The 113609-nt window shown below is 70.6% G+C and carries 105 protein-coding genes, 1 tRNA gene, 2 pseudogenes, 1 riboswitch and 1 other annotated feature (2 of these 110 only partly in view); of the genes and pseudogenes, 41 read left to right on the forward strand and 67 right to left on the reverse strand.

Annotated features, from left to right (window positions below):
• Positions 1–457, reverse strand: the start of a protein-coding gene (gene ispG, locus HQM25_RS11215; RefSeq protein ID WP_172990305.1) for a flavodoxin-dependent (E)-4-hydroxy-3-methylbut-2-enyl-diphosphate synthase. It extends 695 nt beyond the left edge of the window; 457 of the gene's 1152 nt are visible here — the first part of the coding sequence; its start codon is at positions 455–457; its stop codon lies off the left edge, out of view.
• Positions 458–653: 196 nt separating this feature from the next.
• Here ispG and HQM25_RS11220 point away from each other — a divergent pair, with 196 nt between their 5' ends.
• A complete protein-coding gene (locus HQM25_RS11220) occupies positions 654–2576 on the forward strand; it encodes an anthranilate synthase family protein (protein WP_172990306.1) in 1923 nt (640 codons plus the stop codon).
• Here HQM25_RS11220 and HQM25_RS11225 read toward each other — a convergent pair.
• From HQM25_RS11225 to HQM25_RS11235, 3 genes are all read right to left on the reverse strand, one after another.
• A complete protein-coding gene (locus HQM25_RS11225) occupies positions 2557–3819 on the reverse strand; it encodes an RNA polymerase sigma factor (RefSeq protein WP_172990307.1) in 1263 nt (420 codons plus the stop codon). The genes HQM25_RS11220 and HQM25_RS11225 overlap by 20 nt on opposite strands.
• Complete coding sequence (locus HQM25_RS11230; RefSeq protein ID WP_172990308.1) at positions 3819–4184, reverse strand: YciI family protein; 366 nt, start codon at positions 4182–4184, stop codon at positions 3819–3821. The genes HQM25_RS11225 and HQM25_RS11230 overlap by 1 nt, the downstream gene beginning before the upstream one ends.
• Before the next feature lie 96 nt (positions 4185–4280).
• Positions 4281–5600 carry a M50 family metallopeptidase gene (locus HQM25_RS11235; protein WP_172990309.1) on the reverse strand — a complete coding sequence of 440 codons (1320 nt, stop codon included), beginning with the start codon at positions 5598–5600 and terminating at the stop codon, positions 4281–4283.
• A gap of 82 nt (positions 5601–5682) precedes the next feature.
• Here HQM25_RS11235 and HQM25_RS11240 point away from each other — a divergent pair, with 82 nt between their 5' ends.
• The 5 genes from HQM25_RS11240 to pflA all read left to right on the forward strand — a co-directional run bounded on the left by HQM25_RS11240 (position 5683) and on the right by pflA (position 12223).
• Entirely contained in the window at positions 5683–6282 is a 600-nt protein-coding gene (locus HQM25_RS11240) for a hypothetical protein (RefSeq protein WP_172990310.1), read from the forward strand.
• A gap of 93 nt (positions 6283–6375) precedes the next feature.
• Positions 6376–7107, forward strand: coding sequence for a DUF1775 domain-containing protein (locus tag HQM25_RS11245; protein ID WP_172990311.1), 732 nt, complete (start codon positions 6376–6378; stop codon positions 7105–7107).
• A 98-nt stretch (positions 7108–7205) separates the two neighbouring features.
• Positions 7206–8861: a Mur ligase family protein gene (locus HQM25_RS11250; protein ID WP_172990312.1), complete on the forward strand. Its 1656-nt coding sequence runs from the start codon at positions 7206–7208 to the stop codon at positions 8859–8861.
• 154 nt (positions 8862–9015) lie between these two features.
• Positions 9016–11304, forward strand: a complete 2289-nt coding sequence (pflB, locus tag HQM25_RS11255) for a formate C-acetyltransferase (RefSeq protein WP_172990313.1) — start codon at positions 9016–9018, stop codon at positions 11302–11304.
• A 7-nt stretch (positions 11305–11311) separates the two neighbouring features.
• Positions 11312–12223: a pyruvate formate-lyase-activating protein gene (gene pflA / locus HQM25_RS11260; RefSeq protein WP_172990314.1), complete on the forward strand. Its 912-nt coding sequence runs from the start codon at positions 11312–11314 to the stop codon at positions 12221–12223.
• Positions 12224–12244: 21 nt separating this feature from the next.
• On the opposite strand, the gene dxr is transcribed toward pflA, so the two are convergent.
• Together dxr and HQM25_RS11270 are read right to left on the reverse strand one after the other, a co-directional pair.
• Positions 12245–13330 (reverse strand): 1-deoxy-D-xylulose-5-phosphate reductoisomerase, encoded by a 1086-nt coding sequence (gene dxr, locus HQM25_RS11265; RefSeq protein WP_172990315.1) that lies wholly within the window; start codon positions 13328–13330, stop codon positions 12245–12247.
• A gap of 21 nt (positions 13331–13351) precedes the next feature.
• Positions 13352–14296, reverse strand: coding sequence for an FKBP-type peptidyl-prolyl cis-trans isomerase (locus tag HQM25_RS11270; RefSeq protein ID WP_172990316.1), 945 nt, complete (start codon positions 14294–14296; stop codon positions 13352–13354).
• 114 nt (positions 14297–14410) lie between these two features.
• Between HQM25_RS11270 and HQM25_RS11275 the strand changes: the two genes are divergently transcribed.
• A complete protein-coding gene (locus HQM25_RS11275; RefSeq protein ID WP_438803600.1) occupies positions 14411–15190 on the forward strand; it encodes a lysophospholipid acyltransferase family protein in 780 nt (259 codons plus the stop codon).
• A gap of 18 nt (positions 15191–15208) precedes the next feature.
• Here the strand turns inward: HQM25_RS11275 and HQM25_RS11280 are convergent, their stop codons facing one another.
• A complete protein-coding gene (locus tag HQM25_RS11280) occupies positions 15209–15679 on the reverse strand; it encodes an OsmC family protein (RefSeq protein ID WP_172990317.1) in 471 nt (156 codons plus the stop codon).
• A 52-nt stretch (positions 15680–15731) separates the two neighbouring features.
• Between HQM25_RS11280 and HQM25_RS11285 the strand changes: the two genes are divergently transcribed.
• Together HQM25_RS11285 and ald are read left to right on the forward strand one after the other, a co-directional pair.
• Positions 15732–16721, forward strand: coding sequence for an asparaginase (locus HQM25_RS11285; protein ID WP_172990318.1), 990 nt, complete (start codon positions 15732–15734; stop codon positions 16719–16721).
• Positions 16722–16779: 58 nt separating this feature from the next.
• Positions 16780–17895: an alanine dehydrogenase gene (gene ald / locus HQM25_RS11290; protein ID WP_172990319.1), complete on the forward strand. Its 1116-nt coding sequence runs from the start codon at positions 16780–16782 to the stop codon at positions 17893–17895.
• Positions 17896–18159: 264 nt separating this feature from the next.
• Here the strand turns inward: ald and HQM25_RS11295 are convergent, their stop codons facing one another.
• The 21 genes and pseudogenes from HQM25_RS11295 to prmC form a co-directional block, all read right to left on the reverse strand.
• Positions 18160–19389: a saccharopine dehydrogenase family protein gene (locus HQM25_RS11295; RefSeq protein WP_172990320.1), complete on the reverse strand. Its 1230-nt coding sequence runs from the start codon at positions 19387–19389 to the stop codon at positions 18160–18162.
• Between the two features lie 17 nt (positions 19390–19406).
• Complete coding sequence (locus HQM25_RS11300) at positions 19407–20948, reverse strand: APC family permease (RefSeq protein WP_172990321.1); 1542 nt, start codon at positions 20946–20948, stop codon at positions 19407–19409.
• A gap of 42 nt (positions 20949–20990) precedes the next feature.
• Positions 20991–23810: an FtsK/SpoIIIE domain-containing protein gene (locus HQM25_RS11305; protein WP_172990322.1), complete on the reverse strand. Its 2820-nt coding sequence runs from the start codon at positions 23808–23810 to the stop codon at positions 20991–20993.
• 117 nt (positions 23811–23927) lie between these two features.
• Entirely contained in the window at positions 23928–24857 is a 930-nt protein-coding gene (locus HQM25_RS11310) for a PP2C family protein-serine/threonine phosphatase (protein WP_172990323.1), read from the reverse strand.
• Between the two features lie 60 nt (positions 24858–24917).
• Entirely contained in the window at positions 24918–26975 is a 2058-nt protein-coding gene (locus HQM25_RS11315) for an ABC transporter ATP-binding protein (protein ID WP_172990324.1), read from the reverse strand.
• Positions 26972–28705, reverse strand: a complete 1734-nt coding sequence (locus HQM25_RS11320; RefSeq protein ID WP_172990325.1) for an ABC transporter ATP-binding protein — start codon at positions 28703–28705, stop codon at positions 26972–26974. Before HQM25_RS11320 ends, HQM25_RS11315 begins: the two co-directional genes overlap by 4 nt.
• 102 nt (positions 28706–28807) lie before the next feature.
• Entirely contained in the window at positions 28808–29800 is a 993-nt protein-coding gene (locus HQM25_RS11325) for an aldo/keto reductase (RefSeq protein ID WP_172990326.1), read from the reverse strand.
• 81 nt (positions 29801–29881) lie between these two features.
• Positions 29882–30637, reverse strand: coding sequence for a DUF5684 domain-containing protein (locus HQM25_RS11330; protein WP_172990327.1), 756 nt, complete (start codon positions 30635–30637; stop codon positions 29882–29884).
• A gap of 123 nt (positions 30638–30760) precedes the next feature.
• Complete coding sequence (locus tag HQM25_RS11335; RefSeq protein ID WP_172990328.1) at positions 30761–31510, reverse strand: YaaA family protein; 750 nt, start codon at positions 31508–31510, stop codon at positions 30761–30763.
• A gap of 72 nt (positions 31511–31582) precedes the next feature.
• The gene (locus HQM25_RS11340; protein WP_172990329.1) at positions 31583–31843 is read right to left on the reverse strand and encodes a F0F1 ATP synthase subunit epsilon; all 261 of its coding nucleotides are present in this window, start codon (positions 31841–31843) and stop codon (positions 31583–31585) included.
• Position 31844: 1 nt separating this feature from the next.
• Positions 31845–33293, reverse strand: coding sequence for a F0F1 ATP synthase subunit beta (gene atpD / locus HQM25_RS11345; protein WP_172990330.1), 1449 nt, complete (start codon positions 33291–33293; stop codon positions 31845–31847).
• Between the two features lie 22 nt (positions 33294–33315).
• Positions 33316–34212, reverse strand: a complete 897-nt coding sequence (locus HQM25_RS11350) for a F0F1 ATP synthase subunit gamma (protein ID WP_172990331.1) — start codon at positions 34210–34212, stop codon at positions 33316–33318.
• Between the two features lie 24 nt (positions 34213–34236).
• Complete coding sequence (atpA, locus tag HQM25_RS11355) at positions 34237–35874, reverse strand: F0F1 ATP synthase subunit alpha (RefSeq protein ID WP_172990332.1); 1638 nt, start codon at positions 35872–35874, stop codon at positions 34237–34239.
• Between the two features lie 63 nt (positions 35875–35937).
• Positions 35938–36729 carry a F0F1 ATP synthase subunit delta gene (locus HQM25_RS11360; protein WP_172990333.1) on the reverse strand — a complete coding sequence of 264 codons (792 nt, stop codon included), beginning with the start codon at positions 36727–36729 and terminating at the stop codon, positions 35938–35940.
• Positions 36729–37295: a F0F1 ATP synthase subunit B gene (locus HQM25_RS11365; protein WP_172990334.1), complete on the reverse strand. Its 567-nt coding sequence runs from the start codon at positions 37293–37295 to the stop codon at positions 36729–36731. Before HQM25_RS11365 ends, HQM25_RS11360 begins: the two co-directional genes overlap by 1 nt.
• Before the next feature lie 29 nt (positions 37296–37324).
• Positions 37325–37558: an ATP synthase F0 subunit C gene (gene atpE / locus HQM25_RS11370; protein WP_045274135.1), complete on the reverse strand. Its 234-nt coding sequence runs from the start codon at positions 37556–37558 to the stop codon at positions 37325–37327.
• Between the two features lie 46 nt (positions 37559–37604).
• On the reverse strand, positions 37605–38414 hold the full coding sequence (gene atpB / locus HQM25_RS11375; RefSeq protein ID WP_254359681.1) for a F0F1 ATP synthase subunit A: 810 nt from the start codon (positions 38412–38414) through the stop codon (positions 37605–37607).
• A gap of 106 nt (positions 38415–38520) precedes the next feature.
• Entirely contained in the window at positions 38521–39021 is a 501-nt protein-coding gene (locus HQM25_RS17850) for a hypothetical protein (protein ID WP_254359683.1), read from the reverse strand.
• Positions 39022–39034: 13 nt separating this feature from the next.
• Positions 39035–40177 (reverse strand): annotated as a pseudogene (locus tag HQM25_RS11380) (MraY family glycosyltransferase); the annotation flags it as partial.
• Positions 40174–40854, reverse strand: a complete 681-nt coding sequence (locus HQM25_RS11385) for an L-threonylcarbamoyladenylate synthase (RefSeq protein ID WP_172990335.1) — start codon at positions 40852–40854, stop codon at positions 40174–40176. The pseudogene HQM25_RS11380 and the gene HQM25_RS11385, both read right to left, overlap by 4 nt.
• A 12-nt stretch (positions 40855–40866) precedes the next feature.
• Complete coding sequence (gene prmC, locus HQM25_RS11390) at positions 40867–41775, reverse strand: peptide chain release factor N(5)-glutamine methyltransferase (protein ID WP_172990336.1); 909 nt, start codon at positions 41773–41775, stop codon at positions 40867–40869.
• 148 nt (positions 41776–41923) lie between these two features.
• On the opposite strand from prmC, the gene HQM25_RS11395 reads away from it, so the two are divergent.
• The 4 genes from HQM25_RS11395 to epsC all read left to right on the forward strand — a co-directional run bounded on the left by HQM25_RS11395 (position 41924) and on the right by epsC (position 44475).
• Complete coding sequence (locus HQM25_RS11395) at positions 41924–42697, forward strand: PLP-dependent cysteine synthase family protein (RefSeq protein ID WP_172990337.1); 774 nt, start codon at positions 41924–41926, stop codon at positions 42695–42697.
• Complete coding sequence (locus HQM25_RS11400; protein WP_172990338.1) at positions 42694–42861, forward strand: hypothetical protein; 168 nt, start codon at positions 42694–42696, stop codon at positions 42859–42861. Before HQM25_RS11395 ends, HQM25_RS11400 begins: the two co-directional genes overlap by 4 nt.
• A 61-nt stretch (positions 42862–42922) precedes the next feature.
• Entirely contained in the window at positions 42923–43885 is a 963-nt protein-coding gene (cysK, locus tag HQM25_RS11405) for a cysteine synthase A (RefSeq protein ID WP_172990339.1), read from the forward strand.
• On the forward strand, positions 43882–44475 hold the full coding sequence (gene epsC, locus HQM25_RS11410) for a serine O-acetyltransferase EpsC (protein WP_438803601.1): 594 nt from the start codon (positions 43882–43884) through the stop codon (positions 44473–44475). The genes cysK and epsC overlap by 4 nt, the downstream gene beginning before the upstream one ends.
• 16 nt (positions 44476–44491) lie before the next feature.
• On the opposite strand, the gene HQM25_RS11415 is transcribed toward epsC, so the two are convergent.
• From HQM25_RS11415 to HQM25_RS11460, 10 genes are all read right to left on the reverse strand, one after another.
• Positions 44492–44893 (reverse strand): phage holin family protein, encoded by a 402-nt coding sequence (locus HQM25_RS11415; RefSeq protein WP_254359685.1) that lies wholly within the window; start codon positions 44891–44893, stop codon positions 44492–44494.
• A 38-nt stretch (positions 44894–44931) separates the two neighbouring features.
• Positions 44932–46011: a peptide chain release factor 1 gene (gene prfA / locus HQM25_RS11420; RefSeq protein ID WP_172990341.1), complete on the reverse strand. Its 1080-nt coding sequence runs from the start codon at positions 46009–46011 to the stop codon at positions 44932–44934.
• Positions 46012–46029: 18 nt separating this feature from the next.
• On the reverse strand, positions 46030–48192 hold the full coding sequence (gene rho / locus HQM25_RS11425) for a transcription termination factor Rho (RefSeq protein ID WP_438803602.1): 2163 nt from the start codon (positions 48190–48192) through the stop codon (positions 46030–46032).
• A gap of 175 nt (positions 48193–48367) precedes the next feature.
• Positions 48368–49309, reverse strand: a complete 942-nt coding sequence (gene thrB, locus HQM25_RS11430) for a homoserine kinase (RefSeq protein ID WP_172990343.1) — start codon at positions 49307–49309, stop codon at positions 48368–48370.
• Positions 49306–50394, reverse strand: a complete 1089-nt coding sequence (gene thrC, locus HQM25_RS11435) for a threonine synthase (RefSeq protein ID WP_172990344.1) — start codon at positions 50392–50394, stop codon at positions 49306–49308. Before thrC ends, thrB begins: the two co-directional genes overlap by 4 nt.
• Before the next feature lies 1 nt (position 50395).
• Positions 50396–51733 (reverse strand): homoserine dehydrogenase, encoded by a 1338-nt coding sequence (locus HQM25_RS11440; protein ID WP_172990345.1) that lies wholly within the window; start codon positions 51731–51733, stop codon positions 50396–50398.
• A complete protein-coding gene (gene lysA, locus HQM25_RS11445; protein ID WP_172990346.1) occupies positions 51730–53169 on the reverse strand; it encodes a diaminopimelate decarboxylase in 1440 nt (479 codons plus the stop codon). The genes HQM25_RS11440 and lysA overlap by 4 nt, the downstream gene beginning before the upstream one ends.
• A 180-nt stretch (positions 53170–53349) precedes the next feature.
• A complete protein-coding gene (locus HQM25_RS11450; RefSeq protein ID WP_172990347.1) occupies positions 53350–54183 on the reverse strand; it encodes an LmeA family phospholipid-binding protein in 834 nt (277 codons plus the stop codon).
• Between the two features lie 2 nt (positions 54184–54185).
• Positions 54186–55850 carry an arginine--tRNA ligase gene (argS, locus tag HQM25_RS11455; protein ID WP_172990348.1) on the reverse strand — a complete coding sequence of 555 codons (1665 nt, stop codon included), beginning with the start codon at positions 55848–55850 and terminating at the stop codon, positions 54186–54188.
• Positions 55851–55919: 69 nt separating this feature from the next.
• Complete coding sequence (locus HQM25_RS11460; protein WP_172990349.1) at positions 55920–56777, reverse strand: transglutaminase-like domain-containing protein; 858 nt, start codon at positions 56775–56777, stop codon at positions 55920–55922.
• A gap of 171 nt (positions 56778–56948) precedes the next feature.
• Here HQM25_RS11460 and HQM25_RS11465 point away from each other — a divergent pair, with 171 nt between their 5' ends.
• Complete coding sequence (locus HQM25_RS11465) at positions 56949–57755, forward strand: SGNH/GDSL hydrolase family protein (protein WP_172990350.1); 807 nt, start codon at positions 56949–56951, stop codon at positions 57753–57755.
• 56 nt (positions 57756–57811) lie between these two features.
• Positions 57812–57884: transfer RNA gene (locus tag HQM25_RS11470), tRNA-Arg, on the forward strand.
• A 238-nt stretch (positions 57885–58122) separates the two neighbouring features.
• On the opposite strand, the gene HQM25_RS11475 is transcribed toward HQM25_RS11470, so the two are convergent.
• On the reverse strand, positions 58123–58719 hold the full coding sequence (locus tag HQM25_RS11475; protein ID WP_172990351.1) for a hypothetical protein: 597 nt from the start codon (positions 58717–58719) through the stop codon (positions 58123–58125).
• A gap of 149 nt (positions 58720–58868) precedes the next feature.
• Between HQM25_RS11475 and HQM25_RS11480 the strand changes: the two genes are divergently transcribed.
• The 3 genes and pseudogenes from HQM25_RS11480 to HQM25_RS11490 form a co-directional block, all read left to right on the forward strand.
• Positions 58869–59447, forward strand: a complete 579-nt coding sequence (locus HQM25_RS11480; protein ID WP_172990352.1) for a hypothetical protein — start codon at positions 58869–58871, stop codon at positions 59445–59447.
• 12 nt (positions 59448–59459) lie between these two features.
• The gene (locus tag HQM25_RS11485) at positions 59460–59942 is read left to right on the forward strand and encodes a hypothetical protein (protein ID WP_172990353.1); all 483 of its coding nucleotides are present in this window, start codon (positions 59460–59462) and stop codon (positions 59940–59942) included.
• A gap of 827 nt (positions 59943–60769) precedes the next feature.
• Positions 60770–61953, forward strand: a pseudogene (locus HQM25_RS11490) (IS3 family transposase); the annotation flags it as partial.
• Positions 60994–61107, forward strand: a sequence feature (AL1L pseudoknot). Its footprint overlaps the pseudogene before it by 114 nt.
• 179 nt (positions 61954–62132) lie before the next feature.
• Here the strand turns inward: HQM25_RS11490 and HQM25_RS11495 are convergent.
• The 3 genes from HQM25_RS11495 to HQM25_RS11505 all read right to left on the reverse strand — a co-directional run bounded on the left by HQM25_RS11495 (position 62133) and on the right by HQM25_RS11505 (position 64300).
• Positions 62133–63071 carry a nucleotidyl transferase AbiEii/AbiGii toxin family protein gene (locus HQM25_RS11495; RefSeq protein WP_172990354.1) on the reverse strand — a complete coding sequence of 313 codons (939 nt, stop codon included), beginning with the start codon at positions 63069–63071 and terminating at the stop codon, positions 62133–62135.
• 87 nt (positions 63072–63158) lie between these two features.
• Complete coding sequence (locus tag HQM25_RS11500) at positions 63159–63626, reverse strand: type IV toxin-antitoxin system AbiEi family antitoxin domain-containing protein (RefSeq protein ID WP_172990355.1); 468 nt, start codon at positions 63624–63626, stop codon at positions 63159–63161.
• Positions 63627–64066: 440 nt separating this feature from the next.
• Entirely contained in the window at positions 64067–64300 is a 234-nt protein-coding gene (locus HQM25_RS11505; protein WP_172990356.1) for a type II toxin-antitoxin system ParD family antitoxin, read from the reverse strand.
• Positions 64301–64338: 38 nt separating this feature from the next.
• On the opposite strand from HQM25_RS11505, the gene HQM25_RS11510 reads away from it, so the two are divergent.
• On the forward strand, positions 64339–64485 hold the full coding sequence (locus HQM25_RS11510; RefSeq protein WP_172990357.1) for a hypothetical protein: 147 nt from the start codon (positions 64339–64341) through the stop codon (positions 64483–64485).
• Positions 64486–64496: 11 nt separating this feature from the next.
• Here HQM25_RS11510 and HQM25_RS11515 read toward each other — a convergent pair whose 3' ends face one another.
• Together HQM25_RS11515 and HQM25_RS17855 are read right to left on the reverse strand one after the other, a co-directional pair.
• The gene (locus HQM25_RS11515) at positions 64497–66962 is read right to left on the reverse strand and encodes an AAA family ATPase (RefSeq protein WP_254359294.1); all 2466 of its coding nucleotides are present in this window, start codon (positions 66960–66962) and stop codon (positions 64497–64499) included.
• Positions 66869–67282, reverse strand: a complete 414-nt coding sequence (locus HQM25_RS17855; RefSeq protein ID WP_254359295.1) for a hypothetical protein — start codon at positions 67280–67282, stop codon at positions 66869–66871. The genes HQM25_RS11515 and HQM25_RS17855 overlap by 94 nt, the downstream gene beginning before the upstream one ends.
• 729 nt (positions 67283–68011) lie before the next feature.
• Between HQM25_RS17855 and HQM25_RS11520 the strand changes: the two genes are divergently transcribed.
• The gene (locus HQM25_RS11520; RefSeq protein ID WP_172990358.1) at positions 68012–68653 is read left to right on the forward strand and encodes a hypothetical protein; all 642 of its coding nucleotides are present in this window, start codon (positions 68012–68014) and stop codon (positions 68651–68653) included.
• 623 nt (positions 68654–69276) lie between these two features.
• Here HQM25_RS11520 and HQM25_RS11525 read toward each other — a convergent pair.
• The 6 genes from HQM25_RS11525 to HQM25_RS11550 all read right to left on the reverse strand — a co-directional run bounded on the left by HQM25_RS11525 (position 69277) and on the right by HQM25_RS11550 (position 74294).
• Positions 69277–70314 carry a hypothetical protein gene (locus tag HQM25_RS11525; protein WP_172990359.1) on the reverse strand — a complete coding sequence of 346 codons (1038 nt, stop codon included), beginning with the start codon at positions 70312–70314 and terminating at the stop codon, positions 69277–69279.
• The gene (locus tag HQM25_RS11530; protein ID WP_172990360.1) at positions 70290–70820 is read right to left on the reverse strand and encodes an RNA polymerase sigma factor; all 531 of its coding nucleotides are present in this window, start codon (positions 70818–70820) and stop codon (positions 70290–70292) included. The genes HQM25_RS11525 and HQM25_RS11530 overlap by 25 nt, the downstream gene beginning before the upstream one ends.
• Before the next feature lie 192 nt (positions 70821–71012).
• A complete protein-coding gene (locus HQM25_RS11535) occupies positions 71013–72113 on the reverse strand; it encodes an ABC transporter permease (RefSeq protein ID WP_254359296.1) in 1101 nt (366 codons plus the stop codon).
• Positions 72110–72745, reverse strand: coding sequence for an ABC transporter ATP-binding protein (locus HQM25_RS11540; RefSeq protein WP_172990361.1), 636 nt, complete (start codon positions 72743–72745; stop codon positions 72110–72112). Before HQM25_RS11540 ends, HQM25_RS11535 begins: the two co-directional genes overlap by 4 nt.
• Positions 72742–73884, reverse strand: a complete 1143-nt coding sequence (locus HQM25_RS11545) for a peptidoglycan-binding protein (RefSeq protein WP_254359298.1) — start codon at positions 73882–73884, stop codon at positions 72742–72744. The genes HQM25_RS11540 and HQM25_RS11545 overlap by 4 nt, the downstream gene beginning before the upstream one ends.
• Positions 73881–74294 carry a hypothetical protein gene (locus HQM25_RS11550; RefSeq protein WP_172990362.1) on the reverse strand — a complete coding sequence of 138 codons (414 nt, stop codon included), beginning with the start codon at positions 74292–74294 and terminating at the stop codon, positions 73881–73883. The genes HQM25_RS11545 and HQM25_RS11550 overlap by 4 nt, the downstream gene beginning before the upstream one ends.
• A 943-nt stretch (positions 74295–75237) precedes the next feature.
• Between HQM25_RS11550 and HQM25_RS11555 the strand changes: the two genes are divergently transcribed.
• Positions 75238–76110 carry a hypothetical protein gene (locus HQM25_RS11555; RefSeq protein WP_172990363.1) on the forward strand — a complete coding sequence of 291 codons (873 nt, stop codon included), beginning with the start codon at positions 75238–75240 and terminating at the stop codon, positions 76108–76110.
• Between the two features lie 497 nt (positions 76111–76607).
• Here HQM25_RS11555 and HQM25_RS11560 read toward each other — a convergent pair whose 3' ends face one another.
• Positions 76608–77606 carry a tyrosine-type recombinase/integrase gene (locus HQM25_RS11560; RefSeq protein ID WP_254359300.1) on the reverse strand — a complete coding sequence of 333 codons (999 nt, stop codon included), beginning with the start codon at positions 77604–77606 and terminating at the stop codon, positions 76608–76610.
• Between the two features lie 16 nt (positions 77607–77622).
• On the opposite strand from HQM25_RS11560, the gene HQM25_RS11565 reads away from it, so the two are divergent.
• The 5 genes from HQM25_RS11565 to HQM25_RS11585 all read left to right on the forward strand — a co-directional run bounded on the left by HQM25_RS11565 (position 77623) and on the right by HQM25_RS11585 (position 86291).
• Positions 77623–78249, forward strand: a complete 627-nt coding sequence (locus HQM25_RS11565) for an RNA-guided endonuclease InsQ/TnpB family protein (protein ID WP_254359302.1) — start codon at positions 77623–77625, stop codon at positions 78247–78249.
• Positions 78250–78531: 282 nt separating this feature from the next.
• Positions 78532–79263, forward strand: coding sequence for a hypothetical protein (locus HQM25_RS11570; protein WP_172990365.1), 732 nt, complete (start codon positions 78532–78534; stop codon positions 79261–79263).
• 112 nt (positions 79264–79375) lie between these two features.
• Complete coding sequence (locus tag HQM25_RS11575) at positions 79376–81610, forward strand: helix-turn-helix domain-containing protein (RefSeq protein WP_172990366.1); 2235 nt, start codon at positions 79376–79378, stop codon at positions 81608–81610.
• A gap of 108 nt (positions 81611–81718) precedes the next feature.
• Positions 81719–84277, forward strand: a complete 2559-nt coding sequence (locus HQM25_RS11580) for a glycosyl hydrolase family 18 protein (protein ID WP_172990367.1) — start codon at positions 81719–81721, stop codon at positions 84275–84277.
• A 154-nt stretch (positions 84278–84431) separates the two neighbouring features.
• Positions 84432–86291: a glycosyl hydrolase family 18 protein gene (locus HQM25_RS11585; protein ID WP_217275143.1), complete on the forward strand. Its 1860-nt coding sequence runs from the start codon at positions 84432–84434 to the stop codon at positions 86289–86291.
• A 55-nt stretch (positions 86292–86346) separates the two neighbouring features.
• Here HQM25_RS11585 and HQM25_RS11590 read toward each other — a convergent pair whose 3' ends face one another.
• From HQM25_RS11590 to HQM25_RS11615, 6 genes are all read right to left on the reverse strand, one after another.
• Positions 86347–86907: a manganese efflux pump MntP gene (locus HQM25_RS11590; protein WP_172990368.1), complete on the reverse strand. Its 561-nt coding sequence runs from the start codon at positions 86905–86907 to the stop codon at positions 86347–86349.
• 91 nt (positions 86908–86998) lie between these two features.
• Positions 86999–87319 (reverse strand): DMT family transporter, encoded by a 321-nt coding sequence (locus HQM25_RS11595; RefSeq protein WP_172990369.1) that lies wholly within the window; start codon positions 87317–87319, stop codon positions 86999–87001.
• Between the two features lie 10 nt (positions 87320–87329).
• Positions 87330–87394, reverse strand: a riboswitch (guanidine-III (ykkC-III) riboswitch).
• A gap of 63 nt (positions 87395–87457) precedes the next feature.
• Complete coding sequence (locus HQM25_RS11600) at positions 87458–88339, reverse strand: CPBP family intramembrane glutamic endopeptidase (RefSeq protein WP_172990370.1); 882 nt, start codon at positions 88337–88339, stop codon at positions 87458–87460.
• A gap of 1 nt (position 88340) precedes the next feature.
• The gene (locus HQM25_RS11605) at positions 88341–89594 is read right to left on the reverse strand and encodes an MFS transporter (protein WP_172991640.1); all 1254 of its coding nucleotides are present in this window, start codon (positions 89592–89594) and stop codon (positions 88341–88343) included.
• Between the two features lie 131 nt (positions 89595–89725).
• On the reverse strand, positions 89726–90391 hold the full coding sequence (gene trmB / locus HQM25_RS11610; RefSeq protein ID WP_217275221.1) for a tRNA (guanosine(46)-N7)-methyltransferase TrmB: 666 nt from the start codon (positions 90389–90391) through the stop codon (positions 89726–89728).
• 81 nt (positions 90392–90472) lie between these two features.
• Positions 90473–91321 carry a DUF3097 family protein gene (locus HQM25_RS11615; protein ID WP_172990372.1) on the reverse strand — a complete coding sequence of 283 codons (849 nt, stop codon included), beginning with the start codon at positions 91319–91321 and terminating at the stop codon, positions 90473–90475.
• Positions 91322–91471: 150 nt separating this feature from the next.
• Here HQM25_RS11615 and HQM25_RS11620 point away from each other — a divergent pair, with 150 nt between their 5' ends.
• The 4 genes from HQM25_RS11620 (at position 91472) to HQM25_RS11635 (ending at position 95680) form a co-directional block, all read left to right on the forward strand.
• Positions 91472–93496, forward strand: a complete 2025-nt coding sequence (locus HQM25_RS11620; protein ID WP_172990373.1) for a TPM domain-containing protein — start codon at positions 91472–91474, stop codon at positions 93494–93496.
• A 63-nt stretch (positions 93497–93559) separates the two neighbouring features.
• A complete protein-coding gene (locus HQM25_RS11625) occupies positions 93560–94300 on the forward strand; it encodes a PspA/IM30 family protein (protein ID WP_172990374.1) in 741 nt (246 codons plus the stop codon).
• Positions 94301–94403: 103 nt separating this feature from the next.
• A complete protein-coding gene (locus HQM25_RS11630; RefSeq protein ID WP_172990375.1) occupies positions 94404–95225 on the forward strand; it encodes an arginase family protein in 822 nt (273 codons plus the stop codon).
• On the forward strand, positions 95222–95680 hold the full coding sequence (locus HQM25_RS11635; protein WP_172990376.1) for a Fe-S oxidoreductase: 459 nt from the start codon (positions 95222–95224) through the stop codon (positions 95678–95680). The genes HQM25_RS11630 and HQM25_RS11635 overlap by 4 nt, the downstream gene beginning before the upstream one ends.
• 24 nt (positions 95681–95704) lie before the next feature.
• Here HQM25_RS11635 and HQM25_RS11640 read toward each other — a convergent pair whose 3' ends face one another.
• From HQM25_RS11640 to HQM25_RS11650, 3 genes are read right to left on the reverse strand one after another with little or no spacing between them, the layout of a single operon-like run.
• Entirely contained in the window at positions 95705–96181 is a 477-nt protein-coding gene (locus HQM25_RS11640) for an SIP domain-containing protein (RefSeq protein WP_172990377.1), read from the reverse strand.
• Between the two features lie 59 nt (positions 96182–96240).
• Positions 96241–96990 (reverse strand): tyrosine-protein phosphatase, encoded by a 750-nt coding sequence (locus HQM25_RS11645; protein ID WP_254359304.1) that lies wholly within the window; start codon positions 96988–96990, stop codon positions 96241–96243.
• Positions 96987–97496 carry a carboxymuconolactone decarboxylase family protein gene (locus HQM25_RS11650; protein WP_172990378.1) on the reverse strand — a complete coding sequence of 170 codons (510 nt, stop codon included), beginning with the start codon at positions 97494–97496 and terminating at the stop codon, positions 96987–96989. The genes HQM25_RS11645 and HQM25_RS11650 overlap by 4 nt, the downstream gene beginning before the upstream one ends.
• Before the next feature lie 71 nt (positions 97497–97567).
• On the opposite strand from HQM25_RS11650, the gene HQM25_RS11655 reads away from it, so the two are divergent.
• The 8 genes from HQM25_RS11655 (at position 97568) to HQM25_RS11690 (ending at position 105065) form a co-directional block, all read left to right on the forward strand.
• Positions 97568–98506 carry an alpha/beta fold hydrolase gene (locus HQM25_RS11655; protein ID WP_172990379.1) on the forward strand — a complete coding sequence of 313 codons (939 nt, stop codon included), beginning with the start codon at positions 97568–97570 and terminating at the stop codon, positions 98504–98506.
• A gap of 146 nt (positions 98507–98652) precedes the next feature.
• Entirely contained in the window at positions 98653–100164 is a 1512-nt protein-coding gene (locus tag HQM25_RS11660; RefSeq protein WP_172990380.1) for an ABC transporter substrate-binding protein, read from the forward strand.
• A complete protein-coding gene (locus tag HQM25_RS11665; protein ID WP_172990381.1) occupies positions 100161–101111 on the forward strand; it encodes an ABC transporter permease in 951 nt (316 codons plus the stop codon). The genes HQM25_RS11660 and HQM25_RS11665 overlap by 4 nt, the downstream gene beginning before the upstream one ends.
• A complete protein-coding gene (locus HQM25_RS11670) occupies positions 101108–101998 on the forward strand; it encodes an ABC transporter permease (protein ID WP_172990382.1) in 891 nt (296 codons plus the stop codon). Before HQM25_RS11665 ends, HQM25_RS11670 begins: the two co-directional genes overlap by 4 nt.
• Positions 101995–102783: an ATP-binding cassette domain-containing protein gene (locus tag HQM25_RS11675; protein WP_172990383.1), complete on the forward strand. Its 789-nt coding sequence runs from the start codon at positions 101995–101997 to the stop codon at positions 102781–102783. Before HQM25_RS11670 ends, HQM25_RS11675 begins: the two co-directional genes overlap by 4 nt.
• Positions 102780–103589, forward strand: a complete 810-nt coding sequence (locus tag HQM25_RS11680; protein ID WP_172990384.1) for an ATP-binding cassette domain-containing protein — start codon at positions 102780–102782, stop codon at positions 103587–103589. The genes HQM25_RS11675 and HQM25_RS11680 overlap by 4 nt, the downstream gene beginning before the upstream one ends.
• 29 nt (positions 103590–103618) lie before the next feature.
• Positions 103619–104683 carry a M4 family metallopeptidase gene (locus HQM25_RS11685; RefSeq protein ID WP_172990385.1) on the forward strand — a complete coding sequence of 355 codons (1065 nt, stop codon included), beginning with the start codon at positions 103619–103621 and terminating at the stop codon, positions 104681–104683.
• The gene (locus tag HQM25_RS11690; protein WP_172990386.1) at positions 104667–105065 is read left to right on the forward strand and encodes a protealysin inhibitor emfourin; all 399 of its coding nucleotides are present in this window, start codon (positions 104667–104669) and stop codon (positions 105063–105065) included. Before HQM25_RS11685 ends, HQM25_RS11690 begins: the two co-directional genes overlap by 17 nt.
• Here the strand turns inward: HQM25_RS11690 and HQM25_RS11695 are convergent.
• Genes HQM25_RS11695 through HQM25_RS11705 form a run of 3 tightly spaced genes read right to left on the reverse strand, consistent with a single transcriptional unit; the run spans position 105055 to position 107162 of the window.
• Positions 105055–105672 (reverse strand): GNAT family N-acetyltransferase, encoded by a 618-nt coding sequence (locus tag HQM25_RS11695; protein ID WP_172990387.1) that lies wholly within the window; start codon positions 105670–105672, stop codon positions 105055–105057. The two genes, HQM25_RS11690 and HQM25_RS11695, sit on opposite strands and share 11 nt — an antisense overlap.
• A gap of 10 nt (positions 105673–105682) precedes the next feature.
• A complete protein-coding gene (locus tag HQM25_RS11700) occupies positions 105683–106381 on the reverse strand; it encodes a uracil-DNA glycosylase (RefSeq protein WP_172990388.1) in 699 nt (232 codons plus the stop codon).
• A gap of 1 nt (position 106382) precedes the next feature.
• On the reverse strand, positions 106383–107162 hold the full coding sequence (locus tag HQM25_RS11705; protein WP_172990389.1) for an SDR family oxidoreductase: 780 nt from the start codon (positions 107160–107162) through the stop codon (positions 106383–106385).
• 168 nt (positions 107163–107330) lie between these two features.
• Here HQM25_RS11705 and HQM25_RS11710 point away from each other — a divergent pair, with 168 nt between their 5' ends.
• A complete protein-coding gene (locus tag HQM25_RS11710) occupies positions 107331–108653 on the forward strand; it encodes a bifunctional o-acetylhomoserine/o-acetylserine sulfhydrylase (protein WP_172990390.1) in 1323 nt (440 codons plus the stop codon).
• Between the two features lie 133 nt (positions 108654–108786).
• Here HQM25_RS11710 and HQM25_RS11715 read toward each other — a convergent pair whose 3' ends face one another.
• Positions 108787–109728, reverse strand: coding sequence for a hypothetical protein (locus HQM25_RS11715; protein WP_172990391.1), 942 nt, complete (start codon positions 109726–109728; stop codon positions 108787–108789).
• Between HQM25_RS11715 and HQM25_RS11720 the strand changes: the two genes are divergently transcribed.
• Entirely contained in the window at positions 109727–109933 is a 207-nt protein-coding gene (locus tag HQM25_RS11720) for a hypothetical protein (RefSeq protein ID WP_172990392.1), read from the forward strand. The genes HQM25_RS11715 and HQM25_RS11720 overlap by 2 nt on opposite strands.
• Before the next feature lie 25 nt (positions 109934–109958).
• Complete coding sequence (gene metX, locus HQM25_RS11725; RefSeq protein WP_172990393.1) at positions 109959–111164, forward strand: homoserine O-acetyltransferase MetX; 1206 nt, start codon at positions 109959–109961, stop codon at positions 111162–111164.
• Here metX and HQM25_RS11730 read toward each other — a convergent pair whose 3' ends face one another.
• The 3 genes from HQM25_RS11730 to HQM25_RS11740 all read right to left on the reverse strand — a co-directional run.
• A complete protein-coding gene (locus HQM25_RS11730; protein ID WP_172990394.1) occupies positions 111165–111971 on the reverse strand; it encodes an NUDIX hydrolase in 807 nt (268 codons plus the stop codon).
• A 40-nt stretch (positions 111972–112011) separates the two neighbouring features.
• The gene (locus HQM25_RS11735) at positions 112012–113229 is read right to left on the reverse strand and encodes an MFS transporter (RefSeq protein ID WP_172990395.1); all 1218 of its coding nucleotides are present in this window, start codon (positions 113227–113229) and stop codon (positions 112012–112014) included.
• A 100-nt stretch (positions 113230–113329) separates the two neighbouring features.
• Positions 113330–113609: the 3' portion of a thiamine-binding protein gene (locus HQM25_RS11740; RefSeq protein WP_172990396.1), read on the reverse strand. The gene runs 38 nt beyond the window's last position; only the last 280 of its 318 coding nucleotides appear in the window; its start codon lies beyond the right edge, outside the window; it ends in the stop codon at positions 113330–113332.

Raw genomic sequence — 113609 nt, forward strand, 5'->3', positions numbered from 1 at the left:
TGTCGAGCGAGCCCGCGTTCACGCCGATGCGCAGCGAGACGCCCGCCGCCTTGGCAGCCTGGGCGATGGCCCCCACCTGGTCGTCGAACTTGCGGATGTTGCCGGGGTTCACCCGCACCGCCCCGCAGCCGGCGTCGATCGCCTGGAACACGTACTTCGGCTGGAAGTGGATGTCGGCGATCACCGGGATCTGGCTCTTCTTCGCGATGATGTGCAGCACATCGGCGTCGTCCTGGCTCGGCACCGCGACGCGCACGATCTCGCAGCCGGAGGCCGTGAGCTCCGCGATCTGCTGGAGCGTCGCGTTGATGTTGGTCGTGGGGGTCGTCGTCATCGACTGCACGCTCACCGGCGCGTCGCCGCCGACCAGAACCTTGCCCACCCTGATCTGGCGGGTCTTGCGACGCGGAGCGAGGGTTTCAGGGACCTTGGGCATCCCGAGATTCACAGCAGGCACGCGCTCCAGCCTACGCGCCGCGCGCGCTCCGCGGCTGTGAACGGAGCGCCCTCGCGCGGTGTGGTAGGTTCACCCCATGTCCGCGTACCAGGCTTGGTGGCCCACCGCATAGGCGGTGGGTTCGCGTGACGACAGACCGCCCACGGGCGGTCTTCTTCGTTTCAGGGTGACCGCCTCCGACGAACGAAAGTCCGAGATGACCGGGTCCGCACAGCTCTCCCTCCCCGCTCTTGCCGCCAGCGGCATCCCGTTCGCCCTCATCGCGCGCGACGCCGCCACCATCGAGGTGCTCACCGGCGAGGTCGTCGACGTCGACCTGCTCGCCGACATCCCGCTGGTGGATGCCGCGGGGGCGCCGCGCGAGGTGCTGGCGCTGGTCCCCTACCGCCAGGTGCGCGAGCGCGGGTTCGTCTGCCACGACGACGGTGCGCCGCTGCGGTGCCTCATCGTCGGCGAGCGCACCCGGCTCACCCGCGAGGATGCCCTCGATCAGCTTCCGTCGGCGCCCGTGCCTCTCACCGATGCCGGGTTCGACATCACGGACGAGGAGTACGCCGACATCGTGCGGCGCGTGATCGCCGACGAGATCGGCCGCGGCGAGGGGGCGAACTTCGTCATTCGCCGCGACTTCACCGCCGGTGTCGGCACCGAGCCGGCGATCGCCGCGCTCACGTGGTTCCGGGCGCTCCTCGAGCACGAGCGCGGCGCCTATTGGACGTTCGCCGTCGTGACGCCCGGGCACATCGCCGTGGGCGCGAGCCCGGAGGCGCACGTGAGCGCCAAAGACGGTCTCGTGACGATGAATCCGATCTCGGGCACTTTCCGCCACCCCGCGGGCGGCGCGACGGCGGAGACCCTCAGCGCCTTCCTCGAGTCGACGAAGGAGACCGAGGAGCTGTTCATGGTGGTCGACGAAGAGCTCAAGATGATGAGCGCCGTGTGCTCCGACGGCGGCCGCATCACCGGGCCCCACCTGAAGGAGATGTCGCGCCTCACCCACACCGAGTACGTGCTGCGCGGGCGCAGCCGGCTGGATCCGCGCGACATCCTGCGCGAGACGATGTTCGCCCCGACGGTCACCGGCTCGCCCATGCAGAACGCCTGCACGGTGATCGCCCGGCACGAGCGCTCGGCGCGCGGCTACTACTCGGGCGTGGCGGCGCTGTTCACCCCGCGGCCGGCGCCCGTTCCCGCGGGCGAGCCGACGCACGACCTCGACGCGCCGATCCTCATCCGGACGGCCTATCTGCACAACGGCCGGCTCCGGGTGCCCGTCGGCGCGACGCTCGTGCGTCACTCCGATCCGTACGGCGAGGTCAGTGAGACCCACGGCAAGGCCGCCGGCGTGCTCGGCGCCATCGGGGCGGTGGCCCGCGACACGGCCGCGGAGGCTGCCGCCGTGGACGACGACGCGCCGACGGCGCAGCGTCGTCTGCTGGCCGATGATCCCGAGATCGCCGCGCTGCTCGCCTCGCGCAACGCACGCCTGGCCGCGTTCTGGCTCAACCCCCAGGACCCCGACGGGGGCGGGCCGTTCGCGGGGCGCTCGGCTCTCGTCGTCGACGCGGAGGACCGCTTCACGACCATGCTCGCCCATCAGCTGCGCCATCTCGGCCTGTCGGTCGAGATCGCGGCATGGGACACCGTCACGGACTCTCAGGTCGATGCGGCCGAGCTCGTGGTCGCGGGGCCCGGCCCCGGCGATCCGAGGGATGACTCCAGCGCCCGCATCCGTCGCATGCGCGACGTCGTCGCCCGCCGGCGCGGGGCCGGCGCCCCACTGCTGGCGGTGTGCCTCAGCCACCAGATCCTCGCCGACGCGCTGGGCCTGGACCTCGCCCCGCTCGGCGCGCCGCACCAGGGCGTGCAGAAGACCGTGGACGTGTTCGACCAGCCGGCATCCATCGGCTTCTACAACACCTTCACCGCGCGCGTGGCTCCCGGCACGATGACGGTCGGCGCGGCGGAGGTGTCGGCCGAGCCCGACGGGGCCGTCTACGCGCTGCGGGGCGAGGGCTTCGCCTCGGTGCAGGGCCATCTGGAGTCGATCCTCTCCCGCGACGGCATGACCACCCTCCAGCGGCTCGTCACGCACGCCCTCACCCCGGTGGGAGCCTGAGCCGCCTCTCGAGCAGGCGGCGCTCCGCCTCGTTCGCGGTGAGCTCCAGCGCGCGCAGGTCGGCGGCCAGTGCGAGGTCGTCGCGACCGAGCGCGCGCAGCGCCTCGGCGCGCACGGCGTGCCACAGGTGATAGCCGTCCAGCGTCTGTGCCAGGGAGTCGAGTTCGGCAAGCGCCTGCCCCGCGCCGTCGGCTTGGAGCACCGCCACCGCGCGGTTCAGCCGCACGATCGGCGACCCGTCGTACGCCAGGAGCATGTCGTAGAGCACGCGCACCTGCCCCCAGTCCGTGTCGGCGGCCGTGCGCGCGTCGGCATGGCACGCCGCGATCGCCGCGTGCAGCTGCCACCGCCCCGGGCGCCGCAGCGCGGCGGCCCGTGCGAGCGCGCGCCGGGCGTCGGCCACGAGCGCCGCATTCCACCGCGAGCGGTCCTGGTCGGCCAGAAGCACGAGGTCGCCGTCGACGGCGCGGGCGTCTTCCCGCGCGCGGTGGAACCCCAGCAGCGCCACCAGCCCGTGCGCCTCGGGCTCCCCGGGCAGCGCGGCGGCGATCACGCGCGCCAGCCACAGGGCATCGTCGGCGACGTCGCGGTCGGCGGCGGCGTCCGCCCCGGCCGCCAGATGCGCCTCGCTGTACATGACCGAGACGACGGTGAGCACGATGTCGAGCCGGTCGCGGCGCTCGGCGCCCTCGGGCACCCGGATCGGGATGCCGGCGAGCCCGATCTTGCGCTTGGCGCGCACGATCCGCTGCGAGGCCGCCTGCTCGCTCGACAGCGTCGCCCGCGCGATCTGGCGGGTCGTCAGACCGCATACGGCGCGCAGCGTGAGGGCGAGCTGGGCATCCGGCGACAGCGCCGGATGGCAGCACCCGAACAGCAGCGGAAGGCGCTCGTCGGGATCGGCGGCGCCGGTGACGGCATCCACCCGCTCCGGCTCGGCGAGCAGCGCCAGCTTGTCGCGGTACCGCTTCTCGCGGCGGAGCCGGTCGAGGGCGTTGTGCCGGGCGGCCTGGGTCAGCCAGGCGCCGGGCCGGGGCGGGATGCCGCGCGTGCGCCATTCGCGCAGGGCCTCCTCGATGGCATCGGCGACGGCCTCCTCGGCGATGTCGAGGCTGCCGATCGACCGGGTGAGCGCGGCCACGATGCGGCCTGCCTCCTCGCGCACGACCGTGCCGAGCAGGCGGTCGGATGCCGCGGCCGGACCCGCCTCGTCGGCGCCCCGCCCCGCGGCATCCGACGGCATCACTCGAACTGGCTGTAGTCGGTGACCATCGGGCGGATCTCGATGGCGGTGCCGGGGAACGTGAGCGAGGGCCAGGTCTTGACCAGCGCGATGGCGGCGTCCATGTCGGCGACATCGATGACGCTGAACCCGCCGATGACCTCCTTGGCCTCGGAGAACGGGCCGTCCACGACGAGCGCACCGCCGTCGCCGTATCTGACGGTCGTCGCCGTCTCGACCGGCTGCAGCTCGGCGCCGCCGTCGGAGATGTCGGCGCTGTGGTCCTGGAACCACTGGTAGATCTCGGCGTAGTCCGCCTGCCGCGCCTCTGCGGACTGCTGCCTGTCGAGCTCGGGCACCGAGGTGAACATGATGACGTACTTCACGGCCGTTTCCTTTCGTCAGGGGAACCGTTTCATCCCCTCAGCGAACGGACAAGGCCTATTTCGACACCCGCGGCGAAAATCTTCGCCGCCGTCCGCTCAGAAGAGCGAGACGGGGTTGACGAGGTCGGAGATGATCAGCACCGCACCCATGACGATGAGCCCCACGACGACGACGAAGGTCACCGGCACGAGCTTGGTCGCATCCACCGGCTTCGGCGCGGGCCGTCGGAACAGCTTCGCCCATGCCCGCTTGATGCCGTCCCACAGCGCGACGGCGATGTGGCCGCCGTCGAGCGGAAGCAGCGGCACGAGGTTGAAGACGAACAGCGCGATGTTGAGGGACGCCAGCAGCGAGAGGAAGCCCGCGACGCGGTTGAGCACAGGGGCCTCGGCCGCGGCCACCTCGCCGGCGAGCACGCCGGCCCCGACGACGCTCAGCGGGCCGTTCGGGTCGCGTTCCTGACCCGTGACGGTGGCGACACCGGTCTCCCACACCATGACCGGCAGCCGCCAGATCACCTGGGTCACCGCGCCCACCCGCTGGAGCGCCGCATCCGGACCTGCCCAGATCGGCTCGCGCACGTAGTCGACCTCCTGGCGGATGCCGGCGAAACCCACCTCTTCGGTGACGGTCTCACCGTTCTCGTCGACGACAGCGCGTCCCTGCTCGTCGGTCACCGCGGCCGTGGTCGTCGCCGGCGTCAACGAGAGCGTCAGCGGCGATCCGTCGCGCTCGACGACGATCGGGATCTGCTCGCCGGGGTGGGAACGGATGAGGGCGGAGGCCTCGGCGAAGGTGGTGACCGCCTGACCGTCGACGGACACGATGACATCGCCGGGCTGGATGCCGGCCGCGACGGCAGGGGCCGTCGGATCGCCGGGAGCGCACTCGGTGCGGCCGGAGTCTGCGGGGATCACGCACTCGCTGACGCTCGCCACGGTGGTCGTCGCCGTCTGCACTCCGATGCCGCTGAGGAGCACAGCGAACAGCACCATCGCGAACAGCAGGTTCATCACCGGGCCGCCGAGCATGATGATGACCCGCTTGTAGACGGGGAGCTTGTAGAAGACGCGATCGTCGTCGGCAGCCTGCACCGTCTCGTCATTCGCGGCGCGGGCATCCTGCACCATCGTGGCGAAGAAGCCGCCACCTGCGCGACCGGCTCGCGCCGCCGGTGAGGGCGGGTACATGCCTGCCATCGAGATGTAGCCGCCGAGCGGGATCGCCTTGACCCCGTACTCGGTCTCGCCGCGCCGCCAGGACCAGAGCGTCGGCCCGAAGCCGATCATGTACTGGCCCACCCGGACGCCGAACCGCTTGGCCGGCGCGAGGTGGCCGATCTCGTGCAGGGCGATCGACACGGCGAGCCCGATGACCATCAGGGCGATGCCGATGACGAAAGCGAGGATCTCCACACGCACACGCTACCCGCGCAAGCCTAGGAATCGGCCGCGAACAAGCGAGCCATTTCGCCTATGATTCCGGCAGGAGGGCGATGTGAACCCACGTCAGGTGCGCGCGCTGCGCGGATCAGGGGCGGCTGCGGCCGCGACCGTGATCGCGGCGACCTCGCACACCTTCGCGGGCGGCGGTGCGCCGCATCCCCTGCTCCTCCTGGTCATCGCGCTGCTGGCCGCCCCGGTGGCGACGCTCCTGGCCGGGCGCCGCCTCGCGCTGTGGCGGGTCGCGCTCACGGTCGGGGTGAGCCAGGGCCTGTTCCACGCGGCGTTCACGTTCCTGCACGCGACCCCGGCAGCAGGAGCGTCGGCGACGGCCGTCTCCCACTCGCACCACGGCCCCACGGCGACCGCGTCGCTGGACACCGCCCTCAGCGTGATCGCCCCCAGCCCCGCGATGGTGCTCGCGCACGCCGTGGCGGCGGTGCTCACCGTGTTCGCGCTGCATTCCGGCGAGCGCATGCTGCGCGGCCTCGTCCGCGGGCTGCGTGCGCTCCTGCGGCCCCTCGTGCCTGTCGTCGCGCCGGTGTCGCCGCGCGCTCCGCGTCCGCGCACTCCGCACCGCGAGCGCGCCGTCTCCATCTCGTTCGTCTTCGATCTGTCGGGCCGCGGCCCTCCTGCCGCGCTCCGGGCCGTCTGAGCCCGACTCCGCACAGCATCGCCCGTCGCGGCCCACGCCGCACGGTCCCTTTCGCGCATCCTGCGCACAGACGAACAACGAAGGACTCCTGTCATGACCGAGAACACCCGCGCCCGCGTGCGCCGTCCCACCCTCCTCGCCACGGGCATCGCCGCCGGCGCCGCCCTCGCCCTCGGAGCGCCGCTCGCGGCATCCGCCCATGTGCACGTCGACCCGGGCACGGCCGCCGCGGGCACCACCTCGACGCTCACGTTCGCCTTCTCGCACGGCTGCGAGGGTGCGGCGACCACCGCGCTGGTCGTCGAGATCCCGGATGCCGCCGCCAATGCGACTCCGATCGTGGCGGGCGGCTGGTCCGTCGACCGCGAGCTCGGAGACGACGGCGTGCCGACCACGGTCACCTATACCGCGGACACGCCGGTCGAGGACGGCCTCAAGGCCACCGTGAGCATGGACGTGCTCTTCGAGGAGGACGCCGCCGACACGACGGTCGCCTTCCCGATCGTGCAGCAGTGCGAGGAGGGCGAGAACGCCTGGGTCGAGATCGCCGAGGAGGGCGAGGACGCGCACGAGCTCGATTCGCCGGCCCCCGTCGTCGCGGTGGGTGCCGTCGCCGCGGAGGACGACCACGGTCACGCCGACGCCGCCGATGAGGAGGCGGAGGCCGCAGGCGACGCGCACGCCGACGCGGCGGGCACCACGGCCGACGCCTCGTCGGTCTCGGGCGGCGACCCTGTCGCCCGCTGGCTCGCCGGAGCGGGCCTGGCGGCCGGGCTCGCCGCGCTCATCGTGGTGATCGTGCGCGGTCGCCCCCGCCGCAGCTGAGCCGCACGACCGGAGAGGAGGGCGCCCCACGACACGGGGCGCCCTCCTCTCCGGGACGGCGCGGGTGCCCGCCCGCCGGGTGAGAAGATGGATGCGCCATGGCGACAGACACCCCCTCGAACCTGCCCCCCGTGCTGCGACCCGACGCTCCCCCGCGTCACACGCTGCGCGATCTCGCCGACCGCTTCGGCACCGCCGTGCGCGGCGACGTCGACGGCGTCGAGGTGACGGGATTGACGCTCGCGACCGCCGACCTGCGCGCCGGCGAGGCGTTCGTCGCGATCCGCGGCGCACAGCGCCACGGCGCGGAGTTCGCGGCCGCGGCCGCCGCGAAGGGGGCCGTCGCCGTCATCACCGATGCCGACGGCGCCGACATCGCCGCCGATGCAGGGCTGCCGATCGTCGTCGTCGACCACCCGCGGGCGCTGCTGGGCGACCTCTCCGCGTGGGTGTTCGGCACCGGGCCCGGCGACGACATCCCCCTCCTGTTCGGAACCACCGGCACCAACGGCAAGACGAGCGTCTCGCACCTGCTCGAGGGCATCCTCGGCCAGCTCGGTGCGGTCACCGGGCTCTCCTCGACCGCCGAGCGCCACATCGCCGGAGAGGTCATCGTGTCCCGGCTGACCACTCCCGAGGCATCCGAGTTCCACGCCCTGCTCGCCCTCATGCGCGAGCGCGGCGTCGAGGCGGTGGCCGTGGAGGTCAGCGCTCAGGCTCTCAGCCGGCACCGCGTCGACGGGCTCGTCTTCGATGTGGCAGGGTTCACCAACCTCTCGCACGACCACCTCGACGACTACGCCGACATGCGGGAGTACTTCGAGGCCAAGATGCCCCTGTTCCGCCCCGACAGGTCTCGTCGGGCGGTCATCTCCCTCGACTCGGCGCCCGGCGCGGAGGTCGCCGCACGCAGCGAAGTGCCCTCGGTCACCATCATCACGCCCGCGATCGCCGCCGACCCCTCCGCCGACGCCGACTGGACCGTCGAGATCCTCGACGAGCGTCAGGCCGGCACCGAGTTCCGTCTCACCGCGCGCGACGGCCGCACGCTCACCACGGTCGTCCCGGTCATCGGCCGGCACATGGCCGCCAATGCCGGGCTCGCGATCGTGATGATCCTCGAGGGCGGATACGCCTGGGACGCCCTGGTCGCGGCTCTCGACGGCGGACGCATCGACGCGTACCTCCCCGGGCGCACCCAGCTGGTCTCCGGCGAGACCGGCCCTGCGGTGTACGTCGACTTCGGCCACTCCCCCGACGCCTTCGAGAAGACGCTCGCGGCCGTGCGGCACGTGACACCGGGCACGGTGCTCATGCTGTTCGGCGCCGACGGCGACCGCGACGCGACCAAGCGCCACGACATGGGCCGCACGGCGGTCGAGGGCAGCGACATCCTGGTGATCACCGACCACCACCCGCGCTTCGAAGACCCCGACTCGATCCGCGCGACCCTCCTCGAGGGTGCGCGGCGGGCGCGCCCCGACGCTGAGATCCACGAGTTCTCGCCCCCGGAGCGCGCGATCGTCGAGTCGATCGCGATGCTCGGCGACGGCGACGCGATCCTCTGGGCGGGCCCGGGACATCAGGACTACCGCGACATCCGCGGCGTGCGCACCCCGTATTCGGCGCGGGAGCTCTCCCGTCGCGCGCTGCGGGCCGCGGGCTGGCCGGTGCCCGAGGCGCACTGGCCCGTCCCCTACCCCGAGGACGCCACCCCGTCGTCGGACCCGCTGCGCCCTTTCGACTCTCCCTGAGCGCGCGCACGGGCGGGCAGCCGGCGCGGCGGAACGCTCATGGAAGCGCTCCCAGCCTGTGGTCAGACCATAGGTGTAGAGTGGAGGAAACGGCACGCCGGGCCCGCTGCGACCGGTCCCGACGCGACCTGCTCCCAGAAGGAGAGGAAGCGACATGACCATCGTCAGCCCCGCACCGTCGGCCTTCGGATCCACAGACGGATCCGCCGACATCGCCCCCGCCGCCTGGACGGGCTTCACGCCCGGCCCGTGGCAGGACGCCATCGACGTCCGCGACTTCATCCAGCGCAACTACACTCCGTACACCGGCGACGACGCCTTCCTGGAAGGTCCGACAGCCCGCACGACGCGCGTGTGGGAGACCCTCGGCGGCATGTTCCCGCAGGAGCGCGAGGACGGCGTCTACGACATCGACCCGCTCACGCCCGCGGGCATCACGGCCCACGCTCCCGGCTACATCAGCGAAGACGACACGCTCATCGTCGGCCTCCAGACCGACGCCCCGCTCAAGCGCGCGATCATGCCCAACGGCGGCTGGCGCATGGTCGAAGGCGCCCTCGACACGTACGGCTATGTGGTCGACGACACGCTGCGCACCGTGTTCACGCAGTACCGCAAGACGCACAACCAGGGCGTCTTCGACGTGTATCCCCCCTCCGTGCGTGCGGCGCGCTCCTCGCATATCATCACGGGCCTCCCCGACGCCTACGGCCGCGGCCGCATCATCGGCGACTACCGGCGCGTCGCGCTCTACGGCGTCGATGCGCTGATCGCGGCCAAGAAGATGGACAAGCTCGACCTCGACACCCGCCCGTTCGGCGAGGAGACCCTGCGCATGCGCGAGGAGCACGCTGAGCAGCTCCGGGCCCTGGCCGAGCTGAAGACGATGGCCGCGAGCTACGGCTTCGACATCTCCGGCCCCGCCACGACCGCACGCGAGGCCGTGCAGTGGCTGTACTTCGGCTATCTCGGCGCCGTCAAGGAGCAGAACGGCGCGGCCATGTCGCTGGGCCGCACCTCGACCTTCCTCGACGCCTACATCGAGCGGGACCTGGCCGCCGGCATCCTCACCGAGAGCCGAGCGCAGGAGCTCATCGACGACTTCGTCATCAAGCTGCGCATCGTTCGGTTCCTGCGCACACCCGAGTACGACGCCCTGTTCTCGGGCGACCCGACGTGGGTCACCGAGTCGATCGGCGGGATCGGCGAAGACGGGCGCCCGCTCGTCACCAAGAACTCGTTCCGCTACCTGCAGACGCTCTACAACCTGGGGCCTGCCCCCGAGCCGAACATGACCGTGTTCTGGAGTGCGGACCTCCCGCAGGGGTTCAAGGACTTCTGCGCCCGTGTGTCGATCGACACCTCGGCCGTGCAGTTCGAGTCCGACGATCTCATCCGCGCCAGCTGGGGCGACGACGCCGCCATCGCGTGCTGCGTCTCGCCCATGCGGATCGGCAAGCAGATGCAGTTCTTCGGTGCACGGGTGAACCTCGCCAAGGCCCTGCTCTACGCCATCAACGGCGGCCGCGACGAGATCACGGGTAAGCAGGTGTCGCCCGCCCTCGCCCCGGTCGGAGACGGCCCCCTCGACTTCGACGATGTGCTCTCCCGGTTCGACGCGACGATGGACTGGCTGGCGCAGACGTACGTCGAGGCGCTCAACGGCATCCACTGGTCGCACGACAAGTACGCGTACGAGCGCCTCGAGATGGCCCTCCACGACAAGGACGTGCTGCGCACGATGGCCTGCGGCATCGCCGGCCTGTCCGTCGCCGCCGACTCCCTGTCGGCGATCAAGCACGCCGTCGTCACCCCCGTGCGCGACGAGCGCGGACTCGTCGTCGACTTCGTCACCGAGGGCGACTTCCCGACGTACGGCAACGACGACGACCGCGCCGACGCGATGGCCGTCGACCTCGTCGAGCGCTTCATGGCGAAGATCCGGCGCCACCCGATGTACCGCGACGCCGTGCCCACCCAGTCGGTGCTGACGATCACCTCGAACGTCGTGTACGGCAAGGCGACCGGCTCCACCCCCGACGGGCGCCGCGCGGGCGAGCCGTTCGCCCCGGGTGCGAACCCCATGAACGGACGCGACACGCACGGGATGCTGGCCTCGGCCCTCTCCGTCGCCAAGCTCCCCTACGACCAGGCGCAGGACGGCATCTCGCTCACCAACACGGTCGTGCCCAGCGGCTTGGGGCGCACGCGCGAAGAGCAGACGGCGAACCTGTCGGGCCTGCTCGACGCCTACATCGGCGCCGACGGCTACCACATGAACGTCAACGTGCTGAACCGGGAGACGCTCCTGGATGCGATGGCGCACCCCGACAACCACCCGCAGCTGACGATCCGCGTGTCGGGCTACGCCGTGAACTTCGTGCGCCTCACGCGCGAGCAGCAGCTCGACGTGCTCTCCCGCACCTTCCACGGCGCGATGTGACCCGCGCATGAGCGCGATCGCCCTGCCCGCCACCTCGTCGCCGACCGACGCGGCGCGCCTCGACGCGCCCGCCGGCCGGGTCCGACGCTCGGGCGCGGGCCTGCACGCGCTGGCGGTGTCCGATCTGCCGCGCGGCGAGCGACTGGCGGCGATGCGCCGCGGCGAGCTCGGCTCGGTGCACTCGTGGGAGCTCGTGACCGCCGTCGACGGACCCGGCACACGGCTGACGGTCTTCCTCAGCGGCTGCCCGCTGCGGTGCGTCTACTGCCACAACCCCGACACGCTCGCCATGCGCGACGGCGAGCCGGTGCTCGCCGACGAGATCGTCGCGCGCGTGCGTCGCTACGCCGGCGTCTTCCGTGCGACCGGGGGCGGCCTCACGCTCTCGGGCGGCGAGGTGCTCATGCAGCCGGCCTTCGCCGCACGGGTGCTGCGCGCGGCGAAGCGCCTCGGCGTGCACACCGCGATCGACACGTCGGGGTTCCTCGGCGCGAACGCGACGGATGCCCTGCTCCACGACGTCGATCTGGTGCTGCTGGATGTGAAATCCGGGGATGCCGCGACCTACGCGCGCGTGACCGGACGCGACCTCGCCCCGACTCTCGCCTTCGGCCGCCGCCTCGCCCGCCGCGGTCTCGACGGCCACGGCCCCGAAGTATGGGTGCGATTCGTCCTCGTGCCGGGCATCACCGACGACGACGCGAACATCGCCGCAGTAGCCGACTATGCGGCATCCCTCGAGGAGATCCGCCCGGGCACGGTCGGCCGCGTCGAGGTGCTCCCCTTCCACCAGATGGGGCGCGACAAGTGGCAGGCGCTGGGCCTGGACTACGAACTGGCCGACGTGGAGCCGCCGTCGGTGGGGGCCGTCGAGCGAGCGCGGGAGATCTTCCGCACCCGCGGGCTCACGACGTTCTGAGCGGGGCGCGTCAGCCTCGCCTCAGCCGTGCGCGGCGATCGCGCGATCGGCGGCCTCGCGCGCCCAGCGCTCGGCCTCGGCGAGCGAGGCGCGATCGAGCACCGCGGGGGCCTCGTGGTCGTCGACCACGCGCGCGACGGTGTCGACGATGTCGAGGAACCCGATGCGACCCTCGTGGAACGCGTCGACGGCCTGCTCGTTGGCCGCGTTGAACACGCCCGGGTAGGTGCCCGCCGCGCGACCGACCTGCTTGGCCAGGCGCACCGCCGGGAAGGCGTCGTCGTCGAGCGGTTCGAACGTCCACGCCGTCGCCGCGGTCCAATCCAGCGGCCGCCCGACGCCGGCGACGCGATGCGGCCAGTCGAGGCCGAGGGAGATCGGCAGTCGCATGTCGGGCGGGGAGGCCTGGGCGATGGTGGAGCCGTCGGTGAACTCCACCATCGAGTGCACGATCGACTGCGGATGGACCACCACGTCGATCTCGGCGTACGGCACGCCGAACAGCAGGTGCGCCTCGATGACCTCGAGTCCCTTGTTGACGAGCGTGGCCGAGTTGGTCGTCACCACGCGTCCCATGTCCCAGGTCGGGTGAGCGAGCGCCTCGGCGGGGGTGACGTTCGCCAGCGACGCGCGGTTGCGACCGCGGAACGGCCCGCCAGACGCGGTGAGCACGAGCCGACGCACCTCGGCGCGGTCGCCGCTGCGCAGCGCCTGGGCGATCGCGGAGTGCTCCGAGTCGACCGGAACGATCTGCCCCGGCCGGGCGAGGCGGGTCACCAGGTCGCCGCCGACGATGAGCGACTCCTTGTTGGCGAGCGCGAGCGTGCGGCCGGTCTCCAGGGCGGCCAGGGTCGGTCCGAGTCCGACCGATCCGGTGATGCCGTTGAGCACGACATCGGCGTCGACATCGCGCACCAGCTGCTCGGCCTCTGCGGCACCGAGCGCGACGTGCTCGACCCCGAACTCGCGGGCCTGCGCCTGCATGCCCGCGCGGTCGGTGCCGGCGGCCAGGCCCACGACCTCAAAGCGCGCGGGGTTCGCCCGTACGACGTCGAGGGCCTGGGTGCCGATGGATCCGGTGGATCCGAGGATGACGATGCGGCGCATCGGATCAGCCCCGCGCGAGGATCACTGAGCGGTCGCGGCGTGCTGCACGCCGATGATGTCGACGACGAACACGAGCGTCTCGTCCTGGAGCTCGTGGCCCTCGCTCGCGCCGTAGCCGAACTCCGGCGGGATCACGACGACGACCTGCGACCCGACCGTCTGCCCCTCCAGCGCCTGCTGGAAGCCGGCGACCACTCCCGTGGTCTGGAACGAGGCGGGCACGCCGCGCTCCCAGCTCGAGTCGAACACCGAGCCGTCCGACCACTTCACGCCCTTGTACTGGACCAGGACCGTGTCGCCGGTCGCCACCGTCGCGCCGTCGCCGAGCTTGAGGGTCCCCAGCTCCACCTCGGCGGGCGCGTCGCCACCGGGAAGGGTGATCTCCGGCTCGCCGTCGTCGGCGAGCTCGACCGTCGGCATCCCCTCGACGGGCTCCTGCGGCTCACCCCAGGCGGCCGTGGGCACCACGTCGAGGAGATCGACGATGTACACCTCGCCGCCGCTGGATTCGCTGGGCGGGAACGCCGCGACGACCCGCGTTCCGGGGGTGGCGCAGCCCAGGAGCTGCCCGAGCGGGTTGTCGGGCGAGATCTGCTGCGGCAGCACCGGATCGTCGCCGTACCCGACGCTGCCGAGCACCTCGCCGTCGTCGGCGCTGAAGGCCGTGAGCGCGTAGGACACGAAGTCGCCGGTCTCGACCGGATCGCCGTCGCCCTCGGTGATCACGGTGCTCTGCAGCACGTCGACCTCGGCGGGGAAGTCGAAGGTGGCGGTGGATTCCTCGCCGGTGTCGCCCTCGACCGTGACGGCGTCGGACACGGCACCCGGCGCGACGGCGGCGGCGCACAGGTCGCCGGCGGTGCCCGAGGGGGTGGGCTCAGCCTCGGTGGTGCCGGCGCTGCACCCCGCCAGGACGACGGCGGCCAGGGCGGCGACGGACAGGGCGGCGATAGGACGTGTACGCACGATGATCCTCTGTAAAGCGGAAGGGGGTGCACCCATCCTCCCCCACATTCGTCCAACGCACACCGGGAAGGTGCCATGCCGTGGCCGGAATGGAATCGGGGGTAGCCTCGATGGGTGACTTCCGACGATACTCCCGACGTCGAGGCATCCCGACCCGACCAGACGGCGTCCGAGTCCGAGCCCGCCACCCGCATGGGCCTGACCTATGCGCTGGGGCGCGGCGTGCTCACGCCGCTCGCACGCCTGATCTACCGCCCGCGGGTCGAAGGGAAGGCCACGGTCCCGCGGTCGGGGGCCGTGATCTTCGCGAGCAACCACCTGTCGTTCATCGACTCCATCGCGATCCCGGTCGCGGCGCCGCGCCCGGTGCACTTCCTCGCGAAGTCGAGTTACTTCGAGAAGCCGTTCTCGCGCTGGTTCTTCACCTCGATCGGCGCCATCGCCGTCAAGCGCGGCGCGGGGCAAGCCGCCCTCGACGCACTCGACCAGCAGCGCCGGCTGCTCGACGAGGGCAGCGCCGTCGCGCTGTACCCCGAGGGCACGCGCTCGCTCGACGGGCGTCTGTACAAAGGACGCACCGGCGTCGCCTTCCTCGCCCTGCAGACCGGCGCGCCCGTGGTGCCGGTCGGGCTCATCGGCACCGACAAGGTGATGCCCGTGGGCGCCAAGATGCCCTCGCTCAAGCACCGCATCACCGTGAAGTTCGGCGAGCCGATCGACCTGTCCCACCACGGCCCTGCCGAGTCGGGTCGGGCCCGCCGCCACGCGACCGACGAGATCATGGCCGCGATCCACGCGCTGTCCGGCCAGGAGTTGGCCAACGCCTACAACGAGGTGCCGGCGCATAACACGATCGAGCGCATCCGCCAGGCGCTCCCCCACGAACGCAAGTAGCCGCCGGTCCGCCGGCGGTCAGGCGACGTCGATCACCGGTTCGTGCCGCACCGGGAAGTTCACCGAGTTGGCAATGAAGCACCACTGGTGCGCCTGCGCGTGCGCGGCGAGCGCGGCATCCACCATCGACGCCTCCGCGACCGTCACCCGTGGACGCAGCACCACCTCGCGGAACGCGCCGCCGCCCCGGCCGTCTTCGACCATGAGCCCCGAGGCCTCGTCCGCATAGGCGACGACCACGACGCCCGCGGTCACGCACGCGTGCAGGTAGGACAGCAGGTGGCACTCGCTCAGGGCCGCCAGGAGCAGATCCTCCGGATTCCAGCGCGACGGGTCGCCGCGGAACGGCTTGTCGGCCGATGCCGCGAGCGCGGGCTTGCCCGCGATCTCGATCTCCACCGCGCGGTCGTAGTCGCGGTAGCCGGTCGTCCCGGGGCCGCGGTTGCCGGTCCACGTGGACCGGACGGAGTAGCGGTGCTCGCCGAACATGGCGACAGTCTGTCATGCAGGACCGCATGCTCCGGCCGAGTAGGCTGGCGTGGTGCCGCAGACCTTCTCCGCCGCCGCCGCCGCTCAACTCGCCGTGGTGGAGCGCAGCGGATTCGTGGAGTCGCGCCACAGCGGCTCGGCGATCGTGCTCCGCCCCGACGGGACCATCGCCGCCCAGCTGGGCGATCCCTCCGCGCTGATCCTCCCCCGCTCGAGCCTCAAGCCGCTGCAGGCGCTGGCGTGCCTGTCCGCCGGCGCCGACCTCGCCGGGGAGCGCCTGGGCCTTGCGACGGCCAGCCACTCCGGCACCGACCGGCACGTGGCCGTCGTGCACGAGATCCTCTCGCAGGCGGGCCTCGGCCACGACGACCTCGGGTGCCCGCCCGCGTGGGCCGGTGACACGGCCGCGCGCGACGAGATGGTGCGCGATCATGCCGAGCCCGCGCGCATCCGCATGAACTGCTCGGGCAAGCACGCCGCCATGCTGCTGACCTGCACGGCCAACGGCTGGTCCACCGACGACTACCTCCTCCCCGACCATCCGCTGCAGCTGCACGTCCGCGAGGTCGTCGAGCGGCTCATCGGCGAGAAGGTCGCCGGCACCGCCATCGACGGCTGCGGCGCCCCGGTGTACGCGATCACCCTGTTCGGGCTCGCGAAGGCCATCCACCGCATCGGCAACTCCTCCACGACCTCGCCCTTCGCCCTGCATCGCAGTGCGGGCGCCCTCGTGCAGGCCGTGCGCGAGAACCCCTGGACGATCGACGGCCCGGGACGGCCCGACACGATCGTCATCGAGCGCCTGGGCGTGTTCGCGAAGGGCGGGGCCGAGGGCGTGATGGTCATGGTCGCCCCCGACGGCACCACCGCCGCCCTCAAGATGCTCGACGGCAGCGGCCGTGCCGCGACCGCGGTCGCGCTGCGCCTGCTCGAGCGCGAAGGCGCGCTGGCGTCCGCGGACGTCGAGGACGCGATGTCGAAGCTTCCGCTGTCGGTCTCCGGCGGCGGGACGGATGTCGGGGCGATCCGCCCCGCTTTCTGAAGGCGCTCCCACCAGGAGCCCGAGCGCTCCAACGGCGGGGCGGAAAGGATCACGCACGATGAGGATCAGCGTCCCCACCGAGGTGAAGAACAACGAGTACCGGGTGGCCTTGACACCCGCGGGCGTCCACGACCTGGTCGCCGCGGGCCACGAGGTCTTCGTGCAGCGCGGCGCGGGCCTCGGCTCGTCGATGCCCGACGTCGAGTACGAGGCAGCCGGCGCCACGCTGCTCGATGACGCCGCCGAAGTCTGGGCGCGTGCGGAGCTCCTGCTCAAGGTGAAGGAGCCCATCGCGAGCGAGTACGGCTTCTTCCGCGACGACCTCGTGCTCTTCACCTATCTGCACCTGGCCGCCGACCGCCCCCTCACCGATCGCCTCGTCGCGGACCGCGTCACCGCGATCGCGTACGAGACGGTGCAGGCGCCCACCGGCGGTCTGCCCCTGCTCGCGCCGATGAGCGAGGTCGCCGGACGTCTCGCGCCCACCGTCGGCGCGGCGACCCTCATGCGCTCGGCGGGCGGGCTCGGCCTGCTGATGTCCGGCGTTCCCGGCACGCGGCCGGCGACGGTGACAGTGATCGGCGGCGGTGTCGCCGGGGCGAACGCCGCCGTGATCGCCGTGGGCCTGGGCGCCGACGTGACCGTGTTCGACACGAACGTCCATCGCCTGCGATATCTCGACGACCACTTCCAGGGGCGCGTCAAGACCGCGGCATCCAATCCCCTCGACCTCGACCGCGCCGTGGTCGCCAGCGACCTCGTGATCGGCTCGGTGCTCATCCCGGGCGCGAAGGCCCCGAAGCTCGTCACCAACGACATGGTCGCGCGCATGCGGTCGGGATCGGTGCTGGTGGACATCGCCGTCGACCAGGGCGGATGCTTCGAGGACACCCGACCGACCACGCACGCCGATCCGACGTTCCCGGTGCACGGCTCGGTGTTCTACTGCGTGGCCAACATGCCCGGGGCGGTGCCGAACACGTCGACATCGGCTCTGACGAACGCGACGCTGCCCTATATCCGCCAGATCGCACGCCACGGCTGGAAGGACGCGCTGCGCGCCGACGCGGGTCTGGCCGCAGGCCTCAACACCTTCGACGGCGCCGTGGTCAACAGCGGCGTCGCCGCCGCGCACGACGTGGCGCTCGCCCCGCTCGCGGACGCGCTCGTCTGAGCCTCGCGCACGCACGCCGGAGCCCGGCCCCCTGCGGGGCCGGGCTCCGTTGTCTCACGCCGTCGGTGTCTCTCGGCGCCGGTGTGCCTCGGCGCCGGTGTCCGCCTTTGCCGAGATCAGGTGATCCGGCGGACACAGGACAATCGCCTCGCGAGGCATCCTGTCTGCGCCGGATCACCTGATCTCAGCAACTCGCCTGCGGTCGGGCCGGTCTGTGGGGCCGGTCCGGCCGGTCGGGATGGTCAGGCCGGCGACCGCAGCCAGTCAGGCCAGAGGCTTCTCCTCCATGCCCCACGGCGAGCCGTAGCCGGCGGGTGCGGGTGCGGCGAGCAGGTCGAGGAAAGGCTTCGCGTCGAAGGCCTCGGGGCCGAGGATGCCGGTGCCCGACCACACCCCGGTCGCCAGGAGCTCGAGGGCGATGATGGGGTTGATCGCGGTCTGCCAGACCACCGCCTGCGAGTTGTATTCGGCCATCGTCTGCTCGTTGTCGGCGACATGGTACAGATACGTCGAGCGCGGCATCCCGTCCTTGCCGGTGCCGGTCACCCACACGCCCGCGCAGGTCTTGCCCGTCATGCGGTCGCCGAGGGTCGCCGGGTCGGGCAGGCAGGCTGCGACGACGTCGCGCGGCGATACCGAGACCCCCTTCACCGAGACCAGGTCCGTCTTGTCGAGGCCGAGCTTGTGCAGCACCTTCAGCACCTCGATGAACTCGTCGCCGAGGCCGTACTTGAAGGTCACCCGCTTCGCCTTGGTCCACCGCGGCATGAGGAGCACCTCCTCGTGCTCGACGTTGACGCACTCGACCGGTCCGATGCCCTCGGGGAAGTCGAACACCTCGGGTTCGCTGAACGGCGGGGTGGTGAACCAGCCGCGGCCCTCCTCGTACACGACGGGCGGGTTGAGGCATTCCTCGATCGTGGTCCAGATGGAGAACGACGGGGCGAAGTCGTACCCCTCGACGACGAGGTTCGCCCCATCGCGCACGCCGAGCTCGTCGATCTCCGAGAACAGGTGGTCCTCGGCGTAGCGGGCGAACACGTCCGACAGGCCCGGCTCCACGCCGATGCCCACCAGCGCCAGGCGACCGGCATCGCGCCATTCCTGCTCCTGCGCGAACTGGTCGTCGCCGAGCTTGACGCCGGTCAGTTCGTACGGCTTCTCGGCGTGCGGGTGCGACAGGCTCATCGCCATGTCGAGGTAGGTGGTGCCCGCCGCGAAGCAGCCGTCGAAGATGGGCATCACGAAGCGGGGGTCGACCGCGTTGAGCACGTGGGTGACGCCGTGGGCGCGGATGAGGTCGGCCACCGACTCGGCGCTCGAGGCGTCGACGCGTGCCGCGACGAGCCGCGGGTCGCCGATCTCGGCGACGAGGGCCTCGGGGCGTGCGGGGTCGTAGTCGGCGACGACGAGGGTCTCGAAGAAGTCGCGGCGCACGGCGATGCGGGCCGCGGCCGATCCGACGCCACCGGCGCCGACGATGAGGATACGCATGATGCTCCTGATCAGGGTCAGATTCCGCCGTCGACCGAGCGCAGGTGCTCGGCCGGGTCGTCGGGAACGAGGACGGGGGTGTCGCGATTGAGGCTCTCACCGCGGAAGAACGGCTTGGATCCCGGGAAGGCGAACCAGATCAGCATCAGGACCACGCCCACCGCGAGCGACCCGACGCCCAGCACGAACGTGCCGCCGATCCCGAGGAGCACCGTGTAGCCGTAGTCGACGTCGTACATGTCGATCGCGGACTGCACGAATGCGTAGGTGAGCATCAGCGCGCCGGCCAGGGGCAGGATGCCGCGATAGAGCAGGTTGCGGCCGGAGTCGCGCAGCGTGCGGCGGTAGTACCACACGCACGCGAAGCCGGTCACGGCGTAGTAGAACGCGATCGCGAGACCCAGCGACAGGATCGAGTCCTGCAGGATGTTGTCGCTGATCAGCGACATCCCGATGAAGTAGAGGCTCGCGACCACGCCCATGACGATCGTCGAGAACGACGGCGTCTGATAGCGCGGATGCACGGTGAGGAAGCGGCGCGGCAGCGCGCGATAGGCGGCCATGGCCAGCGTTCCGCGCGCCGTCGGGAGGATCGTGGTCTGGGTCGACGAGATCGCCGAGATGAGCACGGCGACCACGAGCACCCAGCCGAACGGGCCGAGCAGGCCGTCCTTGATCGCGAGGAAGATGTCGTCGGCGTTCGCCTCGTTGCCCAGGCCCGTGCCGGTCTCGCCGAGACCGGCGTACATCATGGCGGAGATCGTCACGCCGACGTAGGTGACCAGGAGGATGACGCACGTGAGGAGCGCTGCCCGACCGGGAATGCGCTTGGGGTCCTTGGTCTCCTCGTTCAGCGCGAGGCAGGTGTCCCAGCCCCAGTAGATGAACAGGGCCAGCAGCACGGCCTCGGTGAAGCCGCTCGCGTCGGTGAAGCCGAACGGGTTCAGCCAGGCCCAGTCGAACGGGGTCGGGTCCGGTGCGCTGCCGGCGAAGAACTGCCAGAGGGCGGCGACCACGAAGATGGCCAGGGCGAGGTACTGGATGGCGAGCAGGACGTTCTGAATGCGCTCGCCGATCTCGACGCCGCGCCAGCTCACCCAGGTCATCGCCGCGATGAACACGACGCCCGTGAGGGTGACGACGAACGCGTTCTCCGACAGGGAGCCGTCGCCGATCAGGGACCAGAAGTAGATGCCGGCGATCTGCGCGAGGTTGGCGAGGACGACCATGCCGGCCACGGCGACGCCCCAGCCGCCCATCCAGCCCACCCAGGGACCGAACGCCTTGGTGCCCCAGGTGAAGGTGGTGCCGCAGTCGGGGATCTCGTTGTTCAGCTCCCGGTAGGCGAATGCGATGAACAGCATCGGGATGAACGCGAGGATGAACGCGATGGGCGCCTGCGCGCCGACGGCGAGCACGACGAACCCGAGGGTCGCCACGAGTGAGTAGACGGGTGCGGTGGAGGCCAGACCGATGACGGTCGAGCCCCAGAGCCCGAGCGTCCCCGACGCCAGGCCCTTGCCTTCGCCGGGGGCGAGGGAGATCGGAGATGTAGCCACCCAAGGACGCTAAGCCGCCCCGGCGCCGGGAGCAAGCCGCGCTCACGGCCGATCCGACCGGACGTCGTCGCTCGGCAGGACGATGCGAACGGGATCCGCCCCCTCCCGCAGGAGCCACGCCCGTGCCCGACCGGCGTCGCAGTAGGGAGGCAGCACCCGTGATCCGGTCAGCAGTCGCAGCTCGCTCGCGCAGGAAGCGTCGACCACCACGTCGTGGTCGGAGCGCATCTCGGCAAGCGCCCGCCACCGCCGCTGCCACCCGTCGGGGTCGCCGACGACGACCATCCGAGTGCCGCCGGCCGGCGCTTCGGTCCATTCGTCGACGCCGACGACGGTCACTCCCGCGGCCTCCCACGCCGCGACGACGGCCCGGGTCGCCGGGGAGCGGCGCGCGACGAACCCGGTGAGCGCGGCGCGCGGCATCCACTCGGCGCGGTCGTCCCGACCGCTCGGCGCAACCACGGGCGCCTCCGCCACCTGCACGGCCACGCCGTCGAGCCGGCCGCGGCCGGGAGGGGCGTCCGGCTCGAAGTGTCCGGACTCGCCGCCCGCGGCGAAGTGGTCGGCACGGGAACGCGTCGCCAGCAGCAGGCGGTGCGGCAGGAGGTCGAACAGCCGCGCGGTCGCCCCGCCCAGCCGTCGAGTGGATGCCGCGACGAGATATCCTCCGGCACCCGCGCCGCGCAGGACCCGCTCGAGGAGGTCGAGCACCTCCGGCGCGTATTCGGGCGGGAACCGCGCCGGGAGCACGTCGAGGTCGTCGATGACGATCAGGCCACCCGACGAAGGCGGCGCCTCGACCAGAGAGTGCAGCTCGTCCCACGCGGCTTCGGCGTCGTGCGGCAGCTGCACCGCCCCGCGGTGCTGAGCCGCCAGCACGGCCAGGGCCGTCGACCGCCCGCTGCCCGCACCCCCGACCACCAGGAGGCCCCGATCCGCGGCGCGCACACCGGCGAGGCGCTGTCGCTGATGCTCGGGCTCATCGGCGAGGCCGAGCACCAGGACCCCCGGCTCGCGCTCCCGGTCGAGCAGATCCTCGAGCGGCACGCGTGCCGGCAGCGCCGGCAGCCAGGGTCGGCGCGGTCTCGGACCGCCCGCGGCGGCGTTCGCGATCCGCCCCACGTCGGCGGGCTCGGAGAGCGCGACCCGCACGCGCCGCGGTGCCGAGTCCGACGCCCGCCGCACGAGTGCGACGCCGCGGGCTTCGGGACCGCCCGACAGCTGCGCCGCGTCGTCGACGCCGAGCAGGCTCCGACTGTCGATGGGGTCGGCGACGCGGAGGGAGATGCGCAGCGGACAGTTCGCGAGGAGGTTGTCGCGGATGACGCCGGCGGCACGCTGGGTGCCGAGTACGAGGTGCATCCCGAGGGCCCTGCCCCGCGCGGCGACGTCCACGAACAATGCGTGCAGCTCCGGGTGGTCGCCGAGCAGCGCGGCGAACTCGTCGACGACGATGACCAGCCGCGGGAGCGAGACGCGGGGGTCGCGGATGTCGCGCGCGCCTGCCGCGGCGATCGTCGACTCTCGCCACCGCACCTCGGCGCGAAGACTCTCCAGAGCGCGGCGGGCGCCCTGGCCGTCGAGGTCGGTGAGCACCCCCGTCACGTGCGGCAGGGCGGTGAGAGCTTCGAACGCCGTGCCGCCCTTGAAGTCGGCGAGGAGGAAGCTCACCTCCGTGGTCGAGTGCGCGGCGCTCAGCGCCAGCACCCACGAGATGAGCAGCTCGCTCTTGCCTGAGCCGGTCATCCCGGCCACGACCGCGTGGGGGCCGTCGCTCACGAGATCTATGACGGCGGGGGCGTCCGCCTCGCGGCCGATGACGGCCGGGAGCGTGCCCCGACGGGCGGGAGGCGCGGCCGACAGCAGCGGCGCGAGCGCCACCGGTTCGTCGGCACGCTGCCTGCCGAACGCGACCGCGGCCCGTGCGGCCAGGTCGCGGGCGATCGCCGTCGCCTGCGCCGGGCCGATCGCCTCGACGGAGACATCGGTGCGCTCCCCCGCGAAGGAGACCGTCCCCCGGCCGAGGCCCTCGAGCCGCAGCATGGCGGCGCACCGGGGCGGCGGAGGCGCGTCGGGCTCGACGAGCGCGAGCACGATGTCTGCGTCCGCAGGGACCGGTTCACCGGCGTCGACAAGGGCCAGCACGCTGCCGGCATCGGCGAAGCGGTGCGGGACGAGCCGGGTCCATTCCTCGCCGTCGGCGCGCAGTCGCAGCTCCCCCGGGGGGAAGGCCAGGCACAGCTGCAGCGCGAGCGCCCGTCGCACGGCCTCCGCCGCACGCGCGGGCCCCGAGACGGCGACGCCCGCCAGCACCGGCACCGCGACCGGCCCATCGCTCAGGCGGGCGGCAGCGGCGCGCAGCCGCACAGACTCCGGGTCTCCCGCCCCGCCGCTGACCCGCACGTCGCTCGGCACCTCCCCCGCACCGAGCACGAGCGCCTCGGCCCGGCCCGGCATGGCCCTCCAGATGTCGTCGCCCGCCAGCAGGGACGCGCAGTCGGGATGCCGCACCCACCGCTGCGCGCGCTCCCGCCCGTGTCGCGCGGCGATCGCCGCCGCAGCCCGCTCCCTCGCCGCGGCCGCCGCGGCGACGGCTGCCCGGCGATCACGGCGCGCGACGCGCCGCTGGTCGAGCACGCTCGCGGCCGCCAGCAGCGGACCGAGCGCCGCGAGCCAGAGGGCGAGGATGGATCCGGTGACGAGCCAGATCGCGACCGCGCCCAGGACGGGGACCACCGCGGCAAGGATCGGCACACCCGGTCGCGGCGGAGCCGTCCACGCGCCCGGCAGCTCGATCGGCGCATCAGGATCGAGGGCGAAGGGATCGTCGAGCGGTGTCGGAGCGGCGGCGGACGGTGACATGGACGTCAGTCCACCGTGTCGTCCTCCGGCTTCCGCGTGGTCCGAGGTGGTTGTGGAGGGATCGTGCGCACGATCGCTCTGGGGAGGAGAGGCCGCAGACCGCGGTCCCCGGCCGGATCAGCTCTCGGCGGGGTCGTCGGGGCGGGCAGCCGTCGCGGCGTCGTCAGCGGCCACTGCTGCCTCGCCGGCGTCTGCCGACTCGTCGGCCTCTGCGGCGTCGTCGTCGGACTCCGCGTCATCCCCCTCGTCGGCCTCGTCCGCGGCCCGCGCCGCCACCCCCTCGGCCGTCTCCACGTCGAGCACGATGATCGAGATGTTGTCGCGTCCGCCGTTCTCCAGCGCCGCGTCGAGCATGGCGCGCACGGCGTCGGCGGGGTCGACGTTCTCGCGGAGGAAGTGCTTGATGCCGTAGTCGGTGAGCTCCTTGGTGAGCCCATCGGAGCAGATCACGAAGCGGTCGCCGTCGGCCACGTCGATGCGCACGTAGTCGGGTGTGACGCCTTCGCTGGGGCCGACCGCCCGCGTGATCACGTTGCCGTACGGGTGGTTCTCCGCTTCCTCGGGGCTCAGACGCCCCGCCGCGACAAGCTCCTGCACGACGGAGTGGTCGGTGGTGACCTGCACGATCTGGTCCTCGCGCACGAGGTAGACGCGGGAATCGCCGATGTTCAGCGTGACCCAGTGCGGATCGTCGGCGGTCTCGTCGAGGAACACCCCGGTGAGCGTCGTGCCGGTGCCGTCATCGGTGGTCTCGGGGTGCGAGGCGATGTCCTTGACCGCCCGGGTGAGCGCGCGTTCGATCGTCTGCGGCGTGACCGTGCCCTCTTCGACCACGGCCCGGAGGCGGGCGATGGTGGAGGCGCTCGCGATCTCCCCGCCCAGGTGACCCCCCATGCCGTCGGCGACGACGAACAGCGGGAAGCCGGCGAACACGGCGTCTTGATTGACATCGCGGCGACGCCCGGTATGGGTGACGGCCGCCCACGAGAGGGTCAGGTCGCCACCGGGCGCGCGTACCGCGCGGGACTCGGTGGATACCTCGGGCACGCCCTGTCCTTCCGCATGAGTCGGCGCTCACCCGGCCGCGGCGCGGCCGGGCAACGTGCCTCACATCCTAGTAGGTTCCTCCGACGCGCCCTCGGCAGACGACGCGCCGACACCCGAAACGACCGGGATCACGCCGGTCGGCGGGTGCTGCGGATCGTCTTCCTCCTCGATCGGCGCCTCGAACTGCGCGTTGTACAGCCGCCAATACGCGCCCCGCGCGGTGAGGAGCTCGTCGTGCGAGCCCTGCTCCACGATGGATCCCGCCTCCATGACGAGGATGAGATCGGCGTCGCGGATCGTCGAGAGCCGGTGGGCGATCACGAACGCAGTTCTGTCGGCCCGGAGGCGCGACATGGCGCGCTGGATGAGCAGCTCGGTGCGGGTGTCGACCGAGCTGGTGGCCTCGTCGAGGATGAGGATGCGCGGGTCGGCGAGGAACGCCCGGGCGATCGTGATGAGCTGCCGCTCGCCCACGCTGAGGTTGGTGGCCTCGTCATCGAGCTCGGTGTCGTAGCCGTCCGGGAGCGCATGGACGAACCGGTCGACGTACGCGGCCCGTGCCGCCGCGACGATCTCCTCCTCGGTCGCGTCGATCCGCCCGTACGCGATGTTCTCTCGGATCGTGCCGGAGAAGAGCCACGTGTCCTGGAGCACCATGCCGGTGCGCGCCCGCAGGTCGTCGCGCGTCATGCGCCGGGTGTCGACGCCGTCGAGGGTGATGGTGCCGGCATCCACGTCGTAGAAGCGCATGATGAGGTTCACGAGGGTGGTCTTGCCGGCGCCCGTGGGACCGACGATCGCCACCGTGCTGCCCGGCGTCGCCGTGAGCGCGAGGCCGTCGATGAGCGGCTTGTCCTCGACGTAGCGGAACGAGACGTCGTCGAACGCCAGGTGGCTCGCCGCGGCATCCACGGTCTCGGCGGGATCGGCGTCGGGCTTCTCCTCCTCCTCGTCGAGCAGTTCGAACACGCGCTCGGCGCTGGCAACGCCGGACTGGAGGAGGTTGGCCATCGACCCGAGCTGGCTGAGCGGCTGCGTGAACTGGCGCGAGTACTGGATGAACGCCTGCACGTCGCCGATGGACATCAGGCCGCCGGCGACCTGGAGGCCGCCCACCACCGCGATCGCCACGTACACCAGATTCCCGATGAAGGTCATGGCGGGCATGATGATGCCCGAGATGAACTGCGCGCCGAAGCTCGCCCGGTAGAGCTTCTCGTTCTCCCCGCGGAAGGCCTCCTCGGCCTCGCGCTGGTGCCCGAAGACCTTCACGATCGCGTGGCCCGAGAAGGTCTCCTCCACGCGTGCGTTGAGCACCCCTGTGGCGCCCCACTGCGCGACGAACAGCTTCTGCGAGCGCTTGGCGATCACCACCGTGATCACGACGGTCGCGGGGATCGTCACCAGGGCGATGACGGCGAGCAGGGGCGAGATGAGGAACATCATGACGAGGACCCCGATGACCGTGAGCAGGGAGATGACCACCTGCGACAGGGTCTGCTGCATCGTCTGGCCGATGTTGTCGACGTCGTTGGTGACGCGGCTGAGCAGTTCGCCGCGCTGGACGCGGTCGAAGTACGACAGCGGCAGCCGGTGGATCTTCTCCTCGACCTGCAGGCGGAGGCGGTTCATCGCGCGCTGCACGATGCCGTTGAGGATCCGCGCCTGCAGCCAGCCGAACACGCTCGCGAACACGTAGACGGCGAGCACGGCGGTGAGGATCCAGCCGAGCTGCTCGAAGTCGATCCCCGCTCCCGGCGTGAACTGCATCGCCGCGATCATGTCGGCCTGCTCCTGGTTGCCGCTGGCCACGAGGCCGTCCACCACCTCCTGCTGCGTCGCGCCGGCCGGCACCTGCAGCGAGATGAAGCCGGCGAACACGATGTTCGTCCCCTCGCCGAGCAGCTTCGGCCCGGTGACGGAGAGGGCGACCGAGAGGATGCCGAGCACGAGCACCATGACCAGCAGAGCGGCATCGCGGCGGAGCGTGCCGAGAAGGCGCTTGGCGCTGGGCAGGAAGTTCTGCGCCTTCTCCCCCGGCGCGGCGCCCGCGCCAGGACCGCGTCCGCCCATCGGGCCGCGCGCGGGCGCGGGACGGGAAGCCTGACCGCCGCTCATGCCGCCGCCTCCGCCGAGAGCTGGGATTCGACGATCTCGCGGTAGGTCTCGTTGGTGGCCACGAGGTCGTCGTGGGTGCCGAGTCCGACCATCCGACCATGGTCGAGCACCACGATCTGATCGGCGTGCTGGATCGTCGAGACCCGCTGGGCGACCACGACGCGTGTCGCGTCGGGAAGCCGCTCGTCGAGTGCACGGCGCAGCGCGGCATCCGTGCGCAGATCCAGCGCCGAGAACGAGTCGTCGAAGACGTAGATGCCGGGCCGCTTCACCAGCGCCCGCGCGATCGCCAGACGTTGGCGCTGGCCACCGGAGACGTTCGTGCCGCCCTGCGCGATCGGCGCCTCGAGGCCCTCCGGCATCGCCTCGACGAACTCGCGCCCCTGCGCGATCTCGAGCGCTTCCCACAGCTGCGCATCCGACGCCCCCTCATCGCCGTATCGGAGGTTCGATGCGATCGTGCCCGAGAACAGGAACGCGCGCTGCGGGATCAGGCCGACCCGCCGCCACAGCACGTCGGGGTCGTAGTCGCGCACGTCGATGCCGTCGACGCGCACGGCGCCCGCCGTGACGTCGAACAGCCGCGGCACGAGCCCCACCAGCGTGGTCTTGCCGGCGCCTGTCGACCCGATGATGGCCGTGGTGGTTCCGGGCTCGACGGTGAAGGTGAGGTCGTGCAGCACCGCCTCCTCCGCGCCGGGGTAGGCGAAGTCCACGTGGTCGAACTCGACCCGGCCGGCCGCCTCGCCGGGCGCCGTGGGCGCGGCGGGCGCGGTCACCGACGGCTGCGCGTCGAGCACCTCGCCGATGCGGTCGGCGCACACGGCCGCGCGCGGGATCATCACGAACATGAAGGTCGCCATCATGACGCCCATGAGGATCTGCATGAGGTAGGTGAGGAACGCGAACAGGGTGCCGATCTCGACGCCGTCGTCCTGCACCTGGAACGCGCCGAACCAGATCACGGCGACGCTGGAGAGATTCAGCACCAGCATGACCGCCGGGAACATCAGCGCCATCAGATTGCCCGCGCGCAGCGCCGTCTCCATGACGTCCTCGCTCGCGCCGGCGAACCGCGCGCGCTCCTCGCCTTCCCGGACGAAGGCGCGGATGACGCGGATGCCGGTCAGCTGCTCGCGCATGATCTGGTTGACCCGGTCGATGCGCCGCTGCATCTTCGAGAAGGCGGGCACCATGCGCCACACGATCAGGCCGACGATGACCAGCAGCACGGGGATCGACACCGCCATCAGCCACGACAGGCCCGCGTCCTGGCGGACCGCCATGATCACGCCGCCGATGGCGAGGATCGGCGCGGAGATCATGAGCGTCGCCGACACCTGCACGAGCATCTGCACCTGCTGCACATCGTTGGTGTTGCGCGTGATGAGCGACGGCGCCCCGAACTGGCCGACCTCGCGCTGCGAGAACGCGACCACGCGATGGAAGAAGTCCGAGCGCAGATCGCGGCCCATGCCCATCGCCAGCCGCGAGCCGAAATACACGGCCACGATCGAGCACACGATCTGCACGAAGCTGACGATCAGCATGACCCCGCCGGTCGACCAGATGTACGGGATGTCTCCCCGCACGACCCCGTCGTCGATGATGTCGGCGTTGAGCGTGGGCAGCCACAGCGATGCGATGGACTGCGCGAGCTGGAACACCACCACCGCGATGATCAGCGGCCAGGCGGGCGCCAGATAGCGCACCAGCAGCTTTCCGAGCACGTGCGGTCCCTTCCCGCGCGCGACGCGATCGGCCGCGCGCGTGTCGACGTTACGCCCGTCGATCGCGCCGCGCCAAGAGGCCCGCCGTGGCGGCGTGTCCGATCAGACGCGCGCGCCGGGATCCTCCGGCAGCGGGAAGAGTTCGTCGATGCGCGCGAGGTCGTCGGCCGTGGGGATCCATGCCGACGCGGCGGCGGCATTCGCATGCACCTGCTCGGGGCTGGTCGCGCCGGCGATGACGCTCGCGAGGGCGGGCTGGGCGAGCAGCCACCCGAAGGTCGCCTCCAGCATGGTGATGCCGCGCTCGTCGCAGAACGCCCGGTAGGCCTCCAGGGCGTCCCAGGGCGCGTCATCCCACACGTGACGGCGCTGGCGCATGATGCGGGTGTCGGCGGGAGCGTGGTCGCGCGTGAACTTGCCGGTGAGCAGCCCGTTGTGCAGCGGGAAGTACGGCAGGAATCCGAGGCCGAACCGGGCCGCGGCCGGGAGCACCTCGCGCTCGGCGGCCCGGGCGAGGAGGCTGTAGTGGTTCTGCGCCGAGACGAAGGGGATGCCGGACCGCGCCGCCGCGGTGAGATGCGCCTCCGCGATCTGCCAGCCCGCGAGGTTCGAATGGCCGATGTAGCGCACCTTCCCCTCGCGCACGAGGTCGCCGAGCGCGTCGAGGGTCTCCTCGATCGGGGTCTGCGGGTCGGGCACGTGCAGCTGGTAGAGGTCGATCCAGTCGGTCTGCAGGCGCGTGAGGGATCCTTCGACCGCGCGGCGGATGTACGCCCGCGACCCCTTGCCGCCCGACACCGGATATCCCATGTCCCGCCCGGGGTGGCCGAACTTCGTCGCGAGGACGACCTCGTCGCGCCGTCCCTTCAGCGCCTCGCCCATGAGCCGCTCCGACAGCCCGGGATCGCCGCCGTACATGTCGGCGGTGTCGAGGAAGGTGACACCCGCGTCGATCGCGGCATCCAGCACATCGCGTGTGCCGTCGATCGTCTCGGAACGGGTGCCGGGGCGCCCGAAGTTGTTGCAGCCGAGGCCGACGGCCGACACGAGCAGGCCGGACGCGCCGACCGGGCGGAGGGGAACACCAGAGGTCATGCCTCCCACGCTACGCGGTCGGCACCGGCGCCGCGCACGGGGACGGCCCCTCCCGAGGGAGGGGCCGTCCCGGCGGTGCGCCTACTGCTTGGGCGGCTCGGGCGAGGCCGGCGGCTCGGGCGAGGCCGGCGGCTCGGGCGAGGCCGGCGGCGGGCTCGCCGCGGGCGGTGCCGCGGGAGGCGGCGTCGGTGCCGCAGGAGGCGGCGTCGGAGCGGCGGCCGGCGGGGCGGGCGGGGGCATGTACCCGGCCGGAGGCGGCGGGGTGTAGCCGGCCGGAGGCGGCGGGGTGTAGCCCGGTGCCTGGCCCGGTGCCGCGTATCCCGAGCCCGTGGACTGGCTCGGGATGCCGGCCCACGTCGTCGAGTCGGCGAGGAAGTTGCCGGCCCACGGCGCCGGCGCGATCGCGGTGTTCCAGCGCGAGCGGTCGTAGGCGTTGATGCCCAGCCACACGATGGCGAGGAAGAAATACAGCAGCAGCCAGATGGCTTCCTTCTGCAGCTTCAGACCCACGCGCCAGGCGGCCAGGAGCGTGTAGGCGAAGGCGGCGAGACCGATGAGCGAGCCGATGACCGGGATCCACCCGAGCACGATGGTGCCGCCCCACAGGGCCAGCAGCCACCACGGGTTCAGGTCGCCGAGCTTGACGAAGATCAGGGTGTTGTAGACGGGCACCCACGCACGCCACTTCCCCTCCACTCCGGCCTTCTCGAAGATCTTCATCAGGAACAGCGATCCGATGATGTAGCCCAGCAGCACGAAGACCAGCATGAACATCGTGAAGAACAGGGCGGCGATGACGGATGCGCCGCTGTCGACGAGCGTGACATCGAACGGCATGGAATTCCCTCCTCAGGTCGGGTCCGCGCAGGCGGGTGCGGCGAGGCCCCACGCCCCGTCCGCCCTCATGCTAGCGACCGAGGGGCCCGGACGCTCAGCATTTTCCCAGGCGCGGCGCGAACATCACGCGAACAGCAGGATCTCGCCGTCGCCGTCGTCCTCGACGCGCAGTCCGGCCCCGTGCGCCCAGCGCACGAATCCGGCACGGGATGCCGCGCGCGGCCGCTCCTGGGCCAGACGGCGCACCAGAGCGCCCTTCGCGTGCTTGTTGAAGTGGTTGAGGGCGCGTGCGACGCCGTCGGCCCCTGCCGTCACCACGCGGACGTAGGCGGATGCGACCGGTGCGGGAACCGGCCCGAGCGCGGCGTACGCCTCAGACCGCAGATCGAGGACGAACGAGGGCTGCGCGGCAGCGAGCGCCGCCGTGACCGGCCCCGCCCAGACGCGCTTCAGGGGCGCCAGACCCGGCATCGAGGCGCCGGCGCCCAGTCGGTACGCGGGAATCGGATCGAGCGCGCCGATCGGGCCGAGGGGTGCGGAGTGGATCAGCACGTGCCGACCGAGCCAGCGGCGCGCCGCCGCGTCGAGCGAGGCGGCGTCGAGCGCGTCGAAGAGCACGCCAGTGTAGCGGTCGACCGCGGGCATCGTGGGGGCGTCGCGCAGGTGCGCGTTCACCGCGATCTCGGCGCGCTGCGTCGCCCCGAGTTTGAGCACCCGCGCCGCGGCATCCTCGTCGTCCGACAGGGCGACGAGCGCGTCGATCACGGCTTCGCGCTCGGGGCGAAGCCCGGGCAGGGCGAGCCGCGAGGCATCCAGCGGACGCCCGCGTCCGCCCGGGCGCTTGGTCTCGGACGGCGGCAGCAGGATGAGCATTCGGACCTCGCGGGAAAAGGCGAAGCGCGCCGCCCGGAGGCGACGCGCTTCGCGAAAGGGAACGGAACGGCGTCAGGCGATGAGAGCCGCGTTGCCGGCGACGATCGTGAGCTCGTCGCCCTCCATCGAGAGGAAGCCGTCCTGGGCGTTGGCCACGACCTTGGCACCGCTGGTCTGGGTGATGCGCACCTGACCTTCGGCGAGGATCGCGAGCACCGGCTCGTGACCGGGCATGAACCCGATCTCGCCGAGCACGGTCTTGGCGACGACCAGCGACGCCTCGCCCGACCAGACCTCCGCGTCAGCGGAGACCAGACTCACCTTGAGCGGCATTTCAGCCGTTCTCCTTCTGGATCTGCGCCCAGCGCTCCTCGACGTCGGAGATGCCGCCGACGTTGAAGAAGGCCTGCTCGGCGACGTGGTCGAAATCGCCCTTGACGATCGCATCGAACGACTCGATGGTCTCCTTGATCGGGACCGTGGAGCCCTCGACGCCGGTGAACTTCTTCGCCATGTAGGTGTTCTGCGAGAGGAACTGCTGGATGCGGCGCGCACGCGACACGACGATCTTGTCCTCTTCGGAGAGCTCGTCGACACCGAGGATCGCGATGATCTCCTGAAGCTCCTTGTTCTTCTGGAGGATCTGCTTCACGGCGGTGGCCACGCGGTAGTGGTCCTCGCCGATGTAGCGCGGGTCGAGGATGCGGCTCGTCGAGGTCAGCGGGTCGATGGCCGGGTACAGGCCCTTCGAGGCGATCTCACGCGAGAGCTCGGTGGTCGCGTCGAGGTGCGCGAAGGTGGTCGCCGGCGCGGGGTCGGTGTAGTCGTCGGCGGGCACGTAGATCGCCTGCAGCGAGGTGATCGAGTGACCGCGCGTCGAGGTGATGCGCTCCTGGAGCACACCCATCTCGTCGGCCAGGTTCGGCTGGTAGCCCACCGCGGAGGGCATGCGGCCCAGCAGCGTCGAGACCTCGGAACCGGCCTGCGTGAAGCGGAAGATGTTGTCGATGAACAGCAGCACGTCCTGCTTCTGCACGTCGCGGAAGTACTCGGCCATCGTGAGGGCCGAAAGGGCGACGCGCAGACGCGTCCCCGGCGGCTCGTCCATCTGGCCGAACACGAGGGCGGTCTTGTCGAAGACGCCCGCCTCCTCCATCTCGCCGATGAGGTCGTTGCCCTCACGGGTGCGCTCGCCGACGCCGGCGAACACGGAGACACCACCGTGGTCCTGCGCCACGCGCTGGATCATCTCCTGAATGAGGACGGTCTTGCCGACGCCCGCACCGCCGAACAGGCCGATCTTTCCACCCTGCACGTACGGCGTGAGCAGGTCGATCGACTTGATGCCGGTCTCGAACATCGCGGTCTTCGACTCGAGCTGGTCGAACGAGGGCGCCTTGCGGTGGATGCCCCAGCGCTCGGTGACCTCGATGGTCTCGCCCGGCTCGGCGTTGAGGACGTCGCCGGTCACGTTGAAGACGCGACCCTTGGTCACATCGCCGACGGGGACCATGATGGGGTCGCCGGTGTCGCGCACCTCCTGGCCGCGGACCATGCCGTCGGTGGGCTTGAGCGAGATGGCGCGGACGAGGTCGTCGCCGAGGTGCTGTGCCACCTCGAGCGTGATCTCGGTCGACTCGTCACCGATCGTGATGGTCGTCTTGAGCGCGTTGTAGATGTCGGGGATCGAGTCGTGCGGGAACTCGATGTCGACGACGGGGCCCGTCACGCGGGCCACGCGGCCGACGACGGGGGTCTCCGTCTTCTCAGCGGTGAGGCTCATGGCTTCTTCTCTTTCGTGTGGTCTATTTGCCCGACGCCAGCGCGTCGGCGCCGCCGACGATCTCGGCGATCTGCTGCGTGATCTCGGCCTGGCGTGCGTTGTTGCGCAGGCGGGTGTAGTCGGTGATGAGCTTGTCGGCGTTGTCGCTGGCCGACTTCATCGCCTTCTGCGTCGCCGCGTGCTTGGCCGCGGACGACTGCAGGAGCGCGTTGAAGACGCGGCTCTGGATGTAGACGGGCAGGAGCGCGTCCAGCACCACCTCGGCATCCGGCTCGAACTCGTAGAGCGGATACACCTGCGCGGACGTCGACTCCTCGGCCTCCACGACCTCCAGCGGCAGCAGACGCACCCGCTCGGGGGACTGCGTCATCATGCTGACGAAGCGGTTGTAGACGAGGTTGATCTCATCCACGCCACCGTCCTCGCCGCCGCGATCGTAGGCGTCCAGCAGGACGGCGGCGATCTCCTCGGCGGTCGTGAAGTGCGGCGTATCGGTGTCGCCCGTCCACTCGGCGGCGGCCGCCATGCGACGGAACTGGAAGTACCCGACGGCCTTGCGGCCGACCAGGTAGAACACCGGCTCCTTGCCCTGCTGGCGCAGAAGCTCCGCCAGCTCCATGCCCTCACGGAGGATCTGCGAGTTGAATGCGCCCGCGAGGCCCCGATCGGACGAGAAGATCACGACCGCGGAGCGGCGGATCGTCTCACGTTCGACGGTGAGCGGATGATCGATGTTCGAGTGCGTCGCGACGGCCGAGACGGCGCGCGTCACGGCTCGCGCGAAAGGCGACGACGCGCGCACACGCGCCATGGCCTTCTGGATGCGCGAAGCCGCGATGAGCTCCATCGCCTTCGTGATCTTCTTGGTCGTCTGAGCAGAGCTGATCTTCTGCTTGTAGACACGCAGTTGTGCGCCCATGGTTGTTCAGCCCCTCGGCCCGCCTCAGCGGCGGCCCTTGACGATCTTCTCCTGGTTCACGTCGTCAGCCGCAGCAGCCGCGACCTCTTCGTGGCCGGGCTGGTTGATGGACTGGCCCTTGCCGGCCTGGAACTCGAGGATGAACTCGTCGGTCTTCTTGGTCAGCTCGGCCACGGTGTCGTCGTCGAGGACGTTGGTGTCGCGGAGCGTGTCGAGGATCGACGTGTTGCGCTTGAGGTAGTCGATGAGCTCACGCTCGAAGGCGAGGATGTCCTCGACCTCGATCGAGTCGAGCTTGCCGTTGGTACCGGCCCAGATCGAGACGACCTGCTCCTCGACCGGGTACGGCGAGTACTGCGGCTGCTTGAGGAGCTCCGTCAGACGCGCACCGCGGGCCAGCTGACGACGCGAGGCGGCGTCGAGGTCCGAGGCGAACATCGCGAAGGCCTCGAGCGAACGGTACTGGGCGAGCTCCAGCTTGAGCGTGCCGGAGACCTTCTTGATCGACTTGACCTGAGCGTCACCACCCACGCGCGACACCGAGATGCCGACGTCGACCGCGGGACGCTGGTTGGCGTTGAACAGGTCGGACTGCAGGAAGATCTGGCCGTCGGTGATCGAGATCACGTTGGTCGGGATGTAAGCCGACACGTCGTTGGCCTTGGTCTCGATGATCGGCAGACCCGTCATCGAGCCGGCGCCCAGCTCGTCCGACAGCTTCGCGCAGCGCTCGAGTAGACGCGAGTGCAGGTAGAAGACGTCACCCGGGTAGGCCTCGCGGCCCGGCGGGCGGCGCAGCAGGAGCGACACGGCACGGTAGGCCTCGGCCTGCTTCGACAGGTCGTCGAAGATGACGAGGACGTGCTTGCCGCCGTACATCCAGTGCTGGCCGATGGCCGAGCCGGTGTACGGGGCGAGGTACTTGAAGCCGGCGGGGTCCGACGCGGGCGCCGCGACGATGGTCGTGTACTCCATCGCGCCGGCGTCCTCGAGGGCGCCCTTCACGGCCGCGATGGTCGAGCCCTTCTGACCGATCGCGACGTAGATGCAGCGAACCTGCTTCTCGACGTCGCCGGACTCCCAGTTGGACTTCTGGTTGATGATCGTGTCGATCGCGATCGCGGTCTTGCCGGTCTGGCGGTCGCCGATGATGAGCTGACGCTGGCCACGGCCGACGGGGATCATCGCGTCGATGGCCTTGATGCCGGTCTGCAGCGGCTCGTGCACCGACTTGCGCTGCATGACGCCCGGGGCCTGGAGTTCGAGCGCGCGGCGTCCCTCGCTCGCGATGTCGCCGAGACCGTCGATCGGGTTGCCGAGCGGGTCGACGACGCGGCCGAGGTAGCCGTCGCCCACGGCGACCGAGAGCACCTCGCCGGTGCGGGTGACCTGCTGACCGGCTTCGACGCCGGAGAAGTCGCCGAGCACGACGACACCGATCTCGTGCTCGTCGAGGTTCAGTGCGAGGCCCTCGGTGCCGTCTTCGAAGCGCACCAGTTCGTTCGCCATGACGCCGGGGAGACCCTCGACGTGGGCGATGCCGTCTGCGGCGTCGATGACGGTGCCGACCTCGGTGGCCGCTGCGCCCGTGGGCTCGTACGCGGCGACGAAGTCCTTCAGCGCGTCACGGATGACGTCGGGGCTGATAGAGATGTCTGCCATTGTCTTCCTTCGTTCTGTGGGGCCTCGGCCCCGAAATCTCCGCCGGCGGCGGGAAGTCTGTGGTCAGCCGGCGAGCCGCTGACGCAGGTCGGCCAGTCGCGAGGACACGCTGGCGTCGATGACGTCGTCCGCGACCTGCACCCGCAGGCCACCCACGACAGCCGGGTCGACGACCGTGTTCAGCGAGACCCGCGTGCCGTAGCGCTGGGACAGCGCTGCGGCGAGCCGGTCGGACTGCGCTGCGCTCAGCGGCGCCGCGGCGATGACCGTGGCGACCTTGCGGCCGCGCTGATCGGCGACGATGCGCATGGCACGGGTGAGCAGCTGCCGCACGCGACGCTCACGCGGCTGACGGATCAGCGACGAGGCGATGAGCGTCGTGGACGCGCTCGCGCGCCCGCTCAGCAGCGTGTCGACGAGGGAGCCCTTGGCCGTCGCGTCGCCCAGGCGGCTTCCCAGGGCGAGCTCCAGCTCGGGGTTGTCGGCGACGGTGCGCGAGAATCCGAACAGCTCGCTCTCGACGTCGACGTCGGGCTCGGCCACGGCCACGGCGCGGACCGCGAGTTCCTCGACGCCGTCCACGAGGTCCGCGGACGACGACCAGCGCTGCTCCACGGCCGTCGTCAGCAGCGACAGGGTCGTCGGCTGCACGGCGGAGCCGAAGACGTCGGTCACGACCTGGCGGCGTGCCGCGACCGACGCTGCGGAGTCGGCGAGCGCGCCGCTCAGCTGCGACGAGTCGCCCAGGGCTCGCGCGGCCGCGAACAGCTCGCGGGCGACGGTGAGGTCGACCCCCGGCGCGGCGCCGAGCGCGGACGTCGTCGCCGCGAGGGCCTGAGTGGTCGCGCTGCCCATTACGCCCTCGGTCCCTGAGTCTGCGCCTCAGCGGACTCGAGTTCGGCGAGGAAGCGATCGACCACGGCCTGGGCCTTGGCGTCGTCGGAGAGGGTCTCCCCGATCACACCGCCGGCGAGGTCGAGGGCGAGGGTGCCCACTTCGCTGCGCAGCGAGACGAGGGCCGACTGGCGCTCGGCCTCGATCTGCGCGTGAGCGCTCGAGGTCAGGCGCGCAGCCTCGCTCGATGCGGTCTCCTTGGCCTCGGCGACGATCTTCTTGCCGTCCTCGCGGGCGGCATCGCGGATCTCACCTGCCTCCTTGCGGGCCTCGGCGAGCTGGGCGGTGTACTCCTCGAGAGCAGCCTCGGCCTTGCGCTGAGCCTCGTCGGCCTTGGCGATGTTGCCCTCGATCGCGGCTGCACGCTCGTCGAGCATCGTCTTCATGCGGGGAAGGGCGACCTTCCAGAAGATGAAGAGGATGACGACGAAGCAGACCGCCGACCAGATGATGTCGTACCACGCGGGGATGAGGGGGTTGTGAACCTCCCCCTCCTCCGCGGCGTACGCGACAAGAGCGTTCAGCATCCTGTCTCCTTAGGACTGGGAATCGGCGATCAGACGAAGATGAAGTAGGTCGCGATGCCGATGAAGGCCAGCGCCTCGGTGAAGGCGATACCGATCCACATGAGCACCTGCAGGCGGCCGGCCAGTTCGGGCTGGCGGGCGACGCCCTCGATCGTCTTGCCGACGACGATGCCCACGCCGATGGCGGGTCCGATGGCGGCGAGGCCGTAGCCCATCGTCGCGACGTTGCCACTGAGCTCGGCGAGAACCGTAGTTGCGTCCACGGGGGTGTTTCCTTTCGGTTGTGGGCGGCTTGCGGGCCGTCCCGTTTCAGTGCTCTTCTGCGACCGCGAGCTGGATGTAGACCGCGGTGAGGAGGGCGAAGACGTAGGCCTGGAGGACGGCCACCAGGATTTCGAACAGGGTGAAGACGAATCCGAACGCGAGGCTTCCGGCCGCCAGCAGCGACCACCAGCCTCCGAGGTCGAAGAGGAAGAACTGCGTCGCGGCGAAGAACAGCACCAGGAGCAGGTGACCGACCATCATGTTCATGAGGAGTCGGAGGGTGAGCGTCACCGGACGGATGATGAACGTCGAGATGAGCTCGATCGGCGTCACGATGATGTAGATCGGCCACGGCACGCCCGAGGGGAAGAGCGAGTTCTTGAAGAAGTTCTTCGGGCTCTTCTTGATGCCGGCGTAGATGAACGTGACGTAGCTGATCACGGCCAACGTGAGCGGCACAGCGACGATGCTCGTGCCGGCGATGTTCAGGAACGGGATGATTCCCGTGATGTTCATGAACAGCACCATGAAGAAGATCGTGGTGAGGATGGGCAGGAAGCGGTCGCCGTCCTTCTTGCCGAGCAGGTCGTGCGCGATGTTGACGCGCACGAAGTCGAGACCCATCTCGACGATGCTCTGGAATCGGCCGGGGACGATCGACATGCGTCGTGTTCCGAGCCAGAAGATCAGCACGACCGCGGCGGTGGCGAGGAACTGGATCAGGTGGATCCGGTTGATCTCGAGAGCACCGATCTGGAAGAGCGTCTCCGGGAAGAACTCGTCGATCGAGGGGCCGTGGAACTCGGGCGCGTCCGCGGAAAGGGGGGCGATCAGTGTCGCAGCTTGAGTAATCAGCGCTGGCTCCAGCTTCGGGGCATCGGTGTGGACCGTTGCGACGATGGTCGGTGAGAGTCATCCGCAAGCGCTCGCAGAGCGAGCGGGCGGGCGCTTGAACAGCCTATCAAACTCGCGGGCCTCCTGAATCCGCGCGCGGAGAGTCCGGCTCCCCGTCTTCGGGATTGGCGGTGGGAAGGTCCACGTCGACGGCGGGAACCCGCATGCGCAGCATGGTGACGACGTCGACGGCGAGCGACCCGATGATGCCCGCCACGAGCGCGAGGAAGAACACCGTGGGCGCGATCCACGGCTGGTCGCGCAGCAGCAGCAGGGCGACGATGAAGACGACGAACTTCAGCAGCCAGCCGCCGAGCACGATGCCGAAGAAGATCGGCACATAGAGCGGATCGCCGTACCAGCGGTTGGCGATGAGGATGCTCAACCCGGTGATCGCGAGGAAGACCGCACCCACCAGGACGCCGGCGAGGGCGCTCCACAGGCCGTCCGCGCCCGCGACCAGGAAGCCGATGAGGCCGCCGACGATGAGCAGGACGGCGTTGACGACTCCCGACCAGATCAGGGTGGTGCGCAGGATCGGGGTGCTCGAGACGGGGTTGGTGCTCATCGGGAGTCCTCCAGGTGGGGGTCGGCGCGGCGGCGCGGTGCGAGGGCAGGAAGGTCACGACGAGGCAGGCGATGACGCCGACCACGCCGAAGGCGACGCCGAGGAGGTAGTCCCCCGGCCACTCGCTCTGCGTGCCGATGTACATCAGCAGCACTGCGAAGCTGACCACGGTGGTCCAGGCGTAGAAGATGAGCACCGCGCCGCGGTCGCTGTGGCCCATGTCGAGCATGCGGTGGTGCAGGTGCTTGCGGTCGGGCGAGAACGGCGACTTGCCCGCGCGCATACGCCGGATGACGGCCAGTCCGAAGTCCAGGAGCGGCAGGAGCACGACCGCGACGGGGAGCAGGATCGGGATGAAGGCACCGAGCAGCTGCGAACGGCCGAACTCGTCGTTGTCGCCGAGGATCGCGGGGTCGAGCTGACCGGTGATCGCGATGGCGGAGCTGGCCATCAGCAGACCGAGCATCAGCGCCCCGGCATCCCCCATGAACAGCTTCGCGGGACTCCAGTTCATGGGCAGGAACCCGACGCACGCCCCGATCAGCACCGCCGCGATGAACGAGGCGAGCGTGAAGTAGGTGCTCGATCCGGTGTCGCGCACGAGCATGTACGAGTAGGCGAAGAACACGCCGTTGGCGATGAGGCAGACCCCCGCGACCAGCCCGTCGAGTCCGTCGATGAAGTTCACCGCGTTCATCACCACGACGATGGAGAAGACGGTGAGGGTGAAGCTCACCCAGCTGGAGAATCCGGTCATGCCGCCGATCGGCAGCGAGTAGATCTGCAGCTCCCCGACCCAGGCGATGATGCCCGCGGCAAGGAACTGCGCGCCGAGCTTGATCATCCAGTCGAGGTCCCACAGGTCGTCGGCGACGCCGACGAGCACGATCAGTGATGTCGCCCCCAGGATCGCCAGCGGCTGCTGCGGATTGGTCCAGACGATGCTGAAGAAGGGATGCTGGGACGAGATCGCGAATGCGGCGACGACCGCCAGATACATCGCGATGCCGCCCAGTCGCGGCGTCGGCGTCTTGTGGACGTCGCGTTCCCGGATGCCGGGATAGAGCTTGTAGCGGATGCTGAGCCGCCAGATGGCCCAGGCGAGGGCCAGCGTCACCGTGGCGGTGAACAGGACGATGAAGACGTACTGCTTCACGCGGTGCCGCCCGGGTCGGGCTCGAGCAGGTCGCCGAGCACCTCCCGCAGACGCGCCCGGTCGACGGCACCCTCTCGCAGCACCCGCACGACCGGCGTCTCGCCGCCGACGAGACTCGTCGCGTCGACGATCGTCGAGGAGATGCCGTCGCGCGAGGGTCCGGCGTCGAGATAGACCGCCACGCTGTCGCCGAGCATGTCCCGCGCGTCCAGAGCGGTGATCGCGGGCGCCTCGCCCGTGAGGTTCGCACTCGAGACCGCGAGCGGACCGGTCTCCTCGAGGAGCTCGAGCGCGATGCGGTCTGCGGGCATGCGGACTGCGACGGTGCCGTGGGTCTCGCCGAGATCCCAGGTCAGGCTCGGCTGCGCGGGGAGCACGATCGTCAGCCCCCCGGGCCAGAACGCCTCGATGAGCTTCTCGACTGCCTCCGGCACCTCGGCCACGAGCGCGCGCAGCGTCGCCGCGCCGGCGACCAGGACCGGGGGCGGCGACTGACGGCCGCGGCCCTTGGCGTCGAGCAGTCGCTGCACGGCGACGGGTGAGAACGCGTCGGCGGCCACGCCGTACACGGTGTCGGTGGGAAGCACGACCAGCTGGCCGCGGCCGATGGCCTGGCGCGCCTGGCGCATGCCGGGGAGCAGCTGCTCATCATCGCGGCAGTCGAATACGGGGGACATGTCGGGCACAGTCTAGTCGGCAGCGCCCTGCGCGCCCGCTGGACGCGGCGGCCGGATCGCCGTGGTCGCGCGGTCCCGCTGGGTCAGATCCGGGTGCGTGGCCGCCGCGAGCCAGCCGTCCGCGGAGAGGATCTCGCGGATCGCCGCGCCCTGCCATTCGCCGTGCTCGATCACGAGCATGCCGCCGGGGTGCGCGAGGCGGAGTCCGACGCCGCTGAGCACGCGCACGACATCGAGTCCGTCCGCTCCCCCGTAGAGGGCCGCGGGCGGGTCGAAGAAGCGCACCTCGGGATCGCGCGGGATCGCCTCGTCGGGCACGTACGGCGGATTGGAGACGACGACCGAGACCGTGCCGTCGAGTTCGGGGAAGGCGCGGTCGAGGTCGATGAAGGCGAGCGTCGCGTTGGGGGCTCCCACGCGCGCGAAGTTCTCCTTCGTCCAGATGAAGGCGTCGACCGAGTTCTCCGCCGCGTAGACGGCCGCGTGCGGGACTTCGGTGGCCAGGGCGAGGGCGATCGCGCCCGAGCCGGTGCCGAGGTCGACGGCGACCGGGGAGGGGGCGGCTGTGGCGCGCAGCGCGTCGATGGCCAGCTGCGCCAGCATCTCGGTCTCCGGACGGGGGACGAACACGCCCGGGCCGACGGACAGCTCGAGGTGGCGGAACGCCGCGACCCCGGTGATGTGCTGGAGCGGCTCGCGCGTCGCGCGACGGGTGAGCGCGGCATCCACCCCCTCCCGCGCCTGCGCGGGCACCGCGTCGCCGCGGATCGCCGCCGCCTGGAGCTCTCCGCGGCTCAGGCCGAGCGCATGCCCGACCAGAAGCTCCGCGTCCACGAGCGGATCGGGGATGCCGGCGCGGGCGAGTCGCTCGGCGGCGGCGCGGAGGAGGGCGGCGAGGGGGACGGGACCGGGGGAAGACATGACAGCGAACCAGCCTAACCCGGGACCGCTCCCGCGCCGCTCCTGCACCGCTCCCGCGCGGACGTCACAATCAGTCTCACAAGTCCGCACGGCGACCACGCACCATAGGCTGGGGCGCGACAGCCGCCCTACCCGCGAAAGGCCCAACATGCCCGGCATCTATCCCGACATCACCGCCGCCTTCGGCAACACTCCGCTCGTCAAGCTCAACGGGGTCGCCGACGGTGTCGGCGGCAACGTGCTGGCGAAGCTGGAGTTCTACAACCCCGCCTCGAGCGTGAAGGACCGCCTCGGCATCGCGATCGTCGACGCCGCAGAGGAGTCCGGGGCGCTGCAGCCCGGCGGGACCATCGTCGAGGCCACCAGCGGCAACACCGGCATCGCCCTGGCGATGGTCGGCGCGGCACGCGGCTACAAGGTCATTCTGGCGATGCCCTCCTCCATGTCGATCGAGCGTCGCCTGCTGCTGAAGGCCTATGGCGCCGAGCTCGTGCTCACCGACCCCGCCGGCGGCATGAAGGACGCCGTCGCCAAGGCCGAGGAGATCGTCGCCGAGACCCCCGGCGCCGTGCTCGCCCGCCAGTTTGAGAACGAGGCGAACCCGGCCATCCACCGCAAGACCACGGCCGAGGAGATCCTCCGCGACACCGACGGCCAGGTGGACTACTTCGTCGCCGGCATCGGCACCGGCGGCACCATCACCGGCGTCGGCCAGGTGCTCAAGGAGCGCGTCCCCGGCGCGAAGGTCGTCGCCGTCGAGCCGGCCGACTCCCCGCTGCTGACCAAGGGCACCCCCGGCCCCACAAGATCCAGGGCATCGGCCCGAACTTCATCCCGGCGATCCTCGACCAGGGCGTCATCGACGAGGTCATCGACGTCGAGTTCCCCGACGCGATCGCCACCGCGCGCGCGACCGGCGTGAAGGACGGCATCCTGGTCGGCATCTCCTCGGGCGCCGCGATCTGGGCGGCGCTGCAGGTCGCGGCCCGCCCCGAGGCCGCCGGCAAGAACATCGTCGTCGTCATCCCCTCGTTCGGCGAGCGCTACCTGTCGACCGCCCTGTACGAGGATCTGCGCGAGGATTGATCCATCCGGTGCGGGCGGCGGCGTCGCCGCCCGCACACCGCCTCTCTCGGAAGAAGTTCGCTTGTCCGGCATCCATCCCGACATCACCTCCGCCTTCGGGCAGACCCCCCTCGTGCGCCTGAATGCGCTGACGAAGGGGCTGGCCGCGGAGGTGGTGGCCAAGCTCGAGTTCTACAACCCCGGCTCGTCGGTCAAGGACCGGCTCGGCGTCGCACTCGTCGACGCGGCAGAGGAGTCCGGCGAGCTGGCGCCCGGCGGCACGATCGTCGAGTCGACGAGCGGCAACACCGGCATCGCCCTGGCACTGGTCGGGGCCGCCCGCGGTTACAAGGTGATCCTCACGATGCCCGCGTCGATGTCGAAGGAGCGTCGCACCCTCCTGAAGGCGTACGGCGCCGAGCTCGTGCTCACCGATCCGTACAAGGGCATGACCGAAGCGGTCGAGACTGCCAAGCGCATCGTGGCAGAGACGCCGGGAGCAGTGCTGGCGCGGCAGTTCGAGCATGAGGCGAACGCCGCCATGCACCGGCGGACCACGGCCGAGGAGATCTGGCGCGACACCGACGGCGCGGTGGACTGGCTCGTCGCCGGTTCGGGCACGGGCGGGACCATCACCGGTGTCGGACAGGTGCTCAAGGAGCGGAACCCGAACGCCAAGGTGGTGCTGGTCGAACCGGCCGACTCCCCCGTGATCTCGCAGGGACGGGCCGGCGGACACCGCATCCAGGGCATCGGGCCGAACTTCGTCCCCCCGGTGCTCGACCGCTCGGTCGTCGACGAGGTCATCACCGTCGAATTCGAGGACGCCATCTCGGTGGCCCGTGCGCTGGCGACCGACGAGGGTATCCTCGGCGGCATGTCATCGGGCGCCGCCGTCTGGGCGGCCCTCCAGGTCGCCGCCCGCCCCGAGGCGGCCGGACAGCGCATCGTCGTCATCGTGCCGGATGCCGGCGAGCGCTACCTCTCCACTCCCCTGTACGCCCACCTGCGCGACGACGACACGAAGGCCGAGGCCGCAAAGTGATCCGCATCCCGATCCCCCGCTCCGGTCCGATCGCGCACGTGCGCGAGGACCTCGCCGCGGCCAAGCTGCGGGATCCGGCTGCCCGCAGCAGCCTGGAGATCGCGCTGCTGTACCCGGGTCTGCACGCGATCTGGTCGCACCGCGTGGCACACGCGCTGTGGGTGCGGGGCCTTCGCTTCCCGGCGCGCGCGATCTCGCAGGTCACGCGCTGGCTCACGGGAATCGAGATCCACCCCGGCGCCGTGATCGGCCGCCGCTTCTTCATCGACCACGGCATGGGCGTCGTCGTCGGGGAGACCGCCGAGGTGGGAGATGACGTCATGCTGTACCACGGGGTCACCCTCGGCGGTCGCACGCGCGACGGCGGCAAGCGTCATCCCACGATCGAGGACGGCGTCGTCATCGGCGCGGGCGCCAAGGTGCTCGGTCCGATCACGATCGGCGCCGGATCGGCGGTGGGCGCCAACGCGGTCGTCACCAAGGACGCCCCCGCTGACAGCGTGCTCGTGGGCGTTCCGGCGCGTGCCCGTGCCCGGCGCGGCACCGAAGACACGCGCGCGCTGCTCACGGCGCCCGAGTACTCGATCTGACGAGGCGCCGCGGCGGCTACTTCTCGTCGCGACGGTCCTCGATCTTCTTCTTGACGAAGATCACCGGCAGCAGCCATGTCGCCAGTGCCGTGAAGATCCACACGATCACCGGGGCCAGGAGCCACGTCCACCACGGGCTGCCGATCGTGAGCCCCGCTCCGGGGATGAGCACCACGATCAGCAGGGCCACAAAGGTGGACACGATTCCGATGCCGCCCAGCAGCACCGGCGCGTTGCGCTGCGCCACCCGCGCGAGCCAGGGCGCCAGCACGCTCTGCAGCACCGCGAAGATGACGATCGCGAGCAGGAAGCCCCACCAGTCGGCCCAGTCGATCTGGAAGCCGGGCAGGATCAGGTCGGCCGCGATGAGACCGATGGCCGCCGACACCAGGAAGATGGCCGCGCGAATCAGGAACATGATCACGCGCTCAGGCTAGCGCCAGGAGCGGTCGCGCGTCAGCCCTCCCCGCCGAGCGCCGCCAGGCGGGCCTCCTCGTCGGCGCTGATCGCCGACTCGATGATCGGCTCGAGAGCGCCGTCCATCACCTGGTCGAGGTTGTAGGCCTTGTACCCGGTGCGGTGGTCTGCGATGCGGTTCTCGGGGAAGTTGTAGGTGCGGATCCGCTCGGAGCGGTCCATGCCCCGGATCTGCGATCTGCGGGCGTCGGATGCCGCGGCCTCGAGCTCCTCCTGCTGCTTGGCCAGAAGGCGCGCGCGCAGCACCCGCATGCCCGCCTCGCGGTTCTGCAGCTGGGACTTCTCGTTCTGCATCGACACCACGATCCCGGTCGGCACGTGCGTGATGCGCACCGCGGAGTCGGTGGTGTTGACCGACTGGCCGCCGGGGCCGGACGAGCGGAAGACGTCGATCTTCAGGTCGTTCGGTTCGATGTGGATCTCTTCGGGCTCATCCACCTCGGGGAACACCAGCACACCGGTCGTGGAGGTGTGGATGCGTCCCTGCGACTCGGTGGCCGGCACCCGCTGCACGCGGTGCACGCCGCCCTCGTACTTGAGGTGCGCCCACACCCCCTGAGCGGGGTCGGATGACGATCCCTTGATGGCGACCTGGACGTCTTTGTACCCGCCGAGATCGGACTCGTTGCGCTCGAGCAGCTCGGTCTTCCACCCCTTGGATGCCGCGTACTGCAGATACATGCGCAGCAGGTCCGCGGCGAACAGCGCGGACTCCGCGCCACCCTCGCCCTGCTTGATCTCCATGATCACATCGCGCGCATCGTCGGGATCCCGCGGGATGAGCAGGCGCCGCAGGCGCTCCTGCGCCTGGGCGACCTGCTCCTCCAGCACCGGCACCTCGGCGGCGAACGCCTCGTCCTCCCGGGCGAGCTCCCGCGCGGCAGCCAGATCATCGGTCGCCGCCGACCAGTCCTCGTGCGCCTTGACGATGCGCGAGAGCTCGGCATAGCGCCGGTTAACCCGCTTCGCCCGCGAGGCGTCGGCGTGCACGGCCGGGTCGGAGAGCTCCTCCTGGACGGCCTTGTGCTCCTCGATCAGCGCGTGGACGGAATCGAACACCGGGTACTCCCCCGCGCCTCAGCGGATGCTGTTGTCGTGCGCGTGGCTGTGACCGCCGCCGTGAGCGTCGCGCGCGGGCGCGGGGATCGACTTCTGCATCTGCACGAGGAATTCGACGTTGGACTGCGTCTCCTTGAGCTTGCCGAGCACGACCTCCAGCGCCTGCTGGGTGTCCAGGCCCGCCAGAGCGCGGCGCAGCTTCCAGGTGATCTTGACCTCGTCGTTCGACAGGAGCATCTCCTCGCGGCGCGTGCTCGACGCGTTCACGTCGACCGCCGGGAAGATCCGCTTGTCGGCCAGCTGGCGCGACAGACGCAGCTCGCTGTTGCCGGTGCCCTTGAACTCCTCGAAGATCACGTCATCCATCTTCGAACCCGTCTCGACGAGCGCGGTGGCGAGGATGGTGAGCGATCCGCCGTTCTCGATGTTGCGCGCCGCGCCGAAGAAGCGCTTGGGCGGGTACAGCGCCGAGGCGTCGACACCGCCGGTGAGCACGCGGCCGGAGGTCGGGGCCGACACGTTGTAGGCACGGCCGAGGCGGGTGATCGAGTCCAGGAGCACGACGACGTCGCGACCGAGCTCGACCAGTCGCTTCGCACGCTCGATGGCGAGCTCGGCGACCGTGGTGTGATCTTCGGCGGGACGGTCGAAGGTCGAGGCGATGACCTCGCCCTTCACCGTGCGCTGCATGTCGGTGACCTCCTCGGGGCGCTCGTCGACGAGCACGACCATGAGGTGGACCTCGGGGTTGTTGATCGAGATCGCGTTCGCGATCTGCTGCAGCACGATCGTCTTGCCGGCCTTGGGCGGTGCGACGATGAGGCCGCGCTGACCCTTGCCGATCGGGGCGACCAGGTCGATGATGCGCTGGGTCAGCTTCTCGGGGGCCGTCTCGAGGCGCAGGCGCTCCTGCGGGTAGAGGGGCGTGAGCTTGCCGAACTCGACACGGGTCGCGGCGTCGTCGACCGACAGGCCGTTGATCGCGTCGACCTTCACCAGGGCGTTGTACTTCTGGCGGCTGGACTGCTCGCCCTCACGCGGCTGCTTGATCGCGCCGACGACCGCGTCTCCCTTGCGGAGGTTGTACTTCTTGACCTGGCCGAGCGAGACGTAGACGTCGCTCTGGCCGGGCAGGTAGCCGGTGGTGCGCACGAACGCGTAGTTGTCGAGCACGTCGAGGATGCCCGCAATCGGGATGAGGACGTCGTCCTCGCCGATCTCGGTCTCGAACTCGTCGCCCGCGCCCTGGGTGCGGCGCTTGTTGCGCTGGCGCCCGCGGCCGCCCTGGGCATCGTCGTCATCGGCGGCCGGCGCGGACTGCCCGCCCTGCGCCGCCGCGGGCTGAGCCTGACCGCCCTGACCGCCCTGAGCGCCCTGGGTCTGGCCGTTCTGCCCGCCGCGGTTGCGGTTGCGGCTGCGGCTGCGGCTGCGGCTGCGGCTGCTGGTCTGCTCGCCCTCGGCCTGCTCGGCGCCCTCGGCGTCGGCGCTCTCGGCCGCGGGGGCCTCCTGCCCGGGTGCGTCGGTGGATGCTTCGCCCTCAGCCGGCGCGGCTTCGGCGGCCTCCGCGGCGTCGGCAGCGGGCGCCTCGGCCTCGGCCGGTGCGGACTTGGCGCGACGCGAACGCGATGCACGCGCCGGACGGGCCGGCTTCTCGGCGGCCTCGCCGGGGGCGTCCGCCGACTCGGCGGCGGACTCCACCGGCGCCTGCTCGGGCTCCGCGGAAGCGGCGGCCTCGGCTGCGGGCGCTTCGGCGGCAGGCGCCTCGGCGGCGGCGGCTGCCGCGGCCTCGACGTCGGCGCTCTTTGCGCGACGCGGTGCACGCTTGCGCGGCGCCTTAACGGGCGCTGCCTCGGCGGCGGGCTCGTCGACGGCCGGGGCCTCGACCGGCGCCTCGGCGGCGGCCTCATCGGCGGCGGGCGCCGCCTCGGCCACGGCCTCATCGGCCACGGGCTCTTCCGCCACAGGCTCGTCGACGGACGCAGCAGCCTCCTCGGCGGGAGCCTCCTCGGCCGGCTGCTCCTCGGCGGGCGCCTCGTCGGCCGGCGCCGCAACGGTCTCGTCGGCGGGCGCGGCGGCGGAATCCTCCGCGGGCGCCTCGGCCTGGACGACCTCGGGCGCAGGCGCGTCGGTGCGCTCTTCCGCCTCGGAGTCGGTGGTGTGGATCTCGGAGATGGACTCCACGAGTTCTCCCTTGTGAAAACGGTTGGATGGGAAGGGGACGCACAGCATGGCGGAATGGCCACGCGAGCCCGTGCCGGCGGAAAGTGCTCAGAAACCGCTGGGGTGCTCAGAGACCTTCAGCAAGCGGGGGCTGTGCAATGGTTTCGCAGAATGCGACGGAGGCCAGATTCACGGGTTACGTGGAACCCTCCGTATGGTCCCTCACTGTACCACCCTTGAAGTCGACGGCGAGCATGAGGGCCTCCCACGGGGTGTCTACGGCCTGCTGTGCGAGGGCCGCCGCCTCCAGTCGTCGGCCCGGCCCGTCGGCGAGGACGAGCACGCTGGGACCGGCGCCCGAGACGACCGCCGCGAACCCGGCCGCCCGAAGCGTGCGCACCAGCTGGTCGGTGTCGGGCATCGCGCTCGCACGGTAGTTCTGGTGGAGCTTGTCCTCGGTGGCCGCCAGCAGCAGCTCCGGACTCTGCGTGAGGGCGGCGATCAGCAGCGCGGAACGCGAGACGTTGAACACGGCGTCCTCACGCGGCACCTGCAGGGGCTGCAGGCTGCGGGCCACCTCGGTCGACATCGTGAACTCCGGCACGAAGACCAGCGGCGCGACGCCCCGGTGCACGAGGAGCTTCTTGTGCTGCGGACCGAGCTCGTCGACCCACGCGATCGTGAGTCCGCCGAACAGTGCCGGAGCCACGTTGTCGGGGTGGCCCTCGAGCTCGGTGGCCAGTCGCAGGAGCGTGTCCGGCCCGAACTCGGCATCGCCTTCGAGAAGACCCTTGGCGGCGAGCAGGCCGGAGACGACCGCCGCGCCCGACGAGCCCATGCCCCGGCCGTGCGGGATGACGTTGTGCGCGCGGAGGCGCAGGCCCGGCATCCGTCGCCCCACCGACTCGAACGCGTACGCGATCGACTTGACGACCAGGTTCGAGCCGTCGCGCGGCACATCGGCCGCGCCCTCGCCTTCGACGTGGACCTCGAGCATCCCCTCGGGGAGCGATTCGACGATGAGCTCGTCGTACACGCTCAGCGCGAGGCCGAGCGTGTCGAAGCCGGGGCCGAGATTCGCACTCGTCGCGGGGACCCGCACGGCGACCTGCCGCCCGGGCGCGACGGCTGCGTTCACGCGGGAGCCTCGACGGGGGCCAGATCCAGCACGGAGGCGACCTCCGACGTCGTCGCGTCGACGACGGTCGGCTCCACCTGCGAGCCGTCGGCGTTGCGCAGCGCCCACTGCGGGTCCTTCAGGCCGTGACCGGTGACCGTGAGCACGACACGCGACCCGGCGGGGATGACCCCGGCCTCCGCACGCTCGAGCAGGCCCGCCACGCTGATCGCCGAAGCCGGCTCCACGAAGATGCCGACCTCGCCGGCGAGCAGCGCCTGGGCGGCGAGGATGCGCTCGTCGTCGATCGCGCCGAAGTAGCCGTCGGTCGCGTCGCGCGCCTCGAGGGCGAGCTCCCACGAGGCCGGGTTGCCGATCCGGATCGCACTGGCGACCGTCTCGGGGTTCTTCACGACCTCGCCGCGCACCAGCGGGGCCGACCCTTCGGCCTGGAAGCCGAACATGCGCGGCACGCGCGTGGAGACGCCGCGCTCGGCCTCCTCGCGGTATCCGCGCGAGTAGGCGGTGTAGTTGCCGGCGTTGCCGACCGGGATGAAGTGGAAGTCCGGCGCGTCGCCGAGCACCTCGACGACCTCGTAGGCGGCCGTCTTCTGCCCCTCGATGCGGTCGGGGTTCACGGAGTTCACCAGGTGCACCGGATAGTTGTCGGCGAGCTCCCGGGCGATCTCGAGGCAGTCGTCGAAGTTTCCGCGGATCTGGATGAGGCGGCCGTTGTGAGCGACGGCCTGGCTGAGCTTGCCCATCGCGATCTTGCCTTCGGGCACGAGAACCGCCGCGGTGATGCCGGCGTGCGACGCGTAGGCGGCCGCCGACGCCGACGTGTTGCCCGTCGAGGCGCAGATGACGGCCTTCGCGCCGTGCTCGACCGCCCGCGAGAGCGCGACGGTCATACCCCGGTCCTTGAAGGATCCGGTCGGGTTCATGCCTTCGAACTTGACCCACACGTCCGCGCCGGTGCGGCGCGAGAGGGCGGCGGCGGGCAGCAGCGGCGTGCCGCCCTCGCCGAGGGTGACGACGGTCGAGGCGTCGGTGACGCCCAGACGGTCCGCGTACTCGCGGAGGACTCCGCGCCAGAGGTGTGCCATGTCAGTCTCCTTCTACTCGCAGCACCGACACGACCCGCTCGACGACGCCGCTGGCGGCGAGTCGATCGACGGTGTCGCTGAGGTCCTGCTCCCGTGCCTTGTGCGTGCCGATGACCAGGCGCGCCGCTCCGCCGTCTGCCGCGCCCGGCGCCGGGTCGTCGATGACCGTCTGCTCGAGCGTCGCGATCGATACGCGTCCTTCGCTGAGGATTCCCGCCACCGTCGCCAGCACCCCGGGCTGATCGTCGACCTCGAGGGTGATCTGGTAGCTCGTGGTGACCCGGCCGATCGGGACGACGGGGAGGTTCGCAAGCGTGGACTCGCCGACGCCCACTCCCCCGGCGATGTGCCGGCGCGCGGCCGAGACGACGTCGCCCAGCACCGCCGACGCGGTCTGCACGCCACCGGCGCCCGCACCGTAGAACATGAGGTTGCCCGCGGCCTCGGCCTGCACGAACACGGCGTTGTTGGCGCCGTGCACGCTCGCCAGCGGGTGCTCGCGGGAGACCAGTGCCGGGTACACGCGCACCGAGATCGCCTCGCCCGACGCCGAGGCCTCGGCCTCGCCGGTGAGCCGCTCGCACACGGCGAGGAGCTTGATGACGTAACCGGCCTTGCGCGCGGCATCCATCATGCCCTTGTCGATGCCGGTGATGCCCTCGCGGTGCACGGCATCCAGCGGAACGGCCGTGTGGAAGGCCAGGGATGCCAGGATGGCGGCCTTCTGCGCGGCGTCGTATCCCTCGACGTCGGCGGTCGGATCTGCCTCGGCATACCCGAGCGCCTGCGCGTCGGCGAGCACGTCGGCGAACTCGGCGCCCTCCTTGTCCATGCGGTCGAGGATGTAGTTGGTCGTGCCGTTGACGATCCCCATGATGCGCTGCACGCGGTCGCCGGCGAGCGAATCGCGCAGCGGCCGGATGATCGGGATGGCACCCGCCGCGGCCGCCTCGTAGTACACCTCGGCGCCGACCTGGTCGGCGGCGTCGAAGATCTCGGGACCGTGGGTGGCCAGCAGCGCCTTGTTGGCGGTGACGACGTCGGCGCCGGAGTTGATCGCCTGCAGCAGGTACGACCGCGCGGGCTCGATGCCGCCCATCAGCTCGATCACGATGTCACTGCCGACGATGAGCGTCTCGGCGTCGGTGGTGAACAGCTCCCGGGGGAGGTCGGTCTCACGGGGCGCGTCGAGATCGCGCACGGCGATCCCGACGAGTTCGAGGACGGCCCCGGCGCGGTCGGCGAGCTCGGCGCTGTGCTGTCGCAGCAGCGCGGCGACCTGGGAGCCGACGGCTCCCGCGCCGAGCAGTGCGACGCGCAGGCGGCGGTAGTCGGTCACTTGGTGTCGTTCCCTTCGGTGGATGGTGCACCGCCCGCGGCGGGGACTGCGCCCACGTCGCGCGCGAGGAGGTCGTCGATCGTCTCGCCGCGCACGATGACACGGGCCCGGCCGCCGCTCAGGGCGACCACGGGCGGACGAGGGACGGCGTTGTAGTTGCTCGAGAGCGAGTAGCAATAGGCGCCCGTGGCGGGCACGGCGAGCAGGTCGCCGGGCGCGATGTCGCCGGGGAGGTACTCGGCATCCACGACGATGTCGCCCGACTCGCAGTGCTTGCCGACGACCCGGGCGAGGGCCGCGGGGGCCCCGCTCACCCGTGAGGCGATGCGCGCGGAGTAGTGCGCGCCGTAGAGCGCCGGCCGGGCGTTGTCGCTCATGCCGCCGTCGACGCTCACATACAGGCGCGAGGCGTCGGCGTCCAGTCGCACGGGCTTGGTCGTGCCGACCTCGTACAGGGTTACGCCCGCCTGCCCCACGATGGCGCGGCCGGGCTCGAAGGCGAGGTTCGGCACCGGGATGCCGCGCGCCTCGCACTCCCGTGCGACGGCGTCGGCGATACCGGCCGCGAGCTCCTCGATCGGGGTCGGATCGTCGACCGCGGTGTAGGCGATGCCGAACCCTCCGCCGAGATTGAGCACGGGGAGTGCGCCGCCGGCCAGGAGCCGCGCGTGCAGCTCGACCACCCGCGCGGCCGACTCGCGGAATCCCGCCGTGCCGAAGATCTGCGACCCGATGTGGCAGTGCAGGCCCACGAACTCCAGGCCCCTCACCTCGCGGATGCGGGCGACCGCGGCGGGCGCGTCGTCGATGGCGAAGCCGAACTTCTGATCCTCGTGCGCGGTCGCGAGGAAGTCGTGGGTCTCGGCGTGCACGCCGCTGTTCACGCGCAGCAGGACCGACTGCGTCACGTCCCGCCGCGACACGATCGCCGCGAGCCGCTCGATCTCGATCAGACTGTCGACGACGATCGAGCCCACACCGGCCTCGACGGCCCGCTCGAGCTCGGCAGCGCTCTTGTTGTTGCCGTGGAAGCCGATGCGCGCCGGATCTGCGCCGCCCGCGAGGGCGATCGCCAGCTCGCCGCCGCTGGCGACGTCGAGGGCCATGCCCTCCTCGGTCACCCAGCGCACGACCTCGGTGCTGAGGAACGCCTTGCCGGCGTAGTACACGCGCGCCTGCACGCCGTGCAGCGCCGCCGCACCGCGGAAGGCGTCGAGCGCCCGTCGGGCGTGGGCGCGCACCTCGTCTTCGTCGAGCACGTAGAGAGGCGTGCCGAACCGCTCCCGCAGCTCGGACACCGGGATGCCGCCCAGGCGCAGCATCCCGTCGTCATCGCGCTGCGCGCCCGTCGGCCACACCCCGGGGACCAGGTCGTTCGGGTCGGTCGGCTCCACAAGCCACGTGGGAGCCAGCGTGTGGGAGGGTGCGGCAGACACGGGGGGCCAATCGATCAGGGCTTCGACGCGACGCCGTCCAGGCGGAGCCGGTCGGCGGATGCCGCGGCCGGTGGACTCACGCGCCGGGCAGTCCTTGCAGTCTAGGGCACGGTGCGCGATGGCCCGCGCCGTGTGTCACACGGCGCCGCACAGCGGCATCCGGACCCGGAACCGCGGTTCTCAGCCCTCGGCCGGCGGCTCGCACGATCCCGGCTCGCGCAGGGTCGCGTCGACCGAGATGTTCCCGTCGACCGCGAACTGCGCGACGAGCTCCCCGCCGTCGACAGCGGCCGAGGTGAGGGTGAGACCGGCCGGCATCCGCTCCGCGATGCACACCGTCCAGTCGCGCAGCACGAGATCGGCGACCACCCCGAACTGGTCGCGAAGGCCCTCGGCGCTGATGTCAGCGCCGGCCACCTGCAGCGACTGGGGTGTGAGCACGAGAGCGCCCTCGGCTGCCGAGGGGACGAGCCCCACACCCACCGGCACGGCGACGCCCAGCACCGACAGCTCCGTCGAGATGGTCACCTCGCCGCCGGAGATGTCCGCCGACTCGGCAGGGAAGCCCTCGACGCCCGACAGCAGGCGCTGCAGCTGCGCGGAATCCACCCGCACTTCGCCTTGGGCACCGGCGAGTGCACCGCCGCGGATCGGAACGCCCTGGGCCGTCACCACGACGTCGCCCACGAAGCTCCCGACGGCGACGTCCTCGGAGGCCAGGGTGATCTCGTCGAAGCTCCCGCGCACCAGCTGCGGGATGACCGCGCCGTCGATGCCGACCTCGATCTCCTGGGATGCCGGCAGCGAGAGCTGGTCGCGCACCTCGTCGGCGATCGCGCCCTCGACGATGTCGCGCGCCGCCGACTCCACGGCGAACCACGCGACGATGCCCAGCGCGACGACCACGCCGAAGGTGACCAGCCACGGCCATACCCGGCGGCGCGGAGCCTGCGAGGTGTACGCCCGATCGGGGTCGGGCAGGGGCAGCGTGGGCTGGGAGTCTCCGACGGTCATCGTCACATCCGCTCGGGTGCGCTCACGCCCAGCAGGGTGAGACCGTTGCGCAGCACCTGGCCGGTGGCGTCGTTGAGCCACAGACGGGTGCGGTGCACGGCCTCGACGGGGTCGTCGCCCTGCGGGATCACGCGGCAGCTGTCGTACCACTTGTGGTAGAGCCCGGCGAGCTCCTCCAGGTACCGCGCGACCCGGTGCGGCTCGCGCACCTCCGCGGAGTAGGCGACCACGCGCGGGAACTCCTGCAGCGCGCCCAGCAGCGCCGACTCGGTCTCGTGGGTGAGCAGCTCGGGGGCGAACTCGGAGCGGTCGACGCCGGAGGCGGCGGCGTTGCGTCCGACGTTGTGCGTGCGGGCGTGCGCGTACTGCACATAGAAGACCGGGTTGTCGTTGGTGCGCTTCTGCAGCACGTCGAGGTCGATGTCGAGGTTCGAGTCGGCCGACGATCGCGTGAGCGCGTACCGGGCGGCATCCACGCCCACGATCTCGACGAGGTCCTCGAGGGTCACGACGGTGCCGGCCCGCTTGGACATGCGCACGGGCTGCCCGTCCTTGACGAGGTTCACCATCTGCCCGATGAGGATCTGCAGATTCACGTACGGCTGGTCGCCGAACGCGGCGCACATCGCCATGAGGCGCTGCACGTAGCCGTGGTGGTCGGCGCCGAGCATGATGATGCAGTGGTCGAAGCCGCGCTCGCGCTTGTCGAGGTAGTAGGCCAGATCGCCCGAGATGTAGGCGGGCTTGCCGTCGGACTTGATGACGACGCGGTCCTTGTCGTCGCCGAACTCGGTCGAGCGCAGCCAGGTCGCCCCGTCGGACTCGAAGATGTGGCCCAGCGAGCGGAGCTTATCGACGGCGCGCCCCACCGCACCCGAGGTGTGCAGGTCGTTCTCGTGGAAGTACACGTCGAAGTCGACGCCGAACTCGTGGAGGCTCTGCTTGATCTCGCCGAACATGAGGCCGACGCCGACCTCGCGGAAGGCCTCCTGCTTCGCGTCGGCCTCAAGGGCGTCGATGTCGCCCTCGTAGGCGAGCGCGACGCGCCGGGCGATGTCGTGGATGTACGCGCCGCCGTAGCCGTCCTCGGGGGTGGGAAGGCCTTCGTGCGCGGCCACGAGGCTGCGCGCGAACCGGTCGATCTGCGCGCCGTGGTCGTTGAAGTAGTACTCGCGGGTGACCGCGGCGCCCTGCGAGGAGAGCATGCGCGCCAGCGCGTCGCCCATCGCGGCCCAGCGGGTGCCGCCGAGGTGGATGGGGCCGGTGGGGTTGGCCGAGACGAACTCGAGGTTGATGCTCTGACCGGCGAGCACCGACGACGAGCCGAAGGCGGCACCGGCGTCGACGATCGTCTTCGCGAGTGCGCCGGCAGCGGCTGCGTCGAGGCGGATGTTGATGAAGCCGGGGCCGGCCACCTCGACGCTCGCGACGCCTTCGACGGCCTGGAGACCTGCGGCGATCTCGGCGGCGAACTCGCGCGGGTTCGCTCCGACGACCTTCGCGAGCTTCAGCGCGGCGTTGGACGCCCAGTCGCCGTGATCGCGGTTCTTGGGGCGCTCCAGCGGCAGGTCGGCGGGCGTGAGGCCCTCGCTGGAGCCTGCGCGTCGGGCCTCCGCGAGCGGGGCGATGACGGCGAGCAGGGCGGCGGAGAGGGCTTCAGGATTCATAACCCGTCAATTCTAGTTGGGCGCACCCCGGCGCCCGCCGATGGTGCGCGTGAGGACGGGCCCGGCCCGTCAGGAGATCTGGACGAGCGCGGTGAAGTCGTCGGCGGCGGGGTCGGCCTCGACCGGCAGGGCGCCGAGCCCATCGAGGGTTGCGCCCTCGAGGGTCGCGGCGTCGGGCACGACCCATGCGTCCACGCGCATGCGCCTGAGGCCCACGTAGCCGCCGTGGTAGCTGAGGAAGGCGCAGTCTGCGGCATCCCGGCCCGTCGCGATGCGCACGAGCGACCGCCGGTTCGCCAGACGCGTCGCGTCGATGACGTACCAGGCGCCGTCGAGGTAGGCCTCGGCGACCGCGTGGAAGTCCATCGGCTGGAGGCCCGGCGCGTAGCACGCGGTGTAGCGGGCAGGCACATCCATGGCGCGCAGCAGCGCGATGACGACGTGGGCGTAGTCGCGGCACACGCCCTGCCCGGTCATGAGCGTCGTGACGGCGCTGTCGGTGCCCTGGCTCAGCCCCGGCGTGTAGGTGGTGCTGGTGGCGACGAACTCCGACACCGCCGCGATGAGTTCGTGGCCGTGGAGGCCCTTGAACTGGCGACGCGCCTGCTGGAAGACCTCGTCGGACTGGCAGTAGCGGCTCGGCCGGAGGTAGGTGACCGCCTCGAGGTCGCTCGTGCGGCCCGCCGGAGTGGGGCCGTGCACGGTCGCCTCGTAGCGCACGTGGAGCGGCCCGGCCTCCCCCGTGAGGCGGTGCAGACGGCTGCCCGACTGGTCGATGATCTCGGTCGGCGTGTACACGCGGTCGCCCTGGGTGAACGTGAGCTGCTCGTCGGCGAGGGGCACCTGCTGGGCCGCCGCGATCTGCAGAATGAGGTCGACGGAGGCCCCCAGTTCGAGGTCGAGTTCGGCGGTCAGGACGCGTTGCACCGAAGTATCCTCGCACGCCGCCGGGACCCCAATCTGCAAGCGCTCTCAAAGCGGCGGCCAGGGGAGGCGCGAAGGGGCGATTCCTCAGGATCTGCGCGGCGTTCGCGCGGCGTTCACCCAGGTCGAAGGCGCCCGTTCGGCGGTGCCGGGATCATCACGTACCCTCGTCCCATGCGCGCGAGCGGACGCCCCCGGACGCGGCGTTCGCACCTGGCCCTCGCGGCGGTGGCGATCGCCGTCGCGCTCGTGTGCGCGGTAGCCGCGTGGCGGCCGTGGGGCGTGCCCTCCGCCCCCGTCGCCGGGGCGGATGCCGCACCCGCCGCCCCTGCGCCGCTGGCCCTCCCCGACAACCCGCACGTGCTCGTGTTCGGCGACTCGTGGGTCTACGGTTCGGCCGCGACCGTGCCGACGCTGGGCTTCGCCTACGTGATCTCCGAGGCCCTCGGCTGGGATGCCATCGTCGACGGCGTGCGCGGCAGCGGGTACCTCAAGCCGGGGATCGACGGGCCGTCCTACGGCGAGCGCATCGCGGCGCTGGATCCGGCACTCGATCCCGACCTGGTGATCGTGGAGGGCTCGATCAACGACCGGCGCCTCCACCCCGACGGCTACCGCGCCGCGGTCACGGCCGCGTGGGACGACCTGGCCGCCCTCTACCCCGACGCGCGGATCGTGATCCTCGGGCCGGCGCCCCAGGTGCTGCCTGTCGAGAGGGCCACCGCGCGCATCGATGCCGACCTCGCCGACCTCGCCACCGCGCGCGGATGGTGGTACATCTCCCCCCTCGCCGAGGACTGGATCGTCGCGGCGAACTACCTCGACGTCATCGACACCACGGACATCGGGCGCGACCACCCGTCGACGGCCGGTCACGCGTACCTCGCCGAGCGGCTCGCCGCCGCCCTCGCCGGGCTCTCCGGCGTGGGAGAGGTGAGCGCCGAGGCTCCCCTGCGCGTCGAGTCCGCGCCGCAGCGCTGACTCGTCGCCCCCGGCGCACGGAGCGACCCCGCGCGGGTGATAACCTCGATCGGTACGCCTCCGTAGCTCAGGGGATAGAGCGTTGGTTTCCGGTACCAAAGGTCGCAGGTTCGATTCCTGTCGGGGGCACGAGGGGTTGTACGCGGAACAAGTGTGAACTTGTACGCGGAACTCCTACGAACGAGGAAAGCCGCCTGATTTCAGGCGGCTTTCCTCGTTTCACGAGTCGTGCGCGTGTCGATGATCTCCTCCGGAGGTGCCGGGGAACGCGAATGGCTCGAAGATCGGCGCGGCTGCCCGTTTCTGGGCATGCTGGCGCCGACCTTCGAGCCGGTGATGGTGTGGGTGTGCGCGGGGCGTTTTCAGGCTACGTGCGAACGGGATTTCGTTTCGTGCGGCCGCGCTGATGAGTCACGCGCTGGAGGGCCGAGCTGCGGCGGGGCTTGCGCTGCTTCGCGCGCGGCGCTTCTATGCCGGCCTCGAAATCGAGTCCGTCTTCTGCCTTCTGGGCCGCGAAGTCTTGGATCTTGTCGAGGTTGGCGGCCATCACGACGAGGGTCGCGAGAAAGTACTGGGCGACGGAGCCACGGAGTCGTCGGCGTGAGCCGTCTTCGAGAGCGTGGGTGCCGCCGTCCTTCAGGTACGCGTTGAAGCTCTCGACGCTGTTGCGGCCGTGCCCATACATGTCACGCCAGCTCTTCGAGCCGTACTGGTAATGCTGAGCGAACTTACCGCCCACCTCGGCGGGAAAGGTTGTGCTCGTCTTGTTGTCGCAGACCTTCGCCGGGCCCTCGACGGGGCGCTTGATGATCGTGAGCGGCACCTTCCCCGAAGCGAGCATGGTCGGCTTGCGCGGGCACAGCGCGGTCGGTGAGTTACCTGCAGCCGGGCACGCCCACGGGGTTCGCCCCTTCTCGTCCGGCTTCTCTCTCCGGCTGAAGATGTAAGGAGCCCGTGCTTCCATGTCGCGGATCCAGATTTCGCGGCGCGACTTTGCGCGCTCGACTCGTTCCGCCTTGGTCAGCGGGCAACCACGAACCTTGGGACCAACTCGCACCCGCGTTCGACACCCACCCGGGATCGGCGATCCGCGTCTCCGACGTGGTGTGGTGGATGCCCCGCCCGTACCGGCTCACCCTCGGAACAGCGAGTGTTCTGTGTCTCGGCGGGGCCGCGTCCGTCGACAGGGCGTGGCGCACCCCGGGCCGAACCTGGTTCCCCGAGGAGCGCATCACCGACGCGATGGTCGACGCCGCCATCGCCGGCGGGGCCGCGGACGTGCTGCTCACCCACGAGAGCCCGCACGTCACCGCGACCCGCAACGTCCGCACCATCCTCCTCACCAACCCCGGCGGATTCCCCGACGAAGCCCTCGAAGAATCCCGCGCCTCCCGCCAGCAGATCGACCGCGTCGTGGACGCCGTGACCCCGGCCGTGCATCTGCACGGGCACATGCACACCGCGTCAGCACGCATCACCGCCGACGACGCCTTCCACACCTACAGCCTCGCCGACGCCGGCGCCCCCGGACACCTCGGAATCCCCACCGCCGACCCCGTCAGCTTCACCTACCTCCTTCCCCAGGACCCTTCCCCAGGACATCGTGCGAGCGCGGGGCGCGACTCGATGCACCTGCCGGAGTCGCCCGTGGGGAGGCACCGGGGCGGTGTTGGCAGGCTCCGCGCGCGATGATCGGCAAGGGCAATGAACGCCCGCGACGACCTTCACCGAGTGATCTACCTGGACGCGGCGCTCCTGCCGGGCGCCGAGACGCTGGACCGTGCCGTGGACGGGGCCGCAGGGCGGCTCGACGCTGAGACAGTGATCTTCGGCATCGAGACCAATCGAAGCACCCGCGGCCTGCTCGATGTCGACGCCCGCTGGCCGGCGCGCGCACTGCCGACACCGAACGGTGCGCACGCGGCGCTTGTCCAGGATCTGCTTACCGCCGACCCGGTGCTCCTCGCCGCCATCTTCACCGGTCCTAGCGTCGACGCGTCCGATGTCTTCGCCGACGTCGCGTCCCGGCACGGGGTCGTACTCGTCCCGACGCTGCACGAGGTCACCGGGCTGCTGACAGCCGCCGAGTTCTGGGAGGCGCTGCGCCGCCCGGTCACCGACGCACGCAAGGCGATGCCGGACCTACCCGAGTGGGACGCCGCGCCTGCAAACGACCCATGGTGGTGAGTACTCGGTCGACAGGTGGCGAGCTTGACGGCCGGAGCGGACTCTCTGGCGACGCATCAGGGAACTCCAAGCTGTCGTCGCGTAGTAGTCGGGTCAAAGCATGGAACGCCGAAGTGTTCGCACTCAGTCAGGTCGATGCCCGGCACGCGCGTCCGAGAGGTGATCAAGCTGCAGCTCACAATGAACGTCAAAGCTTTCGTGCGGCTCAGTCTCCTCGATCGTCAGCTCTGCGGCTAGCGCGCGGCCCGCTGGCTGCGCGATGGCCCCCGCACCCCGCCCAACGCGGCGCAGAGAGCGCGCGCGCCGACCTGGAATCCTTACTGCGAGGGCGCGCCCCTGACCGGTCGGCTGCTCCCAAGTGGCGTCGAGGCCGGCGAGTTCGGCTCGGGTCTGCCGAACACGTGCGTGAGTGATCGTCGAATCGGCATGTCGAGGGTCCCTTGGGACGGATCTCGTTGAGGTTAAATGCGGCCGCGATCGCCCCGTACGCGGACTCGTCGTCACCGTCTACGTTCGCGAAGAGCCGCGGGAGCTCCGCACCTCGAGCGTCACCACCCGACTCCGCGGCGATGCCGGGTACGCCGATCTCGACATCGAATTCGTTGTGCCGGCGACCGCGGAATCCAAGCCAGACGATCACAAGCCCGGCGTCGTGACCACCGCGATTCCGATGACAGTGCGGAGGAGTTGCACGCGACCAGCGCGGGCGTGACGGTGGCGAGAAGCGCCACGCTGAATCGTGCGACTGCCAGGATCGCGCCTTGGGCGGTGGAGCGGAGCATCGTCGGGAATTCCTGGGTCCAGACCTTCGTGATTAGTCATCGACGGTCCTCGCTGCGCGTGACGAGGACGGCGGGCGGCGCGGCGCGTGCACCCGGGTCGGGCAGCAGCTCGGAATACCGAGCGATACGTTGAGGGGTTGGGTGCAGCGGGCCGAGATCGACGGGGGTCTGCGGCCGGGCCGGTCGACCGATGATGCGGAGCACATCGCGAACCTGGAACGAGAGGTGCGGGAGCTGCGGCGGGCGAACGCGATACTGCGGAGCGCGTCGGCTTTCTTCGCGGCGGAGCTCGACCGCCCACACAGCTGATGGTGCAGTACATCGACGCGCACAAGGCCGAGTTCGGGGTCGAGCCGATCTGCGAGGAGCTGCCGATCGCCCCGTCGACGTACTACGCGTCCAAGACCTTGCCGCCTTCGGCGCGGACGATCAGCGACGAGGCCGCGCTCACCCAGATCCGTCGCGTGCATGCCGACAACCTCGGCGTCTACGGCGCCCGGAAGGTGCACGCACAGCTTCGGCGTGAGGGACACCGGTACGCCAGGTGCACGGTGGAGCGGTTGATGCGGCGGGACGGCCTGCGTGGCGTGGTGAGACGACGCGGGCCGCGCACCACCGTTCCCGGCGACCCGTCGGAACTGCCGCTGGACCTCGTCGACCGGGCGTTCACCGCGACCCGCCCCGATCAGCTCTGGGTCGCGGACATCACCTATATCCGCACGTTCGCCGGCTGGGTCTACACCGCATTCGTGGTCGACGTGTTCTCCCGCCGCGTGGTCGGCTGGCAACTGTCCACCAGCCTGCGCACCGACCCCGCCCTCGACGCCCTGGAGATGGGCATCTGGACCAGGGAACACGACGGCCAAGACACGACCGGGCTCACCCACCACAGTGACAGAGGCGTGCAATACCGGGCGATCCGCTACACCGAGCGTCTTACCGATGCCGGCGCCGTCGCATCGGTCGGATCTCGTGGCGACAGCTACGACAATGCCCTCGCGGAAGCGTTCAACTCGCTCTTCAAAGCCGAACTCGTCCGCCACCGCGGGCCTTGGCGATCGATCGACGACCTCGAGTTCGCGGTCGCCGAGTACATCGACTGGTTCAACCACCGTCGCCTGCACTCCGCGATCGGAATGATCCCGCCCGTCGAGGCCGAGCAGCACCACTACGATTCACACCAAACCCCCGCTCGCACCAGCGAACGGGTCACCGAGAGCCTCCAATGAACCCGGGCGCAACAGAGTGACCAGCGCAGATCGCTCAAATTCCGCGTCTTTACGCGGATCTTACGGGTTGAGTCTACCCGTTGCTCCGGGTTGATACGAGGTGTTTCGGACCCCGGCTTCGTGGTTTAGGACCCCGTTTAGGACCCCGCTCGACAAGGCGTCGTACACGCACCGACAGCTCAGCCGCGTTCGATCACGTCGAGCCACGCATTGAGCTGGTCGACGGCGTCCGGGAGGGAGATGTCGAGCCCCGCGGACTCCGCGGCGCGGGCGAAGCTCGGCGTCCAGTGAGGGTACGCGTGGCTCCGGGTCGGCCACGTTCGAGCCTGCGCACCTGCGGCCGTCGCGTCGATCGCGCGGGCGGTGAAGACGTCCACGATCGCTTCGCGGATATCACCGACCGTCGGCTGCCCGGTCGCCGCCGCGAGGTCGCGGAGCAGCAGGAGGTCGACAACGTCGCGTGCGCGGTCATTGACTGCCGCTGGCGGGTCGTGCGGGTCGGTGCAGGCGTGGACCTTCTGCGCAATCTGATAGGCCATCGACATGCTCGCGAGGCCCGCCGGGCTCGGCAGTCCGAATCCGGCCAGCGACGGTGCGGGAATGGTCTCGGCAACGGCACCGGCGTGCCCCTCGTCTGGCGAGACCTCGATCTGGACGCGCCGCCATGTGACGCCATTGAGCTGCACGGTGAGATCGAAGCGGCGCGGCTTCACGATGCGATGCGGCACTTCGATGGTCTCGACTTCTCCGCGGACGAGTGTGAGCGGACCCCACGGTTCCCGGAGTGTTTTGTCGAGTTCGGTGAGGAAGCGATCGATGTCTCCGCGGACCAGTCCGTCGATGTCTTTCGTCGTGCGCGACATGCCAGGCAGACGGTACTGCAGCATCGTGCCGCCCTTGAGGAGGAACAGCGTCGAGCCCTGCTCATCGACGGCGCGCTGAAGTGCGGCCGAGGCGACAGTGGCTGCGACGAGCCAAGCGAGCCTCGGCCCGGCGGTTCCGAGGCGGTCCTCCGCTTGGGTGATCCATGCGTTCAGGACGCGGGCGGATGCCGGCGTCTTCGCCTTCGGCTCGAGATCGCTGAGCGATGCCGCGAGGCTCTGACGGTCAGCGTCCATCCCGAGCCTCCAGCATCATGCCGAGGCGGTCGCGATCGTCAGCGGGTAGCAGGCTGGTTCGTCCTGCGCGGTCGATCGCCTGGCGAATCAGATAGGTGGACACTCCGGATGCGATCCCCTGTTCGATCGCGGTCGGCACGGTGACGGTGCGGATGCCCTGCCACCACGTGATCTGCGACGGAGCCAGGTCTGCCGTGTGCACGACGTACTGTTCCCCCCAGCGCGGCGCAGGCGTCGATGCGCCGCGACGTTGACGTGGATGCGATCGGGGTTGATGTCTGTGATGTCCCAGATCTCCAAGGCGGTGTCGTGGCTCAGGCACGCCTCTGGCGCCCCCGTCCAAAGCACTGCGAGCTGGTATTGGTCGTACTCTGTTTCGGCGATCTGCGATACGCGATAGACGCCGTGGGCGGCTCGCTCGATTCGATGACGAGCTGTCATCGTCGACAGCTCCGCGTGTGACACCCCTTCCTCGAGCGCCTGGGCGGTCGTGACGAAGCCGTGCTGATCGAGCGCGACTTCGCGCAGTCGCTCAAGTTTCGTGACGGCCAGCATGTCAATACCTTAGCACAATGTGAAGGTATTGACACTCCGTTCATGGCGAGGGTCACGTCGCGGGCCGGGGTGCCGTACTTCGGATTCGGGCTCACAGCAGGGCCTCCAGCGTCGATTGCGGCTCTGCGCGGCCAGGTCCTCCTAGCGGAGTAAGTCGGACAGTTTCACGCGAGACATCACCGGCACTCTCCAACAGAATTCGATACAGGTACGGCATTCCTGTATTGGTTTCCGCCGACCCGGCCGGCTCCGCGGTGGTGGCGGAAGTCGGACGCACCCGAGCTACGCATCTGGCCCCTGCGAGTGAGCATCAGCTTCAACGAGCTCCGCTTCTTGTGGGCGTCGACGTGCTCTCGATCCACCAGGTGGTCGGCGACGAACTCCTGCAGAGACATTGGCATCGCTGTCAGCGCGGCGCAGCGGGGTGAGTCGGTAGGTCCTCACGCGCGCTTCGAGGCAATGAACGAGTCGAAGTCGAACTCTTCAGGTTCGCCACTCTCCTCGCCAGCCACGAGCGCCACCCGCAGCGCGCTCATCTGTCCCTCCTGGTCTTCGAGCAGTCGAAGACCTGCGCGGACGACCTCGCTCGCGGAGCGGTAACGGCCGGTTGCCACCGCGCTGGCCAAGAACGCAGTGAAGTGGTCGTCGAGGCTGATGGAGGTATTCGTCGCCATGGGCGCCAACGTACCAAGAACGCACTACGCTCACGCCCATGGCTCTCGATCGAATCCCCGAAAGTGTTCGTGTCGCCATCCATGCCGAACTGGATGCCGAGACGCCCAGTTATCGCGAGGAGGTCGCCGACGGCGAGTGGACCGAGCCCAACCACGACGACGGCGACACCGGCTCAGAACGATAGCGCGGAGGGAGCTAACGGCCGATCGCAAGGCCGCCCCCGCGGTCCGACCTGCGACGTGCCGCGTCGCGATCGAACCCGCCCAGCGGGCCGCGCCGCAGTGCCTCAGCACGGCAAGCGTGCGCGTCGGCGTCGCGCTGAGGCACCGTCGGAGCCGGCAAACCGTTGATCAGGCCGCGGATCCGCTCTGCGGCGCGACGGGCAGCTTCCTCCAGCCCGCGATCGGCACGATCGCGTTCCATCGCTTCGGCGAACTGGCCCTTCGCATCGGCGAGGTTCTCGGCGACGATATGCAGTCGATTCCGGTCCCGTCCACGGGTGAGCCCGACGTAGAGGCTCGCCGCCGTCGCGGCGTCGCTCAGGACGGTCTGCGACTCCCCCGCCGTGACACCCTGCATCCCGTACGCGGTCGACGCATATGCGAGGTGCGCGTTCGACGCCACGTAGTCGGAGGGCAGGATGACTCGCGCCCGCCGACCTCGCTCGAGCACATTCGAGACGACAGCGATCGTTCCGCCCGGCAGAACTTTGTCGACGAGCCACGTTTGACGGTTGGCGACCCGCAACGTGCTGTCGTTCTTTCTGGTCTGGATCACGTCACCGCGCCCGATAGGCATTCCGTCGCTGCCCACGGCCGTCGTCTTGTCATCGACTTGTCCACGCTCGACCCGGCGATCGCGGATCCGGGCGTTGAGCGCGCTCGCCTCGGCCATGGTCGCGGTCGTCAGCGCGACGCCGTGATGGTGCTCGAGCGCGACGCCGTCGCGCAATGCGTCCTCGTCGCCGTGGATGCGCACCAGGCCCGCGGCGTGGAGTCGGTCGAATAGTGCGTCCGCATCCACGCCCGCGCGCAGCGCGAGGGTGAGCCGCGCATAGTCCGGGTCCGCGAAGCGATGGAGCGCGGTGAGGTCGTGCACCGCCGGCACAAGCGTCGCGGCGATCTCGAGCACGCCGCCTCGTCCGACGGCCGGGAGTTGCACACGGTCGCCGACCAGCGCGATCGTGGCGCCGGCCTTGTGAGCGACGGTGAGCAATGCGTGCGCGGAGTCCTGGTCGAGCATGCCGGACTCGTCGACGACGATGCGCTCCCCGCGAACGAGCCGGGCGTCGGAGGGTGGGCCGAGGTATGCACCGTCGGTCTCGGGATCGCGGTCGCCGACGGGGAGCCGAGTCCACACGCCGTCGTCATTCCAACGGAAGCCGTGTTCGTGCAGGAACGCGGCGACCGACGTTGCCCGAACGCCGAGTTCAGTGGTTGCGACCTGCGCCGCCTTCCGGGTAGGCGTCAGGATCCGCACTCGGCGGTCGACGGTCGTCGCGGCGTCGATGGCAGCGCCCAGCATGGTCGTCTTGCCTGCACCGGCGGCACCCTCGACCACGACAAGCGGGGCGGTGGATGCCACGGCCCGCGCCGCACTGACCTGGTCGGCATCCCGTCGATCGTCATCGATGAGGGGCGCCGTCGCCCGGTGCGAGGCATCCGCCATCTCCGCCAGTTTGTCGCGCAACGCCGTCTCGACGGCCATGACGCGCGCCGTCGTGAGATGGGCGACGTGCTCAGGAGTCGGCGCGTCGACCGGGAGCACCGACAAGCAGTCCTGCAGGGCGAGCCCGGCGGCGAGCTCGATGAACGCACGCAGAGCGGCCGGGTCGGTGCGGCATCCCAGCGACGTCACGATGCGCGCTACCTGTTCGCGCACATCGTGCACCGACCATGCCGATGACGTCGCCGCGCAACGGTCGAGTGCGCGAGACGCGACCACCTCCACACTCAGGTCGTCAAGCGCGACGGTCGGGGCGATGTTCCGTGCGCGTGGCGGCTGCGTCGGGCATCCCGCAACGCGCATTTCGGCGCGCCATGCGGCATCGGTGCTCAGCACGGAAGGCCGCTTGTGCGGTCGCTGGTGATCCCATGCACGAGCCTGCAGCCGCGCGCGCACCTCTGCGCTCGGCTCTTGCCCGGGATGCGCCGTGATCCATTCCCGCTCGAACATCGCAAGGTTGCGTGTCACCTGCGCTGCGCGCTTGGACATCACGTGATTCCACGGCACGAGTTCAGCGACTTCCCCGGTGATCGGGTCGAGCGTGAGTCGGTGGCGATCGAGAATTGCCGCGAGCTGCGGGTGCGCGGCGAGGATGCCGGTGCCGAGCGCGCGGACGGCTCCCTGCTGACGGAACAGCGCCGCCGTGTCGAGCGCGCGCCACGCACCCTCCGCCCACACCCGGGTGCCGATCTGCAAGTGGACGTGGCGATGAGGGTCGCCCGCACGACTCGTGCGGTGCGACACGGCAACCGTCTGCAGGCGGTCTGCGTGCACGACCCGCTGCGCCCCGCGCGGGCCGATGCGGGTGACGGAGTGCTGCCCCGGCCACGTGCGGATCTCCCTCACCGCATCGCCTTGAGCGTCATCCAGCGCGGCCGACACATCAGGATGCAGCGCCGCAGCGATCGAGAGCGACTTCGGCACGTTGACGACCATCTCGGCGAACCGCGGACTCCCCCGCCGGCCTCACCCGACTGGCGCGGCATCCCCATCGAGACGCCGCTGATGGGGTCCGTCCAGTCGACCCAACCCGCGTACTCCCCCGGGTTCAGGCTGCGCTGGTCGACGACCAGCCCGCAAGCATCGATGACGGCGAAGTCCGCGATCGCGACGACGCCTTCGAGGTAGTACTCGTCGGCCAGCGAGCGATCAGATTCCAGGTAGCGTCGCGCGGCGCAGCCGGCCCCGCGATACAGCGTCACCCCGCCCTTCACGCCGACCTCCCTGACAAGTTCTCCTGTCAGGGAGGTGCGCACTACGGTCCCCGTAGCATGCGTGCATTCGTTTTGGCGATGGGTGGCCATGGGGTCGACGTCGGGGCGCGGGTGGATCGGTCTCTATGTGCCGGGAGGTTGAGGCGGACCAATCGTGATCGACATGGTAAGCGCGAAGAGCAGAGGAGACGTGTCGCCGCGAGGCTGGTTCGTGATTCTCTTGGCCGGCCCCGGATGCGCGTATTGCATCGCCCCCGGCAATCCCCACCTCGCGCGTCGGATGTGGCCACCCAGCACCGAGATCGCGGGCACGTCCCGCACCAAAGCTCTCTGATCGGACGCGACCACATTGCCCGCACCGCGACCACTCACGCCCGTCCTTCGGGGTGTATCGAGCTAGTCCGGACTCCAGCTATCACTTCCAATGCGGCGGTCAGGTTCTTCGTGCCCCCGGCATATCTGGGTAGAGGAACGCCATCGCCAGATGAAAGGCAAACTCATGAAACCGTCTCGCAAACTCACCTCCGGCATGTTCGCGGCTGCGCTCGCAGTTGGCCTCGTCGTGGGGACTGCGCTGCCCGCTTCTGCGGCAAGCGCGAGCGGCTGGCAAACCTGCGCCAGCAACCAGCAGTATGGGATCCAGACCCGACTCTCTGCTGTCAACTCGAACTCCACGACTCGGACAACCCACACCTATGTCGGCGCGTACTCTGTCGACTTTTTCGGACAGGGCTACAAGAACAGCTCCCGCGCGGGGGTGAGCAGCGGAGGATGGGAGACGTACGTACCGTCTCCCGCGTCGTTCCTGAACGCAAACGGGACATGCGGGCCAAAGGTCTCGTGAGGCGGCTGGCGTTGTGGGCTGTGCTCGCGGCAGTTGCCGTCACCTCAGCCGGATGCAGCATGTCGGGTAACCAATCCGGGCCGGCGCCGGGTGCGTCGCGGACCGCATCCTCGGCGGTTGGCGACGAAGAACAACAACACGTGGGTTCATCAGAGGTGGCGCGTCGTGTCGGCCAGTGCCTGATCGATCAGGGCTGGGACGTCACAATCGGCCGTGACTCGGTCAGCTCGAACACACCGCTCGCACAAATGGACGCATATCGTGCCGCGAACGACGAGTGCTATGCGATCGCAACGGCGGACCTCCCGCCGCCTCCCACGCTGTCTCCCGAGTTGGCCGTCGAGGAGTACAACGCACAGATGCTGTATCGGCAGTGTCTGCTCCAGCACGGAGTGGACGCACCTGCGTTGCCCAGCTATCAGCAGTTCGAAGACGCTCTGCTGACGGGCGGAGAGATCTACGACGGTTCTTGGGAAGCGGGGCTATCCCAGGGGGACCCTCTGCGCATTGAGTGTCGGGATCCGCTCGATACCTGGGGATTGAACTCGAGCTATCGCGCCGGCCAATGACACACAGCGAGGATGTCGTTCGCGACATCCTCGCTGTGTGTCATTGGCGCTCAGGACCGACCGCGGCTGTCAAGGGCAACCGCGCTGGGTCGCTTCGCACTCGCGCAGGCCTATGTGGCCCGTGAGCTCAGATCGACCGTGATTTCGATGAGAGTGTCGTAGCTAGATGCACCGGATATTGTCGACTGCGCCGAAGACGTTTGCGAAGTTTCCCGCTGATGTCGACGCCACGATGGCTGTGCCCGAGCGAGCCTGAACGGTGCCGATGGACCGCGCGTTTGCTACCGAACCAACCGTCGCAAGCGCAGTCGTGGAGAACGTCCCGCAAGCTCCCCATGACAACCGGGCGCTGCCCTCGTTCGCGGACTGGAAGGCGCAGATGCTACCGCTCGGACACTTGGAGGACAGCCCGAACGCCACGATCGCGGATCGGACCTCCAATCGCATACCCAACTGTGGCCACTCCACCACGTTCGGGCTGGTCACAATCCCACCTGGCTGAGCATCGAGCGCGTACTCGATCCGAGGATCGAGGTTCTGACCCGCGTGCGCGGTGCCACTGAGACCGACCGTTAGTCCGAGCGATGCCGCGAGGATGAGGGCGAAGATGGCGAGACGGTGTTTCAATGCGTGTCCCAGAGTGTGTATGAGGTGACTGATCCAGCGGGCAGCTCACCGCTGGGAGTGAGGCGAACACTTTCGGTGCCGACGATGCGTCCCGTCTCGTTGGAGACCAGCAGGAGCAGTTGGTAGTCGGGGTTGTGAGTCGAGTCGGCGGCGATCACCGTCACTTCGCGGTCAGCGCGATCGAGGGCGGTGCCGGCGATGTAGGCGCCGGGCGCTCTGCTCAGCATGTCCAGAATGTGTGCGTGCTGCTGATTCGTGAGGGTCCATGAGCTGAACGCGTTCCCGATCGCGGTGATGATGTCGGACGCGGTGCCGGATGTCGCGACCGGGTTCCAGTAGGCAGCAAGAAAGTCCTTGACCTCCGTCGCGCTCTCGCCGGGCACCTGTTGGACGGGAGTGCCGAAACCGCCAGCCGCATATGTGATGTCGTGCAGGACTCTCCCTGGCTCGGGTCCGCGGGTCGAGTCCTCGAGTCGGGTCCCATCGGCGAGGTAGGGGATGCCGGCAGTGGTGACCTCGCGCCCCGAGCCATCCTCGTTCCAGGCGAGTTCGATCACCTGTGGGACGATGACGGCGATGGTCTCACCCGAGGCCGGATGATCCATCTGCAGGTACCATCCCACCGACGACACCCTGCGCTCCGCGGCCGGTTGGCCGGCCCTGCCTGCGAGTAGCCGTTGCGCCATGCTCGCGACCTCTCCGACTGTCTGCGATGTGCTCGACACCTTCAGCGGCGGCGGGGTGAGGGCGATCGCGCTTGGCGCGACCGGCGGCCACACCAAGACGATGGCGATCATCGCGACCATGGCGGTCACCGCCATGGTCAGCACGAGCGCCATGTTGCGGGGAGCGGGCCGGGGCGCAGGCGCCGCCCCCACCAAGGTCTTCTTGCGGGGCTGTGCCATGATTCGCAGAAGGACCGCGCGGTCGCGATCGTTCAGCGGCTCGTCCGCGTTCACTCCGCTGAGCGGGTCGAGCTGCCGGAGAAGGCTGTCGAGCCTGTCGTCGCTCAGGGCATCGGGATCATGTCCCATGATCGACCTCCCTCTGTGCCCGTGTCATCCGTGTCAGTCGGCCACGCGTCCCGCAGCGCCTGCCGTGCTCGGCTCGCGCGTTTCCACACGGTCTGCTCGGAGCACCGGAGGACGATCGCGGCGTCGGCCGCGGGGAGTTGGTCCCAAATCAAGAGCTGAAGCACATGCTGGTGACGCTGCGGCAACCGTCGCCAGGCTTCGGCGAGCTGTTCGAGCCGGGGATCCTCCCACTCGACCATCGCCTGCATCATCGCGTGATTGTGAAGAACCTGGTTCTCGCGTTGTTTTCGTCGCGCGACCGCCCGAAGCATGTGCGTCGCCGTGAGGATCAGCCAGCCGACCGGGTTCGGGTGCGAGACGTCCAGCTTTCGATAGGCGAGTTCGAAGACGTCGGCGCAGATGTCCTCGCAGGCGTCGTCGCTGTCAACCCTGCGGCGGACGAACTTCCAGACTGTACGACGATTCGCCCGGTAGAACTCCGGAAAGCTCTCGGTGGGGAACGTCATCTGGTGGCACTTTCAGTCGGGCACGGGCCGCTCTCGTTGCGTCTCTTACCTAGTACATGTCGCGCGGGCCGCGTTCCTGACACATTCGCGGCGATTCGATGTGTCGTCTCAATTCTCGGGCAGGGCTTGGAGAGCATGCGACCGTGCTGGGCCTCTTTCGGCCGTTCGGCGGTTGCTGATGTCGAAGGAGATTCACGGGACGCGGAGTTCTCGAATGGGTTCGCGACGGCTGGCGGTGATCGCGGGAATCAGTGCGGCGAGGAGCGCGGTCGCGAGGGCAAGCACACCCAACGACGCGGTGAACGCGGCCCCGGGGAGCGGATCTCCGAGCATGAGGAGTGCTGCGGTGGACGTAGCGGCGCCAAGCGCGACGCCGAGCGTGGCGAGGAGGCCGGTCTGTGTCAGCAGGAGCGCGACGATGAGTCCTCGAGTGGCTCCCAGGGCGCGGCGTCGGCCGTAATCCTTGCGCCGCATGAGCACGAGACCGGTCAGAAGGATCGCGACGAGGGCTCCGGTCAAAGCGAGCACAGCGAGGACGAGACCGCGCGAGAATCCGCCGAGCTGACCCTGGATGAGGGCTCGGAGGTGCGCCAGTGTCTCCGAGGTCTGCACGGTCACTTTCGTAAAGTCGTCGGCGCCGAGAACCGAGAGCACCGCGTCGCTGACGGGCGCGACGAGGTCGGGGCGCTCCGCGATCACCATGATGAGTGCGACGGGTTCGGTACCGATAGGGTCGGGCTGCGGGATCAACAGGACTGGCTGCAGTCCAGTGAGGAAGTCCGGGATGTCGAGGGCACCGACGACCGCGTACTCGGGTCCCCCGAGGAGTGTGATCGCCCCGGCTGTGTCCACCATGCCGAGCTCAGCCGCCGCGAGGGGCGAGACATAGGCAGCGGTCCCCTCGAGGGGGATCTCGCGCGGGATGTCGAGTCGGTCCAGGTGGGGACCGTAGGCGAAGCGGGCGGGTACCCGGGTGCCATCAGGGATGAGTGTGTTCGTCGCGTCGACGGCTGCGGAGAAGCCTGCGGCCCATTCGACGCCGTCGATGTGGGCGATGCGGTCGACTGCGTCGCTCGTGACACCGGCCGACTGCTCGGCGCGAATCGTGATTGAGCGGGTCCCTGCGGTGTCGATCGAGCCCAGTACACGCTGTTCCGCGCCGACGGTGCGTCCGGTGGTCAACATGACAGCGATGATCATGCCCGCGACCATGAGCACGGTCAGCACCGAGGCGATGGGTTGCGATCTCGCCGAGGCCGCCGCCTCCTTGAGTAGAACGGATGCCGGCGTCATAGGCGGATCTCGTGATCGCATGCGTCGGCGACGTCGGGCGCGTGAGTGACGACGATCACCGCCGAACCCGATGCGGCGTGATCGCGCAGAGCAGCCACCACGAGCTGCGCGGTGACAGGGTCGAGGTTCCCTGTCGGTTCGTCCGCAAGCAGGACCATCGGGTCGGTGAGCAGCGCCCGACACAACGCGATCCGCTGCGCCTGACCCCCCGACACCTGCCCGGGCTTGCGGCCGGCGGGCACATCCACACCGAAGCGTTCGAGCAATCCCGCCGCGCGTGCAGCGACCTGACGTCGATCCCGGCCCTGGTAGAGGGCTGTCTCCGTCACGTTGTCGAGCACCGAGCGCGTCGCGTCAAGTGAAGCATCTTGGAACACGAACCCGAACCGGTCTGCCCGCAACCGCGCCCGCGCGGCGTCACGGAGGGCCGACACGGGCATGCCGTCGACAAGGAGGTCGCCACGCGATGGGCGCAGCATCAGCCCGAGAACATACATGAGCGTGGACTTGCCGCGCCCCGACGGTCCGGTGATAGCTGTCATCGACCCCCGCGCGAATGTCGCGGACCACCCGTCCACCACGGGCCGGCCGGGGACATAGTCGAACCCGACCTCTCGAGCCTCCAGGATCATCCGGGGGCGCCGTTCCCTGCGGGAACACGCACCCGAAGTCCCTCATCGACCCCGTCGATCACCGACATCCCCCGCGCCGAGGCGCGGACGGTCACCGCCCGACGCGCCCCGTCCTCATCGACCACCGAGACCTGCCCGGACGCGTCCGTCACCAGCGCCGCCGACGGGACGACCAGACCCTCCACCGTCGGAACGGTCTCGATCTCGGACGACAGCCGCACCTCTGCCGTCACGGGAATCGAACCGCATGCCTCGCCACACACCGCACCTCCGTCTATGCCGGTCAATCCGACCGTGACGGTCTGCGTCTCGGAGTCGGAGGTCTTGTCCGCGGCGACCGCGCTCCATTCCGATCCATCCGGTGCCGTGACCCGCACATGCGTGCCGATCGGCACCATACTCGCCTGCGCATCGGTCATGGGAATCGTGAACACGGGAGATGCGGGCAGCCCGCGCACGACTTCTTCGCCCCCAGTCAGGGTCTTCCCCACCCCCACCACCGCGGGATCCAACGACACACGCGTCGGCAGCGACGGGACGAAAACCACATCACCCCACTCGACCACGCCCGTCTGAGCGACGCCGGACGCCTTCTGCCACGCACGGATCGCCGTCACCGTGCCCCACCCCACCGTCCCGTCCGCAGGTCCCGCATAGTGCCCGAGCTGCGCAAGCAGCAGTTGAAGCTGCGCGACATCCGTCCCTTGATCGCCACGACTGATCGCCCGGAACGCCGGCACCGCGCCCGCCGCCACCACCACCGGCCGCAAGTTCACCGTGTACACCGTGTCACCCGCGCCGACCTCGTCGCCCGCGGCGACCTCGACCCCCGTGACCACCCCCGACACACGATTGACCCCCACCGGCGTCGGCTCCCACACCGCCACCGTGTTCAACCTCAAGCTCGAACCGACCTGCCCCTGCTCCACCGGCACCGTCGTGTACGCCGTTGCGGTGAGGGGATCCTCGGCGGGCCGCAACACCACGAACCCGGCCCCCGCCACCGCGACGGCCGCAATAACGACCGCGAACCCCGCGACGATCCAACCGCTCCGGCTACCGCGCCGCGGTCCCCCCGTGGCCTCGAACCTCCTGACCTCGGCACCCCCATCACTATCGACGGCGGCAGGCACCATCATCCGTTGTGCCCCCACGTCTCCAACGGGTCAGCACACGTCCGCCGAAGTTCGCTGCCACCGGGAAGCCCGGCCTCGAAGGAACCGTCATACACCGACTTGTCGATCAGGAGTGCGTCCTCGAACTGCTGATAGCTCGGCAACTCGGGCGCGTCAACCCCGTGCTCGAGCAGGCACGCACGGTAGAGAACCTGAGCGTCGTACTCCTCTCTCGCAAGCTCCGGAGTCAGCTCTGGCGGCTCCGGCTGGTTAGGCGCCACGAGCTCGCTGCACTCCTCCGTGTCGCGGATGTACGCGTCATACTGCTCCCCCATGTTCCGCCCGTGGACCGAATCCCCCTGGATGGTCACGTCCCACCCGCGCTCGAGAAGGCATGCCCCCAGGCCTGCGATCATCTCGCTCGAGGTGACCACACCATCGCGTCCCCCACCAACCTCAACTCCTTCGGACACGGACGGGGCCGGCGGAGCAGGCGAGCCGACAACGCCGCCCGCAGAAGCGCACCCCGCGACCGCGAACGTCCCTATCGCGACCGTCACAGCCGCCGCAACCCTCGCCCTCATGAGATCTTGGGCCCGCACGTTCCCTTCGCCGTCTTGAACGAGAATGGCGTGTACGCATCCCACGGCCCGGAACTGGCGTTATTGCCGCGCGTCGAGTTCTTCACGCCCAGCCCGTAATACGTCCGCGAGTCCGAACTCGTGTAGGTGTGCACTGTGAGCGTCGTGCTGGTACCACCCGCTGTGAGCTCGGTCTGGATCCCGTACGCCTGGGTCGCTGCACAGCTCTGCGTTCCCGATACAGCGGCAGCTGGCATGGCCGCGGCAACTGTACGCGCAATCGCTGCCATCGAGCCGCCGAGCGCCAAGTAGGTCTTCCTCATCTGATTCTCCGATCACAATTCGCGGCGCCACACTGTGTGAAGACGTCCGAGGTTTCTCAACTGCGGACTTTCACACAGGTAATGTCCGCGGAGCGACGATTCCTGACACCGGCCGACAAGAAAATCTCGGCGTGGCCAACGCGATGGGTGCCGCCTCCGGGCAGTGCTCGCACAAGGACAGGCTTCCGCACGCTTCGAGGTCGGCGAAGAAGCTGCTCCAAAGCTGCTCCGGACAGAACGATCGACACAGGGCACGTGCTGTGCAGTCGTCTCGCGACTTGTGTCAGGATCATCGCCGATCCGACGTATAAGGATGAAGGCAGGCAACCAGCCTCCCTCACCGACACAGGGAGGCACAATTCAATGAACAAGCTAACCGCGGTTCGCGCCATCACGTCGGGGCTCGTTTCCGCAGTTCTCGTCCTCGCAGGTGCAGTCGCAGCGAACGCGCAGCTCGCCACAGGCAACGCTGCGTGCAGCGCGACGCAAACAGCCAACCTGTGGTCATCTGTCACGGCGTCAGCGCCAGCCACCGCGCCGAGCTCGCACTTCTATCAGAGCTCTGGACGTACCTTCAACTTCACGGGGCTGAGCCTGAAGAGTTCGACGAACGCGACGACGGGCGGCTCCACCGCATGGCAGATCTACAGCCCGTACTCGCTCTCCAACGCGTACAACGTCTGTGGACCGAACCCGAACTGATGACGCAACCCGTCACGAGAGCGCTCTGCCTCGTCGCATCGCTGTTGGTGCTCGCCGGGTGCGCCCCCGGCGAGCACCACGCCTCGACCACACCGACTGCACCGCCGACGGGGCCTGCCGTCGCTCCGACCTTTGACGAGGAGTCTGGGCTGTGGCTGAGCGACGGATGGCCTGTTCCCGACCCGCACGCGACCTTCGACCCCGACGCCCCGTGGATGAGCGCCGAGGATGCTTCCAACATCATCGTCGGTTGCCTTCGCGATAAGGGATGGGAAGTCACCGTGACCGGTCCGGGCGCTTTCGTGATCGACACTCCAGACGCGCAGAAGGACGCCTACGACTACGACGTGAAGCGGTGCTACATCGATAACAAGGTCGGGATCGATCCGCCACCGCCCCTCACCGCGGAGCTTGCCGACTCCGAGTACCGAGCACAGGTGCGCACCAGAGACTGTCTAGAGAGTCTCGGTCTGGACGTACCATCGCTGCCCAGCTACCAGGCATTCTCCGACGCGCTCCTCGTCGAGTCGCGCATCATCGGAATCTATGCCTTAGCGGAGTCGTCCGGCTCCGATCTGCGCACCGACCCGGAAATCTGGGCGGCGTGTCCCGACCCTCTGAACACGTGGGGACATAACGAATAGGGTTCAACACCGAACTTCGGTGACCGCGGCGCTGACGTTGGTTGCGTGATGGCCTCGGCGGGTGTTGTCGTCCCATCGATACACGGCCCGGTGGCCTGGGCTGGTCCGGGAACGCGGGCCAGTCCTCGAGGAGTTCCCGCTGGAGCGCGCGTTCACGCTCCAGGCGAGCCCGTTGTCGACGCTCGTTCCCGAGCCACCTGCATCGACCCACTACCCGGTGCACGGGCAGTTTCCTTGACTATGCGTTGGTGGGCAGTTTGGACCCTCGTCCGCGGGTCCACGCTGTACAGGCTCGGATAGAAACTTGCAGTTAGTCTCGACTACGGTGCCGTTACGCTAACGGCACCTGACTACCCAGCGCCTGCGGTGGTGCCACGGTGGCACCACCGCAGGTTTCGCGGATCGCACAGATCGACGAATCACAACATATGTGACGCCCGAAGCGCCGGGCCTACTAGTTATTGTGGCTCCCGGCGTGTCGCAAAGACCCGAGAACATCACTCCCACCCCTCCGGCACTCCCCCGTCGAGATCGCTCGACGCGGCGAACGCGTTCTCCATGATGTCGGCGGTCACGGGGTCGACCAGCTCAGCGGTCACGACATAGCTGTGCCGGGTCACCTGCTCGTTCGCGTGCCCGAGCAGACGCGAGGCGAGCGTGATGCCGGCCGCGGCGTCTATGATCGTCGCGGTCGTACGGCGGAAGATGTGCGTCGAGAATTCGCCCGTGTCGATCGCCGCAGCCTGCAGCGCCTTCTCGTTGTCGTCGATGAAGGTGCGCAGCAGCCGCTCGTAGTTGCTGACGCTGAACGGGCGCCCGGTCTTGGTCGAGAACAGGAAGGCTTCCGGGTCGCGATCCGCCTCGGCGAGCTGCACCCGCACCGCGGCGGCCGCGAAGCTCGGGAGAGCGATCCGCCGCTTCTGGCGCGACCTCTTGGGCGTGTTCTTGCGATACAGCCCGTTCACTTTGCTCTGCTTGATCGTCCCCGCGATGAGCACCGTCGCCGGACGCGCCGTGACATCTACATCGCAGCGCCGCAGGCCGAGCACTTCGCCAATGCGGGCGCTGGTGCCGATCATGATCCACATCACGTTCTCGAGCACGGCCACGTTGGGGCGCGGACCGAACCCTGCGCCGTCGGCGCGCCAGCCGCGCATCAGTTCGTGCACGACCATCACCTGGTCGGGGCTGAGCACCGATTCCTTCTTGTCGGGCAGCGGCAGTCGACGCGCGTCGCGGATCGGGTTCGCGGCGATCACCTCGTGCTCGATGCCGGTCTGGCACACCTGCGACAGGATGCTGCGCGCCCGCCGCGCCGCGGGCAGCGACTTCTCCTCCCAGATCCCCAGTAGGATGCGGTTGCAGCGAAGCACCGTAAGATCCCGCAGGGGCAGATTGCCACACGCGGGCGTGACGACGTGAGTGATGGTCGACCGGTACGACTCGAGCGTGGTGTCGACAACAGTCTGCGACTGCTCCTTCTCGTACAGGAACACCTCGCACGCCTCGGCGATGGTCGCGCCACGGCTTGAGCACCGGGCCGACTGTACGGAAGCGGATGTCTTCGGCCTGCTTGGCAAGTGCCGCGCGTGCTTCGGCCTCCGTCGCCCCAGTGGCCTTCACGCGACGCAGCTCGCCAACCTCGTCGCGCATCTTCGCGGTCGCCTGCACACGCCCGACCTGCGAACCGACTTCGTTCGCAAGCTCGTGACCCGGCTGTCCGGCGGGAATCAGGTGATCTGCGTCGAGAACCTGGACATCGTCGGCATGATCGCCGGGAGCCACTCCGAGCGCAGCAAATCAATCCATGACGCCGCGTGGGGCATGTTCCTCCGCGAACTCGCAGCTCACACGGGACTGGCCGGGCGGGAGCTCGTGGTCGCCCCGAAGTTCTTCCCCGGAACACAGACCTGCGCGGTCTGCGGAACCTGGGGCAAGAAGAAATCTCTGGACGTACGCGTCTGGACATGCACGGCCTGCGGAACCGTCCTCGACCGGGACTACAACGCAGCAACGAACCACCTGAAGCTCGCCCGAGGTAGCGCGGAGAGCCTACACGCCTGTGGAGTCACCCTCGCCCAGCTTGCTGGCGTCGGAGACGAATCCGGAACCACGCCGTGCGCGGAGGAAGCGGCATGACCGCCCCGAACCACGCGGCAACGTCAGCACCCGACGGTGCTGGCGTGGACAACGTACGCACCAAGCCGCACAAGGTGGCGCGGGGGAATCAGAGGATTAGCGGCGGCTCCGTAGAGGATCGGCCGCGATGCACCCTCTCAACTCCCTCGGAAAAACGCGGCAGAACAGGTTATGCGTACAACCCACGAGCGAGAACGACCGTCCGCATGGGCGGTCCTTCTGCGTTGCGGCAGCCTCGCCGGCACCGCCGCGCGGTGACCGCCGCGGTGGGATGATCGATCCATGGGCGATGGCGCCGATCGGGAACTCGCCGAGCTCCGCGAACGCGCCTACGGGCCGCACGCCGACATCTTCGGCGATTCCACGGCCCTCCGGCGGCTCCGCGAGCTCGAGATCTCGCACGCGCTCGATCTGGGACTCGACCCGCGCGAGATCCCGCCCGTGCCCGCGTCTCCGGCGCCGGCCGACACCGGCGGCGCTGCCGAGGCGCCCGCGATCGCCGCGCCGGTTGCGCAGACGGTGGAACGGGTGGATGCCGCGCCCGCGGCATCCCCTCCCCCTGCCGCTTCGCGCGCGGGCGGCCAGCGCCGGCTGATGCTGTGGGTGACGAGCGTGCTGGTGGCCGCGCTGCTGGCGGCGGGGGTGACCGCCTGGACTCTCGTCGCGACACCGGCGCACGACTTCACCCTCGCCGTGACCAACGACCCCGACCTGGACTTCCCGCAGCGCCGCAGCGGCGTGGAGGTGATCACGTACGAGCGGTTCCACGGCATGCAGGTGGTGGCCACCACCAACGGACGCCTGCGCTGCGTCTGGATCAGCCGCGATCTCACGCTGCGGCCGACGGCGTCGGCGACCTCATGCAGCCGGGACGTGCTGCCGACGGTGGCCGATGTGACCCTGGATCCGCAGTTCTCCTTCATCGCACCGGAGGCGGTGGCCGAGTTCGGCGTCGACACCGTGCTGCGCTTCACCGTGCTCGACGACATCGCGTACGTCGACGTGGCGCCGTGAGACGGATCGACCGTTGCACCGCGGCCCCCATCCACTACTTTGTAAGGGTTGGTAACAATCCACCCCGGGAATCGACGGAGATTCCGAGACGGAGGGCGATGCGGCGATGACGGTGACCGGACCTGCTCTGGGCGCATCCGATGCCGCCCTCGATCTGCTCCACCGGCTCGGACACACTGTCGCACCGCACGTGGCGATGCGCCTGACGACGGCCCTCGAGGCGGATGCGGCCGCGATCGCCGAGGTGGCGGCCGGGCTGACGACGGCCCAGCGCGCCGGGTTGTCCGCACTCCCGGATCCGCTGCCGCTGACGGCGGCGGTGCGCGACGTGTTCCGACCGCTCGACGACGCGCTCGACGACGCCGCGCGGCGGGTGCTGCTGACCGCCGCGGTGAGCGTCGACCACCGCGTGGACATCGTCCTCGCGGCGACCGGACTGACGATGGGCGACGTGCTGTCCGGTCCGGCCGCCTCTCATCTGGTGGTCGCCGGCGGGCGCCTGCGCTTCGCCGACGCACGGGTGCGGGTGCACGTCCACGGCAGCGCCACGCTCGGCGAGCGCACCGCGGCGCACGCGGAACTGGCGCGCGCGTACCGGGTGGCGGGCGAGGCGCCGCTGACCGTATGGCACACCTCGCTCAGCACGCTCGAAGGTGACCAGACGATCGTCGGCCCACTCCTCGCGCTCGCGGCGGCCGCTCTCACGTCGGGTGCCGCCGAGTGGGCGCACGCGGTGGCGCGAGAGGCCGCCAGCCACGCCACCGGTCCCGACCGCGACCGCGCGCATGTGGTCGCCGGTGAGGCGGCGCTGTCGGCGGGGCTCGTCGACGACGCCGCGACGTGGCTGCGCGCCGCGATCGCCGGCAGCGACGCCGTCGCCGCGCGCGCCCTTCCCGCATTCGTGCACGCGGTCACCCTGCGCGACGGGAACGTCCCGGTCGGTGAGCTCGCGCGACTGGCCGCGCGAGCCGAACGGGGCGAGCTCGGCCCCGCCGAGACCGCGACCGTCGGGCGAGCCCTCGCCGACGCCGCCTGCCTCAACGCCGAACGCGGCGAACGGGCCGATGCCGCCGCCCTGCTCGCCCGCGCCGAGCGCATCGTCGCACCCCGACGACGCGGACGCGCCCGACTCGCGAACGCCCGCGCGTGGTGCGCACTCTTCGACGACGCGCTCGCCTGCGCGGAGCCCGGCATCGTCGACGGCCCCGGTGCCGACGACAACGCGATGCGCGAACGGATCGTGGCGGCGCTCGACCTCGCGGCGCACGGCCGTTACGCCCACGCGCTCGGCGTGCTGCACGGCTCGGCGGGGTGCGCACTCGACCCGTGCGCGCCCAGCTTCCGCGACCTCGCGCACGATCTGCCCGGCCCGCTCGCCGAAGCGCACCGGCGGGTGGCGATCGCCCTCGTGGAGTTCTGGGCGGGCGATCTCGCCCGCGCGAGGTCGGAGCTGGCCGCCGCCGCGGTGCACGCCCCGATCGCCCTGCCGTTCGCCGGACTCGGGGTCACCCTCGCGCGCCGACTCGACGCGTGCACCGACGGTCGCACGCTGCCCACGTCGCGCGCACTCGGCGACGCCCATCCGACCCCGCACACGCCATCTCTGCGCAGCGGAGCGCTGGTCGATCGGGCCATCGCGGCCTTCCTCGGCGGCCGGCCCGCCGAGGCGGCGACGCTCGTGGAGCTCAGCGCGCAACTCGGCGGCGAGGACGGCAGCCCGGGACTGGCCGTTCCCGGCCTCGACGACACGCAGATGCGCAGCGATGCCGCCCGTCGCGCCCACGAGGGCGGCGCGGTGTCGCGATACTGCGTGCCGGCCCGATCGCCGTACGCCCGTGCACTGAGCGAGCTGACTCGTGGGCGTGCGCTGCGCGCGCAGGGCGACCTCGGGCGGGCGCGCGAGCACGTCATCGCGGCGTCTGGCCTCTTCCACGCCGCGGGGGCGATCGTGTGGCAGCGCGCGTGCGATGACGAGATCGCGGACCTTCCCGCGGAGACGCTGCTCTCGCCCGACCCGCAAGCGACGACGACGGCCGTGCCGACGACTCAGCCCGTCGGCACGGGACTCGGTGTCGGCAGCGTCGTCGATGGCGACGCCGTCGACCCTCTGGCGCAGGCTTGTCGCGCCGCCTGGGCGGACGTCCTGACCGATCGCGAGCAGGAGGTCGCTCTGCTGGTCGCCGAGGGCGCCACGAACCGGCAGGTCGCCGAGCGGCTCTACGTCTCCGTGCGCACGGTCGAAGTGCACCTCGGCCGCATCTTCACCAAGCTCGCTGTCCCTTCGCGCGTGGCGCTGAGCGTCCTCGCCCACCGCGTGGCGCGTGAGCGCGCCGTCGTCGTCCCATAAGGGGAATCCCGTATCAGGGATCCCGCGGATGCCAGCGGGCATCGCCCGTCGTTAGCGTGCGAGACGCGGCGCACCCCGGCGCCGCCCATCCCCCGCGAGGACACACCGATGACCCTTCCCCCCACGCGCCGACGACGGGTCGGCGCCACCGCACTGATCGGCGCGGCGGCCCTTCTGGCCACACTGCTGGTCGCCCCCTCCTCCGCCACCGCCGCCGATCCCTGCGCCCCGGCGTGGTCGACCACGGGCCCCTACGCCGGCGGTGCGACCGTGTCATACGAGGGCGTGAACTACCGGGCGAAGTGGTGGGCCGAGCCCACGAACGTGCCCGGCACCGAGCAGTGGGGGCCGTGGGAGGCGCGCGGCGCATGCGGCGACGGCACCGTCGTCCCGACCCCCACGCCCACCCCGACCCCGACGCCGACCCCGGCGCCGACACCGGGCGCGCCGTGGACGACCAATCCCGATGAGCAGTGCCGCCCCGACGGGCTGTACCAGACCCCCGGCATCGACGTCCCCTACTGCGACATCTACGACACCGCCGGACGCGAGAAGCTGCCGAACGGACTCGAGCACCGCGTGATCGGGTACTTCACAAGCTGGCGCACGGGTCAGTCCGGCGCGCCGCGCTACCTCGCGAGCGACATCCCGTGGCAGAAGATCAGCCACATCAACTACGCGTTCGCGCACATCGACGGGACCGGCCGTGTGTCGGTGAACGCCGCCGCCGCGGGCGACGCGGCAACCGAGCTCACCTGGCCGGGTGTCGCGGGCGCCGAGATGGATCCGACACTGCCCTACCAGGGCCACTTCAACCTGCTCGAGAAGTACAAGAAGTCGAACCCGGGCGTGAAGACCCTCGTGTCGGTGGGCGGATGGGCCGAGACCGGCGGGCACTTCGCGCCCGATGGCACGCGCGTCGCCGACGGCGGCTTCTACACGATGGCGGCGACGGCCGCCGGCCGCGAGACCTTCGCCGACAGCGCCGTCGCCTTCATCCGCCAGTACGGGTTCGACGGTGTCGACATCGACTACGAGTACGCCACGAGCAACAGCAAGGCCGGCAACCCCGATGACTTCGCGTACTCCGACGCGCGTCGCGCGACGCTCTGGCGGGACTACACGGCGCTCATGAAGACGCTGCGCGAGAAATTGGATGCCGCCAGCGCCGCCGACGGTCAGTACTACATGCTCACCGTGGCCGCGCCGGCATCGGGCTGGCTGCTGCGCGGCCAGGAGGTGCACCAGGTGGTGAAGTACCTCGACTACGTCAACATGATGAGCTACGACTTGCACGGCGCATGGAACGACTACGTCGCCGGGAATGCGCCGCTATACGACAACGGGGCGGACCCCGAGCTCGCGGCCGCAGGCGTGTACACCGCGTACAAGGGCATCGGCTACCTCAACTCCGACTGGGCGTTCCACTACTTCCGCGGCGCCCTCCCGGCGGGGCGCATCAACATGGGAGTGCCCTTCTACACGCGCGGATGGATCGGCGTGACCGGAGGCACGAACGGATTCGGCGGCAAAGCCGCTCTCCCGGACCAGACCGCGTGCCCGCCCGGCACCGGTCCCACCATCGGGGGCACCTCGAAGTGCGGCGCCGGAGCGATCGGCGTCGACAACCTCTGGCACGACCTCGACGGCAACGGGAACCCGATCCCGTCCGGCGTGAACCCGATCTGGCACGTGCTGAACCTCCAGCGCGGTGTGGTCGGCGACTACGCGGCGGCCTACGGGGTGCCCACGGGCCCTCTCGCCGGCGGGTACACGCACCACTTCGACGACGTCTCGAAGACCGAGTGGTGGTGGAACGCGACCACGCGCACGTTCCTGTCGGGCGATTCCGACCAGGCGATCCAGGCCAAGGCCGACTACGTCTCCGACAACGGACTCGGCGGCGTCATGATCTGGGAGCTCGCCGGCGACTACGGCTGGAACGCCGCGAAGGGACAGTACGAGATCGGATCGTCGTTGGTCGACCGCATCCACTCGACCCTGAGCGCGTCGCAGCCGTACGGCGCCACGAAGGCGAACGAGACCATGCCGACCCAGGCCATCGATCTGGACGTCGAGTTCTCCGAGTTCGCGCTGGGCGACAGCAACTACCCGATCAATCCGCGGGTGACGTTCCGCAACAACTCGGCGACCGACATCCCCGCCGGCGCGACGATCACCTTCGACTACGCCACGAGCGACACCGGCGAGATGAAGGAGCAGAACGGCTGGGGACTCGTGTCGGTGTCGTCGGGGCACACCGGCGACAACGTCGGCGGGCTGGACGGCGACTTCCACACCGCGCGGATCACCGTGCCCTCGGGCGGGATCCCCGCGGGCGGATCGGCGTACACGAAACTGTCGTGGACCCTGCCGATCAGTCAGATCTCGAATCTCCGGGTGACGATCGGCGGGGCCGTCTACGCGGCGCTGTACGACCTGCCGCGCGGGGTGACGGTCGTCGAACCGTCGTCGGGGTCGGGCGGCAGCGGGGGCACGGGGGGCACCACAGCATGCGACGCCCCCTCGTGGAGCGCGTCGTCGATCTACCGCGGCAGCGAGACCGTGACCTTCGCCGGCAAGCAGTGGACCGCCAAGTGGTACACGCAGGGCGAGACGCCCGGGGCGCAGTGGGGCCCGTGGGGCACGGGGATCGCCTGCGGCTGACGCACACGCGACACGGGGCCGTGTACGGGGAAACCCGTACACGGCCCCGTGTCGTCTGCAGGAATGTGGAATGTACGGACGCTGAACAAACACCCCCGTTCCTAACCTGGCGACACCGGCGCCCCCCGCCGGCCTCCCCCAGGAAAGGAACGCCATGCCCCGTCAGGAACGACCGCCCCGCGGTCTGCAGAAAGTCGTCGCGGCCGTCGCCGCCGCGACGCTCGCGGTGGGCGGCCTCGTCGCCGTGACCGCGAGCGCCTCCGCGGCAGAGCCCGCCCCCGCCGGCATCAACGGCTACCGCAACGTCGGCTACTTCGCGCAGTGGGGCGTGTACGGCCGGGACTTCAAGCTCAGGCAGCTGGACGCCTCCGGCGCCGCCGCCGACCTCACCCACGTCAACTACGCCTTCGGCAACATCCACCATCAGACCCTCGAGTGCTTCATCGCGAACAAGGCGCAGGGCACCGGGCCCAACGGGTCCGACGGCGCCGGCGACGCGTGGGCCGACTTCGGCATGGGCTACAACGCGACCAACTCGGTCGCCGGCACGACGGACACGTGGGACCAGCCTCTGGCGGGCAACTTCAACCAGCTCAAGCAGCTGAAGGCGAAGCATCCTGATCTCAAGGTCATGATCTCGCTCGGCGGCTGGACCTGGTCGAAGAACTTCTCCAAGGCCGCGGCGACCGATGCGACCCGCAAGAAGTTCGTGTCCAGCTGCATCGACCTCTACATCAAGGGCAACCTCCCGATGATCGACGGTCGCGGTGGCGCGGGTGCCGCGGCGGGCGTGTTCGACGGCATCGACCTCGACTGGGAGTGGCCGGGCTCGAACGCGGGTCTGGAGGGCAACCACGTCGACACCGCCAACGACAAGGCGAACTTCAAGGCGCTGATCCACGAGTTCCGCGTGCAGCTCGATGCCCTCACGGCGCAGACCGGAAAGCCGTACGAGCTCAGCGCCTTCCTCCCCGCGAGCCCCGCGGTGATCGCGGCAGGCGGATGGAACGACCCCGAGATCTTCGACGACCTCGACTTCGGCAACGTGCAGGGGTACGACCTGCACGGCGCATGGAACCCGAGCCTGACCGGTCACCAGGCGAACCTCTACGACGACCCGAAGGATCCGCGGCCGGCCGGTGAGCGCTTCAGCGTCGACAAGGCCGTCAAGGAATACCTGAACGCCGGGATCTCTCCCGCCCAGCTCGGTGTGGGGCTCGCAGCCTACGGACGCGGCTGGAAGGGCGTCACCTCATCGGCCGCCTGGGGCACTGCCACCGGCGCCGGTCCCGGCACCTGGGAAGCGGGCAACGAGGACTACTACAAGCTCAAGACACTCGGCACGGAGTACTACGACGCCGCCGTCGGCGCCGCCTGGCGCTACAACGGCGACCAGTGGTGGAGCTACGACAACCCGCAGACGATCGCTCAGAAGGCCGACTACATCGTAGACCTCGGCCTCGGCGGGAGCATGTGGTGGGAGCTGGACGGCGACCGAGGCAACGACCTCGTCGGCCTCGTCGCCGACGAACTGCGCGCGGCGCCCACTGGACCGTCGACCACACCCGTGACGCCCACGCCGACCCCGACGCCGGAGCCGACCCCGACGCCCACGCCGACCCCGACGCCGACGCCCACGCCGACCCCGACGCCGACGCCCACGCCGACCCCGACGCCGACACCCGAGCCCGGCACCTGCGCCGCGACGGCATGGAACGCGGGAACGGTGTACACCGGCGGCGAGGTCGTCTCGTACGGCGGCAAGGAGTATCGCGCGCTGTGGTGGATCCAGGGCGCAGCACCCGGCACGAACGACGCGTGGGAGCAGGTTCGCGACTGCTCTGGCTCGACGGCCCCGAGCTGCCCCGCGGCCTGGAGCGCCTCCCAGGCCTACAAGGCCGGCGCGCAGGTGACCTACAGCGCCCGCACGTACCAGGCCAAGTGGTGGACCCAGGGTGAGACCCCGGGCGGCGCGTGGGTCGCGTGGGAGGAGGTCACCACCTGCAGCCTCTGATCCGGTGATCTCCGGTGGTGCCCCGGTCGCTCGCGCGGCCGGGGCACTCTCGTCGTCAGACCGCGAGGTGCTCGACGAGCACCTTCACGCCGATGCCGATGAGCACGAGTCCGCCGACGATCTCGGCGGGCTTCTGGAAGCGGGTGCCCACGCGGTGGCCGAGCACGACGCCGATGTAGGTGAGGGCTGCGGTGACCACGCCGATCGCGGCGACGGCGGGGAGGATCGCCACGTCGAGGAACGCGAAGGTGAGGCCCACGGCGAGTGCGTCGATGCTCGTGGCGATCGCCAGCACGAGCAGCTGCCGTGTGCGGATGCGCCCTTCGGCGGGTTCCTCGTCGCCGCCGCGGAACGCCTCCCACAGCATCTGCGCTCCGATCAGCAGCAGGATGCCGAAGGCGACCCAGTGGTCGACGGGCGAGATGAAAGCGCTGAACTGCGCGCCCAGCATCCATCCGATCAGCGGCATGAGCGCCTGGAACAAGCCGAAGGTGACCGCGACGAGCAGGGCGTCCCGGTGGATGCGGCGTCGCACCCGCACGCCCTGCGCGAGCGACACGGCGAAGGCGTCGGCGGAGACGCCGACGGCCACGACGAGCAGATTGACGATCGACACGGCGGGACCTCCCGGCGAGGGAGCCCTTCCCGCGCGCCGGTCAAGACTGCCTGATTCGGGATCCCGAATGCGGTTCGGAACCCCGAAAGCGCTATTCGTGGCCGACGGCCTTGAGCCCGATCACGCAGCCGACAAGGCCCAGCATGAGCAGGAGCTTCGCGATCGAGAACGCCTCGTCGCCGGTGATCATGGCGTACGCGACCGTCAGCGACGCGCCGATGCCGACCCACACGGCGTAGGCGGTTCCGGTCGAGATGTCGCGCATCGCCCAGGCGAGTCCGCCCATGCTGGCGACGAGGGCGACGCCGAAGACGACGCTGGGCCACAGGCGGGTGAAGCCCTCGGTCTTCCCGAGCGCGGTGGCCCAGACGGCCTCGAGGATCCCGGACGCGATGAGGATGACCCACGACATGGCTGTGCTCCTTGGCCAGTCTTGTCGCGCACCGGGTACTGATCCGTCGTCCGGGGATCCGGTCGCGGATCCGCCGGCGAGTCTAGCTACGGCTCCTGGGCAGGGGCTGGGCAGACCTGCGCGCGGCCTGCCCCAGGCTCAGACCAGGAACAGCCCGTCGAGCGCGCCGGGGTTGTGCGCGTGCACCAGCACGAGGAAGACCACCGCGTCGAAGAGCAGATGCACCGTCACCACGTAGGCCAGGGAGCGGGTCTTCATGAAGATGAACCCCTGCAGGAGGGCGAACGGGATCGTGAGGAGCGGCCCCCATGCCTGGTAGCCGAGCTCCCAGAGGAACGAGACGAACACCACCGCCTGCAGGATGTTGGCCTGCCAGAAGACGAAGTGGCGCCGCAGCAGCGCGAAGCACGTGCAGATGAAGAAGAGCTCGTCCCAGATGCCGACCGCCCCGACGCCCACGAACAGCCGCGTGATGAGGTCGGGCGTGTCCACGACCGGCCAGTTGAGGTACACGCCCGAGGTGATGAAGTAGAACGGCAGGATCAGCCAGCCGAGCACGAGCACCGAGCCGAGCCAGGTCCACTGGAACGTCGTCCACCGATGGCCTCCGCGCCAGGGGAAGCGCACCGCGCCCCGGCCATCCGCGCCGTCGCGGTACACCCAGCGGGAGATCGCGTACGGCACCGCGACCGCTCCCCCGAGCGCCAGGGCGAAGCGCAGGATCGCGAGGTTGTCGAGCTCGGCCTTGAGCGGGATGACGCTGACGATCAGCAGCCCCGCCGCGATGAGGGAGAGATCGCGCACGAGGGAGGGACGGCGAGGGATGCCGGTCTCCGCGCGATCGGCCGGGCGGAGCATCCACGCCGCGGCCAGGCCCGCCGCCAGAAGCACCCAGCCGACCCAGGGGACGCGCAGCACGAAGAAGGCGGGGGCGGCCAGGCACACCAGGAGCGCCGGGACGAGGCTCCACGTCCACACGCGGGAGACGACGGGGGCGGCGGCAGCGGGATGTGCGGGCATGTCAGTCCAGGGGGTGGGCGATCTCGTCACGGGGCATGCGGGCGGCCAGGATGGCGACGATCCCGAAGACGAGGGGCAACACGCCGGCGGCGACGAAGATCACCGGCACCGGGACGATCTGCGACAGCGGACCGGCCAGCGCCATCGACACGGGCATGAGAGCCAGGGAGACGAAGAAGTCCAGGCTCGACACGCGACCGAGCATATGCCGTGGGACGCGCCGCTGCAGGAGGGTGCCCCAGATCACGTTGCCGTAGCTGAACCCGAAGCCGACGAGGAACAGCGAAACCAGCAGCAGCCAGTACTGGTCGGTGAGGCCCACCACCACGAACGGGAGCGTGCTCACGCCCCACACGAGATTCATGGTGGTGAGGTAGCGCCGCGGCAGCGGCATCGACGACACGACGATCGACCCGACGACCCCGCCCAGGCCCAGCACCGCGAGCAGGAACCCGAACAGCCGCGGGTCCTCGCCGATCCGGTCCCGCACGAGGAACGGCAGCAGCACCTCCTGCGGCCCCAGCGAGACGAGCACCCACATCGTCGCGTACAGCAGCGTCCACAGCAGCCAGGGTGTGCGCACCGTGAAGACCACGGCCTCGCGGAGGTCGTGGAAGACCCCCGCCACGGGATGGACAGGACGAGTGGATGCCGCGACCGCGGCATCCACCTCGCCGGCCGGCTCCGGACCGAGGGTGAGGAGCACGACGAACGCGATCGAGTGGGAGAGGGCGATCACCACGGCGGCCTGGCTCGGCAGGAGCGCCGCGACGAGCATCCCCGCCGCCGCGGGCCCCGCCGCCTGCTGCAGCGCCGGCCTGATCGCGCCCTCCAGGCCGTTCGCCGCCAGGAGCTGCTCGGGAGGGAGGATGCGAGGCAGGAATGCGCTGTACGCGGGGAAGAAGAACCCCATGCCGGCGCCCAGCACGAGCGCGACGATCGTGAGGTGCGCGATCGTGACCTCGCCGATGGCACCCGCCACCACGATCGAGCCGACCGCGAGGGCGTTGACCAGTTCGACGCTGCGCACGATCAGCCGCCGCGAGACGCGATCGGCGACGATGCCGCCCGGGATCGCGCACGCGAGCAGACCCACGGCGTTGGCGGCGGCCACGAGCGACAGCTCGACGGGTCCGCCGCCGGCCCCGATCACCGCGTACACCATGACCACCGCCCACATGCCGGCGGCGAAGATCGACAGCACCACCGCGGAGAAGAGCTTGCGGAAGTCGCCGTGGCCGAGGGGGCGCAGCATGCGCCAGCGGTCGCGCGACGACGCCACCGGCGGGGCTCCCGCGGCGGGCACCGGGCCTGCGGCCGGCGCGGGGCCGCCCGACGGCGGGGCGACCGGATCGGGCCGCTCCGGGTCCGGAGCCGGCGGGCCGCTCATGGCCGGGGCGCGCGGCGGTAGGTCAGGTCGCGGATCTCGCGTCCCTTCGCCGCCCCCTTGCGCTCGAACGCGGTGACCACGCGCCCCTCGAACCGCTCGGCCCACTCTCCCGGGAACGCGCGCTCGAACTGCGGGGCGTCGTCGAGCACCTCGCGCATCTGCCGCGCGTAGTCCTCCCAGTCTGTGGCCAGGCGCAGCATCCCGCCGTCCTTCAGCGCGCGCGCCGCCAGCGGCGGGAACTCGGGGGCGACGAGCCGCCGCTTGTTGTGCTTGGCCTTGTGCCACGGGTCGGGGAAGAACACCCACAGTTCGTCGAGGGATGCCTCGGGCAGCAGGTGCTCGAGCACCTCGGGTGCGTTCGCCTCGACCAGCCGCAGGTTCGTGACGCCCGCACGCTCGCCGTCGAGCATGGTGCGCGCCAGACCCGCCTTGAACACCTCGATCGCCAGGAAGTCGGTGTCGGTGCGGGTGGATGCCGCGTGCACGATCGCATGCCCCTGGCCCGAGCCGATCTCGGCGACCAGCGGCGCCGGGCGCCCCCAGGTCTGCGCCGGGTCGATGTGGGACTCGGGCAGGATGCTGGTGGCTGCGGCATCCCGAGCCACCGCGATCACGAACCGCGGCGCAAGCTCGCTCCACGCGCGCTCCTGCGCGTCGGACATGCGCCCGGAGCGACGGACGAACGAGACGGGCTTCTCACGGAAGCGACGGGGTTCTTCGGGGGCGTCGTGCACCCGTCAAGGCTATTGCTGATCCACCGTCACGAAGTCGATGAGCTCCTCCACGCGGCCCAGGAGCGCCGGCTCGAGGTCGCGGTACGAGCTCACGCGCGCCAGGATGCGCTGCCAGGCCCGGGCGAGGTCGGCCTGATCGCGGGCGGGCCAGCCGAGCGCGCGGCACACGCCCACCTTGTACTCGATGCCGCGGGGCACGTCCGGCCACCGCGGGATGCCCATCGCCCGCGGGGTCACGCACTGCCAGACATCCACCCACGGATGCCCGACGATGAGCACGTGCGCGCCGTGACGGCCGCGCGCGATCTCCTGCGCGATGCGCGACTCCTTGGAACCCGGCACGAGGTGGTCCACGAGCACTCCGTAGCGCCGGTCGGCCGAGGGCGGCTCGTCGTCGAGCATCGCGGCGAGCAGGTCGATGCCCTGGAGGTACTCGACCACCACGCCCTCCGCCCGCAGGTCGTCGCCCCACACCTTCTCGACGAGTTCGGCGTCGTGCCGGCCCTCGACGAGGATGCGGCTGGCCCGGGCGACGCGCGCCCGGGCATCGGGAGCGGCGAACGATCCGGACGCCGTGCGGCGGGGAGTGGATGCCGCGGGCGCGGCGGGCTTCGGGGGCACGAGCACCACGTCGACGCCGTCGACCAGGAAGCCCGGCCCCAGCGGGAAGAGCCGTCGACGGCCGATCCGGTCCTCGAGTTCGACGAAGCCCGGGGCGACCACGACCACCGCACCGCAGAAGCCGTCGTCGGCGACCTCCACGACCAGATCGGTCTCGGCCTCGACGTGCGCGATCTTCTTGGCGGCGCGCTCGCGCCAGCCCGCGGCGAGCACATCGGTGCCGTAGCGATCGTCCATGGGTGTCCTCCGGGACGAAGATTTTACCGGGGTCGCGGGTCGGCGGCGTGCAGGACCCGCCGCCGCCCAGGGTTCCCCTATGCGGTGTCTTCCACCCTGAATAGACTCGCCGGAGGGATGGGGCCCGGGCGGCTCCGAGGGAGGGGAAGCATGCGCGTGCGCTGGACCGCCGCGACGGCTGCGGCGATCGGGCTCGCCCTCGCCGCCGGAGCCACCGCCGCCGTGGCCACGCCGCCGGTGGACCTCGGCACCGGGTACGTCGTGGATCAGGCCGATGTGCTGGATGCCGGCGAGGAGGCCGCGGCACAGGCTCGGCTCGAGGAGACGCTCGCCGCCACCGGTGCCGACCTCTACGTCGTGTTCGTCGACACGTTCACCGACCCCGCGAACAGCCAGGAGTGGGCGGACGAGGTCGCCGCGCTCAACGGTCTCGGTCCGAGCCAGTACCTCCTCGCCGTCTCCGTCGACGGCCGCCAGTACTACATCTCGGCCGACACCTCGGGTCCCATGAGCGACGAGGCACTGCTCCAGGTCGAATCCGACATCCGCCCGTCGCTCAGCGACGGCGACTTCGCGGGCGCGGTGGATGCCGCCGCCGACGGCTTCGAGGCCGAGCTCGGGACCGGAGCCGGCGGCAGCGGCAGCGGCGGCTTCGCCGCGCTGCTCGTGATCGTCGGGGTGCTCGTGGCGATCGCCGTCATCGTGTGGCTCGTCGCCCGATCGCGGCGCGCGAAGCGTCCCGCCGCGGGCGCTGTCGCCGGGCCCGGGCAACCCGCCGCACCGCAGGTTCCGACGGCGGAACTGGCGCGTCAGGCCGCCTCCGCGCTCATCGCCGCCGACGACGCGATCAAGACGAGCGAGCAGGAGCTCGGTTTCGCCCGCGCTCAGTTCGGCGATGACGCCACCGTGGAGTTCGCCGGCGCGCTCGCGACGGCGCGCGCGAACCTCGACGAGGCATTCACCCTTCAGCAGCAGCTCGACGACGAGGTCCCTGACACCGAGGCGCAGGTGCGCGAGTGGAACGGCCGGATCATCGAGCTGTGCGCACAGTCCGACGCCGAGCTCGACGCCAAGGCGGAGGCCTTCGACGAGCTCCGCGAGCTCGAGAAGGACGCGCCCGCGGCCCTCGCCCGCGTCGAGGCCGCCCGCCAGGCCGCGGGCGCGGGCATCGAGCCCGCCCGAACGACCCTCGCGGCGCTCACGCCGAAGTACGCCGCCGACGCGCTGGCGACCGTCGCCGACAACCCGGATCAGGCGAACGAGCGCCTGGCCTTCGCCGACGCCCAGCTCGGCGCCGCACGGTCGGCGATCGACGCGGGCGACGGCGGGCAGGCGGCCGTCGGCATCCGCGCCGCCGAAGAGGCCGTCGCCCAGGCGGGCGTGCTGACCGCCGCCGTCGGCAAGCTGGGAGCCGACCTCGCGGCAGCCGAGCAGGGCGCCGCTGCGCTCCTCGCGGAGCTCGAGCAGGACGTGGCCGCCGCCGGCGCCCTGCCCGACGCCGACGGTCGCATCGCCGCCGCCGTGACCGCGGTGCGCCAGCAGGTCGACGCAGCCCGCGCCAACCTCACCGGAGCCACGCGTCCGATCCTGGCTCTGCAGGGGCTCGAGACGGCCAACGAGCAGATCGACGCCGTCATCGCCGGCGCGCGCAGCGCGCAGGAGCGGGCCGCGCGAGCCCGCCAGGTGCTGGGCCAGGTGATGACCCAGGCCCAGGCCCAGGTGTCCACCGCCGAAGACTTCATCACCACCCGTCGCGGGGCGGTCGGCGCACAGGCGCGCACGCGACTGGCGGAGGCCGGCGCGGCGCTCGTACGCGCGCAGCAGGTGCAGTCGAGCGACCCCGAGCAGGCGCTGCAGCACGCCCAGCGCGCCGACCAGCTGGCCGGCCAGGCGATCCAGGCGGCGCAGCGCGACGTCTCGTCGTTCTCGGGCGGCGGGATGTTCGGGGAAGCCCCCTCGCGCGGCGGCGGGAACGACGGAATGCTGGGAGCGGTGCTCGGCGGGATCGTCATCAACTCGCTCCTCGGGAGCGGAGGTGGCGGCGCCTCGCGCAGCCGCGGTCGCTCCGCCGGCTTCTCGTCGGGCGGGTTCTCCGGCGGAAGCCGCGGCGGCCGCAGCGCGGGGAGCTTCGGCGGCGGCGGCACCCGGGGCCGCCGCGGCGGCGGGCGCTTCTGACGGACCCCACCCCGACCACGAACCCTCGATCCATCCACAACCGTCCGGAAGAAAGGAAACCCGATGGCGAAGCAGTCCATCTTCGGTCGCATCTCCACACTCATCAAGGCGAACGTCAACGCCCTGATCGACCAGGCCGAAGACCCCCAGAAGATGCTCGACCAGCTCGTGCGCGACTACACCAACAGCATCGCCGATGCCGAGTCGGCCATCGCCGAGACCATCGGCAATCTGCGGCTGCTCGAGCGCGACCACCAGGAGGACGTGCAGGCGGCGGCCGAGTGGGGCAGCAAGGCGCTCGCGGCCAGCCGCAAGGCCGACGAGCTGCGCGCGGTGGGCAACACCGCCGACGCCGACAAGTTCGACAACCTCGCCAAGATCGCGCTCCAGCGACAGATCAGCGAGGAGAACGAGGCGAAGACGATCGCCCCCACCATCGCCGCGCAGACCGAGGTCGTCGAGAAGCTCAAGGACGGCCTCAACGGCATGAAGCAGAAGCTCGACCAGCTCCGGTCCAAGCGGGCCGAGCTGCTGTCGCGCGCGAAGGTCGCCGAGGCCCAGAACAAGGTGCACGACGCGGTGAAGTCGATCGACGTGCTCGACCCCACCAGCGAGCTCGGCCGCTTCGAGGACAAGGTGCGCCGGCAGGAGGCCCTGGCCGCCGGAAAGCAGGAGCTCGCGGCATCCACCCTCGACGCGCAGTTCAACCAGCTCGAGGACATGGGCGAGCTCACCGAGGTCGAGGCGCGACTGGCCGCGCTGAAGACCGGCGGCTCGCCCGCCACTCCCGCGATCGGGCAGTGACGACCGGCGCTCGGACCGCGTTCGCACACCCCCTCCGTGCCGCCGCACCCGCGGTGGCGCGGAGGTGGTGCCGTTGCCGGCCCTGGTGAGGGAGGATGAGCAGATGACGCGCTTCGTCGTTGTTCCGCAGTGGCAGGGGTCCAGATCGTCCCGTGCGATGCAGCTGCTCGATGGCGCCGACGCCATCGCCGGAGATCTGCCGCGCTCGTCGTGCACGCGCATCGACGTGCCGCTCGAGGCGGGCGAGTCGGTCGACACGGGCGTGCGCCGCTACAGCGCGCTGCGGCGCATCCGCGACCTCGTCGACGCGGAACTCGCCCTCCACCCCGAGCCGTCGCTCGTGATCGGCGGCGACTGCGGGGTGGCGGTGGGGGCGGTCGCCCGATCGGCCGCGCGGGAACGCGATCTCGCCGTGCTCTGGCTCGACGCCCACGCCGACCTGCATTCTCCGGACTCAAGCCCCTCGGGCGCCTTCGCGGGGATGGCGCTGCGCGCCGTGCTCGGCCACGGGGCGCCGGGTCTGACACTCGGCGAGGCGGCCGTGCCGCCCGAGCGGGCCGTGCTCGGCGGGGCCCGCGACATCGACCCCGCCGAGGAGGAGGCGATCGGCGCGCTCGGCCTGCGCATGGTCGCGGCCGCCGCACTCAGCGACCACGACGCGCTGGCCGCCGCCGTCTCGGCGACGGGGGCCGCCGCCGTGCACATCCACGTCGATCTCGACGTGCTCGATCCCACCGCGATGTCGGGTGTCACCACGTCGGTGCCCTTCGGCGTCGGCGTCGCCGACCTCGTGGCATCCATCGCCCGCGTGCGCGCGTCCACCCCGCTGGCCGGTGCGAGCCTGAGCGGCTTCGCGCCCTCGTCGCCCGCGGCCGCCGTCGACGACCTCGGTGCGATCCTGCGCATCGTGGGAGCGCTCGCGTGAGCCCCATCCCGGAGCCCCCGACCGGATGGCGCGAGGAGGCCGAGCGCGCGGTGGCGCGCGGGGCGCGCCTGGACCGCCTCATCCCCGGCGTGCTCCTGGACTCCCCCGTCAGCCGCGTCGGCTACCTGTACGGGACGACGGTCGGCTGGATCTGGGGCTCGCTGTGGAGCACGGGCCGCGTCGAACGGCGCGACGGGCTGTGGGTGTTCCGCGGGATGCCGTCGTGGACGTTCCCCCGCGGCGGGGTGTGCGCGGGCGGATGCTTCCTGACCGGTGATGCGCCGGTGACCGCGCGGCTGCTGCGCCACGAGGCCGTGCACGCGCGGCAGTGGCGGCGCTACGGCCTGCTCATGCCTCTGCTCTACCTGCTCGCGGGGCGAAACCCGCTGCGCAACCGCTTCGAGATCGAGGCGGGCCTCGCCGACGGCAACTACGTGCCGCGACGGCAAGCCTGACGCGCGCCGCTGAGCCTGCGGGCCTCAGCGACCGACGGCGAGACCGAAGCGCTCGGGGGCGTGGATGCGCTCCGCGGCGACGCCGAGCCGGCCCGTGAGGTGGTCGACGATGTCGGCCGTGCCGAGGAAGCCGCCCAGCAGGTGGATGCGCGTGGCGTCGTCGTGCTCGCAGAGCATCTCGTCGGCCCACGCGCTGACCGCACGGGAGAGGGCCTCCCCGACGGCGCAGGAGCGACCGGTGCCGGGGGCTCCGCTGCGCTGCGATCGGTCGAGCCAGGTCACCGTCATGCGACTGGGCGCGCTGATCGCACCGTGCCACGAGGCATCCGGGACCTCGACGAACACGCGGCCGGTCGAGCAGATCGGCAGGGTCGCCAGCAGCGCCTCGAGTTCGGCCAGCGACGACTCGTCCGCCGTGATCAGGTGCTGCGCGCGGGTGTGCCGCGACGCGCGGCAGGCGGCGGCGCTGTGCGCGGTGGGGTGCGGGGCGGTGGAGGTCATGACGACCCCCAGTATACGCCCGAAGAATAGGGTTGCCTAACCTCACCCGGCGTCGAACGTCACGGTGCGACCACGAGCACCCGGCGCAGCTCCCGCAGCTCGTCGTCGGCGAGACCGTGCGCGCGCAGGTAGTCGGAGGCCGACCCGTACGCCGCGGTCACGCCGTCGAGCAGTCCGCGCATGACCGGAGCCGGCGACTTGCACGCCAGATCCTCCAGGTGCACCGCCCCCGGGTGCAGGCTCCGCAGGTGGGCGAGCACGCGCCGGTTGCGCCACTGCGGCAGCAGACCCTCGGTGCGGGCGTAGTCGGCGACGACCGCGTCGGAGTCGGCGCCGGCGGCCGACAGCGCGAGCGCGATGGTCACGCCCGTGCGGTCCTTGCCCACCGTGCAGTGCACCAGCACGGGCTGATCGGCGAGGATGCCGCGCACGACCTCGACCACACCGGCCGAAGAGTCCTCGACCAGGCGGCGGTACATCTCGGCGAGCGAAATGTCATCGTCGAAGAACGATGCGACCGAACCGAGGAACAGCGGAACGCGCTGGGTGACGGCATCCACTCCGCCGACCCGGCTCGGGGCGTAGGCGACCTCCTCGTCGGCGCGCAGGTCGATGATGCGGCGGATGCCGAGCCCGGCGATCGCGGCCGCGCCGTGGTCATCGAGGTGGGCGAGGTTGCCCGACCGGAACAGGACCCCCGCCCGGGTGCGCGACGACCCGGCCGGAAGCCCGCCGGTGTCGCGGAAGTTCACCGCCCCCGAGACGACGGGATCGGGGGCCAGGGGTTCGGCGGCGGCCTCGGCGGTCACCACGCGCGCCCCGCCGCGGCGTCGCGATCCTCGCCGGCGAGGTCGTCGCGCGGGGGCACGCTGTAGCGACCCGCGATCGCCACCCGGTTGAAGGCGTTGATCGACACCAGGATCCAGCTGAGTGCGACGTACTCCGGCTCGGAGAGGATGCCGCCGACCAGGTCGTACACCTCCTCGGACACGCCCTCCTCATGGATGTACACGTAGGCCTCGGCGAGCTCGAGAGCGGCGCGCTCGCGATCGGTGAACACCCCCGACTCCCGCCAGACGGGCAGCTGGGCGATGACGTCGGCGGTGATCCCGGCGGCGGTCGCCCGCTCGACGTGCACGCGCACGCAGTAGGCGCAGCCGTTGAGCTGAGAGGCATGGATCTGCACGAGCTCCTTCAGGCGCGGTTCGATGCCCGCCTCGGCCGCGATCGACCCGACCGTCTTCGAGAACGCCGCGAGGGTCTTGTAGGCGTCCGGGGCGGAACGGGACAGGTGCACGCGGGCGTGATCGCTCATGCCGTCAGGCTATCGAGTCGCTGTGCGCGGCGGGCCGTTCGGCGCGGCCCCGAGTGGGTCAGAATGGGCGGGTGAGCGAACCCCTCGACGAGTTCTCCTTCCTGCCCGCCCAGGCGGCCGACATCGGCGTCGACGGCCCCCTCCCCCGCGGTGAGCGGGTGGGCCTGGAGCTGGGGGACGGCCGCGTCCTCAGCGGCCTGCGCTGGGGCGAGGCACCCCCGCAGGTCACCTTCCTGCACGGCGCGGGCCTGAACGCGCACACCTGGGACACGACCGTCCTCGCGCTCGGGCTGCCCGCGCTGGCCATCGACCTCCCCGGACACGGGGATTCGAGCTGGCGAGACGATGCGGCGTATGTGGCGCGCGTGCTCGCCCCCGACGTGGTGACCGGAATGGCGGCGTGGACCGATCGTCCCCAGGTGCTGGTCGGGCAGTCGCTCGGGGGCCTGACGGCGGCGGCGGTCGCGGCCTCCCGCCCCGACCTGGTCGACGCGCTCGTGGTCATCGACATCACGCCCGGCGTCGATCCGAACGCCGGCCCCACCCAGATCAGGGAGTTCTTCGCGGGACCGACCGATTGGGCCGACCGCTCCGAGCTCGTCGACCGCGCCCTGTCGTTCGGACTGGGCGGCTCGCGCGCCGCCGCCGAGCGCGGCGTGCACCTCAACTCGCGCATCCGCCCCGACGGACGGGTGGAGTGGAAGCACCACTTCGCCCATCTCGCCGCCGCGATGGCGGCCGATCCGGCGCGGGCCGCCGCCGCCGCGCACGAGCAGGACGCGGTGTCGTCGGTGCTCGGCGCATCCGGGTGGGACGACCTCGCCGGCGTCGCGGCGCCGGTGACCCTCGTCCGCGGCGACCGCGGCTACGTGACCGATGCCGACGCCGAGGAATTCGCGCGACGCCTGCCCGCGGCATCCCTCACCGTCATGGCATCGGGACACAACGTGCAGGAGGAGCAGCCGGCCGCGCTCGGCCGGTTCGTGTCCGCGCTCGTCGGGAAGGGATGACGGTTCCGTTGCGTTTCAGGTCGCAGGTGCGGTCGGACGGCCCGCCAGCTTCTAGGCTGGGTGGTCGCACCGGATCTTCCTGCCCCCACCCCCAGGGGGCAGCGTGTTCGCGCAGCAACGCGGACCGCCCCTCCGAAAGGACCCCCATGCTCCGCCGCACAGCTCTCGCCGCGTCCTCCCTCCTGGCCGCGAGCGCCCTCCTCCTCGCGTCGTGCTCGGCCGGCGACTCGCCCGCCCCGACCGGCACCGGCGAGCCCGACCCCGACGCCTCGGTGGCGATCCGCCTGGTGCTGGAGCCCGGCAACCTCGACATCCGCCAGACCGCCGGCGCCGCCCTCGACCAGATCCTGGTCGACAACATCTACCAGGGACTGGTCTCGCGCACGCCCGACCAGGAGATCGTGCCGGCGCTGGCCAGCGACTTCACGGTGTCCGACGACGGCCTCACCTACACCTTCACGCTCCGCGAGGGCGTGACGTTCCACGACGGTCGGGCCCTGACGCCGCAGGATGTCGTGTGGTCGCTGCAGACCCGAAAGGCCACCGCGGAGTGGCGCGATTCCGCGCGCCTCGCCAACGTCGCCACGATCGCCGCGGAGGGCCAGGTCATCACCCTCACCCTCACCGCACCGGACTCGAGCCTGCTGTGGAACCTCACCGGTCGCGCGGGCATCGTGCTCAAAGAGGGCGACACCGTCGACTATCAGACCGACGCGAACGGCACCGGACCGTTCGTGCTGGAGGACTGGCGGCAGGGCGACAGCATCACGTTCGCGCGCAACGACGCCTACTGGGGCGAGGCCGCGGGGGTGGGCGAAGTGGTGTTCGACTACATCCCCGACAACCAGGCCGCCATGAACGCCGCGCTCGCCGGCGAGGTCGACGTCGTGACCGGGTTCGATGCGAACCTGCGCGAGCAGATCGAGGCGACCGGCGACTTCGCCCTGGTGCTCGGCCTGTCCACCGACAAGGGCACCCTCGCGTTCAACCAGACCGAGGAGAGCCTCCTCGCCGACGAGCGGGTGCGCCAGGCGATCCGCCAGGCGATCGATCACGACGCGCTCGTCGAGGCGCTCGGCTCGGGCACCACCCAGTTCGGCCCGATCCCCGAGCTCGATCCGGGCTACGAAGACCTCAGCGACGTCGCCCCCTACGACCCCGACGCGGCCCGGGAGCTCCTCGCCGACGCCGACGCCGAGGACCTCGAGCTGTCGCTGACGATCCCGAGCTTCTACTCGACGACCATCGCGCAGGTGCTCGTGAGCGATCTGAACGAGGTGGGCATCACCTTGAACGTGCAGTCGGTCGACTTCTCGACCTGGCTCACCGATGTGTACACGAACAAGGACTACGATCTCAGCTTCGTGCTGCACACCGAGGCGCGCGACTTCGAGAACTGGGCCAACCCCGAGTACTACTTCACGTACGACAACGCCGAAGTGCAGGACCTCTACGCGCAGTCACTCGCCGCCACCGACGACGCCGCGGCCGCCGAGCTGCTCGCCGAGGCCGCGCGCATCGTGTCGGAGGACGCGGGCGGCGACTGGCTGTTCACGGGCGCCTCGGTCGTCGCGGTCGGCGCGAACATCTCCGGGATGCCGGAGGACAACGTCAACGAGCGACTGAACCTCGCCGAACTGGCCAAGAGCGACGGGTGATCCGGTACACGCTGACCCGACTGGCCCTGCTGGTGCTGGGCCTGTTCGTGGCCAGCGTGCTCATCTTCACCACGCTGCGGGTGCTGCCCGGCGACGTGGCGCAGCTCATCGCCGGCGTCGGCGGCTCGCCCGCGCAGGTCGCCGCGCTGCGTGAGGAGCTGGGTCTGAACCAGCCACTGCCCGCACAGTACGCCCAGTGGATCGGCGGGGTGCTGCGCGGCGACCTCGGCACGTCGCTGCTGACCGGCTCGTCCGTGGCGGGCGAACTGGCCGAGAAGGCGCAGGTCACCATCCCGCTCGGCGTGCTCTCGCTCACGATCGCCCTCCTGTTCAGCGTGCCGCTCGGGGTGATCTCGGCACTGCACCGCGGTCGCGCGGACGGCACCGCACTGAGCGTCGGAGCCCAGGCCGTGGCAGCCGTGCCCGTGGTGTGGGCCGGCATGATGCTCGTGGTCGTGTTCGCCGTCTGGCTGGGCTGGCTCCCCGCGCAGGGGTTCCCGCGCGCGGGATGGACCGACCCGGGCGCAGCCGTGCGGGCCCTCCTGCTCCCGGCGCTGACGATCGGCATCGTCGAGGGGGCGATGCTCCTGAGGTTCGTCCGCAGCGCGACCCTGCAGGCGATCGGCCAGGACTACGTGCGCACCGCGGCGGCCAAGGGGCTCACGCGCACCACGGCCCTGCTGCGTCACGGCCTCCCCAACGTCGGCCTCTCGGTCATCTCGGTGCTCGGTCTGCAGGTGGCCGGCATCATCGTCGGCGCGGTCGTGATCGAGCAGCTGTTCTCGCTGCCGGGGATCGGGAGGATGCTGGTCAGCGACGTGGATGCGCGTGATCTGCCCAAGGTGCAGGGCGAGCTGCTCGCCCTCACGGGGTTCGTGCTCGTGGTCGGATTCTTCGTCGATCTGCTGCATCGGGCGATCGACCCGCGTCAACGGGAGACGGCGTGAGCGGGCGGCGACCGTCGTGGCTCGCACGGCTGTGGCACCTCTCGACGGGGCGCTTCGGCCTCATCGTGGTCGCCGTGGTGGTCGCCACAGCCGCGGTCTCGCTGGTGTGGACGCCCTTCCCCCCGCAGCAGGTCGACATCCCGAACCGCTGGCTGCCGCCCGGCTGGCCGCACCTGCTCGGCACCGACGGGTCCGGGCGCGACATCCTCAGCCTGCTGATGGCAGGCTCCCGGACCACGGTGGTCGTCGCGGTCGGCGCCGGAGCGGTGGCAACGGTCATCGGCGTGACGCTGGCCGCCCTCGGCGCCCTCACCGCCCGGTGGCTGCGCGAGTCCGTGGCGGTGCTGGTCGACATCCTCATCGCGTTCCCCGTGCTCATCATCGCGATGATGATCTCCGCGGTCTGGGGCGGATCGCTCGCGGTGGTCGTGTGGTCGGTGGGCATCGGATTCGGCGTCAACGTCGCCCGCGTGACCCGTCCGGAGTTGCGCCGCGTTCTGCACAGCGACTTCGTGCTCGCCGGGCGCGCGGCCGGTCTCGGCCCGATCCGCAACCTCACGCGCCATCTCCTGCCGAACATCGCGCCGGTGTTCATCGTGCAGCTGTCCTGGGCGATGGCGGTCGCCGTGCTCGCCGAGGCCGGCCTGTCGTACCTGGGCTTCGGCGCGCCGGTCACCGAGCCGTCGTGGGGGCTGCTGCTGGCAGAGCTCCAGCAGTTCCTCACCGTGTACCCGCTGTCGGCGCTCTGGCCCGGACTGGCGATCACCCTCACGGTGCTGGGGCTGAATCTCCTCGGCGACGGGCTGCGCGAGGCGACCGATCCCACGCTGTCGCGCACGCCCCGTGCGCGGGCGGCGCGCGCGCACGTGCCGGAGGTCGTCGCATGAGCCTCGACGTGACCGACCTCGTCATCGAGATCGACGGCCGGCGCGTGGTCGACGGGATCTCGTTCTCGGTGCCCGACGGCGCCCGCGTGGGTCTCATCGGCGAATCGGGGTCGGGCAAGTCGCTCACCGCCCTCGCGGTGCTCGGACTCCTCCCCGACGACGCGAGCGCCACCGGGAGCATCCGGTGGAACGGGCGCGAGATCCTGGGGCTCCCCGACCGCGAGCTCGCCCGGCTGCGCGGCGACGAGATCGGCATCGTCTTCCAGGAGCCGCGCACCGCACTCAACCCCATCCGTGCCGTCGGCCGCCAGATCGCCGAGTCCGTGCGCATCCACCAGGGCCTCTCGCGCGCCGCGGCCGCCGCACGGGCCGTCGAGGAGGCGGCACGGGTCGCGCTCCCCGATCCCGAGCGCATCGTCGCCCGCTACCCGCACCAGCTCTCGGGCGGCCAGCGTCAGCGCGTCGCGATCGCGATGGCCCTCGCCTGCCGCCCGCAGCTGCTCATCGCCGACGAGCCGACCACCGCGCTCGATGTCACGATCCAGGCCGAGATCCTCGCACTGCTGCTCGAGCTCGCCGAGCGCGACGGCATGTCGCTCGTGTTCATCACGCACGACCTGGCCGTGCTGTCGCAGATCGCCACGCACGGGGTCGTGCTCGAGCACGGCGAGGTCGTCGAGAGCGCACCGGTGTCGACGCTGCTGCGCGCCCCGGCCTCGCCCGTCACCCAGGGGCTCCTGCGCGATGCGACGGCCACCCTCTGGAAGCCGGGAGGTGCGCCGTGAGCGACGTGCTGCTGAGCGCCCGCGGCCTCACGCGGCGCTTCCCCGTCCCCCGGCGCACGCTGTTCGAGCGCCGCGCCCACTCCACCGCCCTCGAGGATGCCGACATCGATGTGCGCGAGGGCTCGGCCGTGGGCATCATCGGCGAGTCCGGCTCGGGCAAGTCGACGCTCGTGCGCCTGCTCCTGGGTCTGGACACCCCCACGTCCGGCGCGGTGACCTTCGACGGGCGAGCCGTCGATGCCCGCGCTCGCGCGTCGGCACTGCACTGGCTGCGGCGGGACACCGGGATCGTCTTCCAGGACCCGTATGCGTCGCTGGACCCGCGGATGAGCGTGGGGAGGATCGTCGCCGAGCCGCTGTGGGCCCTCGGCATCGCCGACGACCGCCGCGCGCGCGTGCACGAGGTGCTCGCCGACGTCGGCCTGGAGCCGGAGATGGCCGAGCGCTTCCCGCACGAGTTCTCCGGAGGTCAGCGTCAGCGCATCGCGATCGCCCGCGCCATCGCCCATCGCCCCCGCCTGCTCGTGGGCGATGAGCCGCTGTCGGCGCTCGATGTGACCGTGCGCGCCCAGATCCTGGAGCTGCTCGCCGCGCTGCGCGCGCGCGACGGCCTCACCCTTCTGCTGGTGTCGCACGACATCGGGGTGGTCCAGAACCTGTGCGATGACGTGGTCGTGATGAAGGACGGCCGCGTCGTCGAGGAGGGGCCGACCGAGAAGGTGCTCCTGCAGCCCCAGGTGGCCTACACGCGGCGTCTGCTCGCCTCGATCCCGGTGATCGATCCCGGCGCCGCGCCGCAGGGATGAGTGTCGGGCATCGCCGATAGCCTCGACGCATGCCGCACGCGATCGTCCCCCCGTACCTGCTCGCCCGCATCGCCGCCGTGCAGGAGCCGGAGTGGGCGAAGGCCGCCGAGGCGGCGCGCTCTACCCTGCTGGTCGAGCGCGAGTACCGGCCGCAGCGCTCACGGCTGCGCCTGTCCATCGACGAAGACGGAACGCTGATCGCCGAGACCGCGCCGGCACCCGATCGCGTCGTCTCCGACGCCCAGAACCGGGAGGCGCTGCCGGGCCTGGTCGTGCGCACCGAAGACGACCCGGCCAGCGGCGACGAGGCGACCGACGAGGCCTTCGACGGACTCGGGGCCACCTTCGAGTTCCTGTGGGACGCGTTCGCCCGCAACGGCATCGACGGCCTGGGCGGTCGCCTGCTGGCGACGGTGCACTACGGGCTCGACTACGACAACGCGTTCTGGAACGGCGAGCGCATGGTGTTCGGCGACGGCGACGGCGAGGTCTTCACCGGTTTCACGAACTCGCTCTCGGTCATCGCCCACGAGCTGGCCCACGGCGTCATCGAAGACGAGGGCGGGCTCGTCTACCGGGGTCAGTCCGGCGCACTGAACGAGTCGATCGCCGACGTGTTCGGCGCCCTCGCCGAGCAGCACCACCGGTCGGACACCGCCCAGACGGCGACCTGGCTCATCGGCGAGGGGATCTTCACCGACGCGGTCGAAGGCGCGGCGCTGCGCTCGCTCGCAGCCCCCGGCACGGCGTACGACGACGACGTGCTCGGCCGCGATCCCCAGCCGGCGCACATGCGCGATTTCGTCGTCACGCGCGACGACAACGGCGGCGTGCACATCAACTCCGGAATCCCGAACAAGGCGTTCCATCTCGTCGCCACCGCGCTGGGCGGGTTCGCCTGGGAGCGTGCGGGGCTCATCTGGTACCGGGCGCTCACCGCCGGCACGCTGTCGCCGCTCGCCGACTTCGCCACGTTCGCGCGGTCCACCCTGGCAGCGGCCGCTGCGGAGTACGGTGAGGACTCGGAGGAGGTCGCCGCCGTCCGCGCCGCGTGGACGGGTGTCGGCGTGATCGACGATGGACACGCTGTCTGACCCCGAAGACGTGCTCCCCGCACCCGGGCGGGGAGGCGCCGTGCGCCCGAACGCAGGCGGCGGCGAGGCCACGCACCCCCGCGCGGACCATCCGGCGGTGATCGTCGTCACCGTCGTGCGCAGCGGCGGCATCACCGGGCTCGTGCGCGAGTGGTCGGCCGAGCCGCCACCCGAGCAGGCTCCCCGGTGGGTCGCGCTGGTCGATGCCTGCCCGTGGGACGCCGAGGAGGCCGACCCCGCCGGTGCCGATCGCTTCGTCTGGCGCCTGCACGCCCGCTGCGACGACGACGACCTCGAGGCGACCCTCGCCGACAGGCAGGTCGAGGGCCCCTGGCGCACGCTCGTCGACGAGGTGCGCTCGTTCGGACGATCTAGCGGCTGAACAGTCCGCGCTTGGCCTTCTTCTTGGGGCTCAGGCTCTTCTGCAGGTAGACGGTGCCCAGCCACCGGCCGAACTTGAACCCGACACGGCCCATGCGGCCCACCTCCGTGAAGCCGAGCTTCTCGTGCAGCGCGATCGAGGCCTCGGCGCCCTTGTCGCTGATCACCGCCACGATCTCGCGGATGCCCTTCGCCTCGCACGCGGCGATCAGGGCCTCGAGCAGCGCCCGCCCGAGCCCCTTGCCGGCGGCCGCCTGACCGAGGTAGATCGAGTTCTCCACCGTGTAGCGGTAGCTCGACTTGCCCGACCACGGCGACACGTACGCGTACCCGAGCACCTGGCCGGTCGGAGACTCGGCGACGAGGAAGGGCAGATCGAGCTTGCGGAGGTGGCCGATCTTGTCGCGCCACTGCGCGACCGTCCACTTCTTCTCGTCGAAGGTCACCACCGAGTTGGTGACGTAGTAGTTGTAGATCTCGCGGATGTCGGGCACATCGGTGTCCCGCACTGTCCGGATCGTGTACGAGAAGGGCCGCTCGGGCTCGGGCTGGCGACGCAGATGCCAGGGGAGCCGACGGCGATCGCGGTTGTACTCCTCCTCCAGCATGCGCACCAGCCTACGCGGCGGCGGGGATGCGCCAGTCGACCGGTGCGGCACCCTGCCGAGCCAGCAGCTCGTCGGCCCGCGAGAAGGGGCGGGAGCCGAAGAATCCGCGGCTCGCCGACAGCGGCGACGGGTGCGGCGACTCGATCACCGGGGTGTCCCCCAACAGGGGGCGCAGGCCCGCGGCATCCCTCCCCCACAGGATCGCGACGAGCGGGCGATCCCGCGCGGCGAGGGTGCGGATCGCATGTTCGGTGACCTTCTCCCAGCCCCAGCCGCGGTGGGATGCCGGTGCTCCCGGTGCCACGGTGAGCACGCGGTTCAGGAGCATGACGCCCTGGTCGCTCCACGCCGAGAGGTCGCCGTGGGCGGCGGGCGGGATGCCGAGGTCGGCCTCGAGCTCCTTGTAGATGTTGACGAGGCTGCGCGGCAGCGGCCGCACGTGCGCGTCGACGGCGAACGACAGGCCGATCGGGTGCCCCGGGGTCGGATACGGGTCCTGCCCCACGATGAGTACCCGCACGTCGTCGAGCGGACGCTGGAAGGCACGCAGCACGCGCTCCCCGGCGGGGAGGTACCGGCGCCCCGCCGCGGTCTCGGCGCGCAGACGCTCGCCGAGGGCCGCGATGTCGGGCGCGACCGGCGCGAGGGCGTCGGCCCAGCCGGCATCCATCAGTCCGGCCGCAGCCAGCTCGGGAAGCGTCGCCGCCATCTCACAGGGCCCGCGGGCGCAGCGGCCCGCGGGCGAGCAGGTGCTGGGCGGATTGGGCGACCGGGCGCAGCGTGACGAGGTCGAGGTTCACATGGCCGGGCGCGTTCAGCGCGTACGCGATGACGTCGGCCACATCGCCGGCGGTGAGCGGGTTATCGACGTCCTCGTAGACCTTCTCGGCCGCGTTGCGGTCGCCGCCCAGGCGGTTGAGGGTGAACTCCTCGGTGTAGACCATGCCGGGGGCCACCTCGGTGACCCGGATCGGCTCACCGTTGAGCTCGAGCCGCAGCGCGTGGGCGAGCATGGCCTCGGCGGCCTTCGCCGCGTTGTACCCGCCGCCGCCGGCGTAGGCGGTCTGGGCGGCCGTGGAGGTCACGAAGAGCGTGTCCGCGTGGCCGCCGTGCTCGGCCGCGGCGCGCAGCTGCGGCAGGAGGGCGGCGACGAGCCGCTGCGCGGAGAGCACGTTGACATCGAACATCCACTGCCAGTCCGACGCCGAGCCGTCCTCGACGCGATCGGTGCCGCGGGCGCCGCCGGCCACGTGCACGAGCGCGTGCACCGGGCCGGTCGCGGCGAGGTGGTCGGCGAGCGCCTGCACGTCGGCGTCGGAGGTGAGGTCCGCGGCGAAGGCGACGACCCCGATCTCGGACTCCAGGGCCGCAAGGCGATCGGCGCGGCGGGCCACGGCCACCACGTCCCATCCGCTCTGTCGCAGCGTCCGTGCGGTCGCCTCACCGATGCCGGAACTGGCCCCTGTCACCACTGCTCGCCTGGCTGTCATGCGCTCCACGCTACCCCCGCCCGCGATCTCCGATGACGGCGCGCGTGCCACCGTGTCGCGGTGAGGTTACGCCCCGTGTCCGCGGCGTTGTCGCGGCCCTCGCACATCCGTACTGTCGAAGCGGTCGGAGGCGTTCGCCCCCGGCACCCAGACCGCAGGAGCACGCCGATGTCCGCATCAGAGAACTGGCGCTTCGAGACCAAGCAGATCCACTCGGGCGCTCAGCCCGACCCGGTGACGAAGGCTCGCGCCACACCCATCTACCAGACCACGTCGTACGTGTTCGACAACGCCGACCACGCCGCGAACCTGTTCGCGCTGGCGGAGTTCGGCAACATCTACACGCGCATCCAGAACCCGACGCAGGACGTCCTCGAACAGCGCATCGCGGCGCTGGAGGGCGGCACCGGCGCGCTGGTGCTGGCCAGCGGCCAGGCCGCGGCGACCTTCGCGGTGCTCAACATCGCGGAGGCGGGCGACCACATCGTCTCGTCGAGTTCGATCTACGGCGGCACGTACAACCTCTTCAAGTACACGCTCGCCAAGCTCGGCATCGAGGTCACCTTCGTCGAGGACCAGGACGACCCGGCCGAGTGGCGCGCCGCCGTGCGCCCGAACACGAAGCTGTTCTTCGCCGAGACGATCGGCAACCCGAAGATCAACGTGCTCGACATCCGCCGCGTCGCCGACATCGCCCATGAAGCCGGCGTGCCGCTCATCGTCGACAACACGATCGCGACGCCCTACCTCATCAAGCCGTTCGAGCACGGTGCCGACATCGTCGTGCACTCGGCCACGAAGTTCCTCGGCGGGCACGGCACGACCATCGGCGGCGTCATCGTCGACGGCGGCTCGTTCCCGTGGTCGGAGCACGTCGACCGCTTCCCCGGTCTCACCGTGCCCGACCCGTCGTACCACGGCGCCTCGTACACCGCGGCGGTGGGCGACGGCCTCGCGTACATCATCAAGGCCCGCGTGCAGCTGCTGCGCGACCTCGGCTCGGCGATCTCGCCCAACAGCGCATGGCTGCTCATTCAGGGGGTCGAGACGCTCTCGCTGCGCGTGGAGCGGCACGTGCAGAACGCGCAGGAGATCGCGGAGTGGCTCGAGAACCACGACGACGTCTGCTCGGTGAACTACTCCGGCCTGCCGACGTCTCCCTGGTACGCCGCCGCCAACCACTACGCGCCCAAGGGCGTCGGGGCGGTGCTCTCGTTCGAGCTCAAGGGCGGCGTCGAGGTCGGGCGCACGTTCGTGAACTCCCTCGAGCTGTTCAGCCACCTCGCCAACATCGGCGACGTGCGCTCGCTCGTGATCCACCCGGCCTCCACCACCCACTCCCAGCTGACCCCCGAGCAGCAGCTCACCACGGGTGTGACGCCGGGCCTGGTGCGCCTGTCGGTGGGCCTCGAGAACATCGATGACCTCAAGGCCGACCTCGAACAGGCACTGGCGGCCGCCCGCCGCGTCGCCGAGGCCGCGCGCGCCTGACCTTCCCTCCTCAGGAACGAGGGATGCCCCGACCCGGCCGGGTCGGGGCATCTTCGTCCTCCGGCACGCGGTGCCCATCATTCCGCGGCCGGCGCGCCCCGAGCGCAGAACGGGGTCCGGGCTCGCGCTGTGGTCAGACGGCGGCGTCCCACCAGCGCAGGACCCGGAGGGCGCGCAGCGTCACCCAGCGGCTGGGAAAGCCCTCCCCCTCCTGCTCCATGGCGAACAGGCGCGGGCCCTCGTGGCAGTTCTCGTAGCGGAACATGCCGTTCGCGTCGGCCTTGGCGCGCAGCATCCCGATCGCCTCACCGAGGCGCGGATCCCGCCGGTCCACCAGGCGGAAGTGGTCGAGTCCGCGGAGGATGTCGTGGAACCACCGCACCGGGAACGACAGCATCGTCATGCGAGGGTCGGCGACCTCGCCCGTGGACCGTCGCCGGAACAGCGCGCGCTCGAGGAGGTACTCCTCGCCGGCCGCGCGCGCAGCACGGGACGCGTCGGTTCCTCCGGTCGCGGCCTCCCACTCACGCAGCCCCTCGAGCACGCAGATCGTCGAGTGGAACGACGACACGGTGCTCGTCTCCATCCAGCAGTTCCACCCCCCGTCGGCGAGCCGCTGGCCGACGATCGTCTCGACGATCGCGTCCACGGACTCGCCGAAGTAGGCGCCGATCGCGAGTGCGATGCCGTTGATGCACGGCTCGACCTCGCCGTCGAAGTAGGGCGAGCCGTCGTCGTCCCAGCGCACATTGTCGCGGACCCGGGCGATCGCCTGCTTCGCCTGCGGGCTCGAGGGGTCGAGGCCGTACTCCCAGAGCGACTGCAGGGAGAAGTGCGTCGCCGACCACGCGTCGAAGAACGGCCGGGATTCATCGGCCCACCCGGGGCGGTAGGTGCCGCCGTCCCAGCGTCCGTCGGGGGCCTGTGCGGCCAGCATCCTCGCACCCCAGCCCTCGACGGCGACCCGGGCGCGCTCCGCGGCCACCTCGTCGGGAGGGGCGTCGAGCAGATCGCGCTTCACCTGCCAGCGGATGGCGGGGTCGCCCTGCAGCAGGTACTCGATGACGGCGCTCATGGCGCTGACGCTACCCCGCGCCGCCGACATCGTGCGAGCGCGCTTCCGTGCCGACGACGCGGACCACGCGGCGAACCGGTTCGCGCTCGTCGAGTTCCGTGACGTCTGCACACGACGACGTCTGCTCGCCCCGACCCGGCCGGGGGTCGTGGCATCCCTCGTTCGCTCTTCCCGCGCCACCGGGCGTAACACGATCCCGCCCTGACGGGCCCACCCGCGAGAATGGAACGATGGACTGGCAGACCTCCGAAGACACCGTGCCCTCCGCACCGGTGACGGAGGCCGACGCGCGGTTCCTGCTCGGCCGCCCGCCCGCCACGGGCGCCTGGCGCGATGGCGATCCCGCCGGCGACCGGCGGTTCGCCGCATTCGGGTCCTTCCGCACCGAGGGCGGCCGGGAGCTGCCCGGCTTCCGCATCGCCTACGAGACGTGGGGCGAGCTGAACGCCGCCCGCGACAACGCGGTGCTCGTGCTGCACGCCCTCACCGGCGACAGCCACGTGCGCGGCCCTGCCGCACCCGGGCATCCGACCTCGGGCTGGTGGGACGACATCGTCGGCCCCGGCGGCCCGGTCGACACCGACCGCTGGTTCGTGGTCGCCCCCAACATGCTCGGTGGATGCCAGGGCTCGACGGGTGCGGCATCCATCGCCCCCGACGGGTACGAGTGGGCCTCCCGCTTCCCGTACCTGACGATCCGTGACCAGGTCGCCGCGCAGGTGCGCCTGGCCGACGCGCTCGGGATCGACACGTGGGCCGGTGTCATCGGCGGCTCGATGGGCGGCATGCACGCGCTGGAATGGGCGGCGAGCCTGCCCGATCGCGTCGAGCGCGTCGCCGTGCTGTCGGCGCCGCCGGTCAACACCGCCGACCAGATCGCGCTCAACTCGGTGCAGCTGGAGGCCATCCGCATCGATCCGCAGTTCAAGGGCGGCGAGTACTACGACGCCGGCGACGGCGACGGCCCCACTCGTGGGCTCGCCCTCGCGCGCCGGATGGCGCTGCTGAACTACCGCTCCCCCACCGAGCTGAACCAGCGCTTCCAGCGCTCGTGGCAGTCGGGAGTGAGCCCGCTCGGCCGCGGCGGGCGGTTCGCGGTGGAGTCGTACCTCGACTTCCACGGCAACAAGTTCACGCGCCGCTTCGACGCGAACACCTACATCACGCTCGTCGAGGCGATGAACTCGCACGACGTGGGCCGCGACCGCGGCGGCGTCGAGGACGCCCTCGCGCGCGTCACGGCGACCGCCCTGGTGCTCGGGATCGACAGCGACCGGCTGTTCCCGATCGACGGGCAGCACCGCATCGCCCGCGGCATCCCGAACACCCTCGACGGCGACCGCGCGGTCGTGCTCGCGAGCGACTTCGGGCACGATGGCTTCCTCATCGAGACGCACGCGGTCGGCGCCCACCTCCGACGCCTGCTCGAGGGGTAGTCAGCCCTCGCGCGTGTAGATCCACGGCAGCGCGCCGATCTGGAGGCGGTGCCGACGGGTGGATGCCTCGCCCGCCGTCTCGTCGTCGTACGCGGCATCCTCCTGCCACAGCAGCATCGGGCCGGTCGGCCCGCGACGGGCGACCGACTCGAACCGCTCGACGCCGGGCGCGCGCACGAGCGCGAGCAGCGCCGCGGCGGTCGGCTGTCGCTGCAGCGCGTGAAGGGTCACCCACGTCGGCGGGTACAGCGTGACCTCCCCGCGCCCGTGACGCGAGAGGGCCTCCTCGGGGCGCAGCCATTCCGCCGCGACGGCCTCATCGGGAGAGAGGACGATGGTGCCGTCGGGCGCCGCCGCCACGAAGAACCACGTGCGGATGCGCAGGGCGATCCCCGGCGGCGGATCCCACACCGACAGGGGGATGAGCGCGTCGCGGGCCACGACCAGACCGGTCTCCTCGCGCGTCTCGCGGATCGCCGCCTCGACGGCGGCAGCGTGCTCGGCGTCGTCGTCGCCCGCCGGCCCGGTGCCGGCAGCCGTGCGATCGGCGTCGTCGATCTTGCCGCCGGGGAACACCCACGCCCCCGCGAACGAGCCGCGATCGGGGCGCTCGATGAGCAGCACCTCGGCGCCCGCCTCGCCGTCGCGTACGAGCACCACGGTCGCGGCGGTGGGGACGGCGGCATCGTCGGCATCGCCGGGGAGGCGGGGGCGCGCACGATCCAGCGTGTCGGCGAGTGCACGCGCCGCGCGATCGGCGGGAGGAGCCGCGCGATCGGCGGGAGGTCGAGGCGTCGGCTCTGACATCCGCCCAGACTACGACGGGCGACAGGCGACGCGAGCGGACCTACACCAGGGCGGTGCTGCGCGCGCGCTCGAGCGCGAGGCTCGTCAGCGCCAACCCGAGTCCGGCCAGCGCGAGAAGCACCCCCACCCACGCCGGGGCGAGGAAGCCGAGGCCGGCGGCGATCACCACACCGCCGAGGAACGCGCCGAGGCTGTTGCCGATGTTCAGCGCCGAGTGGTTCAGCGCCGCCGCGATGGACTGGTTGTCCTCCGCGACATCCATCAGCCTCGTCTGGATCGTCGGGCTCAGCACCGACGAGACGAAGCCGGTCGCGAAGACGAACAGGCCGAGCGCCCAGATCCACCATGCCGTCACCGCCAGCAGCGCAAGCACCAGGGCGAGCGCGATCAGCCCGCCGACGAGCGTGCGCTTGAGGTCGACGTCGGCGAGATGGCCGCCGACGAGATTGCCGATCGTCATGCCGACGCCCATGAGCACGAGCACGATCGGCACGACCCATTCCGGCGATCCCGCGATCTCGGTGACCAGCGGCGCGACATAGCTGTACACGGCGAAGAAGCCGCCGAACCCGATCGCCCCCACCCCGAGGGCGAGCCACACCTGCCCGATGCGGAAGACCTTCAGCTCGGCCCGGAGCGTACGACCCGGATCACCCGGGTGGGAGGGCACGAAGATCGCGATCAGCACGGTGGCCAGCAGGAAGATCGCCGTGACCACCACGAACGCGGCGCGCCAGCCGACCTGCTGGCCGAGGAAGGTGCCCAGCGGCACGCCGACGACGTTCGCGACCGTGAGTCCGGTCAGCACGAACGCGACGCCCTTCGCGCGCATGCCGGGGCCGAGCACGTCGGCGGCCACGAGCGCTCCGATGCCGAAGTACGCGCCGTGCGGGAGTCCCGCCAGGAACCGCGACGCCGCGACCTGCTCGAAGGTCGGCAGCACGACGGTGAGGGCGTTGAAGACGGTCAGCGCGAGGGCGAGTCCGATCATCACGCGGTGGCGCGGATACTTCGCCACCGATCCCGCGATCGTCGGCGCCCCCACGACCACGCCGAGCGCGTACAGGCTGATGAGCCAGCCGGCCTGGGCGATCGCCTCTTCGGGGCTCGCCGCCCACTGCGCAGGCAGCAGATCTTCGGCGATGTTCGGCAGCAGGCCCATGACGACGAATTCGGTCATGCCGATGCCGAAGCTGCCGACGGCGAGAGAGAGGAGCGCCCACATCGCCGCACCCCTCGACGAGGTCGAGGTGGTCATGGCGTCATGGTAGCGGCGGGCGCGGCATCCTGTCGAATCGATTCGGCGATCGGGTCGCCGCGTGTCTCGGGAACCGGTTCGGGATGCCGCGCCCCGCGCCTCAGCCTTCGTCGGCGCTGCGCTCGAGGGCCTGCTCCAGGCGGTCCACCTTGGCGTCGAGCTCGCCCGTGTAGCCGGGGCGGATGTCGGCCTTCAGCACGAGGGAGACCCGCGAGCCGAACGGCATCACCGCATCGGTGGCGCGCCTGACGACGTCGAAGACGGCATCCCACTCCCCTTCGATCTCGGTGAACATCGACGTCGTGCGATGGGGCAGACCGCTCTCGCGCACGATGCGCACGGCTGCGGCGACCGCGTCGTGCACGGAGCCGTCGGCACGG

The sequence above is a fragment of the Microbacterium hominis genome (assembly GCF_013282805.1).
GTDB lineage: Bacteria > Actinomycetota > Actinomycetes > Actinomycetales > Microbacteriaceae > Microbacterium > Microbacterium hominis_B.

Excerpts from the sequence above, each read along its gene's own strand:
- HQM25_RS11220 (WP_172990306.1), top strand. The coding sequence starts at position 654 with ATGACCGGGTCCGCACAGCTCTCCCTCCCCGCTCTTGCCGCCAGCGGC.
- HQM25_RS11225 (WP_172990307.1), bottom strand. The coding sequence starts at position 3,819 with ATGCCGTCGGATGCCGCGGGGCGGGGCGCCGACGAGGCGGGTCCGGCC.
- HQM25_RS11245 (WP_172990311.1), top strand. The coding sequence starts at position 6,376 with ATGACCGAGAACACCCGCGCCCGCGTGCGCCGTCCCACCCTCCTCGCC.
- HQM25_RS11250 (WP_172990312.1), top strand. The coding sequence starts at position 7,206 with ATGGCGACAGACACCCCCTCGAACCTGCCCCCCGTGCTGCGACCCGAC.
- pflB (WP_172990313.1), top strand. The coding sequence starts at position 9,016 with ATGACCATCGTCAGCCCCGCACCGTCGGCCTTCGGATCCACAGACGGA.
- pflA (WP_172990314.1), top strand. The coding sequence starts at position 11,312 with ATGAGCGCGATCGCCCTGCCCGCCACCTCGTCGCCGACCGACGCGGCG.
- dxr (WP_172990315.1), bottom strand. The coding sequence starts at position 13,330 with ATGCGCCGCATCGTCATCCTCGGATCCACCGGATCCATCGGCACCCAG.
- HQM25_RS11280 (WP_172990317.1), bottom strand. The coding sequence starts at position 15,679 with ATGTTCGGCGAGCACCGCTACTCCGTCCGGTCCACGTGGACCGGCAAC.
- ald (WP_172990319.1), top strand. The coding sequence starts at position 16,780 with ATGAGGATCAGCGTCCCCACCGAGGTGAAGAACAACGAGTACCGGGTG.
- HQM25_RS11295 (WP_172990320.1), bottom strand. The coding sequence starts at position 19,389 with ATGCGTATCCTCATCGTCGGCGCCGGTGGCGTCGGATCGGCCGCGGCC.
- HQM25_RS11305 (WP_172990322.1), bottom strand. The coding sequence starts at position 23,810 with ATGTCACCGTCCGCCGCCGCTCCGACACCGCTCGACGATCCCTTCGCC.
- HQM25_RS11315 (WP_172990324.1), bottom strand. The coding sequence starts at position 26,975 with ATGAGCGGCGGTCAGGCTTCCCGTCCCGCGCCCGCGCGCGGCCCGATG.
- HQM25_RS11325 (WP_172990326.1), bottom strand. The coding sequence starts at position 29,800 with ATGACCTCTGGTGTTCCCCTCCGCCCGGTCGGCGCGTCCGGCCTGCTC.
- HQM25_RS11330 (WP_172990327.1), bottom strand. The coding sequence starts at position 30,637 with ATGCCGTTCGATGTCACGCTCGTCGACAGCGGCGCATCCGTCATCGCC.
- HQM25_RS11335 (WP_172990328.1), bottom strand. The coding sequence starts at position 31,510 with ATGCTCATCCTGCTGCCGCCGTCCGAGACCAAGCGCCCGGGCGGACGC.
- HQM25_RS11340 (WP_172990329.1), bottom strand. The coding sequence starts at position 31,843 with ATGCCGCTCAAGGTGAGTCTGGTCTCCGCTGACGCGGAGGTCTGGTCG.
- atpD (WP_172990330.1), bottom strand. The coding sequence starts at position 33,293 with ATGAGCCTCACCGCTGAGAAGACGGAGACCCCCGTCGTCGGCCGCGTG.
- HQM25_RS11350 (WP_172990331.1), bottom strand. The coding sequence starts at position 34,212 with ATGGGCGCACAACTGCGTGTCTACAAGCAGAAGATCAGCTCTGCTCAG.
- atpA (WP_172990332.1), bottom strand. The coding sequence starts at position 35,874 with ATGGCAGACATCTCTATCAGCCCCGACGTCATCCGTGACGCGCTGAAG.
- HQM25_RS11360 (WP_172990333.1), bottom strand. The coding sequence starts at position 36,729 with ATGGGCAGCGCGACCACTCAGGCCCTCGCGGCGACGACGTCCGCGCTC.
- HQM25_RS11365 (WP_172990334.1), bottom strand. The coding sequence starts at position 37,295 with ATGCTGAACGCTCTTGTCGCGTACGCCGCGGAGGAGGGGGAGGTTCAC.
- HQM25_RS17850 (WP_254359683.1), bottom strand. The coding sequence starts at position 39,021 with ATGAGCACCAACCCCGTCTCGAGCACCCCGATCCTGCGCACCACCCTG.
- HQM25_RS11385 (WP_172990335.1), bottom strand. The coding sequence starts at position 40,854 with ATGTCCCCCGTATTCGACTGCCGCGATGATGAGCAGCTGCTCCCCGGC.
- prmC (WP_172990336.1), bottom strand. The coding sequence starts at position 41,775 with ATGTCTTCCCCCGGTCCCGTCCCCCTCGCCGCCCTCCTCCGCGCCGCC.
- HQM25_RS11395 (WP_172990337.1), top strand. The coding sequence starts at position 41,924 with ATGCCCGGCATCTATCCCGACATCACCGCCGCCTTCGGCAACACTCCG.
- HQM25_RS11415 (WP_254359685.1), bottom strand. The coding sequence starts at position 44,893 with ATGTTCCTGATTCGCGCGGCCATCTTCCTGGTGTCGGCGGCCATCGGT.
- thrC (WP_172990344.1), bottom strand. The coding sequence starts at position 50,394 with ATGGCACACCTCTGGCGCGGAGTCCTCCGCGAGTACGCGGACCGTCTG.
- HQM25_RS11450 (WP_172990347.1), bottom strand. The coding sequence starts at position 54,183 with ATGACCGTCGGAGACTCCCAGCCCACGCTGCCCCTGCCCGACCCCGAT.
- argS (WP_172990348.1), bottom strand. The coding sequence starts at position 55,850 with ATGAATCCTGAAGCCCTCTCCGCCGCCCTGCTCGCCGTCATCGCCCCG.
- HQM25_RS11465 (WP_172990350.1), top strand. The coding sequence starts at position 56,949 with ATGCGCGCGAGCGGACGCCCCCGGACGCGGCGTTCGCACCTGGCCCTC.
- HQM25_RS11475 (WP_172990351.1), bottom strand. The coding sequence starts at position 58,719 with ATGGAAGCACGGGCTCCTTACATCTTCAGCCGGAGAGAGAAGCCGGAC.
- HQM25_RS11480 (WP_172990352.1), top strand. The coding sequence starts at position 58,869 with ATGCCCCGCCCGTACCGGCTCACCCTCGGAACAGCGAGTGTTCTGTGT.
- HQM25_RS11485 (WP_172990353.1), top strand. The coding sequence starts at position 59,460 with ATGAACGCCCGCGACGACCTTCACCGAGTGATCTACCTGGACGCGGCG.
- HQM25_RS11495 (WP_172990354.1), bottom strand. The coding sequence starts at position 63,071 with ATGGACGCTGACCGTCAGAGCCTCGCGGCATCGCTCAGCGATCTCGAG.
- HQM25_RS11500 (WP_172990355.1), bottom strand. The coding sequence starts at position 63,626 with ATGCTGGCCGTCACGAAACTTGAGCGACTGCGCGAAGTCGCGCTCGAT.
- HQM25_RS11505 (WP_172990356.1), bottom strand. The coding sequence starts at position 64,300 with ATGGCGACGAATACCTCCATCAGCCTCGACGACCACTTCACTGCGTTC.
- HQM25_RS11510 (WP_172990357.1), top strand. The coding sequence starts at position 64,339 with ATGGCTCTCGATCGAATCCCCGAAAGTGTTCGTGTCGCCATCCATGCC.
- HQM25_RS11515 (WP_254359294.1), bottom strand. The coding sequence starts at position 66,962 with ATGGTCGTCAACGTGCCGAAGTCGCTCTCGATCGCTGCGGCGCTGCAT.
- HQM25_RS11520 (WP_172990358.1), top strand. The coding sequence starts at position 68,012 with ATGGGAGACGTACGTACCGTCTCCCGCGTCGTTCCTGAACGCAAACGG.
- HQM25_RS11525 (WP_172990359.1), bottom strand. The coding sequence starts at position 70,314 with ATGGGACATGATCCCGATGCCCTGAGCGACGACAGGCTCGACAGCCTT.
- HQM25_RS11530 (WP_172990360.1), bottom strand. The coding sequence starts at position 70,820 with ATGACGTTCCCCACCGAGAGCTTTCCGGAGTTCTACCGGGCGAATCGT.
- HQM25_RS11535 (WP_254359296.1), bottom strand. The coding sequence starts at position 72,113 with ATGACGCCGGCATCCGTTCTACTCAAGGAGGCGGCGGCCTCGGCGAGA.
- HQM25_RS11540 (WP_172990361.1), bottom strand. The coding sequence starts at position 72,745 with ATGATCCTGGAGGCTCGAGAGGTCGGGTTCGACTATGTCCCCGGCCGG.
- HQM25_RS11545 (WP_254359298.1), bottom strand. The coding sequence starts at position 73,884 with ATGATGGTGCCTGCCGCCGTCGATAGTGATGGGGGTGCCGAGGTCAGG.
- HQM25_RS11565 (WP_254359302.1), top strand. The coding sequence starts at position 77,623 with ATGGTCGCGCCACGGCTTGAGCACCGGGCCGACTGTACGGAAGCGGAT.
- HQM25_RS11570 (WP_172990365.1), top strand. The coding sequence starts at position 78,532 with ATGGGCGATGGCGCCGATCGGGAACTCGCCGAGCTCCGCGAACGCGCC.
- HQM25_RS11580 (WP_172990367.1), top strand. The coding sequence starts at position 81,719 with ATGACCCTTCCCCCCACGCGCCGACGACGGGTCGGCGCCACCGCACTG.
- HQM25_RS11585 (WP_217275143.1), top strand. The coding sequence starts at position 84,432 with ATGCCCCGTCAGGAACGACCGCCCCGCGGTCTGCAGAAAGTCGTCGCG.
- HQM25_RS11595 (WP_172990369.1), bottom strand. The coding sequence starts at position 87,319 with ATGTCGTGGGTCATCCTCATCGCGTCCGGGATCCTCGAGGCCGTCTGG.
- HQM25_RS11600 (WP_172990370.1), bottom strand. The coding sequence starts at position 88,339 with ATGCCCGCACATCCCGCTGCCGCCGCCCCCGTCGTCTCCCGCGTGTGG.
- HQM25_RS11605 (WP_172991640.1), bottom strand. The coding sequence starts at position 89,594 with ATGCTGCGCCCCCTCGGCCACGGCGACTTCCGCAAGCTCTTCTCCGCG.
- trmB (WP_217275221.1), bottom strand. The coding sequence starts at position 90,391 with ATGTCCGACGCGCAGGAGCGCGCGTGGAGCGAGCTTGCGCCGCGGTTC.
- HQM25_RS11615 (WP_172990372.1), bottom strand. The coding sequence starts at position 91,321 with ATGGACGATCGCTACGGCACCGATGTGCTCGCCGCGGGCTGGCGCGAG.
- HQM25_RS11620 (WP_172990373.1), top strand. The coding sequence starts at position 91,472 with ATGCGCGTGCGCTGGACCGCCGCGACGGCTGCGGCGATCGGGCTCGCC.
- HQM25_RS11625 (WP_172990374.1), top strand. The coding sequence starts at position 93,560 with ATGGCGAAGCAGTCCATCTTCGGTCGCATCTCCACACTCATCAAGGCG.
- HQM25_RS11630 (WP_172990375.1), top strand. The coding sequence starts at position 94,404 with ATGACGCGCTTCGTCGTTGTTCCGCAGTGGCAGGGGTCCAGATCGTCC.
- HQM25_RS11640 (WP_172990377.1), bottom strand. The coding sequence starts at position 96,181 with ATGACCTCCACCGCCCCGCACCCCACCGCGCACAGCGCCGCCGCCTGC.
- HQM25_RS11650 (WP_172990378.1), bottom strand. The coding sequence starts at position 97,496 with ATGAGCGATCACGCCCGCGTGCACCTGTCCCGTTCCGCCCCGGACGCC.
- HQM25_RS11660 (WP_172990380.1), top strand. The coding sequence starts at position 98,653 with ATGCTCCGCCGCACAGCTCTCGCCGCGTCCTCCCTCCTGGCCGCGAGC.
- HQM25_RS11675 (WP_172990383.1), top strand. The coding sequence starts at position 101,995 with ATGAGCCTCGACGTGACCGACCTCGTCATCGAGATCGACGGCCGGCGC.
- HQM25_RS11685 (WP_172990385.1), top strand. The coding sequence starts at position 103,619 with ATGCCGCACGCGATCGTCCCCCCGTACCTGCTCGCCCGCATCGCCGCC.
- HQM25_RS11690 (WP_172990386.1), top strand. The coding sequence starts at position 104,667 with ATGGACACGCTGTCTGACCCCGAAGACGTGCTCCCCGCACCCGGGCGG.
- HQM25_RS11695 (WP_172990387.1), bottom strand. The coding sequence starts at position 105,672 with ATGCTGGAGGAGGAGTACAACCGCGATCGCCGTCGGCTCCCCTGGCAT.
- HQM25_RS11700 (WP_172990388.1), bottom strand. The coding sequence starts at position 106,381 with ATGGCGGCGACGCTTCCCGAGCTGGCTGCGGCCGGACTGATGGATGCC.
- HQM25_RS11705 (WP_172990389.1), bottom strand. The coding sequence starts at position 107,162 with ATGACAGCCAGGCGAGCAGTGGTGACAGGGGCCAGTTCCGGCATCGGT.
- HQM25_RS11710 (WP_172990390.1), top strand. The coding sequence starts at position 107,331 with ATGTCCGCATCAGAGAACTGGCGCTTCGAGACCAAGCAGATCCACTCG.
- HQM25_RS11720 (WP_172990392.1), top strand. The coding sequence starts at position 109,727 with ATGGCGCTGACGCTACCCCGCGCCGCCGACATCGTGCGAGCGCGCTTC.
- HQM25_RS11715 (WP_172990391.1), bottom strand. The coding sequence starts at position 109,728 with ATGAGCGCCGTCATCGAGTACCTGCTGCAGGGCGACCCCGCCATCCGC.
- metX (WP_172990393.1), top strand. The coding sequence starts at position 109,959 with ATGGACTGGCAGACCTCCGAAGACACCGTGCCCTCCGCACCGGTGACG.
- HQM25_RS11730 (WP_172990394.1), bottom strand. The coding sequence starts at position 111,971 with ATGTCAGAGCCGACGCCTCGACCTCCCGCCGATCGCGCGGCTCCTCCC.
- HQM25_RS11735 (WP_172990395.1), bottom strand. The coding sequence starts at position 113,229 with ATGACCACCTCGACCTCGTCGAGGGGTGCGGCGATGTGGGCGCTCCTC.